The sequence below is a fragment of the Aeromonas sp. genome (genome assembly GCF_051657805.1).
Taxonomy (GTDB): Bacteria; Pseudomonadota; Gammaproteobacteria; order Enterobacterales; family Aeromonadaceae; genus Aeromonas.
This window is the reverse complement of record NZ_JBOFLJ010000063.1, coordinates 1-113,142: the sequence shown is the minus strand read 5'-3', so window position 1 is coordinate 113,142 and position 113,142 is coordinate 1. Positions and strand designations below refer to the sequence as shown.

Annotated in this window: 96 protein-coding genes, 13 tRNA genes, 1 pseudogene and 1 riboswitch (1 of these 111 only partly in view); of the genes and pseudogenes, 41 read left to right on the top strand and 69 right to left on the bottom strand. The window is 62.2% G+C overall.

The annotated features are described in order from the left end of the window. The 8 genes in view from ACRCYW_RS20700 to ACRCYW_RS20665 are tightly spaced (at most 25 nt apart) and all read right to left on the bottom strand, a layout consistent with a single transcriptional unit that may run on beyond the window. On the bottom strand, positions 1–1,532 hold the 5' portion of the coding sequence (locus ACRCYW_RS20700) for a glycosyltransferase family 2 protein (RefSeq protein ID WP_438552053.1). The gene continues 154 nt to the left of window position 1, outside the view; the window shows 1,532 of its 1,686 coding nt (coding positions 1–1,532); the start codon lies at positions 1,530–1,532; its stop codon lies off the left edge, out of view. Continuing rightward, positions 1,529–1,879, bottom strand: coding sequence for a 3-hydroxyacyl-ACP dehydratase FabZ family protein (locus ACRCYW_RS20695; protein WP_438551865.1), 351 nt, complete (start codon positions 1,877–1,879; stop codon positions 1,529–1,531). The genes ACRCYW_RS20700 and ACRCYW_RS20695 overlap by 4 nt, the downstream gene beginning before the upstream one ends. Continuing rightward, complete coding sequence (locus ACRCYW_RS20690; RefSeq protein WP_438551864.1) at positions 1,870–3,303, bottom strand: AMP-binding protein; 1,434 nt, start codon at positions 3,301–3,303, stop codon at positions 1,870–1,872. Before ACRCYW_RS20690 ends, ACRCYW_RS20695 begins: the two co-directional genes overlap by 10 nt. Further along, entirely contained in the window at positions 3,300–3,866 is a 567-nt protein-coding gene (locus ACRCYW_RS20685) for a hypothetical protein (RefSeq protein WP_438551863.1), read from the bottom strand. The genes ACRCYW_RS20690 and ACRCYW_RS20685 overlap by 4 nt, the downstream gene beginning before the upstream one ends. Before the next feature lie 12 nt (positions 3,867–3,878). Continuing rightward, a complete protein-coding gene (locus tag ACRCYW_RS20680) occupies positions 3,879–4,127 on the bottom strand; it encodes an acyl carrier protein (protein WP_438551862.1) in 249 nt (82 codons plus the stop codon). A 25-nt stretch (positions 4,128–4,152) separates the two neighbouring features. Continuing rightward, the gene (locus tag ACRCYW_RS20675) at positions 4,153–4,407 is read right to left on the bottom strand and encodes a phosphopantetheine-binding protein (protein WP_438551861.1); all 255 of its coding nucleotides are present in this window, start codon (positions 4,405–4,407) and stop codon (positions 4,153–4,155) included. A gap of 17 nt (positions 4,408–4,424) precedes the next feature. After that, complete coding sequence (locus ACRCYW_RS20670) at positions 4,425–5,183, bottom strand: lysophospholipid acyltransferase family protein (protein WP_438551860.1); 759 nt, start codon at positions 5,181–5,183, stop codon at positions 4,425–4,427. Beyond that, entirely contained in the window at positions 5,168–5,890 is a 723-nt protein-coding gene (locus ACRCYW_RS20665) for a beta-ketoacyl synthase chain length factor (RefSeq protein WP_438551859.1), read from the bottom strand. Before ACRCYW_RS20665 ends, ACRCYW_RS20670 begins: the two co-directional genes overlap by 16 nt. 260 nt (positions 5,891–6,150) lie before the next feature. Here ACRCYW_RS20665 and ACRCYW_RS20660 point away from each other — a divergent pair, with 260 nt between their 5' ends. The 3 genes from ACRCYW_RS20660 to ACRCYW_RS20650 are packed head-to-tail and all read left to right on the top strand — an operon-like array spanning position 6,151 to position 7,897. After that, positions 6,151–6,543 (top strand): hypothetical protein, encoded by a 393-nt coding sequence (locus tag ACRCYW_RS20660; RefSeq protein WP_438551858.1) that lies wholly within the window; start codon positions 6,151–6,153, stop codon positions 6,541–6,543. Between the two features lie 18 nt (positions 6,544–6,561). Beyond that, the gene (locus ACRCYW_RS20655) at positions 6,562–7,644 is read left to right on the top strand and encodes a methyltransferase (RefSeq protein WP_438551857.1); all 1,083 of its coding nucleotides are present in this window, start codon (positions 6,562–6,564) and stop codon (positions 7,642–7,644) included. A 43-nt stretch (positions 7,645–7,687) separates the two neighbouring features. After that, complete coding sequence (locus ACRCYW_RS20650) at positions 7,688–7,897, top strand: hypothetical protein (RefSeq protein WP_438551856.1); 210 nt, start codon at positions 7,688–7,690, stop codon at positions 7,895–7,897. Positions 7,898–7,947: 50 nt separating this feature from the next. On the opposite strand, the gene ACRCYW_RS20645 is transcribed toward ACRCYW_RS20650, so the two are convergent. The 4 genes from ACRCYW_RS20645 to ACRCYW_RS20630 all read right to left on the bottom strand — a co-directional run bounded on the left by ACRCYW_RS20645 (position 7,948) and on the right by ACRCYW_RS20630 (position 12,330). Next, positions 7,948–8,697 (bottom strand): DNA/RNA non-specific endonuclease, encoded by a 750-nt coding sequence (locus ACRCYW_RS20645; protein ID WP_438551855.1) that lies wholly within the window; start codon positions 8,695–8,697, stop codon positions 7,948–7,950. A 245-nt stretch (positions 8,698–8,942) separates the two neighbouring features. Next, positions 8,943–9,920, bottom strand: a complete 978-nt coding sequence (locus ACRCYW_RS20640) for a cytochrome-c peroxidase (protein ID WP_438551854.1) — start codon at positions 9,918–9,920, stop codon at positions 8,943–8,945. A gap of 416 nt (positions 9,921–10,336) precedes the next feature. Continuing rightward, on the bottom strand, positions 10,337–11,245 hold the full coding sequence (locus ACRCYW_RS20635) for a pseudouridine-5'-phosphate glycosidase (protein WP_438551853.1): 909 nt from the start codon (positions 11,243–11,245) through the stop codon (positions 10,337–10,339). Then, a complete protein-coding gene (locus tag ACRCYW_RS20630) occupies positions 11,239–12,330 on the bottom strand; it encodes a PfkB family carbohydrate kinase (protein ID WP_438551852.1) in 1,092 nt (363 codons plus the stop codon). The genes ACRCYW_RS20635 and ACRCYW_RS20630 overlap by 7 nt, the downstream gene beginning before the upstream one ends. A gap of 249 nt (positions 12,331–12,579) precedes the next feature. On the opposite strand from ACRCYW_RS20630, the gene ACRCYW_RS20625 reads away from it, so the two are divergent. Continuing rightward, positions 12,580–13,080, top strand: a complete 501-nt coding sequence (locus ACRCYW_RS20625; RefSeq protein ID WP_438551851.1) for an RNA methyltransferase — start codon at positions 12,580–12,582, stop codon at positions 13,078–13,080. Positions 13,081–13,251: 171 nt separating this feature from the next. Here the strand turns inward: ACRCYW_RS20625 and ACRCYW_RS20620 are convergent, their stop codons facing one another. Continuing rightward, positions 13,252–13,986, bottom strand: a complete 735-nt coding sequence (locus ACRCYW_RS20620) for a hypothetical protein (RefSeq protein WP_438551850.1) — start codon at positions 13,984–13,986, stop codon at positions 13,252–13,254. A gap of 189 nt (positions 13,987–14,175) precedes the next feature. Between ACRCYW_RS20620 and ACRCYW_RS20615 the strand changes: the two genes are divergently transcribed. Beyond that, positions 14,176–14,604 (top strand): universal stress protein, encoded by a 429-nt coding sequence (locus ACRCYW_RS20615; RefSeq protein WP_438551849.1) that lies wholly within the window; start codon positions 14,176–14,178, stop codon positions 14,602–14,604. Positions 14,605–14,662: 58 nt separating this feature from the next. On the opposite strand, the gene ACRCYW_RS20610 is transcribed toward ACRCYW_RS20615, so the two are convergent. The 6 genes from ACRCYW_RS20610 to gpt all read right to left on the bottom strand — a co-directional run bounded on the left by ACRCYW_RS20610 (position 14,663) and on the right by gpt (position 20,553). Next, entirely contained in the window at positions 14,663–15,298 is a 636-nt protein-coding gene (locus ACRCYW_RS20610; RefSeq protein ID WP_438551848.1) for a murein L,D-transpeptidase catalytic domain family protein, read from the bottom strand. 156 nt (positions 15,299–15,454) lie between these two features. Then, positions 15,455–16,759: a glutamate-5-semialdehyde dehydrogenase gene (locus tag ACRCYW_RS20605; protein WP_438551847.1), complete on the bottom strand. Its 1,305-nt coding sequence runs from the start codon at positions 16,757–16,759 to the stop codon at positions 15,455–15,457. Positions 16,760–16,897: 138 nt separating this feature from the next. Further along, positions 16,898–18,001 (bottom strand): glutamate 5-kinase, encoded by a 1,104-nt coding sequence (gene proB, locus ACRCYW_RS20600; protein ID WP_438551846.1) that lies wholly within the window; start codon positions 17,999–18,001, stop codon positions 16,898–16,900. Between the two features lie 177 nt (positions 18,002–18,178). Beyond that, entirely contained in the window at positions 18,179–18,571 is a 393-nt protein-coding gene (gene crl / locus ACRCYW_RS20595; protein WP_438551845.1) for a sigma factor-binding protein Crl, read from the bottom strand. 62 nt (positions 18,572–18,633) lie between these two features. Next, the gene (gene frsA / locus ACRCYW_RS20590) at positions 18,634–19,902 is read right to left on the bottom strand and encodes an esterase FrsA (protein ID WP_438551844.1); all 1,269 of its coding nucleotides are present in this window, start codon (positions 19,900–19,902) and stop codon (positions 18,634–18,636) included. Positions 19,903–20,085: 183 nt separating this feature from the next. Next, the gene (gene gpt, locus ACRCYW_RS20585) at positions 20,086–20,553 is read right to left on the bottom strand and encodes a xanthine phosphoribosyltransferase (protein WP_349919318.1); all 468 of its coding nucleotides are present in this window, start codon (positions 20,551–20,553) and stop codon (positions 20,086–20,088) included. Between the two features lie 930 nt (positions 20,554–21,483). Here gpt and ACRCYW_RS20580 point away from each other — a divergent pair. Beyond that, positions 21,484–22,935, top strand: a complete 1,452-nt coding sequence (locus ACRCYW_RS20580; RefSeq protein ID WP_438551843.1) for an aminoacyl-histidine dipeptidase — start codon at positions 21,484–21,486, stop codon at positions 22,933–22,935. Positions 22,936–23,569: 634 nt separating this feature from the next. On the opposite strand, the gene ACRCYW_RS20575 is transcribed toward ACRCYW_RS20580, so the two are convergent. From ACRCYW_RS20575 to ACRCYW_RS20555, 5 genes are all read right to left on the bottom strand, one after another. Next, a complete protein-coding gene (locus tag ACRCYW_RS20575; RefSeq protein WP_438551842.1) occupies positions 23,570–24,571 on the bottom strand; it encodes an ABC transporter ATP-binding protein in 1,002 nt (333 codons plus the stop codon). Positions 24,572–24,671: 100 nt separating this feature from the next. Next, positions 24,672–25,667, bottom strand: coding sequence for an ABC transporter ATP-binding protein (locus tag ACRCYW_RS20570; RefSeq protein ID WP_438551841.1), 996 nt, complete (start codon positions 25,665–25,667; stop codon positions 24,672–24,674). A gap of 25 nt (positions 25,668–25,692) precedes the next feature. Further along, positions 25,693–27,510: an extracellular solute-binding protein gene (locus ACRCYW_RS20565; protein WP_438551840.1), complete on the bottom strand. Its 1,818-nt coding sequence runs from the start codon at positions 27,508–27,510 to the stop codon at positions 25,693–25,695. A gap of 91 nt (positions 27,511–27,601) precedes the next feature. After that, positions 27,602–28,645 (bottom strand): ABC transporter permease, encoded by a 1,044-nt coding sequence (locus ACRCYW_RS20560; protein ID WP_438552052.1) that lies wholly within the window; start codon positions 28,643–28,645, stop codon positions 27,602–27,604. A 14-nt stretch (positions 28,646–28,659) separates the two neighbouring features. Then, positions 28,660–29,685: an ABC transporter permease subunit gene (locus ACRCYW_RS20555; protein WP_438551839.1), complete on the bottom strand. Its 1,026-nt coding sequence runs from the start codon at positions 29,683–29,685 to the stop codon at positions 28,660–28,662. A 737-nt stretch (positions 29,686–30,422) separates the two neighbouring features. Here ACRCYW_RS20555 and ACRCYW_RS20550 point away from each other — a divergent pair. The 7 genes from ACRCYW_RS20550 (at position 30,423) to ACRCYW_RS20520 (ending at position 38,172) form a co-directional block, all read left to right on the top strand. After that, positions 30,423–33,029: a TonB-dependent receptor plug domain-containing protein gene (locus ACRCYW_RS20550; RefSeq protein ID WP_438551838.1), complete on the top strand. Its 2,607-nt coding sequence runs from the start codon at positions 30,423–30,425 to the stop codon at positions 33,027–33,029. A gap of 103 nt (positions 33,030–33,132) precedes the next feature. Next, the gene (locus tag ACRCYW_RS20545; protein WP_438551837.1) at positions 33,133–33,897 is read left to right on the top strand and encodes a DUF3450 domain-containing protein; all 765 of its coding nucleotides are present in this window, start codon (positions 33,133–33,135) and stop codon (positions 33,895–33,897) included. Then, on the top strand, positions 33,894–35,267 hold the full coding sequence (locus ACRCYW_RS20540) for a MotA/TolQ/ExbB proton channel family protein (RefSeq protein WP_438551836.1): 1,374 nt from the start codon (positions 33,894–33,896) through the stop codon (positions 35,265–35,267). The genes ACRCYW_RS20545 and ACRCYW_RS20540 overlap by 4 nt, the downstream gene beginning before the upstream one ends. Before the next feature lie 9 nt (positions 35,268–35,276). Beyond that, entirely contained in the window at positions 35,277–35,804 is a 528-nt protein-coding gene (locus tag ACRCYW_RS20535; RefSeq protein ID WP_286040793.1) for a MotA/TolQ/ExbB proton channel family protein, read from the top strand. Between the two features lie 61 nt (positions 35,805–35,865). Next, on the top strand, positions 35,866–36,273 hold the full coding sequence (locus ACRCYW_RS20530) for an ExbD/TolR family protein (RefSeq protein ID WP_005327075.1): 408 nt from the start codon (positions 35,866–35,868) through the stop codon (positions 36,271–36,273). A 16-nt stretch (positions 36,274–36,289) separates the two neighbouring features. Next, positions 36,290–36,925, top strand: a complete 636-nt coding sequence (locus tag ACRCYW_RS20525; protein ID WP_438551835.1) for an energy transducer TonB — start codon at positions 36,290–36,292, stop codon at positions 36,923–36,925. A gap of 11 nt (positions 36,926–36,936) precedes the next feature. Beyond that, positions 36,937–38,172: a tetratricopeptide repeat protein gene (locus tag ACRCYW_RS20520; RefSeq protein WP_438551834.1), complete on the top strand. Its 1,236-nt coding sequence runs from the start codon at positions 36,937–36,939 to the stop codon at positions 38,170–38,172. A 204-nt stretch (positions 38,173–38,376) separates the two neighbouring features. Here ACRCYW_RS20520 and ACRCYW_RS20515 read toward each other — a convergent pair whose 3' ends face one another. Further along, entirely contained in the window at positions 38,377–41,412 is a 3,036-nt protein-coding gene (locus ACRCYW_RS20515) for a glycosyl hydrolase family 18 protein (protein WP_438551833.1), read from the bottom strand. A gap of 112 nt (positions 41,413–41,524) precedes the next feature. Next, positions 41,525–41,606: riboswitch (cyclic di-GMP riboswitch) on the bottom strand. Between the two features lie 294 nt (positions 41,607–41,900). Between ACRCYW_RS20515 and ACRCYW_RS20510 the strand changes: the two genes are divergently transcribed. Continuing rightward, on the top strand, positions 41,901–44,051 hold the full coding sequence (locus ACRCYW_RS20510) for an ExeM/NucH family extracellular endonuclease (protein WP_438551832.1): 2,151 nt from the start codon (positions 41,901–41,903) through the stop codon (positions 44,049–44,051). Between the two features lie 149 nt (positions 44,052–44,200). Here the strand turns inward: ACRCYW_RS20510 and ACRCYW_RS20505 are convergent. The 6 genes and pseudogenes from ACRCYW_RS20505 to gltX all read right to left on the bottom strand — a co-directional run bounded on the left by ACRCYW_RS20505 (position 44,201) and on the right by gltX (position 46,464). Then, positions 44,201–44,276 (bottom strand) — tRNA-Ala (locus ACRCYW_RS20505). Positions 44,277–44,332: 56 nt separating this feature from the next. Beyond that, a tRNA-Ala gene (locus tag ACRCYW_RS20500) sits at positions 44,333–44,408 on the bottom strand. A 63-nt stretch (positions 44,409–44,471) separates the two neighbouring features. Continuing rightward, positions 44,472–44,547: transfer RNA gene (locus tag ACRCYW_RS20495), tRNA-Ala, on the bottom strand. 27 nt (positions 44,548–44,574) lie between these two features. Continuing rightward, a tRNA-Ala gene (locus tag ACRCYW_RS20490) sits at positions 44,575–44,650 on the bottom strand. A gap of 273 nt (positions 44,651–44,923) precedes the next feature. Continuing rightward, positions 44,924–45,047: pseudogene (locus tag ACRCYW_RS20485) on the bottom strand (glutamyl-tRNA synthetase); the annotation flags it as partial. Between the two features lies 1 nt (position 45,048). After that, on the bottom strand, positions 45,049–46,464 hold the full coding sequence (gltX, locus tag ACRCYW_RS20480; protein WP_438551831.1) for a glutamate--tRNA ligase: 1,416 nt from the start codon (positions 46,462–46,464) through the stop codon (positions 45,049–45,051). Between the two features lie 248 nt (positions 46,465–46,712). Between gltX and ACRCYW_RS20475 the strand changes: the two genes are divergently transcribed. From ACRCYW_RS20475 to ACRCYW_RS20465, 3 genes are all read left to right on the top strand, one after another. Next, positions 46,713–48,815 (top strand): methyl-accepting chemotaxis protein, encoded by a 2,103-nt coding sequence (locus ACRCYW_RS20475; RefSeq protein WP_438551830.1) that lies wholly within the window; start codon positions 46,713–46,715, stop codon positions 48,813–48,815. A gap of 99 nt (positions 48,816–48,914) precedes the next feature. Continuing rightward, positions 48,915–49,577, top strand: coding sequence for a LysM-like peptidoglycan-binding domain-containing protein (locus tag ACRCYW_RS20470; RefSeq protein WP_438551829.1), 663 nt, complete (start codon positions 48,915–48,917; stop codon positions 49,575–49,577). 295 nt (positions 49,578–49,872) lie between these two features. After that, positions 49,873–50,082 carry a cold-shock protein gene (locus ACRCYW_RS20465; protein WP_005327092.1) on the top strand — a complete coding sequence of 70 codons (210 nt, stop codon included), beginning with the start codon at positions 49,873–49,875 and terminating at the stop codon, positions 50,080–50,082. Positions 50,083–50,435: 353 nt separating this feature from the next. Here ACRCYW_RS20465 and ACRCYW_RS20460 read toward each other — a convergent pair. From ACRCYW_RS20460 to orn, 8 genes are all read right to left on the bottom strand, one after another. Beyond that, a tRNA-Gly gene (locus ACRCYW_RS20460) sits at positions 50,436–50,511 on the bottom strand. A gap of 24 nt (positions 50,512–50,535) precedes the next feature. Then, positions 50,536–50,611 (bottom strand) — tRNA-Gly (locus tag ACRCYW_RS20455). A gap of 38 nt (positions 50,612–50,649) precedes the next feature. Next, positions 50,650–50,725: transfer RNA gene (locus tag ACRCYW_RS20450), tRNA-Gly, on the bottom strand. Positions 50,726–50,749: 24 nt separating this feature from the next. Beyond that, positions 50,750–50,825, bottom strand: a tRNA-Gly gene (locus tag ACRCYW_RS20445). Between the two features lie 36 nt (positions 50,826–50,861). After that, positions 50,862–50,937 (bottom strand) — tRNA-Gly (locus tag ACRCYW_RS20440). Between the two features lie 33 nt (positions 50,938–50,970). Next, a tRNA-Gly gene (locus tag ACRCYW_RS20435) sits at positions 50,971–51,046 on the bottom strand. A gap of 25 nt (positions 51,047–51,071) precedes the next feature. Then, positions 51,072–51,147 (bottom strand) — tRNA-Gly (locus ACRCYW_RS20430). Between the two features lie 177 nt (positions 51,148–51,324). Next, entirely contained in the window at positions 51,325–51,870 is a 546-nt protein-coding gene (gene orn, locus ACRCYW_RS20425) for an oligoribonuclease (protein ID WP_438551828.1), read from the bottom strand. Between the two features lie 92 nt (positions 51,871–51,962). Between orn and rsgA the strand changes: the two genes are divergently transcribed. From rsgA to ACRCYW_RS20400, 5 genes are read left to right on the top strand one after another with little or no spacing between them, the layout of a single operon-like run. Beyond that, on the top strand, positions 51,963–52,997 hold the full coding sequence (gene rsgA, locus ACRCYW_RS20420) for a small ribosomal subunit biogenesis GTPase RsgA (RefSeq protein WP_438551827.1): 1,035 nt from the start codon (positions 51,963–51,965) through the stop codon (positions 52,995–52,997). A gap of 30 nt (positions 52,998–53,027) precedes the next feature. Continuing rightward, the gene (gene asd / locus ACRCYW_RS20415; RefSeq protein ID WP_438552051.1) at positions 53,028–53,900 is read left to right on the top strand and encodes an archaetidylserine decarboxylase; all 873 of its coding nucleotides are present in this window, start codon (positions 53,028–53,030) and stop codon (positions 53,898–53,900) included. After that, on the top strand, positions 53,897–54,163 hold the full coding sequence (locus ACRCYW_RS20410; protein ID WP_438551826.1) for a VF530 family DNA-binding protein: 267 nt from the start codon (positions 53,897–53,899) through the stop codon (positions 54,161–54,163). Before asd ends, ACRCYW_RS20410 begins: the two co-directional genes overlap by 4 nt. Continuing rightward, positions 54,153–54,404, top strand: coding sequence for a DUF2960 domain-containing protein (locus tag ACRCYW_RS20405; RefSeq protein ID WP_349919346.1), 252 nt, complete (start codon positions 54,153–54,155; stop codon positions 54,402–54,404). The genes ACRCYW_RS20410 and ACRCYW_RS20405 overlap by 11 nt, the downstream gene beginning before the upstream one ends. Positions 54,405–54,406: 2 nt before the next feature. After that, on the top strand, positions 54,407–54,811 hold the full coding sequence (locus tag ACRCYW_RS20400) for a hypothetical protein (RefSeq protein ID WP_438551825.1): 405 nt from the start codon (positions 54,407–54,409) through the stop codon (positions 54,809–54,811). Between the two features lie 106 nt (positions 54,812–54,917). Here the strand turns inward: ACRCYW_RS20400 and rclC are convergent, their stop codons facing one another. Beyond that, positions 54,918–55,484, bottom strand: a complete 567-nt coding sequence (gene rclC, locus ACRCYW_RS20395) for a reactive chlorine resistance membrane protein RclC (RefSeq protein ID WP_438551824.1) — start codon at positions 55,482–55,484, stop codon at positions 54,918–54,920. 43 nt (positions 55,485–55,527) lie between these two features. Then, positions 55,528–55,857, bottom strand: a complete 330-nt coding sequence (locus ACRCYW_RS20390) for a carboxymuconolactone decarboxylase family protein (protein WP_438551823.1) — start codon at positions 55,855–55,857, stop codon at positions 55,528–55,530. A gap of 112 nt (positions 55,858–55,969) precedes the next feature. Here ACRCYW_RS20390 and ACRCYW_RS20385 point away from each other — a divergent pair, with 112 nt between their 5' ends. After that, positions 55,970–56,884: a cupin domain-containing protein gene (locus tag ACRCYW_RS20385; RefSeq protein ID WP_438551822.1), complete on the top strand. Its 915-nt coding sequence runs from the start codon at positions 55,970–55,972 to the stop codon at positions 56,882–56,884. A gap of 64 nt (positions 56,885–56,948) precedes the next feature. On the opposite strand, the gene ACRCYW_RS20380 is transcribed toward ACRCYW_RS20385, so the two are convergent. Continuing rightward, positions 56,949–57,443 carry a hypothetical protein gene (locus ACRCYW_RS20380; RefSeq protein ID WP_438551821.1) on the bottom strand — a complete coding sequence of 165 codons (495 nt, stop codon included), beginning with the start codon at positions 57,441–57,443 and terminating at the stop codon, positions 56,949–56,951. 169 nt (positions 57,444–57,612) lie between these two features. Here ACRCYW_RS20380 and ACRCYW_RS20375 point away from each other — a divergent pair, with 169 nt between their 5' ends. Further along, on the top strand, positions 57,613–59,589 hold the full coding sequence (locus ACRCYW_RS20375; RefSeq protein WP_438551820.1) for a putative bifunctional diguanylate cyclase/phosphodiesterase: 1,977 nt from the start codon (positions 57,613–57,615) through the stop codon (positions 59,587–59,589). 245 nt (positions 59,590–59,834) lie between these two features. Here ACRCYW_RS20375 and rraB read toward each other — a convergent pair whose 3' ends face one another. Further along, positions 59,835–60,170: a ribonuclease E inhibitor RraB gene (rraB, locus tag ACRCYW_RS20370; protein ID WP_349922543.1), complete on the bottom strand. Its 336-nt coding sequence runs from the start codon at positions 60,168–60,170 to the stop codon at positions 59,835–59,837. Positions 60,171–60,601: 431 nt separating this feature from the next. Between rraB and ACRCYW_RS20365 the strand changes: the two genes are divergently transcribed. The 3 genes from ACRCYW_RS20365 (at position 60,602) to ACRCYW_RS20355 (ending at position 63,228) form a co-directional block, all read left to right on the top strand. After that, complete coding sequence (locus ACRCYW_RS20365; RefSeq protein ID WP_438551819.1) at positions 60,602–62,878, top strand: immune inhibitor A domain-containing protein; 2,277 nt, start codon at positions 60,602–60,604, stop codon at positions 62,876–62,878. Positions 62,879–63,071: 193 nt separating this feature from the next. After that, positions 63,072–63,147, top strand: a tRNA-Phe gene (locus ACRCYW_RS20360). A 5-nt stretch (positions 63,148–63,152) separates the two neighbouring features. After that, positions 63,153–63,228 (top strand) — tRNA-Asn (locus tag ACRCYW_RS20355). Between the two features lie 63 nt (positions 63,229–63,291). Here the strand turns inward: ACRCYW_RS20355 and ACRCYW_RS20350 are convergent. Together ACRCYW_RS20350 and ACRCYW_RS20345 are read right to left on the bottom strand one after the other, a co-directional pair. Beyond that, positions 63,292–63,513: a hypothetical protein gene (locus ACRCYW_RS20350; RefSeq protein WP_349919355.1), complete on the bottom strand. Its 222-nt coding sequence runs from the start codon at positions 63,511–63,513 to the stop codon at positions 63,292–63,294. 180 nt (positions 63,514–63,693) lie between these two features. Further along, the gene (locus ACRCYW_RS20345; RefSeq protein WP_438551818.1) at positions 63,694–63,828 is read right to left on the bottom strand and encodes a hypothetical protein; all 135 of its coding nucleotides are present in this window, start codon (positions 63,826–63,828) and stop codon (positions 63,694–63,696) included. 252 nt (positions 63,829–64,080) lie between these two features. Between ACRCYW_RS20345 and ACRCYW_RS20340 the strand changes: the two genes are divergently transcribed. The 3 genes from ACRCYW_RS20340 to ACRCYW_RS20330 all read left to right on the top strand — a co-directional run bounded on the left by ACRCYW_RS20340 (position 64,081) and on the right by ACRCYW_RS20330 (position 69,952). Then, positions 64,081–65,358, top strand: a complete 1,278-nt coding sequence (locus tag ACRCYW_RS20340) for an alpha/beta hydrolase (protein ID WP_438551817.1) — start codon at positions 64,081–64,083, stop codon at positions 65,356–65,358. Positions 65,359–65,456: 98 nt separating this feature from the next. Beyond that, entirely contained in the window at positions 65,457–69,020 is a 3,564-nt protein-coding gene (locus ACRCYW_RS20335; RefSeq protein WP_438551816.1) for an ATP-binding cassette domain-containing protein, read from the top strand. A gap of 143 nt (positions 69,021–69,163) precedes the next feature. Next, on the top strand, positions 69,164–69,952 hold the full coding sequence (locus tag ACRCYW_RS20330) for a helix-turn-helix domain-containing protein (RefSeq protein ID WP_438551815.1): 789 nt from the start codon (positions 69,164–69,166) through the stop codon (positions 69,950–69,952). Here the strand turns inward: ACRCYW_RS20330 and ACRCYW_RS20325 are convergent. From ACRCYW_RS20325 to trmB, 7 genes are all read right to left on the bottom strand, one after another. Then, a complete protein-coding gene (locus ACRCYW_RS20325; protein WP_438551814.1) occupies positions 69,922–70,557 on the bottom strand; it encodes a LysE family translocator in 636 nt (211 codons plus the stop codon). The genes ACRCYW_RS20330 and ACRCYW_RS20325 overlap by 31 nt on opposite strands. After that, positions 70,544–71,848, bottom strand: coding sequence for a hypothetical protein (locus ACRCYW_RS20320; protein ID WP_438551813.1), 1,305 nt, complete (start codon positions 71,846–71,848; stop codon positions 70,544–70,546). The genes ACRCYW_RS20325 and ACRCYW_RS20320 overlap by 14 nt, the downstream gene beginning before the upstream one ends. A 207-nt stretch (positions 71,849–72,055) precedes the next feature. Beyond that, a complete protein-coding gene (locus ACRCYW_RS20315) occupies positions 72,056–72,265 on the bottom strand; it encodes a YgdI/YgdR family lipoprotein (RefSeq protein WP_438551812.1) in 210 nt (69 codons plus the stop codon). Between the two features lie 204 nt (positions 72,266–72,469). After that, positions 72,470–73,762, bottom strand: coding sequence for a rhodanese-like domain-containing protein (locus ACRCYW_RS20310; protein WP_438551811.1), 1,293 nt, complete (start codon positions 73,760–73,762; stop codon positions 72,470–72,472). Positions 73,763–73,796: 34 nt separating this feature from the next. Beyond that, on the bottom strand, positions 73,797–74,717 hold the full coding sequence (glsB, locus tag ACRCYW_RS20305) for a glutaminase B (protein WP_438551810.1): 921 nt from the start codon (positions 74,715–74,717) through the stop codon (positions 73,797–73,799). Positions 74,718–74,811: 94 nt separating this feature from the next. Further along, positions 74,812–75,144 (bottom strand): YggL family protein, encoded by a 333-nt coding sequence (locus ACRCYW_RS20300; protein WP_438551809.1) that lies wholly within the window; start codon positions 75,142–75,144, stop codon positions 74,812–74,814. 25 nt (positions 75,145–75,169) lie between these two features. Further along, a complete protein-coding gene (gene trmB, locus ACRCYW_RS20295; protein ID WP_438551808.1) occupies positions 75,170–75,883 on the bottom strand; it encodes a tRNA (guanosine(46)-N7)-methyltransferase TrmB in 714 nt (237 codons plus the stop codon). Between the two features lie 260 nt (positions 75,884–76,143). On the opposite strand from trmB, the gene ACRCYW_RS20290 reads away from it, so the two are divergent. Further along, complete coding sequence (locus ACRCYW_RS20290) at positions 76,144–77,211, top strand: M28 family metallopeptidase (protein WP_438551807.1); 1,068 nt, start codon at positions 76,144–76,146, stop codon at positions 77,209–77,211. Positions 77,212–77,457: 246 nt separating this feature from the next. Next, on the top strand, positions 77,458–78,639 hold the full coding sequence (locus ACRCYW_RS20285; RefSeq protein ID WP_438551806.1) for a PLP-dependent aminotransferase family protein: 1,182 nt from the start codon (positions 77,458–77,460) through the stop codon (positions 78,637–78,639). Positions 78,640–78,729: 90 nt separating this feature from the next. Here the strand turns inward: ACRCYW_RS20285 and ACRCYW_RS20280 are convergent, their stop codons facing one another. Further along, positions 78,730–80,262: an EAL domain-containing protein gene (locus ACRCYW_RS20280; protein ID WP_438551805.1), complete on the bottom strand. Its 1,533-nt coding sequence runs from the start codon at positions 80,260–80,262 to the stop codon at positions 78,730–78,732. A 268-nt stretch (positions 80,263–80,530) separates the two neighbouring features. On the opposite strand from ACRCYW_RS20280, the gene ACRCYW_RS20275 reads away from it, so the two are divergent. Next, positions 80,531–81,436 carry a TIGR01777 family oxidoreductase gene (locus tag ACRCYW_RS20275; protein ID WP_438551804.1) on the top strand — a complete coding sequence of 302 codons (906 nt, stop codon included), beginning with the start codon at positions 80,531–80,533 and terminating at the stop codon, positions 81,434–81,436. A gap of 102 nt (positions 81,437–81,538) precedes the next feature. On the opposite strand, the gene ACRCYW_RS20270 is transcribed toward ACRCYW_RS20275, so the two are convergent. Beyond that, positions 81,539–83,980, bottom strand: coding sequence for an ABC transporter permease (locus ACRCYW_RS20270; RefSeq protein WP_438551803.1), 2,442 nt, complete (start codon positions 83,978–83,980; stop codon positions 81,539–81,541). A 76-nt stretch (positions 83,981–84,056) separates the two neighbouring features. Next, positions 84,057–84,770 carry an ABC transporter ATP-binding protein gene (locus ACRCYW_RS20265; protein WP_438551802.1) on the bottom strand — a complete coding sequence of 238 codons (714 nt, stop codon included), beginning with the start codon at positions 84,768–84,770 and terminating at the stop codon, positions 84,057–84,059. Positions 84,771–85,013: 243 nt separating this feature from the next. Between ACRCYW_RS20265 and ACRCYW_RS20260 the strand changes: the two genes are divergently transcribed. Further along, entirely contained in the window at positions 85,014–85,622 is a 609-nt protein-coding gene (locus tag ACRCYW_RS20260; protein WP_438551801.1) for an arylesterase, read from the top strand. An 81-nt stretch (positions 85,623–85,703) separates the two neighbouring features. Here the strand turns inward: ACRCYW_RS20260 and ACRCYW_RS20255 are convergent, their stop codons facing one another. From ACRCYW_RS20255 to ACRCYW_RS20245, 3 genes are all read right to left on the bottom strand, one after another. Beyond that, positions 85,704–86,648: a chemotaxis protein CheV gene (locus ACRCYW_RS20255; protein ID WP_438551800.1), complete on the bottom strand. Its 945-nt coding sequence runs from the start codon at positions 86,646–86,648 to the stop codon at positions 85,704–85,706. Between the two features lie 335 nt (positions 86,649–86,983). Further along, complete coding sequence (locus ACRCYW_RS20250; RefSeq protein ID WP_438551799.1) at positions 86,984–88,084, bottom strand: porin; 1,101 nt, start codon at positions 88,082–88,084, stop codon at positions 86,984–86,986. 322 nt (positions 88,085–88,406) lie between these two features. Beyond that, complete coding sequence (locus ACRCYW_RS20245) at positions 88,407–88,817, bottom strand: CBS domain-containing protein (protein ID WP_438551798.1); 411 nt, start codon at positions 88,815–88,817, stop codon at positions 88,407–88,409. Positions 88,818–88,971: 154 nt separating this feature from the next. On the opposite strand from ACRCYW_RS20245, the gene ACRCYW_RS20240 reads away from it, so the two are divergent. The 3 genes from ACRCYW_RS20240 to ACRCYW_RS20230 are packed head-to-tail and all read left to right on the top strand — an operon-like array spanning position 88,972 to position 92,184. Beyond that, on the top strand, positions 88,972–90,882 hold the full coding sequence (locus ACRCYW_RS20240; RefSeq protein WP_438551797.1) for an ABC transporter ATP-binding protein: 1,911 nt from the start codon (positions 88,972–88,974) through the stop codon (positions 90,880–90,882). 10 nt (positions 90,883–90,892) lie between these two features. Then, on the top strand, positions 90,893–91,336 hold the full coding sequence (locus ACRCYW_RS20235) for a DUF2390 domain-containing protein (protein WP_438552050.1): 444 nt from the start codon (positions 90,893–90,895) through the stop codon (positions 91,334–91,336). Further along, positions 91,330–92,184, top strand: a complete 855-nt coding sequence (locus tag ACRCYW_RS20230; RefSeq protein ID WP_438551796.1) for a 23S rRNA (adenine(2030)-N(6))-methyltransferase RlmJ — start codon at positions 91,330–91,332, stop codon at positions 92,182–92,184. Before ACRCYW_RS20235 ends, ACRCYW_RS20230 begins: the two co-directional genes overlap by 7 nt. A gap of 80 nt (positions 92,185–92,264) precedes the next feature. Here the strand turns inward: ACRCYW_RS20230 and ACRCYW_RS20225 are convergent, their stop codons facing one another. Further along, a complete protein-coding gene (locus ACRCYW_RS20225) occupies positions 92,265–92,474 on the bottom strand; it encodes a hypothetical protein (protein ID WP_438551795.1) in 210 nt (69 codons plus the stop codon). Positions 92,475–92,651: 177 nt separating this feature from the next. On the opposite strand from ACRCYW_RS20225, the gene ACRCYW_RS20220 reads away from it, so the two are divergent. Then, entirely contained in the window at positions 92,652–93,014 is a 363-nt protein-coding gene (locus ACRCYW_RS20220; protein ID WP_438551794.1) for a DUF2061 domain-containing protein, read from the top strand. 103 nt (positions 93,015–93,117) lie between these two features. Then, on the top strand, positions 93,118–93,720 hold the full coding sequence (locus tag ACRCYW_RS20215; RefSeq protein WP_438551793.1) for an MliC family protein: 603 nt from the start codon (positions 93,118–93,120) through the stop codon (positions 93,718–93,720). Positions 93,721–93,796: 76 nt separating this feature from the next. On the opposite strand, the gene putP is transcribed toward ACRCYW_RS20215, so the two are convergent. The 8 genes from putP to ACRCYW_RS20175 all read right to left on the bottom strand — a co-directional run bounded on the left by putP (position 93,797) and on the right by ACRCYW_RS20175 (position 102,790). After that, complete coding sequence (gene putP / locus ACRCYW_RS20210; protein WP_438551792.1) at positions 93,797–95,311, bottom strand: sodium/proline symporter PutP; 1,515 nt, start codon at positions 95,309–95,311, stop codon at positions 93,797–93,799. Positions 95,312–95,586: 275 nt separating this feature from the next. Then, entirely contained in the window at positions 95,587–96,513 is a 927-nt protein-coding gene (locus tag ACRCYW_RS20205) for a L,D-transpeptidase family protein (protein ID WP_438551791.1), read from the bottom strand. A gap of 159 nt (positions 96,514–96,672) precedes the next feature. Continuing rightward, on the bottom strand, positions 96,673–97,929 hold the full coding sequence (locus ACRCYW_RS20200; RefSeq protein WP_438551790.1) for a mechanosensitive ion channel family protein: 1,257 nt from the start codon (positions 97,927–97,929) through the stop codon (positions 96,673–96,675). Positions 97,930–98,063: 134 nt separating this feature from the next. Then, positions 98,064–99,263, bottom strand: a complete 1,200-nt coding sequence (locus tag ACRCYW_RS20195; RefSeq protein WP_438551789.1) for an acetate kinase — start codon at positions 99,261–99,263, stop codon at positions 98,064–98,066. Between the two features lie 223 nt (positions 99,264–99,486). Then, on the bottom strand, positions 99,487–99,957 hold the full coding sequence (locus ACRCYW_RS20190) for a YhcH/YjgK/YiaL family protein (RefSeq protein WP_438551788.1): 471 nt from the start codon (positions 99,955–99,957) through the stop codon (positions 99,487–99,489). A 297-nt stretch (positions 99,958–100,254) separates the two neighbouring features. Beyond that, positions 100,255–101,361 carry a 1-acyl-sn-glycerol-3-phosphate acyltransferase gene (locus tag ACRCYW_RS20185; RefSeq protein WP_438551787.1) on the bottom strand — a complete coding sequence of 369 codons (1,107 nt, stop codon included), beginning with the start codon at positions 101,359–101,361 and terminating at the stop codon, positions 100,255–100,257. Positions 101,362–101,684: 323 nt separating this feature from the next. Beyond that, entirely contained in the window at positions 101,685–102,236 is a 552-nt protein-coding gene (locus ACRCYW_RS20180) for a GNAT family N-acetyltransferase (protein ID WP_438551786.1), read from the bottom strand. Next, entirely contained in the window at positions 102,233–102,790 is a 558-nt protein-coding gene (locus tag ACRCYW_RS20175) for a GNAT family N-acetyltransferase (RefSeq protein WP_438551785.1), read from the bottom strand. The genes ACRCYW_RS20180 and ACRCYW_RS20175 overlap by 4 nt, the downstream gene beginning before the upstream one ends. A gap of 349 nt (positions 102,791–103,139) precedes the next feature. Between ACRCYW_RS20175 and ACRCYW_RS20170 the strand changes: the two genes are divergently transcribed. Continuing rightward, complete coding sequence (locus ACRCYW_RS20170) at positions 103,140–104,906, top strand: M4 family metallopeptidase (RefSeq protein ID WP_438551784.1); 1,767 nt, start codon at positions 103,140–103,142, stop codon at positions 104,904–104,906. A gap of 73 nt (positions 104,907–104,979) precedes the next feature. Here ACRCYW_RS20170 and ACRCYW_RS20165 read toward each other — a convergent pair whose 3' ends face one another. After that, a complete protein-coding gene (locus ACRCYW_RS20165; protein WP_438551783.1) occupies positions 104,980–105,873 on the bottom strand; it encodes a LysR family transcriptional regulator in 894 nt (297 codons plus the stop codon). A gap of 207 nt (positions 105,874–106,080) precedes the next feature. Between ACRCYW_RS20165 and mdtH the strand changes: the two genes are divergently transcribed. Beyond that, a complete protein-coding gene (gene mdtH, locus ACRCYW_RS20160; protein ID WP_438551782.1) occupies positions 106,081–107,274 on the top strand; it encodes a multidrug efflux MFS transporter MdtH in 1,194 nt (397 codons plus the stop codon). 240 nt (positions 107,275–107,514) lie between these two features. Here mdtH and ACRCYW_RS20155 read toward each other — a convergent pair. Next, positions 107,515–113,142, bottom strand: a 5,628-nt coding sequence (locus tag ACRCYW_RS20155; protein ID WP_438551781.1) for a VCBS domain-containing protein, incomplete at its 5' end; no start/stop codon positions are given.

The following is a 113,142-nucleotide window of genomic DNA, read 5'->3' as shown; positions in this document are numbered from 1 at the left end:
GCGAAGGGCTCGAAGTGGACCCGAAAACGCCCCTGCTCCTTGAGGCCGAACATCAGATAGACGGGGCAGGCCAGCACGCTCGCCAGGGCGAAGGGCCCCAGTGGGAAGGGGGCTGGCGCGCCGAGAAAATCGGCCCAGACCACCCGTTTCTCCCGAGTCACCGAGGTGCGATCCCCGACGATCACCACCCACTCCCCCGCGTCTATCTTTTCCTTGAGCAGGATGGCGGTGTCCGCCCCCATCTCCTGCACCTGGATGAGATTGATGTTGGAATCCGGATTGACCTGCTTGAGCAGGGCATTGAAGCGGGCCGCGTGGCGGGTGAACACCAGGGCATTGATGGGCACCTGACCGCCCCGGGTGCCGAGCGCCCGGCACAGCTCCAGATCCCCGAGATGGGAACCGAGCAGCAGCAGGCCACGACCGCTGGCCAGGGCCGCCTCGTGGTGTTCGCGCTCCACCAGCTCGATATCGGAGAGCGGTATGTCGCCGCGCCAGCCCGCCAGCTTGTCCAGCGCCGCCTCGCCAAAGCGCAGGAAGTGCCGAAAGGTGGTTCTCGGCTCGGCAGGCAAGCTCACCCCCTGCGCGGTGGCGAAGGCCTCGAGCCGCGCCAGATACTGCTCGGAGGCCGCCCGCTGGCGGCGCCCTGTCAGCCAGAAGTAGCCGATGACGGGGTAGAGCAGTGCCTTGAAGCCCCGGCGCCCCAGCAGTCGATAGCTGGCCAGCATGATCTGCAGGCCGAGCAAGGATCCTCGCTCAGGGGTGCGCGACCAGTGCTGTTTGCCCTGCTGCCAGAGTCGGGCCGGCAAGCCAATCAGCTTGCGGCCAAGATCCCACAGCAATCGGCACACCAGCCGGGTGTGCATCCAGGAGATGTCCAGATTGTCTCGCCATAGGCGAAAATGGGAGCTGCCGTCCTCGGGGTAGATGACCCGGGTAGGCACGAAGCGCATCGGCACCCCGCGCCAGTGCAGCCGCACCATCACCTCGGTATCGAAATCCATCCGCCGGCCTAGGCGCACCTCATCGAGCAGAGCGCAGCTCGCCGCCAGAGGGTAGACCCGAAAGCCACACATGCTGTCCTCGATGGCGAACGACAGCGTCTCTATCCAGACCCAGACATGGGTGATGTAACGGCCATAGAGGCGCCCCTTGGGGACGGAATCATCGTAGAGGGGTCGCCCCGAGATGAGGGCATCGGGCCGGCGCTCGGCCTCGGCCAGCAGGCGCGGCACGTCGTTCAGGTCGTGCTGGCCGTCCGCGTCTATCTGCACACCATGACTGAAGCCCCGCGCGCTCGCGGCCATGAGCCCGGTCGTCACGGCAGCCCCTTTGCCCTGGTTCTGGGGGTGACGCAGCAGGCTCACCCACTCACTGTGGGTGGCCGCCAGGGTATCCAGCGCGGCGGCGGCACCGGGCTCGCTGCCATCGTCCACCAGCAGGCAGGGCAGCCCCAGCGCTTTCAGCTCGCTCAGCACTGCGGCCAGCGGCGCCGAGTGGTTGTAGCAGGGGATGATGAGGCAGGGATTCAGGGACATAGCCTCACCCGACCGCTGCTGGCGGTCTCGTCTCCGAGCCGATAGCTGAACAGCAGCTGCCCCTTGTCCGCCAGCCAGTTCAGATGCAGCTCGCACTCCTGACCGGGGCGCAGCGGGCGCTGGAATTTCAGCTGGCTCATGCCACCGAACTCGCCGACGAGGCCGGGCAGCTGGCGGCCATAGTGCATGGCCCAGTGCACCTGCACCACGCCGGGCAGCAGGGGCGCGCCGGGGAAGTGGCCGCTGAACCAGGGCAAACCGGGGTCGAGGCGCAGGCGCAGCACCAGGACATCTTCCTGCCATCGCTGCTCGATGAGGCTTGGCAACCCCTTTATTGGCATGGTTCGGATCCCCTGAGTGAGTGATTCATCTGCGCTGGCACAGATTGCTCGGCATCGATATCAACAAAATCTTCATCAAACAGTGCCTTCAACTGCCCCCAGGGACGCTTCCCCTGGCTGTTGAGGGGCAGTTCCACCAGCAGGCGCAACCGGCGCGGCAGGGCCACAGGCTCGATCCAGGGTCTCAGCTGCTCCCGCAGCGCGATGAGAAAACGGCCCTGCCCAAGCGCCTGCCACTGGGCCAGCCCAGCTTCGGTCAACACCAGCACGGCGCCGAGCTGTTGCCGGGCACCCACCGTCAGGGGCAACACGGCCGCAGCGGCCACCCAGGGCAAGCTCTGCAGCCGCGCCTCCACCTCGTCGAGGGAGACGCGCTTCTCTTCGATCTTGACCACCCTGTCCCCGCGTCCCAGCAGGTGAAAGCCGGACTCGCACAGACGGATGCGATCGGCGCAGAGCAGCGGCTTGTCATCGGGCAGGTAGGGAGAGCTCAGCAGCAGTTGGTCATCTTCCCCCAGCGCTATCTCTATGCCCGGCATGGGTCGCCAAGGGGTATCGGGCTGCGTACTCTGACGCCAGGCGATGCCGCCGGTCTCGCTGCTGCCAAACACCTCCACCGGCAATTGGCCGAACAACGCTCGTGTGCGGGCGGCATCCGCCAGGGCCAGGGGGCCGCCGGAGGAGACCACCAGACAGCAGCCCGTAGCTGCGAGGGCGGGATCGAGGCGGCTCAGGAAGGCCGGGGAGGCGATCAGTGCCCAGCGACCGGACTGGGCGCTCAGCTGCTCTGGATAGAGGGTCAGGGTGCGGGCGAAGGGCACCCGCAACACCAGAGGCAACAGGATGCGAAACAGCAAACCATAGATGTGCTGATGGCTGACGCTCGCCAGCAGGCGTGCCCCATAGAGCCGCTCACCCCAGAGTGCGATCAACACCTGCAGCTCGGCATCCAGCTGGTGCCAGGCCTTGGGGATCGCCTTGGGCTCTCCGGTGGAGCCCGAGGTAAACAGGGTCAGCTGCAGGGCAAGGGGGGCTGGCCAGCGGCCAGCGGGCTGCGCCTCCTCCGCGCTGGAGAGGGGCAGTTGCAGCCAGGGGATGGCGCTCCCCTCCCCCAGTGTCTGGCTATCGGTCAGCACCCCATCGAAACCGGCGCCGAGTTCCGCCAGGGCGGCTGGCCTCTGGTGGCCGGGCAGGATAGCCTCCCGCCCCGTCAGGGCGCAGGCAAGCAGGGCCTGTGCAAACAGCAGGCTGTCTTCGAAGCAGAGCGCCCAGCGCCGGGCCGGCAGCTGCATCAATCGATCGGCCAGCGTCTCGGCCCCCTGGCGCAAGGTGCCAAAGCGCACCTCCCCGCTCGGCCCGAACGCCACCTGATCGTCATCGTCCCGCCCCCAGATGGCGGCGAGCAGATCCCCGGGCATTCTCATGATGTAAAGCTCCGCTTGACTCTGAGGCGTACCAGATACTCTCCCCCCATCAGCAACCCCATCAGCAGATAGCTGACGAGACCGTTATAGAGGCTCCACAGAGCGAGATCCCCGTACCAGACGGTGGCAACGGCCAGACCGCCATTGAGCACGAAAAAGCCGCACCAGACCTTGGTCACGGTACGGGTGTAGCGCACCCCGGCGGGGGGCAGCTCGGGATCCTGCAGTCGGGCGAGGCGCTCCACCAGGCTCATGGGCTGGGTCAGGCTCCAGCCAAACAGGCAGAGCAGCGCCACCGACACCGCTACGGGGTAGTAGAGCAGCCAGTGCTGAGCCGAGAAGATGGCGCTTAAGGCCGTCAACACCAGGCCGACACAGGCCAGCAGGCGGCCAAGCAACAGCCATTCCCGCACCGGGGATAGCCTGGGCAGTAGGCGCAGGGCGAAGGTGACCAGCAGGATGCTGAGCAGGGCAGAGCTTCCCAAATGGGTCAGCCCCAGATAGACGGCAAGGGGATAAGCCAGCAGCAAGATCCCTGCCAGCAAGGAGAGCAGACGCATCATGGAGCCGGGCTATCAGGCAGGATTCATCAGGCGATCGACCGCCTCGACCACATCGGCAACGCTGCGCACCGACTTGAACTCCTCGGGCTTGATCTTCTTGCCGGTGAGTTTTTGCAGGTGCACCACCAGATCGATGGCGTCTATGCTGTCGAGCTCCAGATCCTGATAGAGCTGGGCCTCCAGGGTGACGGCGTCTTCATCCACTTCAAACAACTCCACCAGGGTTGCCTTCACCTTGGCAAAAATCTCGTCTCTGTTCATCGCGATATCTCCAAAGAGGATGGACTCAAGCCTGGGACTGGATCAGGGCCACCAAGGCCTCGACACTGGCGAAGTGACGACGGGTATTCTCGTCATCGGCGGAGAGGACTATGCCGTAGCGGCCCTTGATGGCCAGCCCCAGCTCCAGCGCATCGATGGAGTCCAGACCCAGACCGTCGCCGAACAGGGGCGCCTTGGCGTCGATATCATCCGGGGTCAGCCCCTCCAGGTTGAGGCTGTCGATGATGAGTTGTTTTATCTCTTGTTGCAGATCTTGCATTGCTCTTCCATAGGCTGTCATGGGGTCCCGGGTTGCAGGACCCGGGTAAGTAACCGGGTTAACTGGCGTGCGGCCAGGCCGCTGTGCTGCTCCTCATCGACCCCTTCGGGGGTCGCGATCTGCGGCAAAAACTCCAGCGTGAAAACGGGCTTGTTCTTCGGGGTCTGGAACCATTTGTCCTGCTTGGTGAGAAAACGCTCGCTGCAATGGATGCGCACGGGCTGCAGTGTCACCCGACCACGCAAGGCCAGCTGGGCGGCTCCTCGCTGCAGGCGGACAGGCTCACCCGGCGTGGTGCGGGTGCCTTCCGGAAAGATCAGCAACAGACCACCCCGGCGCACCCGCTCGATGCAGCGCGGCAGCAGCTGCTCCGCCTCCCCGTTGGGAATGTAGTCGGCGGCGCGCACCACGCCACCGAGGAAAATATTATGCCATAAAGCCCGCTTGACGATGCAGTCGCACACCGGCAGCTCGGCGGCCAGGATCACATAGTCGAGCAGGCTGGGATGGTTCGCGACGATGAGGGCACTGTGCAGATCCCTCGGCATGCCGATGACGCGATAATCGAGCACCCCCAGCCCCTTGAGCAGGGCCATGAATAGCCGAAAGCTTTGCTTGATGCTGGCCTGTGCCAGGATCCGACGTCGCTCACCCCGCAGGCAGAGCGCCAGCAGCGGAAACCAGCAGAGGCTGAGCAGCAAGCCCCCCAGCCCAAACAGGGTGAAGCCGAGGGCGGTACCCAGCAGACGCCAGAACCGGTTCAGTCTCGCCGCCATGACCACTCCTGACGACCATCACCCAGCAGGCAGCTGGCTTGCTGCAACAGGTGCGCACGCCAGAATGCCAGGGGCTGTGCCAGCTCGGGGGAGTCGGTGGCAACCCCTTGCCCCTCACAGCGCCAGCGCTCACTCTCCGCCTCCTGCTCATTGCCCAGCACCAGCGCGAGCGCATACGGCGGCGTGGCAGGGAGCCAGGGGTGATGAAAAGCCGGGATCTCCCCTTCGAACGCCACCAGCAGCACCCGCCGATAGCCGGCATGGAGGTTGGCAACGGCCTCGGTCAGTCCCGCCATCAGGCTCCCCTCCCCTGCGGCGAGGGAACTTATGGGTAGCGTAGCCTTGCCCTGGATGGAGCAGAGCCCGGCTGCAGTGTTGTGCACCGACATGGAGAAATCCGTCGGGGAGAGGGGGTTGCCCACCGCCAGCCCCTGCAACAGCGTCATGGAGCGCGCCAGTTCGCCGTGGCGACTGACGAAGATGGCGTTGTCGACAGTATGACGGGCCAGCATATCCAGGCCGAGCTGCACCGCGAGGCGGGCACCGGCACTGAGGCGACGGGCCATCATCATGGGGATCAAGGGGGTCGCGGGCACGGGTTGCGGCGCTTCGGGCCACTGTATTTGCGTGGCCCATTGCCGCCATTGAGCGGCTTGCTCCAATCCAGGGGAGAGTGCCTGCGCATCAAGGAGTGAGAATGAGAGCATGATGGCGGCGTTCCGTCCTTTTTCGGCGCGAGAGTTCGTTACATATAATAAATGAGTTGCTCAATATCGGCACAACAAAATATGAGCAAACAATAGCCAGTTCGTTATGACTATTAATTTTTCGGCATGATAGCATTATTTTTTTAAAAAAGTAGATCTCCTCACATATAACTTATTGCATCAAATCATATTTTATTGAAAATACCCGGGCGATGATGTTTCATCGCCTCGCCTCTTGAATTTAGTACTGGAGAAAAATAATGAATTGGATCACAAAATCAGGTTTGGTTCTCGGCACACTCCTGCTCGCAGCCTGCTCCACCAGCAAACCTGTACACAATCTGCCAGCCAACCAGGTGAATTTCAACTTGACCGAAGAGCAGGTGGGTAACGCCATCATCAACGGTGGGATCAGCAAAGGCTGGGTGATGAAAAAAGATCAACCTGGCGTTATTCGTGGCCAGTTGAACGTGCGCAAACATCAAGCTGTGATCAATATTCCATATACTACTCATGACTATTCCATCAATTATGTCAGCAGCATCAATCTGGATGACGATGGCAAAGGCAATATTCATCGTACTTATAATCGCTGGATCCTGGGCTTGAATCAGGCCATCCAGACTGAGTTGTCCCGCGCCAGCACCAAATAACCAGAGACGGGATCCCCATTGAAACACTATCAGTGTGAGCAATATAACGCCCTCGATGCCATCAGCCAGGCCCAGCGTATCGCCTTCGCCCCCATGCTGTTTCAGGCGAGCTGGTGCCTGCGCGAAACCGGCGTGCTCGCCTATCTGGAGAGCCGCGGCAAGAGCGGCGCTACCACGGCAGAGATCGCCAGCCACTGCAAGCTCAGCGAATACGCGGTGTCTGTGCTGCTGGACATGGGCCTCGGCGGCGGCGTCTGTCATCTGGCCGGGGAGCGCTATGTGCTCGGCAAGGTGGGTAAATACCTGCAAAACGACCCCATGACCCGGGTCAACATGGATTTTACCCAGCACGTTTGCTACCAGCCCCTGGCTCACCTGCTCGACGCCATTCGCGAGGGCAAGCCAGAGGGGCTCAAGGTATTCAACCCGGACTGGGAGACCATCTACCCCCATCTGGACAAATTGCCCGAGCCCGCCCGCGCCAGCTGGTTCTCCTTCGATCATTTCTACTCCGACTGGGCCTTCCAGCAGGTGCAGGATCATGTGCTGAGCTATGAGCCTCGCAGCCTCTATGACGTGGGGGGCAACACCGGCAAGTGGGCCATCTCCTGTGCGACCCGGGATCCCGCACTCCAGGTCACCATTTTGGATCTGCCCGAGCAGATCGCACTGGCGCAACCCAGAATTGACGCAGCCGGACTGACGGCGCGCGTCCAGGGTCACGGGGTCAACATGCTGGAGGCAGAAGGCTATCTGCCGGGAGAGGCGGATATCTGGTGGATGAGCCAGTTCCTCGACTGTTTCAGTCACGAGCAGATAGTGGCCATCCTCAAGCGCATTCGCCGGCACATGAAACCGGGGGCCAGAGTCTGCATCCTGGAGCTGTTCTGGGACAGGCAGAGCTTTGAGGCCGCCAGTTTCAGCCTCAACGCCACCTCCCTCTACTTCACCGCCATCGCCAATGGCAACAGCCGCTTCTATCACTCCAAACAGATGTACCAGTGCCTGCGTGAAGCAGGTTTCCACGTGGAGGCCGAGCACGAGATCCCAGGCCCAGGTCATACCCTGTTGGTTGCCCAACCCTTGCCTGCACAGCCATAATGGCCCATCGGCATGGATGAGACCACAGGATAAGGAGCACCTCATGATGCGTAATGGCAAGGTTCTGCTGACACTGGCCCTGGTGCTGGGTAGCTCGGCTTGTACCCATATCAAGGAGGCGGGCCGCACCGTGGGGCACACCACCCGAGACGTGACCCGGGAGATTGGCCACACCACCCGGGACGTGACCCGGGAAATCGGCCACGGCACCCGGGATACGGTCAAGAAGGTCGGGGATGAGATAAGCAAATGACAACAGGGGCCCAGGCCCCTGTTGCGCTATCTGCGGTTTCCTTTTCCCTCTCACCACATCGCCATCAGCTGGGACTCCATGGCCTCTTCCTGCTCGTCAGGCAGACTGGTGAAGAAGTCGAGCCCGGTCTGCTCTTCCACCGCATCCACCGTCACTATGTAATCCGCCAGCTTGCTGGCCGACACATTCTCCTGGGGAAGGATGAAGGCGATCGCCTCCTGATTGGCCACGTCCATCACCACCCTGTAATAGGCGTGGGGCACGGTCACACCGTTACCGATGGAAGCGTCCGAGTTGGTGAAGATGGGGCCCGTGATCACCTGAACGTTCTGGTAAGCGATGGCCCACTGGCGGGTCTTCTCCTCCAGGATGCGCCAGGCCCCCTGATTGAGCGCCGGCAGCTGGGGCGTCATGTTGGTCAGCAGGAAGCTTTGCTTCATGGTGGTGGCGCTGGTGCGCATGTCTGCCGCCGGGGCCTGATGGCCCCTGTCATAACCGGATCCCTTGTAGTCCGCCAGGGTGGCGCGGAACTGCACCGGCACCTCCTTGTCCTCGGCGAAGGCATCCTTGCGCGGCACCTGCCCCTGGGCGCTGGCCGCCGTCATCCGATAGGAGACCCAGTCAGAGACCTTGGTGTCGTAGTTGTAGCCGGCAGCGTAGCCTTCCCGGCACAACAGTTGACTGGATTGGCTGGGTACCCCCAGGGTGACGTGATCCTTGCACTGGAATCCCGCCGCCAGGGTCGGGAAAGCGCCGAGAGTCAATCCGATAGCCAGAACTAACTTATTAATATTATTCATTATTATGCCACTCCTTGTGTTAGGCGGAGTGATTTGACACCAGGTCTGATGAGTCAGGCAATCGGCTATTTTACGAGCATGTCGTAAATGTGAAGGTGGCGGCAATTCGGCCAAAAAACTGCGCGCAGCTGGGGGATTGTCATCCTGCCGTCATTGTGACGTGCGGGGGGCTTTGTCCCTGTAATCAATCAGATAGATACATGATGAAGCGGAGACTGGCTCCGCTTCCGATGCACCCCAGTTCGTCAGCTCTTGACCTGGGGCTTGGGGGTATCCGGTTGGGACGGCGGCAGCATGGGCAGCACTATCCGGGGCTGATCGCCGGTCAGGCTCCTGAGGAAGGCGGTCATGTCTTCCGCCTCCTGCTCGCTCAGACGCTGGCCGAGCTGGATGTCCGCCATGATCTGCACCGCCTCCTTCAGATCCCAGACGGCGCCGTCGTGGAAGTAGGGGTAGGTCAGCTCGATGTTGCGCAGGGTGGGCACCTTGAACCAGCCGATGAACTGCTGCTCACCGGTCACGGCGCCACGCCCCTGAGCCGGGTTGCGGGTCTCGTAGTGCTTGACCAACCCCATCTTCTGGTAGGAGTTGCCGCCGATGGCGACGCCGTTGTGGCAGGCGGTGCAGCCCTTGTCCTTGAACAGCTGATAACCGGTCAGCTGCTGCGCCGTCAGCGCCTTGCCGTCCCCCTTGAGCCAGAGATCGAAGGGGGCATTGGGGGTGACCAGGGTCTCCTCGAAAGCGGCGATGGAGTCGGTCACCTCGTCGATGCCGAAATCAGGCTTGCCATAGACGGCATCGAAGCGAACCCTGTATTCGGGCAGGGTGTGCAGGGTCTCCACCGCCAGCTTGTGGGTGAAGGCCATCTCCAGCGGATTCTCGATGGGGCCCGCCGCCTGCTCCTTCAGATCCTTGGCGCGTCCATCCCAGAACTGGACAAAGTTGAGGCTGGAGTTGAGCACCGTCGGCGAGTTGATCGGTCCCTCCTTCCACTGGTGGCCGAGGGAGCTGACCTGATTGTCCACCCCGCCCGTCGCCAGGTTGTGGCAGGAGTTGCAGGAGATGGCGTTGGATTTGGAGAGCCTAGGCTCGAAGAACAGCATCTTGCCCAACTCCACCTTGGCCGGATCACCCACCTTGACCGCTTCCACCGGTTGCACCGGCTCACTCGCCCACCCCATCCCGGGCAGTGCCAACACCAGCAGCAGATTATATTTATTCATTATTCTCTCTCCCTTGAGTTCGCGAATCATCGCCATCCCAGCCTGCTGGAGAAACGGTGGATATTATTTGCTCAAGATCAAGGGTGGATGATTAAAACCATATTAAAAACAATGGCTTTGTATTTTATGGGCGGAATAATGGCGGGGTCTTGCGGGGGAAATTTGACTGAATTCCGATGCATCGATTATCGACAGCCGAGGCGCAAATAACAGCCAATTGATTAGATTGTGATCATTGAATAAAGCGATTATTAAATATGCAATTCGGCTCCGCACATTATTGGTGTGCATTTTAAATACACCTTTAAATAATGCCCATGAGGCCGAGATCATATTCTTCCCAGCGGAAATGAGTCGACGGCTTATTAATTGAGAGGGGGCCTGTGGCCCCCTCTCGCTATCTTGCCAACCCTCTTTTACAGGCTGGCGGCGATACGCGCCCCCAGGGCGGCGTTGTTCAGCACCAACTGGATGTTGGAGGCCAGGGAGTTGCCGCCTGTCAGCTCGCACACTCGCGCCAACAGGAAGGGGGTGGACTCCTTGCCCTTGACCCCCTGCTCGTCCGCCTCCCGCAGCGCCTGCTTGATCGCGGCGTCTATGTCGGCCTTGGGCATGGCGAACTCGGCCGGGATGGGGTTGGCCACCACGGCGCCACCGGCCAGACCCAGCTCCCACTTGAGGCGCAGGGCTTCGGCGATGGCCGCCGGGGTATCGAGGCGGTAATCCACCTTGAAGCCGCTCTCCTGGGTGTAGAAGGCGGGCAGCTCCTCGGTCTGGTAGCCAATGACCGGCACGCCCTGGGTCTCCAGGTACTCCAGGGTCAGACCGATATCCAGAATCGACTTGGCACCGGCGCAGACCACGGCCACCGGGGTCTGGGCAAATTCCTGCAAGTCGGCCGAAATGTCGAAGGTCTCCTGGGCGCCGCGGTGCACGCCGCCGATGCCGCCGGTGGCGAAGACCCGGATTCCGGCCATGGCGGCGATGATCATGGTGGACGCGACCGTGGTCGCCCCCATCCCCTTGCTCGCCAGCACGAAGGGAATGTCGCGACGGCTGCACTTGGTGGCGGCGTGACCAGCCTTGCCCAGTGCCTCCAGGGCCCCCTCATCCAGACCCACCTTGAGGCGGCCATCCAGGATGGCGATGGTGGCCGGCACGGCGCCGTTGTCGCGCACCACCTGCTCCACCTGGCGCGCCGTCTCCACGTTCTGCGGATAGGGCATGCCGTGGGAGATGATGGTGGACTCCAGGGCCACCACGGGTTTGCCAGCGGCCAGGGCGGCGGCGACTTCAGGTTGGATATCGAGGTAAGCGTTCAACATGGGTACTCCTCCAGCAAGCGTTCAACGGCGGCCTTGGAGAGGCCGGAAAAGACGGTATCGGGACAATTGACGGTGAGGGCGGCGCAGCCTAGGGCGAAACGGGTGGTCTCGGTCATGGCCTGATCCTGCAGCCAGGCGTGGGCCAGACCGGCCATGAAGGCGTCACCGCCGCCGGTCACATTGACGACAGGGCTGCCGAGCACGGGCAGATGGCCCTGGCACTCCCCGTCGCTATAGAAGATCCCCTGATCCCCCAGGCTCAGGAACAGCCGCTGCACCCCGGCGCGGTGGAACCAGGCCGCCGCCATGGGCCAGGTGTCGGGTCCGGCGATGCGGAAGCCGCACAGCTGTTCGGCCTCGCTGCGATTGGGTTTAAGGGTATGGATTCGGTGCAGCCAGGGGCGGATCTTCTCCACCTTGGCCACGGAGACGGTGTCGACGAAGATGATGTGCTCCCCCTGGCGCTCGAACAGCCAGTCCAGGGTGTGGGTCGCGAGGTTGGTGTCGAGCACCCAGAGCCGGGCCGCGGCCAGGAAGCCCGTCAGGGGGGCAAGCCTGGCCGGGGTCAGCTCGTCGATGATCCCCATGTCGTTGACGGCGCAGCTCATCTCGCCGCTGCCATCGTGCAGGCTGAGGTAACAGGAGGTCGATTGACCCTCCAGCACCAGCACCTGGCGTACGTCGACGCCGGCGCGCTGGCTCACCTCCAGCAGGTGGTGGCCGTACTGATCGTTGCCCACCGCGGTCAGCAGCCGGGTGTCGGTGCCGAGGCGCGCCAGATTCTCGGCGATGTTGCGCCCCACCCCACCGGCGGAGGTGCTCACCCGGCCCGGGTTGGAGTCACCTATGCGCAGGTTGTCGTGGCTGGCGCCGCAGATATCCATGTTGGCACCGCCTATCACCACGGCGTAGGGGCCCTCGCGCAGCACATAACCCCGACCCTGCACATAGCCCTGGCGCATCAGGCTGGAGATATGGCTCGCCAGCGCCGAGCGGCTGATGCCGAGCCTGTCCGCCAGCTCCTGCTGGGCAATCATGGGATCCTGGCGCAGCAGGGCGAGGATCTCTTGTTCACGCTCCGTCATAGACAAACATCCAATTGCAAACGTTTGTCCATTATTATCCGCAAAGGTTTTCCTGCCAGCTTTTTGTGCAAAAAATGTCGGCTGACACACAAAAAACCCCGGGACCCTTACGAAAGGGATCAATATGAAACCCGCTTTGATTTCCCCCCATCACAGAAAGGCCGCCGCCCGCTCCGGATGAGGCAAGGGATGGGCAAAAAGCGGCGCGGGAGTATAATGCGCAGCCCTTGAGCAGGAGAGGATCACGAGATGAGAGAACCGGAGCATGGCTGCGCCATATCGCCGGCGCAGCCCACTAGCCCCTATTGCGCCATTGGCCTGGTCAATCCCAAGTCACCGGAGAACGTGGGGGCCGTGATGCGGGCCGCGGGTTGCTACGGGGCGGAGGAGGTCTACTACACCGGCAGCCGCTTCGAGCTGGCGCGGCGTTTCGCCACCGACACCAAGCAGATGGTGGAGAAGATCCCCCTGCTCGGGGTCGAGGAGCTGCTGGATTTCGTTCCCCCAGGCTGCACCCCTGTGCTGGTGGATCTCATCGAGGGGGCGACCTCGCTGCCTGACTATGTGCACCCCGAGCGGGCCTTCTACATCTTCGGCCCCGAGGATGGCACCCTGGAACCCGATCGCTTCGCGGCGGTGAAGGAGGTGATCTATGTGCCGACGAATGGCTGCATGAACCTGGCGGCCTCGGTCAACGTCATCCTCTACGATCGGCTGGCCAAGGGGCTCAGAGCGGGGCCGCAAGCCTGAGAGGGCATGTTGCCAGCCTAGTGCTGGCAGCATAAACAGTCCCCCTCAGCGCCTGACAACCCAGAACATTTCCCCATCCCACTCATTGCAGAGAACATGCCTGCCCCCTGCGCTGAATGGCAGAGAATCCACGCGAGAGGACCAAGATGGCGGGTGGTCTGGCACAAGCCGTCACTTTTTCAGGCTCTGCGCCTGCTGCTTTATAAAGTCCCGGTAGTAGTCATAGAGCTGGTTGCGCCTGTAGATATCCGCCAGAGCGCCGGTTTTGATCAGGGATTGCATGCCGGGATCCCAGAGCCGTTCCAGTTGCCGCCCCTTCTCGTTGTCCACGAAGATGGGATAAGTCGGCACCCAGCGCAGGAAGACGCGGATCATGTCGGGGGGGATGGCATCCTTGGGGTAGAGCACACCGGCGGTCAGGTAGTAGCGGTAACGTCCCTTGGCCAGCAGTTGCAGCGCCATGTCGTGGCTGTCTATCTCATACCAGCGCATGGGTTCGGGGATGAACTTGTCGAAGGCCCAGCCCCGCAGCCAGAGCACATCCTGATCCCGCAGGCTCTGCTCCCCCTCCCAGCTCGGCAGCCATCTCTTTTGCATCAGCACGGTCACGTCATCCGCCGAGGCCGGATAGCGGGGTTGATGCACCCCTTCCACCTCGTCCCGATAGACCCCCATCGCCATGTCGCCCCCCCTCTGCGCCACCACCGCCAGCGCCCGCTTGTAAGGCACTATGTGCGGATGAATGCCGTAACCGGCCGGCTCATAGATGGCGCGCACTATGTCCAGATAGATGCCGCGACCATCTCCCTGGCAAAAGCCGGGCCAGTCATCGCAATAGACATGTATGGTCTCGGCCCGGACGGGCCAACCAAGCAGCAGGCAGCACAACAAGATCAAACGAAGCATGTAGCTGTATTTCCTCGGAGGTGGCGTTGTCAGCATGATCTGTTCACCTCTGGACACAGCATAGAAAGTTCTCGCGCAGCCTCCCACCTTTTCCCGGTTTTGCGAGCGAGTCGTGAGTTATTACCGCCTGAACGGGTAATATGGATAACAAGATTCATTAGTAACCTAACTAGAAAGAGGAGCCACATCATGCCGTCCATCAAATCGCTACTCTGCCCCGTCGACTTCTCCGAGATGTCCAAGGCCGTCCTCGAGTATGCGGTCTTCATGGCCCAGAGCCATCAGGCCGAGCTCAAGCTGATCCACGTGGTGGATCAACTGCACGGTTTCGACAGCTACAAGATCCTGCACATGACCGCCATCGAGATCACCCACGAGATGGAGCGCCAGGCCAAGAGCCAGCTCAAGGAGCTGGTCGCAACCCTGCCCATCCCCGCCACCTTCGAGGTGCGCTTCGGCCGTGCCGCCGACGAGATAGTCCTGCAGGCGAAGGAGGACAAGGTAAACCTGGTGGTCATGGGCAGCCACGGCCGCTCCGGCATCAGCCACCTGCTGGTGGGCAGCGTCGCCGAGTCCGTGGTACGCCACGCCCCCTGCCCGGTGCTGGTGGTGCGTTAATCCAGACCCGTGCGTCTCCATGACAAGGCCAGCCCAGCACTGGCCTTGTGCATTCTGCTTACCCGTGGGCGTAGATGACGCTCCCCCCCTTAATGATGTCGATGATGGCCCTGGACTGCTCCCTCGGCAGGGCGGGACAACCCCAGCTGCGCCCCAGCTTGTCGTATTTCTGCAGGTGTCTCGGGCTCGCGTAGTCCGCCCCGTGCACGACGATGGTGCGCTTGCGGGCATTGCTGTTCTTGCCCGGGCTCAGCCCATCGAGGCGCAGGGAGTAGCCGTGCTTGCCCTGATAGGTCTCGGCGGTGCGATAGACCCCGAGGGAACTCTGCCTGGAGTTGAGCTGATTGGAGAACTGGCGCGCCGCCAGCTCCCCGGAATTGCGGCCGTGGCTGACCCAGGTGTGGTAGAGCAGCTTGTGGCGCTTGACGTCTATCACGAACAAGCGGCGCTGGTTCGAGGGCTTGCTGTAATCGATGATGGTGAGGATGGGTTTGCGCTTGTGGCGCACGCTCTGATAACCGTTCAGCGCCTTGCGAAACACTCGGCTGTCGAGCTTGCCTGCCAGACCGAGCTGGCGATAGAGATCCTGATCCCAGCTCGCCTGAGTGGCGCCGCTGAAGCAGATCGTCCCCAGCAGCACCGGTAGGCTCAGCCAGAGCCACCTCAGCCGCGCAACCCAGCTTGTCTGTTTCATCCTTGAAATTGCTCCCGTTTTTACTGGTAGCCTAGTGTGCAAAATCTCGCCACGGCTTGCTGGATAGTTATATGCAAGCCCCTGATGGGGCGCAATAAAAAAGCATAAAAATGCCGACAGACGTCGGCATTTTTCTAGAGAGCCAGAGAAGGCGACTCAGGCGCGGCTCAGGTAATCCGCCACCCCTACCCATTTGTAGCTGGTGAGCTCCGTCAGCCCCATGGGGCCACGGGCGTGCAGCATCTGGGTCGACACAGCCACCTCGGCACCCAGACCGAACTGGCCGCCATCGGTGAAGCGGGTGGACGCATTGACGTAGACCGCCGCCGAACCCGCGCCGTTCACGAAACGCTCGGCGTTGGCCAGATCATTGGTCAGGATGGCGTCGGAGTGGCCGGCGTTGTGCTCGCGCATGTGGGCCAGGGCCTCGTTCACGTCGGCCACCAGCTTGACCCCCAGGGTCAGCCCCAGCCATTCGGTGTCGAAATCCTCTGCGGCCGCGGCGCTCAGGTTGTCCGCCTCCACCAGCAGCGGCAAGGCCTCCGGGGTCGCCACCAGGGTCACCTTGCGCTCGTTCATCAGCCTGGCCAGTTGCGGCAACAGCACGTCCGCCACCTTCTCATGGACCAGCAGGGTGTCGAGGGCGTTGCAGGCGGAGGGGCGCTGCACCTTGGCGTTGTCGATGACCGCGAGGGCGCGGGGCAGATCCGCGCTCTCGTCCACGAAGATGTGGCTGATGCCAAAGCCGCCGATGATGACGGGGATGGAGCTGTTCTCCTTGCACATCTTGTGCAGCCCGGCGCCGCCGCGGGGAATGATCATGTCCACGTAACGATCGAGGCGCAGCAGCTCACCGACCAAAGCCCGATCCGGATTGTCGATGTACTGGACGGCCTCGGCCGGCAGGCCGGAGGCGGCCAACGCACTCTGGATCACCCGCACCAGCTCCAGGTTGGAGTGGAAGGTCTCCCGGCCGCCCCGCAAGATGCTGGCGTTGCCGGTCTTGAGGCAGAGGCTGGCGATGTCGATGGTGACATTGGGGCGCGCCTCGTAGATGACGCCGATGACGCCGATGGGCACCCGCCGACGGGAGAGACGCAGGCCGTTCTCCAGCACCCGGTTGTCGATTTCGGCGCCGACCGGATCGTCCAGGGTGATCACCTTGCGCACGTCCGCCACTATGCCGGCGAGGCGCGCCGGATTGAGCAACAGCCTGTCCAGCATGGCCTCGGAGAGACCCGCCTCGCGGCCCGCGGCGATATCTTTCTCGTTGGCGGCCAGGATCTGGGGGCTGCGCGCCTCCAGCTCGTCGGCGATGGCGGCCAGCGCCCGGTTCTTCTGCGCCGTGCTGACGGTGGCCAGCTGATAGGCGGCTTCGCGGGCGGCCTGCCCCATTTTCTCCAGACTCATAACATGTCCTCTTTCAATCCGGGATGCCGCCTCACGGCAGCACCCTGTCATCTCTGTGAATGGCCCATGACCCCGTGGTCGCAATCCCCGTCATGGCTTGAGCCAGGTATGCCGGATTACCGCAGCACTCAGCCATCTCAGTGAATGGCTCATCAGGGCCTGTCCGTGGCAGGGCCCAGGAGTGCTCTCTTACAGCAGTACCATATCGTCGCGGTGGATGGCCACGGCGCCATAGCCGTACCCCAGCACCTGTTCTATCTGATCCGAATGCACGCCGCGCAACTTGTCCAGCTCGACGTGATCGTAACGGCAGATGCCCCGCGCCAGCTCGCTCCCCTTGGGATCCAGGATCCGCACCACCTCGCCCCGGGCGAAGTCGCCCTTCACCGCAATGATGCCCTTGGGCAAGAGGCTGGAGCCCTTCTCCTGCATGGCGGCGACGGCCCCCTGATCCACCTGCACCTCGCCGTGGGGGGGTGGGCCAGCCAGGATCCAGCTCTTGCGCCCTTCCAGCGGGGAGGCCAGCGCCGGGAACAGGGTACCGACCCGCTCTCCCTTGGCGAGGCGGCCGACCACTTCCGGGATCTGGCCGGTGGCGATCACCACATTGACCCCGGCCCGGCGCGCCACGTCGGCGGCCTGCAGCTTGGTGGCCATGCCGCCGGTACCGAGCCCGCTGACGCTGTCACCGGCGAGCTTGCGCAGGGTGTCGTCTATGGTCTGCACCTCTTCGATGAGCTGGGCATCGGGGTTGCTGCGGGGATCGGCGGTGAAGAGTCCCTTCTGATCCGTGAGCAGGATCAGCAGGTCCGCGTCCGCCAGGATGGCGGCACGGGCGGAGAGGTTGTCGTTGTCCCCCACCTTGATCTCGGCGGTGGCCACCGCATCGTTCTCGTTGATGACGGGGATGATGCGGTGATCGAGCAGGGTGCGCAGGGTGTCGCGGGCATTGAGATAACGCTCGCGGTCTTCCAGATCGGCGCGGGTCAGCAGCATCTGGCCGATATGCAGCCCATAGAGGTTGAACAAGTCCTGCCACACCCGGATGAGCTGGGTCTGGCCGACCGCCGCCAACATCTGCTTGTTGGGCAGGGTCGGCGCCAGCGGGGGATGACCGAGGTGTTCACGACCGGCGGCGATGGCCCCGGAGGTGACCATGACGACGCGATGGCCATCACGGTGCAGAGCGGCACACTGTCTGACCAGCTCGACCATGTGGGCACGGTTGAGGCGGGCAGATCCCCCGGTGAGCACGCTGGTGCCCAGTTTGACGACTATGGTTCTGTTTTCCATGGGAACGAAGAGGTTAAAAAGTAAGGAATCCCTTTATACCCACGGCCCCCCTGCCCTGCAAGGCAATTAAGCCAGCCGGCGGCGGCAGACGGAAAAGAAGGCCCGCACGTTAAGCGGGCCTTTCCAGGATGTTGCACGGATAGGAAAAACGACCCCGTCATCACGGGGCCGGATGAGTCAGGCTGCGGTCACGCTCAGCTCGTTGGTCACCTGCTCGGCAGGGGAGATCTTGCACTCCAGGGTGGCCAGCTTGGCGCTGATGAGCTTGTAGAAGTGGTTGAGGGTACGCTCCACCTCCGCCTGGTGCTTCTTGGGCAGCGGCTTGTCGACCCACTCCCCGTCCGCATTGTAGAAACCGACCTGATAGTGATAGCTGAAATGATGATCATCCTGCTCCAGCACCAGCCACCAACCCCAGAACTCCCGTTTGTCCGGCGCCGGCTTGGCGCTGACGCAGACCGACAGACAGTCGAAGCGATAGCGCCCCTCCTCGCACAGATCCTCTCGCAGATAGGGGCCGATGGCGGCGAATTGCCGCAGCAAGCGCTTGTAGGTCACTCTCTCTGACATGCTAACCTCCCTGTTGAACAAGCCATACCATCACATGGTGATGTGACACTTTTAGTTTTACATCATGTGCATAGGTGCTTCTTGAGCCAGTCTACCGTCTCTTTCAGCGCCTCGTCATACACCTCTAGCAGAGGCTGTTTATCAAACACCACCGCCTTGCCGTTGCGGCTGGCGGAGGCCAATGCCCGGACATCCTGCTCGGGACAAATAAAATCTCGCTTGTGCCCGATACTCAATATCGGCACAGAGGTGCGACTCCCCAGCAGACCTTGCGTCTTGAGGGAGAATACCTGGCACTTGGTGCGCAGCAGATCCCACTGGGCCGCATCGGCCCCCAGCCGGTTCGCCAGGCCATCGCGCATCATGCGCGGGCAGCGGGCAAACATCTCCTGATTGGTGAACACCTGATTGACCCCGGCGCCGATGCAGACCACGGTCCGCAGCTTGAACGGCTCGATGAAGGCGAGACGCGCCGCCACATTGCCCGCCAGCCGGAATCCCACCATGGCGATCCGCTGGTGATCGACCCAGGCCACCTCGGAGAGATGGTGCAGCACAGCCTGATGGAGCCGGCTGGTGTCCTGCACCAGAGGCCAGTGTTCGGCGTAGCCGGTGCCCGGCATGTCGAGCGACAACATGCCGATGCCGTGGGGTTCGAGGCACTTGAAGTAGAAGTTGAGGAAGTCCACCTGCAGGGAATCGATGCCGCCGCTGACGATGACCAGGGGCACAGGCTTCTCTGTGGTGGGCAGGTGCAGGTAACCCTGAATGGTCTTGCCCCGGAACGGCACCTGCAGCTCCTTGAGGGGGACCTTGAACAGCCGCCCCGCCTCCCGGTACGCCATGTTGCCGAGCAACTGTGCCTGATCCGCCAGCTCGTCGTGTTTGAGGTGGGGATAGCTCGCGATGGAGTAGTAGCGCACCGCCTTGAGCAGGCTCTTCAGGGCGCTGGCCGACTCCCCCGCCGCCGCCAGTTCACGTCCACGGTTGAAGTAGCGGCCGCCCAGCTGGCTCCACTCGTAGACCCAATTGCCGGGCACATAGCCCTTGATGGTATCCAGGAAGCGCTCGTGCGTGCGCTCCCCCTGCCCCATGGCGATATGGGCCAGGGTCTGCTCCACCTCCACCGGATCCGCCCCCTGCCAGGCCCAGGTCGGCCGGCGCAGCAGCCGATACCAGTGGGGTGACAAGGCGCCGTCGATAAAGCTCTCCGCCAGGTTGCTGTCGTGCTCCTCGACCGGGCTGGAGTTGGATATCTCGGAGGTCTCCAATACCTTTTTGATCCGGGTGAACAGCTTTTCCGTCAGGTTGGTATCGTTGTTTGGTTCCAAAATCGTCGCTCTTCTTTCTCAGGCTATGGGCCATCTTAACCACTTTTCACGCCGGGCAGCCATAGCATAAAAAAACAGGGCCCCTAAGTGGGGCCCTTTGAAACCATTTTGGCATGGCAGCGATGAGGATATCATCGGCTCGTGACCTGCCGCATGGCGCCACTACTGGCGCCTGGGATGGGTTTACTCTTCGTCGCAGATGGGGTTGGCGAATTCCAGCGCCATGTCCCAGGGCTGCTCAATCCATGTATCCTGCGGGATGGCCACTTCGAAATCGTCCACCAGGGGCTCGCCCATGGGCTTGGCGAAGATGGTGATGAACTTGGCCTTGGGGTAGAGCTCGCGGATCGCCTTGGCGGTGCCACCGGTGTCCACCAGATCGTCCACTACCAGCCAGCCTTCGCCGTCGCCGGCCGTGGTGGCGGCTTTCACCACCACCAGCTCGCGCTGGCTGTTATGGTCATAGCTGGAGATGCAGAGGGTTTCGACATTGCGAATGCCAAGTTCACGGGCCATCAGCGCGGCCGGTACCAGGCCGCCGCGGCTGACCGCGATGATCCCTTTCCATTGGCTGACAGGCAACTGACGACGGGCCAGACGGCGGGCTTCACGTTGCAGGTTGTCCCAGGACACATAAAACTTTTTCGGCATAATATCGATCTCGAAGAGTTATATAAAACAATCACTTGAAAACCAGCGCCGAACCCAAAACGGCCCGACCTCTGTCAATTCTGGCCACCTGCCGCCAAATTTGGCTTGCACTGTGGCCGCCTCGGGAGAAGACCCTCGGCAGCGAATACGATGCAATGAGAAGCAGGATGGGCATAGCTGGCGACCTGGTCGCACGAGGGCGAGAACTCAGGCCGGCTGTTGGGCCAGCATAATAGCATCCTTTGCCACCGGATTGCCTGACAAACGTATGCGAAAGCGGGAAAAATTGGTCAGATCCCCATGATGGGCAGAGTCCTGACACGGGATCCCTATGCCTGATCCACTCTCCATATCAAATTTCGGATAAAAAAATAGCAGGGGGAGGATGAAAACCTCGCGCACCTGCTGTTTGTCGATTCGGTCGTCAGCCTGGCTGATGACCCGCCTTAACGACGGCTGGCGTAGGGGTTCGGGTAGTTGAAGCCCTGGGTATACAGAGACTGGGCAAACCAATAGGTTGAATTGCTGCCTGACATATTAAAACTCCTGATTGCTTAACAAGTTACGTACCTTAATGCGGGCTCAGATCCTTGAACGAACACTCGGTTCCGTGGAGGCGCACTTGCTTTGCTTCGGTTCCCTGGAGGCATTCATTGTCATCCTGACAAGTGGTGTGACCCACGGCGGTTAATTTACCATCCGATTTCGAAAAAACAATATTTTTGTGATGCGCATCACACAATATCTTTATGCTGGTTCGTCGCATCAAGGCAGCCATGTGTGCCGTTTGTGCTCTCTTTATCAGCACAAGCAGAGCGCTATTTGCGCCGGATCGCTCACATTTTTGTGTGATTGACTGTATTATCGTTACCCACTTCCCCAGCCACCGCTGGGGCCCGCTATTATCCCGTGCAGGTAAGGAGTCCCGACGTGGCACAGCTGAGTTCTCTCTCTCCCAAACTGATTTGGCAATTCTTCGAGCAGATCTGCTCCATCCCCCACCCGTCCAAGCACGAAGCCCAGCTGAGCGCCTGGATAGTGCAGTGGGCCCAGGGGGAAGGCCTGGCGGTCAAGCAGGACGCCGTCGGCAACATCATCATCAAGAAACCGGCCACGCCGGGGATGGAAAACCGCACCCCTGTGGTGCTGCAGGCCCACATCGACATGGTGCCCCAGGCGAACGCCGACACCCAGCACGACTTCACCAAGGATCCCATCGATGCCTACATCGACGGTGAATGGGTCACCGCTCGCGGCACCACCCTGGGGGCCGACAACGGCATGGGCATGGCCGGCTGCTTGGCCGTGCTGGCGGACAAGACCATCAAGCACGGTCCGCTGGAAGTGCTGTTGACCACGGACGAAGAGACCGGCATGACAGGCGCCTTCGGCCTGGAAGCGGGCTGGCTGGAGGGCGAGATCCTGCTCAACACCGACTCCGAAGAAGATGGCGAGGTCTACATGGGCTGTGCCGGCGGAGTGGATGCCAATATCCGCTTCCCGCTTGAGCAGGTTGCCGCCGGTGAAGGGGAAGGGTTCGAGCTGCAGGTGAAGGGGCTGCGTGGCGGCCACTCCGGGGTCGACATCCACCGGGGTCGCGGCAACGCCAACAAGCTGCTGGTGCGCCTGCTCAAGGCCGCCGAGCCGCTGGGTGTTCGCCTGGCCGAGATCAGCGGCGGTACCCTGCGCAACGCCATCCCCCGCGAGGCACGCGCCACCCTGCTGGTGCCCGCCGCCAACGTCAGCGAGTTCAAGGCCCTGGTGGATCGCTATGCCGGCATCTATCAGAGCGAGCTGGCCGCCACCGAGGCCAACCTGACCGTGCTGCTCAATGCCCAGGACAAGCCGGCCAAGCTGATGAGCGAAGCCCTGCAGGCCCGCCTGCTGGACTCCCTGATGGCCTGCCCGAACGGCGTCATCCGCATGAGCGATGCCATCCCGGGCGTCACCGAGACCTCCACCAACCTCGGCGTCATCAAGACACTCGAGGGCGAGGTGTACGTGCAGTGCCTGATCCGCTCCCTGATCGACTCCGGTCGCGAGAGCGTCGAGCAGATGACCCGCTCCCTGTTCAACCTGGCCGGTGCCAGCTGCGAATTCACCGGCGCCTACCCGGGCTGGGCTCCGAACGTCGACTCCCCAGTGATGGCTCTGGTGCGCAACAGCTACCAGACCCTGTTCGGCGAGATGCCGAACGTCATGGTGATCCACGCGGGTCTGGAGTGCGGTCTGTTCAAGAGCGCCTACCCGGACTGGGACATGGTCTCCTTCGGCCCGACCATCCGCGGTGCCCACGCGCCGGGCGAGAAGGTGCATATCCCGGCGGTCGAGCGCTTCTGGCAACTGCTGGTGCACGTGCTGGAACAGATCCCCGCCAAATAAGCCCGGCCTTATCGCCAGCATCCATGCCCCGCCACAGTGCGGGGCATTTTATTGGCGGCGCCCCGAGATCCACGTAGGTTCATCCCTATCTTCTGTTGCGACCGCCCGTTTATCTCACTTTTCTGTCACCCTCTCCCTTGAAAACGTATCCATAAGAAAACCTTCACCCGAAAACCTTTTCCATGATTTATGTAAATTTACAACACAATAAGTTGATCGGGATCACAAAAGCCCCTAGCATCGAACTGTGACCCAGGTCACACACAACAACGATTAACAGAGCGATGAGGTAAGACCATGTTTGAGAATCTGGCAGTACTGTTCCACCTGAAGGGTGCAACCAGCAAGAAAGGCGCGGAAGAGAAGGTCACTTATGCACCGGCAACCCGCAACTACTACTTCCGCTATGGCGCCTGAGTGGGCCGGCCGGACGATAAAAGTAGTAAAATTACAAAATAAACGACAACTCACACAACAGCCATCCCCCAGGGGACGCTGTCCTGCCCTGGCCAGAAGTTCCACGGCCAAACCTGAACTCCAACCATGAAGATGGGGCCCACAGGCCCCATTTTTTATTGCTCTTCCCGCTGGCCATCCGGCTCGGATGCCGGTGGCCGTGGCGTGGCCGCCGGCATCAGATTGCCTTTCCCAGGGGGACCGCCTCCGCCGCCGGCAAGGGGAAGTGACAGGCCACCTGATGGGCCAGCCCGTCGCACAGCTTCAGTGCCGGCGAGGTACCGCGGCACAGATCCGTGGCATAGGGGCAGCGCTGATGGAAGTGGCAGCCGCTCGGGGGAGAGATGGGGGATGGCACGTCGCCGGTCAGCAGGATGCGCTGGTTGCGGCGGCGGGGATCCGGCACCGGAATGGCCGAGATGAGCGCCTGGGTATAGGGGTGGCGCGGGCTCAGGTAAAGCTGCTGAGCATCCGCCAGCTCGACGATCCGCCCCAAGTACATGACGGCGATCCGATCCGAGATGTGCTTCACCACCGACAGGTCGTGGGCGATGAAGATGATGGCGAGGTTCATCTCCTGTTGCAGGGTGAGCAGCAGGTTCACTATCTGGGATTGCACCGAGACGTCGAGCGCCGACACCGCCTCGTCGCACACCAGCAGCTTGGGTTTGAGGGCGATGGCCCTGGCGATGCCGATGCGCTGACGCTGGCCACCGGAGAACTCGTGGGGATAGCGATCCGCCGCGCTGCGGGGCAAGCCCACCTTGTCCAGCAACTCGCAGACCCACTCCCGTCGCTGGGCGGCCGTGCCCTTGCCGTGGATGACGAAGGGCTCCTCCAGGATCTGGCCCACTGTGTGGCGGCTGTTGAGCGACTCCGCGGGATCCTGAAACACGATCTGCATCTCCTGGCGCAGGGAGCGCATCTCCTTGGGCGAGAGCTGGGTGATGTCCCGCCCCTCAAAGCTTATCTGCCCCGAGGTGGGCTCGAACAACTTGAGCAATGAGCGTCCCAGGGTGGACTTGCCACAGCCTGACTCCCCCACCAGCCCCAGCGTCTCACCCTGCTTCAGCTCGAAGCTGATGCCATCCACCGCATAGACGGTGTAATACTTGCGCAAAAATCCCCCACCCATCTTGAAGTGCTGCTTCAAGTCCCTTACCGACAGCAAAACACTCATAGCCCCCACTCCTTGCTATCCGGGTGCTGAGGCGACATCAGTTCAGCCTCCCTCATCACGCAGGAATACCGCTTAAAACCGGCCACCGGCAACAAGATGCTCATATGCTCAACTCCTTCCAGTGGTGGCAGGCTACCTGGTGGCGATCCCCCAGGGACTCCGTCACCGGGTTGGTCCCCACGCAGATCTCGGTGGCGTGGGGACAGCGGTTGGAGAAGCGGCAGCCCGCCGGCATCTCGTGCAGGGCGGGCACCTGACCCTTGATGGTCTTGAGCAGGCTCTTGGGCACGTCTTCGAGGCGCGGGATCGAGGCCATCAGACCATGAGTATAGGGGTGGCGCGGCCGGTCAAACAGCTCATAGATGTCGGCCCGCTCCACCGCCCGGCCCGCGTACATCACCACCACCTCGTCGCACAGCTCAGCCACCACCCCGAGATCGTGGGTGATGAAGATGATGGCCATGCCGGTCTGGGCTTGCAGCTCCTTCATCAGATCCAGGATCTGGGCCTGGATTGTCACGTCCAGCGCCGTGGTGGGCTCGTCGCAGATGAGCAGATCGGGCTCGCAGGCGAGCGCCATGGCGATCATCACCCGCTGACGCATGCCGCCGGAGAGGTTGTGGGGATAGACCCCGAAGCGGCGCTCCGGCTCCGGGATCCCCACCTTGTGCAGCATGGCGATGGCGGCCTCTTGGCGCTGCTTCTTGCCGTAATCCGGCCTGTGCAGGCTGAACACCTCCATCAGCTGGGCCCCGACCGTCTGCACCGGGTTCAGGGCCGTCATCGGCTCCTGGAAGATCATGGAGATGCGGTTGCCCCGCACCCGATACATCTGATCCGGTGGGAGAGACAAGAGTTCTTCCCCCTGAAAGCGGATGGAGCCCGCCACCACCTGGCCGTGGGGCTTGGGCAGGAGCCCCATGATGGCGAGGGATGTGACGCTCTTGCCGCAGCCGGACTCGCCGACGATGCCGAGGGTCTGCCCCGGCGCCACGGAAAAACTCACCCCGTCCAGCACCTTGATCTTGCCGTCATCGACGGCGAACTCCACCTCGAGGTCGCGTACCTCGAGGATGGGGGCCTCGCCCTTGGCCATGGCCGCACCTCCCTTATCCATGACCTCAATGGTGTGCATAGGTCTTGTCGAGCAGGTTGATGGGAGCCAGCGTCTCGCCCGCTTCCTTGGCTTTCTCGGTCTCGTCCTTCACCTTGGGGTCGATCCAGAGCAGGCCGCCGCTGCTGTGGGGGTAGCCGTCCATGGGCCAGTAGAGCAGATCCGGGGTGTTCTTGGTGGCAGGCACCTCGGGCAGCATCACGTAGCGCCAGCTGCTGGCCCGCACGTAGTTGAGCTGCACGCCGGGCACGAAGATGGCGAGATCGTAGATACGTTGCTGGATCTGGCGGGAGAGCTCGGCCCGCTTGGCCATGTCGAACTCCACGTCGTAGGCATCGATCAGGGTGTCGAGATCCTTGTCCGCCACGTTGAACAGGTTGTTGGTCTGGGGCTTGTTGGCGTTCTCGGAGTGGAACGACTCCCAATACTGGGGATAGAGACCACCGCCGGCCCAGCCCATCCAGGCCGCCTCGTGCTTCTTCTCCAGCATCACCTTGAAGCCGGTGGCGCCATCCACCAGGTTCAGCTCCAGATCCAGGCCCGCCTTCTTGGCCTCCTCCTTGAGCACGGTCAGCCGCTTGGTGTGCTCCTGAGTGGTGTAAGTCACCGCCAGACTGAGTCGCTCCCCCTTGTCGTTCTGCAGGATGCCGTCCGGCCCCGGCTTGGCGTAGCCCCCCTTGGCGAAGTACTCCCGCGCCTTGGCCACGTCATAGGCCCGCTCCGCCAGCTGCATGTCGGTGAACTCACCGAACCCCGAGCCGAAGGTGGTGGCGCGGTCATAGTCGCCGCGCAACACGGTGGCGATCATCTTGTCGAGGTTCATGGCGTGCTGGATGCCGAGGCGCACGTTGAGATCCGCCAGCTTGGGATTGGCGATGTTGAGGTGCAGCCCCTGCCCCCCCTGCTTGGTGTCGGTCATGGCCATCACCTTCTGCACGTAGCCCTGCTTGTATTCCGGGGTCACCGCCTTCTCATGCCACCAGTTCGGCAGGATCATCTCGAAGGTATCGACCTCTCCCTTCAGGAAGTGGCGAAACGCTATGTTGTGATCCCGGATCACCTGCACCTTGATGGTGTCGATGTTGAATCTGTGCTGGTTGTAGCGATCATTCTGGGCCCACCAGTTCGGCTGCTTGCTGAAGGTGATGGACTTGCCCTTCTTCACGTCGGTCATGACGTAGGGGCCCGTGGTGGGCACCAGGGACCAGTTGTACTGCTTCACCCAGTTCGGGGTCAGCTTGTAGTAGTGCTTGGGCTGGGGCCAGAGTTCGGTGGTGTTGAGCAGGTCCAGCTTGGCCTTGCGGTTGCCCGACTTGACCTCGATGGTATGGTCATCAATCTTCTCCACCGCCACGATTTCCGTGGTGTAGTAGTTGTTGTACCAGGGGGCGCGGATCTCCTTGGAGCGCATCATCTCGTAGCCGAAGGTATAGTCATCGGCGGTGACCGGCTTGCCATCGGACCACTTGGCGCGGGGATCCAGCTTGAAGTAGACGGTCTGGTTGTCCGGGGCTATGGCCCAGTGGGTCGCGAGCGACGGAATGGGGTTGCCGGTGTTGGGATGGAAGCTGATGAGGCGCAGCTGGTTGTCCTGGATGAAGGAGCGAAACGTGCCGTTGGAATCGGGCCCCACGGTGCGAAATGTCAGCGGGAAGCTGTCGATGAACATGGTGAGGGAGCCGCCGGGCAGCGCCTTGGGGGAGGCAAACACAGGATCAGTGTCATTGGTCTCCCACTTGAGATCCGCGGGCAGGCTGGCGGCCCAGACCCAGGAACCGTTCACCAGCAGGAAAATAGCACCTATCCATTTGATTTTATTCTTCATATTTGACTTCCTGGTCATGACCCCTGCGATGGGGGCTTCTTGATTAAGGGTTAAATCACATCATTCCATGTACTGCCAGCATCTCACTCCATCATTGGTAGCGGGTGAACTTGCGCGGATCGAACGCCTCCCGGATGGCCTCGCCGATGAAGGAGACCATGATGAGCACCAGGCTCACCGCCGCCACCACCGAGCTCACTATCCAGATGGCATCCAGGTTGTTGATGCCCTGGGAGAGCAGTTCCCCCCAGCTCGGGGTCGGCGGCGCCAGGCCGAAGCCCAGGTAATCCAGGGCCGTCAGGGTGGAGATGTTGCCCACCACGGCGAAGGGCGCCAGGGTGACGATCATCATCAGGGTGTTCGGCAAGATGTGATGGAAGATGATGCGCCCCGTGGTCGCCCCCTGGGCCCGCGCCGCCATCACATAGTCCCGCGCCCGCTCCTTGTAGGTGAGAGTGCGCATGTACCAGGTGATCCCCATCCAGCCGAACAGCACGTTGATGCCGACGAAGAGCCCGAAGTTCGGCTTGGCCAGCGACACCAGGATCATGATGACGTAGAGGAAGGGCACCTGGGACCAGATCTCGATAAAGCGCTGCAAAACCAGGTCGAAGCGCCCGCCGAGAAAGCCCATCATGCAGCCTATGCTGACCCCGATGACATAGCTCGCCACCAGGGTGATGAAGGCGAAACCGATGGCGATGCGAAAACCGTACACCAGGCGCGCCAGCACGTCGCGCCCGCTGGTGTCGGTACCGAGGAAGTGGCGCTCCGCCAGGCTCGGGGCATAGGGCGGGTAGGCATCCTGCTTGAAGTCCTGCTCATAGGGGTTCCAGGGCACCAAAGGCAGCAGCACCCAGTCCCCCTTCCCCTCCTTCTCGAATTTGGCTTGTAGCTGCCGGTAGTTGGTCTCGTACTCATAATCCAGCCCGAACTGCTGGCCCGGGATCACATCCCCGTAGGTCGGGAAGTAGAACTCCCCCTGATGGCTTACCATCAGGGCCCGGCTGTTGACCAGGAGCTCCGCCAGCAGGGAGACGATCACCAGGGCCGAGAAGATGACGAAGGAGTAGTAACCCCGCTTGATAGATTTGAAACGCTTGAGTTTTTTCAGCGTGACCGGATTCAGGTTCAGGTTCAGGTTCATGGTCAGTCTCCAAACCGCACGCGGGGATCGACGAGGGCTACGCAGATGTCGGAGACGATATTGCCCACCAGCATCAGCATGGAGGTGATGGCCAGGATCCCCATGACGGTGGGGTAGTCCCGCTCGACGATGGCCTCGTAACCGAGCAGGCCGATGCCGTCGATGTTGAAGATGGTCTCGATGAGGAAGGAGCCCCCGAAGAAGACGGTGAGCACAGACCCCAGGTGGCTGGCGATGGGGATCAGGCTATTGCGCATGGCGTGGCCGGTGACCGCCTTGCGAAACGGCAGCCCCTTGGCCACGGCGGTGCGTACGTAATCCGCCGACAGGTTCTCCATCAGGCTGTTCTTCATGGTCATGGTGAGGATGGCGAAATCGCCGATGGCGTAGGCGATGAGCGGCAGCAGGGCGTGGGCGAAGACGGTGCGGATCTGATCCCAGCTGCTCTCCATGTACTCGAAGTCGTCCCCCGGGAAGCCCCCCATGGGCAGCCACTCCAGGTGGAAGGCGAAGACGGTGATGAGGAAGATCCCCACCACGTAGGCGGGCAGCGCATAGGCCATGTAGATGAGCATGGAGCTCAAGGAGTCGAAGCGGCTGTTATGTTTGAGCGCCTTGGCCACCCCGAGCGGGATGGAAACGGCATAGCTCAGCAGGAAGGTGGCCAGCCCGAAGAAGGCGGTGACCGGCAATCGCTCCTTGATGAGATCCCACACCGGCTCGTAGTAACGGGTCGACTCCCCCAGATCCAGCACGGCGAGTTTTTGCAGCCACTCCCAATAGGCGACCAGCATGGGCTTGTCCAGGCCGTAGAAGGCCTTGAGCTCCTCGATCTGCTCGTCGGAGAGGGCCTGAGCCCCCTTGCTGCCACTGGAGCGCCCGTTTTCGTTCTGCGATACCTGCGCCTGCATCAGCATGCGTTCGACCGGGCCGCCCGGCACGAAGCGGGTGATGGTGAAGACGAGCAGGGTGATCCCGAGAAACGTCGGGATGATCAAAAGCATCCGACGTAAGAAATACGACAGCATGGTGGAACCTCGTCCTTGTTGTTCTTGTATGGCCGTTTCATTCCAATGAACGGCCTGTCCTTCCTGGCATTACTCACTGCATTGACTGTTATTGGCAGTCAATCCCGCCCGGTCACTGTAAAAGCTCTGCAACAAAAATCAAGTAAAACGAGGCCCATGAATACCTGCAGACAGGGGCAGTATAAAAAACTGAGATTTTTTTCCAGAAAACCCAACTTCAAGATAAAAAACTGCTACGCCATCGGGTTTAAATTGTTTTTAATTAATAAAATTTAATTAAACAAACCTTGAAATAAACAACAAAATACATAAATAACAACAACATACAATCAAATAACTTCAACTTCGCTTTTACCTATAAGAGAAGAGGGAATTTCCAGTGAACGGAACCGGGGTACGAGCGAGGACATGAACGACGACAGATTTAAATGCTACCAAAGTAGACTCTTGCGATATATCTCTCATCAAGACATATGCATTATCGATAAGTTCAAAAATAATCAATAAAATCGAAACCACTTCATTTAACATCGCTTTCACATCGCTGAATGCTATCTGAACAGTATAAAATCCTAAAAAATATCCACATATAAAACATAGTCAGCTTATTACCGCACGCCTCCCCATCGGCCCTGCCTCATTTGACGTCAAACCTCAAACCTTGATAAGCCTTACGCACCGCTCCAACGAGGGCGGTACAGGAAGCAAACAAAAAACAATCAGGAAGGATACTAGCGATGCTTAGGAAAAGCAGACTCTCTGCTGCCGTAGCGTTTGCCTTGGCGAGCGCGGCAGTTGTGGCCACCCCTGTCCTGGCCGAAGAGGGCCAGAACGTAGAAAAACTGCAAAAAATCAAGGTCACTGGCTCCCGGATCTCCCGGGTCGACGTGGAAGGTTCCACCCCTGTCGTCTCCGTCAGCAAGGCCAGGATCGAAGAGTCCGGCCAGCAAACCGTCGCGGATTACCTCAAGCAAGCCTCTTACAACTCCTTCGGGGGTGTCTCCCCCGCCTCCGGCAGCTCCTTCCAGTCCCAGTCCACCGTCGGCCTGCGCGGTCTGGGGTCTGAGCGCACCCTGGTACTGCTGAACGGCAAGCGGGTCGCCGGCTCCCCCACCATGGGCGGCACCTCCATCAACCTGAACACCATCCCCATGGCCGCCGTCGAGCGGGTCGAAGTCAACCTGGACGGCGGTTCGGCCATCTACGGCTCCGACGCCATCGGTGGTGTCATCAACGTGGTGTTGAAAGAAGGCTATGACGGCCTGACCTTCCAGGGTCGCCTCGGCTCCCCCACCGAAGACGGTGGTGACGAGGCGAGCGGTTCCGTCGTCGCCGGCATCAATGGCGAGAAAGGCTCCCTGATGGCAGTCTACGAGCATGACAAGAAAGACGTCATCTACGCCCGCGACCGGGATTATCTCGCCAAGCAGGGCAATGACTCCCCCAGCCCCTACGGCCGCAACGTGGAAGGGATCACCGGCCTGGATGCGAACGGCGATCCCGTCTGGAAATACGGCCCCCTGGCCGGCGCCACCAATGCCGATGGCAGCTGCAAGGAGCCCTTCGTAGGCTTCGAGGGCGGCTGCAACTACAACTACGGCCAGATTGCCGCCACCACGGCCTCCCGCAGCCGTGACACCCTGTATGTGAACGGCCGCTATCACATCAACGACACCGTGGACTTCGTGCCCCAGATCATCGGCTCCCGGGTCGAGAGTTTCGGTCGCTTCGCCCCCGCCGCCGGTGCCTTCACCATAGATCCGGCCAACCCGAAGAATGCCCAGTTCTTCACCGACAACGGCCTGGACGCCGCCGCGACTCAGGGCCTGGGTGAAGCCGCCTACGCCTACTACCGCTTCAGCAACGTCGGCACCCGTGACAACCTGGTCACCGACCTGACCGGTAGCCTGAACCTCGGCTTCGAGGGCACCATCACCACGGAATCCGTCGGCGACATGCAGTGGAACGCCGGCTACATGTACTCCAAGACCGACAACAAGGAGAACGGCACCGGTTATGTGCTGAAGTCTGCCGCCCAACAGGCGGTGGCCGACGGCAAGTTCGTCGGTGGCGAGTTTGATCCCAAGACCACTGCCTCCATGACCGCCGACACCAGCCGCCGCTCCACCATGGACTTCTACCAGTGGTACGCCGGGGTGCAGTGGGACATGGGTGAACTGCCCGCCGGTCCGGTCAGCTGGTACGCCGGCGCCGAGTACAACGACTGGGTCTACTCCGACAAGTACGATGCCCAGTCAGAAGCCGGGAACATCATCGGCTCCGCCGGCAACTCCTCCGGCGGGGTGCGCGACGTGACCGCCGCCTACATCGAATCCCTGGTGCCCATCACAGAGCAGATCGAGCTGAACCTGGCCGGGCGCTTCGATGACTACAGCGACTTTGGCAGCGCCTTCTCCCCCAAGGCGAGCCTGCGCTACCAGCCGCTGGACAACCTGATGCTGCGCACCTCCTGGTCCCGTTCGTTCCGCGCCCCCAGCCTGAGCGACCTCTATGCGGCTGACTCCTTCTCCGCCGACTGGGCCAAGGACTATGTCTACTGCGAGGCCAACGGCATCTCGGCGGCAGACTGCCCGAACCGCCAGTACGACACCACCCGAACCTCCAACGAGCAGTTGAAGGAAGAGACCGCGGATACCTGGAACTTCGGGGTGGCTTACAGCCCGATCGACGATCTGAACCTCTCCCTGGACTACTACACCATCAGCATCGACGACGTGATCCAGCTGAACTCCCTGCAGTCCGTCATCTATGACGAGCTGAACAACGGTGGCTCCAGCAACATCACCCGTAACAGCCAGGGCAAGATCAACGGTGCCATCGCCTCCATGGTCAACCTGGGTACCCTGGAGACCTCGGGCCTCGATCTCAAGGTGGATTACAAGTACGACCTGAACTACGCCACCATCCGTTATGACCTCGGCGGCACCTACATCCTGGATTACAAGGAAGGTCTGTACGCCGGCGGCCCCGTCATCGACAAGATCGGCCAGAACGGTCTGCCCCAGTTCCGCTTCAGCTCCGGCGTGGGCGTCAACGTTCCCCAATGGTGGAACATGGACACCTACCTGAGCGCGAACTACATCGACTCCCAGAGTCAGGACTACATCGCCGATACCGGTGAGGAAGTCGGTCACATCGCGTCCCAGACCACCTGGAACCTGAACGTCGGTGTGGAAGCGCCCTGGAACGGCAAGATCCAGGTCGGGGTGAAGAACATGTTCAACGTGGGCCCGTCCCTCGAGAGCGATGGCTTCACCTATGACGACGAGCTCTACAGCATCGACGGTCGCATCTACTACATCGACTACGCCCAGAAGTTCTAACCCACCAAGCAAGAGACAAGCCGGCCCATTCGGGTCGGCTTTGCCCAACATTCCAAGGAAGTAATGGAGATAGGGTAATCCTATGAAAAAAAGGACTATTACAATGAAGAAAGCGCTCCTCGGCAGCCTGATTTCGGCCGCCTTGCTGACCAGCTTCAATCTGAGTGCCGCCACTGCCAGCCAGGCAGTGGACGCTCAAGCCGCCACCGACAATGCATCCAAAGTCTCCCAGCAGAAGATCGACAACTATGCCGAGTCTGCCGAGACCTCCCTCGCCCAGTACAAGGCCGCCCTGCGTCAGGTCGACAGCCTGCGCACCTACAACGAGCAGGTGGGCAAGATGGTCGAGTCCCAGAGTAGCGAACTGGCCTCCATGCAGCGCCAGATCGCCCAGATCGATCAGACCAGCACCGAAGTGGTGCCCCTGATGCTCAAGATGATCGACTCCCTCGATCAGTTCGTCGCCCTGGATCTGCCGTTCCAGAAGGTGGAGCGCGAGGACCGCGTGGCCGCCCTGACCGATCTCATGAACCGGGCCGACGTCACCATCTCCGAGAAGTACCGCAAGATCCTCGAGGCCTACCAGATCGAGGAGGGCTTCAGCCGCACCATCGAGTCCTACAAGGCGAGCCTGGACAAAGATGGCGGCGAGAAGACCTACGAGTTTCTGCGGGTCGGGCGCATCGCCCTGCTCTACCAATCCCCGGATGGTAACGAGACCGGCATGTGGAACAAGAAGACCCGTCAGTGGGAAGAGTTGCCCCAGGAGTATCGCAGTGCAGTGGAACAGGGCCTTCGCATCGCCAAGAAGCAGGCGCCACCCGCCCTCATCAAGCTGCCGGTTCAAACTGCGGAGAAAGCATCATGAAAGGAATCAAACTCGCCATTGCCTCCCTGATCGCGGGAGCCACCCTGATCACCCTGCCGGTGACCGCCGCCGAGAAACCGGTGGATCTCAATGCCCTGCTGAACCAGGTCAAGGCCGCCAGCACCAGCGAATCCCAGCTCAACAAGGAGCGGGAGGCCCGCTTCCTCGCGGACAAGAACGAGCAAGGGGCCCTGCTGGCCAAGGCCAAGGCCGAGCTCGCCGCCGAGACCGCCAAGGGCGAGCAGCTCAAGGCGACCTTCGACGCCAACGACAAGCAGCTCACCGAGCTGACCGAGACCCTGCGCCAGCGCTCCGGCAACATGGGGGAGATGTTCGGCGTGCTGCGCCAGTTCGCCGGTGAGTTCAAGGGGATCTTCAACGCCTCCGCCCACCGGGTCGAACACCCGGAGCAGGCGGCGCTGCTGACCCGTCTGGCCGAGAGCAAGGAGCTGCCCTCCAGCGACGACCTGACCGCCTTCTGGACAGTCACCCTCGGCCGCATGGTCGATGGCGGCAAGGTGAGCCAGATCCCGGCGACCGTGGTCTACGGCGAGGGCAACCAGGCCGAGAAGACGGTCACCCAGATCGGGGAGTTCAACACCGTCTCCGAGGGCAAGTACCTGACCTTCGTGCCGGAGACCGGCAAGTTCGAACAGCTGCCGCGCCAACCCGACAACAGCGTGCTGGAGCCGGTGGCCAAGTTTGAGCAGGGCGGCGGCGCCGTCGAGCCCATCTTCGTCGACCCGTCCCGCGGCGTGATCCTCTCCCTGCTGGTCCAGTCCCCCACCTTCAAGGAGCGGGTCGATCAGGGGGGGGAAGTGGGTTACGTCATCATGGTGCTCGGCGTGCTCGGCACCCTGCTGGCCCTGTTCTGCGGTGCCCGCCTCTCCCTCATCGGCGGATCCATGCGCAAGCAGCTGAAATCCGATCAGATCGTCAAGGGCAACCCCATCGGGGAGATGCTGGAGGCCTATCAGAACCATCGTGGCGACAACATTGAGGATCTGGAGTCCAAGCTCGACGAGATCATCCTGCGCAACGTGCCCAAGTTCGAGAAGGGGATCAGCATCATCAAGCTGATCGCCTCCGTAGCCCCGCTGCTGGGTCTGCTGGGTACAGTGGTCGGTATGATTGCCACCTTCCAGGCGATCACCTTGTTTGGTACCGGCGATCCCAAGCTGATGGCGGGCGGCATCTCCGAGGCCCTGGTCACCACCATGCAAGGCCTAGTCGTCGCGGTGCCCATGCTGTTCCTCTACACCATAGTGCAGACCCAGAGCCGTCGTCTCATCCAGATCCTGGAAGAGCAGAGTGCCGGCTTCGTCGCCCGCTATCAGGAAAATCTGCACGCCGCCAAAGCCGCAGCCTAAGGAGTCACCATGTGGTTCTGGTTGATTGAAGAAGTCGAGTCGGTCCGCCGGTTTCTGGGATTGGGGGGCGACGTACTGGTCGCCCTGTTCTTCCTGACCCTGATGATGTGGGCCCTGCTGCTGGAACGCTGGTTCTACTTCATGACCGTCTACCCCAAGCAGGTGAAACAGACCAAGGCCGCCTGGCTGGCCCGCAGCGACCATCTCTCCTGGTCGGCCAAGCAGATCCGGCGTGAGCTGGTCTCCCGGGTCGCCATGGCGGTGGACAAGGGCATGCCGGTTATCAAGGTGCTGATCGCCCTCTGTCCGCTGATGGGGCTGCTCGGTACCGTGGTGGGTATGGTGCAGGTGTTCGACACCCTGGCCATCACGGGCACCGGCTCTCCCAGGGCGATGGCCTCGGGCATCTCCAAGGCGACGGTACCGACCATGGCGGGCATGATTGCCGCCCTTTCCGGCCTGTTTTTTGTCAACCAGCTCGACCACAAAGCCAAGCTGGCGGTCGAGAAGCTGGAAGACAACCTGAAACACGGTTAATGCAGGATGCATGCGCCAGACGGCACGCCGTCTGGCCACAGTTAAGCAAGGAGTTTTTGCCATGAGAAAACGTCACAGCGACAGCGGTGCTGATGAGGCGGCCATCGATTTGACCCCCATGCTGGACATAGTGTTCATCATGCTGATCTTCTTCATCGTCACCACCTCGTTCGTTAAGGAGTCCGGGGTGGAGATCAACCGTCCGAGCGCCAGCACGGCGGAGACGGTGAAGAAGGGGAACATCATGGTCGCGGTTCGCGAGAATGGCCAGGTCTGGGTCGACAAGCGGGTCGTCGAGGTGGGGGCCGTGCGCGCCAACATCGAGCGTCTGCGCGCCGAGAACCCGGAGAGTGCCGTGGTGATCCAGGCCGATACCGAATCCCGTTCCGGTCTGGTGGTCCAGGTCATGGATCAGATCCGCATGGCCGGTGTCCAGAACATCTCCATCGCGGCGAGCAAGAGCAGCTGATGCCGGAGCGAGCACCATGAGATACCTGATAGCGATTACGGTCTCCTGTGTGGTGGTGTTCTTCCTGTTCCTGGGAATGAACAAGCTCATCACGCCGGATCACCGGGAGCTGACGGAGAGGGAAGACGTCACCATGACGGACTTCATTCGCCTCAAGCCCCAGGAGACCCTGCAAGAGAAACAACGGGAACTGCCCAAGCCCCCGCCCCCGAACCGGCCCCCTCCCCCTCCGGAGATGGAAGTGGCCAGCACGGACAGACCGCAGATGGAGAGCTCGTCCATGGACATGCCCAAGCTCGACATCCCGGTCAACATCGGCGGCGGCAATGCCCTCGGCGCCTACAGCACCGGTGGTGGCGGCGGCGGCATGGGTGGCAACAACGGTGCCATTCCCATGGCGACCTTCGAGCCCATGATGCCCCGCAAGGCGGCCCTGGCGGGGCTGGCGAGCGGCAAGGTGCTGGTGGAGTTCACCGTCACCGAGCGCGGCACCGTCAGCAACGTGCGGATCGTCAAGGAAGAGCCACGCAGCTACGACCTCGGCAAGGAGGCCCGCAAGACCATCGCCAAATGGACGTTCAAGCCGGCCATGGTCGATGGCAAGCCGCAGGCTTCCCGTATGCAGCAAGAGATCGAGTTCGCGGTCAACTAAGGAAGGTGGCGATGAAAAAGTTACATACCCTGATCCTCGCCCCGGTCGCCATGGCGGTGCTGCTCAGCACCGCCAGCTTGGCCGCCGAGCAACCCGCCCTCTCCGATCGCGCCTACCGCGCGGTCAACAAGGCGCAGGCGTTGATCACCGAGAAGAAATACGGCGAGGCGAATGCCAAGCTGCAGGATGCCCTGTCCGGCGTCGGCGAGCGGGTCTACGACAAGGGGGTGATACTGCAGACCCTGGGCTTCGTGGCCGCGCAGCAGGAAAAATACGGTCAGGCGACCAAGTACTTCGCCGATGCCATCGCCACCGGTGGCCTGCCGCAACCGGTGGCCCAGCAGGTGCGCTACAACCTGGCCCAGCTCTACATGGCGGAGGGTAACTTCAAGGCCTCCATCAGCACCATGAACCAGTGGTTCGCGAGCCTTGGCAAGGACGAGAAGCCTACCCCCCACGCCTACATCACCCTGGCCAACGCCCATGTGCAGCTCAAGCAGTACAAGGACGCCATACCGGCGGTGGATCAGGCCATCAAGCTGTCGGGGGGCAAGGCGCCCGAGTCCTGGTACCTGCTCAAGATGGCGGCGCACTACGAGCTGAAACAGTACAAGCCGGCCACCGAGGTGCTCACCGCCCTCATCGACAGGTATCCGGAGAAGAAGAAGTACTGGACCCAGCTCTCCGCCATGCACATGCAGGCGGGCAACGACGCCAAGGCACTGGCGGCGCTGGAGGGGGCCTACAACCTCGGCATGCTGACGGAGGCAAACGAGCTGCAGCGTCTGGCCAACTACCTGGCCTTCACCGGCATCCCCCATCGCGCCGCCCGGGTGATGGAGAAGGCCATGAAGGATGGAGCCATAGAGGGCAATGCGGCCAACTACAAGACGCTCGCCAACTACTGGCATCAGGCCAAGGAGCTGGATCCGGCCATCGACACCCTGGCCAAGTCCTACAAGCTGGCCCCGGATGCCGAGCTGCAGCTCAAGATGGCGCGCATGATGATCCAGAGCAAGCGCTACCAGGATCTGGTGGCCTTCGCCGCCAAACCGGCGGCCAATGCCAATGGAGAGCAGCGCGCCGACCTGAAGTTCCTGACCGGAGTCGCCTACTTCGAGCAGCAGAAACCGAAGGAGGCCCTCTCCGCCTTCAGTCAGGCTGCTCAAAACGGCAACGTCAGCGGCCGGGCCTCCCCCTGGATCAACTTCTTGAAGGAACAACAAGGGGGCGCCGTCACCCAGTGACAAGCCAGGCGGAGGCTTGCCTTCGCCCTGCCTCCACGACACAAGGGGCCCTGCCCCACCAGTTGCCTTGGTGGCACATTGGCCGCTCCCCGGAGCGGTCTTTTTTATGGCCGTTTATCACGCGAGTTCCCCATAAAAAAATCCGGAGCCTGGCTCCGGATTTTTCGTCTCTACTGGGCATCAGAAAGATGCCGCTTCGTCATATCAGTAGTTGCATACCAGCTTCCAGCTGCCGTCGCCCGCCTTGGGCTCGGAGCTGGTCCACCAGTTGGCCTGCCACACCGCCTTGCCATTGGTCATGCGGTCGTTGGCATTGGCGTGATCCCCCCGTGGCCAGCTCGGATAGGCCGGATAGCTCGCCGGGTTGACGCTCTGGCTGCTGCAGGTGGTGCCGCCGGTACCGCCATCACCGCCGCCCGTGCCTACGACCGCCTCGGCCAGGGCCGGGAAGTCAGCCTTGAGGCCTATGGTCTGGCTGCCGACAATCAGGCGCACGCCGCTCGGTACACCCGCCGCCGGCAGGTAGTAGGTCATGGCCACTTCGACGTCAGAGCCGGGAGTCCAGGCCTTCCAGGTCGGCAGCGTCATGGCCACCTTGTGGAAGTCCTTCTCGCCCGCGATGCCGTCGGAGTTCTGGTTGCCACCGCTCTCGACCACCTTGAGGCCCATGCCACTCTGATCCGTGATGGTGTCAGAGGTGGAGGTGGGCACCAGGAACTCGATGCGGGTGCCGCCCGGAATGGTCTGGGTCGACTTGTTGGTGAGTTTCAGCGTCGGGTTGATCGGGTAGTTGGAATCCCCTTCCTTGAAGCCGGAGAGGCTGACGCCGATGTCAAGCTGGGCCGCCGGGGCCGGCAGATCGTTCTGCTTCAGGTTGGGAGGCGTTGCCGTCCTGAACTTGTCATAGGCCAGGCTCGTCAGTGTGCTGCCCATCACATACTCGTTCTTGGCCGGATCGAACGCATAGTCCCCCGCCATCTCCCAGAACATGACGCCCCCCAGACCGCGCTTGATGATGTAGTCCAGCTTCTTGCCCATGGACTCTTCATCTTCGGTGGAGAGGAACACCTTCTTCTGCTCGTTCCACAGCCAGGGCACCTGCGCCTTGTCGTCGAAGTAGCGCACGTACTGACCCTGGATCACGTCAGCGGGATCGTTGGGATCCAGACCCCAGGCTGTGCCATAGCTCGGCAGGGTAGTGATGCCAAGGCTGGCCGCGTGCTCCAGGTTCTTGGCGTGCCACATGGGCACGGCACCGGCGCCGACTTCCTTGCCGTTCTTGTCCAGATCGTGCCAGATGTTGTCGATGCCGACCGCCCCGTTGCCGCAGGGGATGGTGCTGCCACCTGTGCCCGGCTGGCAGTTGCTCTGGCTCGGCAGGGCCGCCTTGCCGTTGAGACCATGGGTCCCGCCGGTCACCCCTTGCCAGCCACGGGTGTAATAAGGCACACCTATGTTGATCTTGCCGGCCGCCAGGGCGCCACGGAAGTAGTGGGCCGCCCAGGCCGAGTTCAGGTAGCCGATGGCGCCGTACTGGGCCTGACTGTAGACACCCCACTGGGCCAGCTCGGGATCCGCCTTGTTGTCGAACAACGCGGCGTTGTGGGCCACGAAGTTGTTCCAGGCACCGTGGAAGTCATAGGTCATCAGGTTGACGTAATCCAGGTACTGGGTGACCTGGAAGTTTTCCATCCCGCGCAGCAGATAGGCCGAGGCCGGCGAGGCGATGGTCAGCATGTACTTGCGACCATCCTCGGTGCCGGCGTTGTCGAGCCGCGTCCGCAGTGTCTTCATCAGCACTTCATAGTTGGCAAACAGCTTGGCCCGGCACTGGTTGGAGAGCGGGAAGTCGTTGGGATTGCCCGCGTCCTTCATGGAGGTGGGGTATTCATAGTCCACGTCCACGCCGTCGAAGCCGTACTGACGGATGAAGCTCACCGCAGAATCGGCAAAGGCGTTGATGCCGGCGGTGTTGACCGTGCAGTCACCCTTGGTGGTGGCGGTATAGAAGCCGCGGGTATCGGCCCAGCCCCCCACGGAGATCAGGGTCTTCACGTCCGGATACTGCTTCTTGTACTTGGAGAGCAGGTTGAAGTGACCCTGATAGGCGAACTCGGGATCCATCTCGGCACCCGGCACTCCGCTCCAGGTCATCTTGGTGGCGGCGTCATCCACCTTGATGGTGTGGCTCTGCTCATCCACCGCCGCGAAGGCATAGTTGATGTGGGTGATCTTGTCCCAGGGGATGTCGTTGACCAGGTAGGCGGGCAGACCGTTCTTGCCGGTACGCCAGGAGGTGAAGTAACCGATGACACGGCGGGCATGGTCATCCCCCATGCACTCGCTGCCATCGGCGCGGTAGATCTGGCGTACGTCGCAGGAGAGATTGCCGCCTGTGGGGGGCAGGGCCGCCTCTTCCACCAGCACATCCACCTGGGCCGACTCGCCAGAGAGGCCACCCTTGTCGGTCGCCACCAGCTTGAGGCCGGTCAGCCCCTTGTTTTGCGGCGTCCAGTTCACCTGCCAGGGGGCGCTGGTGTCTTCGCCCACCTTCTGGCCGTTCACGAAGAGCTCGACCTTAGCCACGTCGTTGTTGGCGTCGGTGACATTGCCGCTCACCGCCGTGCTGCGACCCAGGGTCACCTTGGCACCGGCGGCCGGGCTGGTGATGCTCACCTTGGGCGCCTCAGGCGCCACCACGGCGGCGACGTTGAAGCTGGCGCTGGCCTCGCCGAGCACCTTGCCATCCTTGTCCAGGGCGCGGGATGTCAGCTGATGGGCGCCGACACCGCTGGCGGTCCAGCTCGCCGACCAGGGGGCCGCGCTGCTCACCGCCACCTGAGTGCCATCGATCAAGTATTCGACCTTGACCAGGGCGCTGCTGTTGCCGCCAAGGCTCACCGTCAGGGCGACCGACCCCCCTTCGTTGACGCTGCTGCCGGCGGCGGGCGAGCCGATGGCGAGGGTCATGCCCGGCGTCGTGCTGCCATCGGTGAAGGGTTTCCAGGCATCGGCCCAGACGGTACCCACCCCGGGGGCATAGTGATAGGGCGAGGCGCCACACCAGCCGGAGTAGGGGAATTCCTTGCATTCGTAGAGGTTGCCCACGTTGCTGACGACGTCGCCAGCCTTGTAGGCGGTACCGGCCTGATAGGCGGGATAAGCGGCCTGCGCCCAGGCGGGCATGGCCGCGAGGGCAACCAGCATGGCGAGCCTGCTGGGCCTGAGGGTCTGTTGCATCTTGTTATCTTCCTTGTTGGTCTTGGCTTTTAATGACCGGGCAAAGCGCAACAGCAACAGGCGAAAGGGGTCGACAACAGGCCATGGACGGGCCACATACCCTCATGTCACCCGGGGAAGCCCCGCTATCTGTCATCGCTGGCAGACCGGAGGCTTTGCGTCCCGACATCACTGTCGGTTTGCTCTTTACCTGGGTTCCGTGAGGAACAGCCCGAGTATAGAAAGCAAGTGGCTAACACTCAATCTTCATTCTCAAAGAGAAATATGTAAACGCCGCCGTGCTCACACAATTTCGGCTTCGATGAGGTGACATCTTTATCATCAATTTCATAGTGTTAGCTGTGTCAAAAAAATAGAGACAGCCTCTTTTGCTTCCCCATAATGTGCGCTGGTTCACTGGTATGAGCAGCCAGAAGTGTGACAATGCGCGCCCTTGGTTCAGGCACCAAGGCTATGGAAACACTGGCAAAAATAAAAAAGGAAACACAATGAAAGGTACCCCTACCCTGCTGTCACTGGCCGTGGGGCTCGCGCTCGCGTCCCCGTCACTCCAGGCCGCCGGCTTCAGCTGCCCGGCCGACAGCGCCCTCACCCCCATCCCCGCCATCCAGGGCAGTGGCGACAAGAGCCCCCTGATCCCGGACGGTCAGTTCGAGAGCACCCAGAGCGTCTCGGTCAGGGCCGTGGTCAGCGCCCTCGGCGAGAGTCTGAACAAGGGCTTCTACCTGCAGGATCCGCAGGGGGATGGCGATCCCCAGAGCTCGGACGGCATCTTCGTCTATCTCAACGACAAGAACTTCGCGACCAAGTATCCGGGCATCAAGCCGGGGGTCGAGGTCTGTCTGGAGGCCAAGGTCGAGGAGTATTACAACCATACCCAGCTCAAGCCCGTCTTCGACGGCGGCACGCCCCGTCTGCAGGTCTTGGCTCAGGGCACTGCCCCTGCCGCCACGGCGCTGCGGGTGCTGGAGGGGGAGACCCTGGCCCGGGCGCTGGAGCGCCACGAGGGGATGCGAGTGCGCCTCGATGCCGGCAGCGAGCTGAAGATCAGCCGCAACTTCAGCTATGACTACGCCGCCAGGCGCAACAACCTGGTGCTCTCCCACCTGGCCCCCCTGGTGAAACCGACCCAGCTGCACGTGGCCAGCAGCGACGAGGCCAAGGCACTGGCCGAGGCCAACACGGGCAACAGGGTGTTCCTCGAATCCGACTTCAAGGCCGCCGATGGCAAGTTGCCCTGGCTGCCCGCCTGGGAGCCCGAGCAGGGATATCTGCGCATCGGCGATGCGCCGGTCAACCTGGAGGCTCTGGTCGGCTACAGCTACAACGAGTACCGGCTGATCGTGCCGAAAGAGCAGGCCATCACGGTCGGGGATCTGCTGCGCATCGATGAGAACGATCGCCAGAGCGCCCCTGCCCGCACCGCCGGCACGGATCTGCGAGTCGGCAGCTTCAACGTGCTCAACTACTTCACCAGCCACTCCAGCGTGGGCGGTGCCCTCAACGTGCTGTGCAAGGATCAGGCGGATGCGGACAGCGCCAAGGGCTGCAACCGCGGCGCCAAGAGCCTGGAAGACTTCCAGCAGCAGCGCACCAAGATAGTCAACGCCATCACTGAGATGGACGCAGACCTGCTCGGCCTGATGGAGATGGAGAACAACGGTTTCGACGATCACTCCGCCATCAGCGACCTGGTCAAGAGCCTCAATGCCCAGCAGAAAGACGCCAGCCAGCACTACGCCTTCGTCAGCCTGCCCAAGGCCCTGCTCGGTCAGGAACGCTACTTCGGCGGCGACGCCATCATGGTGGCCATGCTCTATCGTCCGGCCAAGCTGACCCCGAGCGGGGACGCCAGCGTGATCCTGCTGCCGGAGCAGCGTTACACCGTCGGTGGCGTAGTCAAGACCGCCGGTCAACGTGACTCCCTGGTGCAGAGCTTCACCGTGGCGGGCAGCAAGGATCCCCTGACCCTGGTGGTCAACCATCTGAAATCCAAGGGATCGGGCTGCTACGAGAACGGGGATGGCAAGACGGAGCCCGCGGATCTGCAGGGCAAGTGCACCGAGTTCCGGGTCAGTGCCGCCAAGGTGCTGGGGGAAGCGGTGAGCAAGCTGCCGGGCCAGGTGCTGCTGGTGGGGGACTTCAACTCCTACGCCAAGGAGGACCCGATCCGGGTGCTGACCGACTATGCGCCGGCCAGCAGCGATCGCAAGATCCGCTCCGCCTCTCACACCTTCATCGACGAGCAGGCTTACGAGCAGATAGGCCAGGAGGTGGGCAAGAGCTATGGTCTGGTGGACCTGAACGTCAAGTTCAACCAGGCGAAGGCCATCTCCTACAGCTATGAGGCCGAGCTCGGTACCCTGGACTACGCCCTCGCGAATCCGGCCCTGGCCAAGAAGGTGGTGGCCGTCGCCGACTGGCACATCAACTCCTACGAGAGCAATTTGTTCGAGTACGACCGCGGCTTCACCGGCGACATGATCAAGTCGGACAACCCGTTCAGCGCCTCGGATCACGATCCCATCATCGTCGATCTCAAGCTGCAGGAGCCGAGCAAGGACGGCGGTGGCGGTGCCATGGGCGCCCTGTTGCTCGCCCTCTTGCCGCTGGCCTGGCGTCGCCGACATGCCCAATAATCCCAGCTGAATAACGAAAAAAGCCCGCGACAGTCGCGGGCTTTCTCATGTTGGCCATGTGATGTGTAAATGAAGAGGCGTTGGCCATGAAAAAAACAAATGCCCGAACAAACAAAAAGGCCACCGCGATAACGGTGGCCTTAAGTATTTGGTGGAGCTACGCGGGATCGAACCGCGGACCTCTTGCATGCCATGCAAGCGCTCTCCCAGCTGAGCTATAACCCCAAATTTTACTCTTTAAACAAGCGATTCTGGCGGCCGCTTGTCTCACTGCGAAATAATGGTGGAGCTACGCGGGATCGAACCGCGGACCTCTTGCATGCCATGCAAGCGCTCTCCCAGCTGAGCTATAACCCCACAAAGGTCGGCCTGGGTGATACACACCACACTGCCCTGGGTACTGCATTTCAATTTGGAACCTGGTGGAGCTACGCGGGATCGAACCGCGGACCTCTTGCATGCCATGCAAGCGCTCTCCCAGCTGAGCTATAACCCCTTGATTCCAGATTGTTCGAGGAAAATTTGGTGGAGCTACGCGGGATCGAACCGCGGACCTCTTGCATGCCATGCAAGCGCTCTCCCAGCTGAGCTATAACCCCAACTCACCTCGGCGCTACCAAAGTTATCTCTGGCAACGGAGGCGCATGATAGGCATCACCCGCTTTGCTGTCAACCCTAAAATATCACCGGCCGGAGCGTTTAGTCAAAATTCAGGCTGTTCGCTGTTTTTACCGCCAATCCCATCGCTATCTCCCTGTTTTATGTCACAAATCCCATTACAGCACCAAAACAAAGGGCTCCCGTTCGGGAGCCCTTTTGCGTCATTCACCGCGGCTTGTTCGGCCGTCTTGGAAAACGGACTGGCAGCGAGATTACTCGGCGGCCATGCGCGCTTCGATGTACGCTAGGGCGCGATCGATGCGGGCGAGCACACGCTCTTTGCCCACCAGGGCCATCACGGCGTCGGCGATGACAGGGGGATTGGCCCAGACCGGTATTACTCGGCAGCCATCCGCGTTTCGATATACGCCAGGGCGCGATCGATGCGGGCGAGCACACGCTCCTTGCCCACCAGCGCCATCACGGCGTCGATGGCAGGGGATTGCCCCAGACCGGTGACGGCGACGCGCAGCGGCATGCCGACCTTGCCCATACCCTGACCCAGCTCGGCGGCAGTGGCTTCGATCAGTTCGTGCAGCGCCTCCGTGGTCCAGGTCTCCAGGGCGGCCAGCTTGGCCTTGGCCAGAGTCAGCGGCTCTGCGGCCACACCGCGCAGGTGCTTCTTGGCGGCGGCCTCGTCGATGGCCTCGTACTCCTCGAACAGGTAACGGCTCTGGGCGGCCACCTCCACCAGGGTATTGCAACGTTCCGCCAGCAGGGTCACCACCTGTGACAGGGACGGGCCCTTGCTGGTGTCGATCTGCTGGTTTGCCATGTGCCAGGCCAGATGCTTGGCGACATAGGCCGGATCCAGGCTGCGCATGTAGTGGTTGTTCAGCCACAGCAGCTTGTCGGTGTTGAAGGCGGAGGCGGACTTGGAGATGGCGTCCAGGCTGAACAGCTTGATCATCTCTTCCAGGCTGAAGATCTCCTGATCGCCGTGGGACCAGCCCAGACGCACCAGGTAGTTCAGCAGGGCCTCCGGCAGGTAGCCGTCATCGCGGTACTGCATCACGGACACGGCGCCGTGGCGCTTGGAGAGCTTGGCACCGTCGTCACCCAGGATCATGGAGACGTGGGCAAATTCCGGCACGGGGGCGTTCAGGGCCTTGTAGATGTTGATCTGGCGCGGGGTGTTGTTGATGTGGTCTTCGCCACGCACCACGTGGGTGATCTCCATGTCCCAGTCGTCCACCACCACGCAGAAGTTGTAGGTGGGGGCACCGTCGGTGCGACGGATGATGAGATCGTCGAGCTCGGTGTTGGCGAACTCGATGCGGCCACGCACGTGGTCGTCAAACACCACCGAGCCTTCGGTGGGGTTGCGGAAGCGGATCACGTGGGGCGCATCGGCCGGATGATCGTGGGCGTGATCGCGGCACTTGCCGTCATAGCGCGGCTTCTCGCCGTTCGCCATCTGCCCTTCACGCAAGGCTTCCAGCCGCTCCTTGGAGCAGAAGCACTTGTAGGCGCGACCGTCGGCCAGCATCTCGTCGATGAGGCCGTTGTAGCGATCGAAACGCTTGGTCTGATAGTAGGGGCCCTCATCCCAGTTCAGCTCCAGCCATTCCATGCCCTCAATGATGGCGTCGATCGCCTCCTGAGTGGAACGTTCCAGATCGGTATCCTCGATACGCAACACGAACTCGCCACCCTGGCTCTTGGCAAACAACCAGGAATAGAGTGCGGTACGGGCACCGCCGACATGCAAAAAGCCGGTCGGGCTGGGAGCAAAACGGGTTTTGACTTTCATCTTTAAGCCTTGTGTAGAGGGCCTTGGGCCAATTCGTTAAAAACCGACGCATTTTAGCACCGAGAAACCCGGATGGGAAAACCATGGCGTAACCGGGGAGAAAATAGGGCCAAGGGACATAAAGACCACTATTTATGAGTGGGATCTCAGAAGCGGGTTCATTTTTCCGCTTAGCTAGTGAAGAACGCTGGAGAAATCTTCCGCCCTGCCGATAAATCAAACAACTCAGACCCTACAAGGAACGCAAGATGCAGTTTCGTTCTATTCAGAATCGCATCCTGGTGATGGCGGGGATCGCCATGACCACGGCATTGGTCATCCTGATCCTGCTCAACCAGTACTCGGGCAAACAGACCCAGCAACTGACCATAGCCTCCAGTCGCGCCGCCCTGCAGCAGGAGGCATGGCAGAAAGTGAGTGCCAACGCCCGCGCCGAGGCCGCCACCATCACCCAGCTACTGCAAAAGGGGCTCTCCTATACCCAGCAGATGGCCAGCGTCTTCGCCCAGCAGCAAGGGGGCAAGCTGCCGCTCGATCGCCAGCAGGCCACCGACCTGCTCAAGGCCCAGCTCGGCCTGGAACCCCAGCTGTATGGCGCCTTCGCGGGCTTCGAGCCCAACGGCTTCGATGGCCAGGACGCTCTCTTCGCCGGCCAGACGGCGCTGGGCAGCGACAGCACCGGCCGCTTCGTCCCCTACTTCTACCGTGACAAGGAGAGCATAGGCACCGATCTGCTGCTCTCCATCGAGAAGAGCGACGCGGACGAGTTCGGCAACCCGGCCAACGACTACTACGCCTGCCCGAAACGGGAGGGTCGCTCCTGCCTCATCGATCCCTTCAAGGTGGACATCAACGGCCAGCAGGTGCTGGTGAGCACCATCACCACCCCCATACTGGTGGAGGGTCAGTTCAAGGGGGTCGCCGCGCTGGATCTGGCGGTGGACTCCATCAGCCGCCAGGCCCAGTCCCTCAACAGCAACATCTATGACGGCAAGGGGGAGACCCTGATCGTCAGCGCCGCCGGCGTCATCACGGGCACCAGCGGCGATCAGAGCCTGCTCGGCGGACGCGCCGACAAGCGGCTCGGCGACGGCTGGCAGCAGTACCTCAAACCCGAGGTGCAGCGCCAGGAGCTCACCGATGCGTTTCGCATCTCGGTGCCCATCGCGGTGCCTGGCATGAGCCGCAACTGGGCCATCATCGTCACCCTGCCCTATCAGGTGGTGCTGGCCGGGGCGGACGAGCTGGGGGCCCAGCTCGCCGACATGAACCGCTCCGCCATGACCCAGCAACTGGTCGGTGCCCTGCTGGTGCTGGTGCTGGCACTCGCCACCATGCTGGTGATCGCCCGCAGCATCACTGGCCCCATCCGCCAGATGGTCAGCCTGGTAGACGACATCGCCGACGGCGAGGGGGATCTCACCAAGCGTCTCAATACCCAGTCCAAAGACGAGCTGGGGGCCCTGGCCCGCGGCATCAACCGCTTCATCGACAAGTTGCAACAGCTGCTCGGGGACGTGCAGAAGACGGCCACCGAGGTGCACCGTCACGCCGGTGACACAGACCGCATCGCCGGTCAGACCGATACCAACCTGCAGCATCACCAGGCGGAGATGGAGCAGATGCTGACCGCGGTGCAGGAGATGTCCTATGTGAGTCAGGAGGTCGCCACCCACGCCAACAACACCGCCGACTCGGCCAAGCAGGCCCAGGGGGCGGCGGATCAGGGCAAGGCGCGCTTCCAGCAGGTGATCCAGTCCATGCACAGGGTCGCCGCCGAGGCGGGCAAGGGGGCCGACGTGGTCGAGGGGCTAGCCCACGACAGCGAGCAGATCACCAGTATACTCACCGTCATTCAGGGCATCGCCGATCAGACCAACCTGCTGGCGCTCAACGCCGCCATAGAAGCGGCCCGGGCCGGTGAGCAGGGTCGCGGCTTCGCCGTGGTGGCGGACGAGGTGCGCAAGCTGGCGGGCAACACCCAGCAGGCGGTGCAAAATACCCAGGAGCTGATCGAGAAGATCCGCCACAGCTCCACCAATGCGGTAAACGCCATCCAGCAGAGCCAGCAGTTGACCCATCAGGCGGTGGGCGAGGCGGATCTGGCGGAGGCGGCGCTGGACAGCATCTTCCAGGCCATCGCCACCATCAACGACATGACCTACCAGATAGCCTCCGCCGCCGAGGAGCAGAGCTCGGTTTCCGAGACAGTTTCCGGCAATCTGTCAAAAACCAACGCACTGGCCAACGACATCGCCCAGGATGCGACCAACACCGCCCAGGCGAGCCAGGCCTTGCGTCAGGCGGCCGAGCGTTTACAGCAATTGCTGGGACAATTCCGTCTCAGTTGATAATTTTCCTACTCTGGACTCTCCCCCTCGGGGGCGAGTCCGTTTACCATAGGCGGCATATTTGCCTGATGGCAGGCAATGTAGTGAGAGGTAAATGCCGTGCCCACCCCGGACCGTCGCCCACGTGGCCATAACAGACGAGCCCAGCAGCGTCGCCAAGACGAATCACAAGGAAACCTGCTCCATCGTATCAATGCCGCTACCCTGCCCCTGCGTCAGCGCCTCGGTCAGGGTCTGAGCGGAAAATCCAACAAGGAACCCAGAGCCACCTCGTTCAAGCTGGCGAGCCCGCTGCCCCGCAAGCACACCATAGCTCTGCTGGTGCTGATCCCGCTCTGGCTGATAGTGCTCGCCTGGGAGCCCGCCCCTGCGGCCCCGACCGCCGCACCGTCCGGTTCTCTTGCCGTACCGCTGGCGGTGCCGACCCAGGCCCTGACCGTCGGCAATGGCAACGCGGGCAGTGCGCCGGTCGCCGCCAAGCCGGCGGAAGAGAAGGTGGACGGTACCTGGTTGCAGCACGACGTGCAGGCCGGCGAGACTCTCTACTCCATCTTCCGCAAGTTCGAGCTGCCCGGAGCCGAGCTCAGCCGCCTGATCGCCATCGAAGGGCCGGACAGGCCCCTGACCCGGTTGCAGTCCGGCAAGTCGGTGTTCGTGCTGGTGGACGCCGGTCGCCGCATCCAGCGGGTCGAGATCCGCTCCTTCGGTCAGGTGAACTACCGCTACGATCGCCAGGGAGAAGGATTCGCCCTCAAGGAGTGAGGCTGGACCTGACTTGATCAATGAAAACGGGAGGCACCATGCCTCCCGTTTTTCATCCCGCCGACCCGAATTACCTCATTGAGACGCCAATACTTTTAGCTTGCTCAAAAAATGAAAAGTGCCAAATTGACAAGGGATCGGCCTTACGTACAATCGTTTGTGCTTTAAACAGGGATAGTACTACATGCGACTGGGACACATCGACGTAGTCAGTCATGGGTAGGCCCCTGCTTTCTTAAGCAAATGCTGCCCAACAAGGCGTTAGTTTCATTTTGTTATAGATAGGACTTACCACATGTCTGACATTCGCACCGGCCAAGTAAAGTGGTTCAACGAAACCAAGGGTTTTGGCTTCATCGAGCAATCCCAGGGACCGGACGTATTCGTTCACTTCTCCTCCATCCAGAGCACCGGTTTCAAGACCCTGGCTGAAGGTCAAAAAGTCCAGTTCACCGTGACCCAGGGCAAGAAAGGCCCTCAGGCTGAGAACGTCACCCTGCTCTAAGCCGCGTCCGTGAGCCCGTAGGAGGAGCCTGAGCCCCTCCTATTTTTTTGCCCGTCATTTCCCTGCCAGCCCGAACCCGTACCGCCATCCACCACACAGATCTTGCTTGTAGAAAGAGATGAGGGCAGCGCTCGCCGAACGCCGGATACGACAAGTCATCGCGGCGCGATGTGATTGGCAGTTCGAACGGATGATGAGGACTTCGAAGAGAGAGTGGAGCAGGACACGAGGCTCAAAATCGCAGCCCAGCCTTGGCAAAGGCGTATCATGCTCTACCAACAGGATGTGGCAGTGATTGTGCTGAGAAACCGGATTCGTGAACTTGGGGGGAGAGATAGAATTCGAAGAGAGATTGGAGCGGGAAACGAGACTCGAACTCGCGACCCCGACCTTGGCAAGGTCGTGCTCTACCAACTGAGCTATTCCCGCAACAGGATGTCGTCTGCACATGATTGGAGCGGGAAACGAGACTCGAACTCGCGACCCCGACCTTGGCAAGGTCGTGCTCTACCAACTGAGCTATTCCCGCATCGGAATATCATCTGCAGTACTTCGATAAGACAACTTTGGAGCGGGAAACGAGACTCGAACTCGCGACCCCGACCTTGGCAAGGTCGTGCTCTACCAACTGAGCTATTCCCGCAACAGGATGTCTTCTGCACATGATTGGAGCGGGAAACGAGACTCGAACTCGCGACCCCGACCTTGGCAAGGTCGTGCTCTACCAACTGAGCTATTCCCGCATCGGAATATCATCTGCAGCATTCATATAACAAGTTTGGAGCGGGAAACGAGACTCGAACTCGCGACCCCGACCTTGGCAAGGTCGTGCTCTACCAACTGAGCTATTCCCGCAACTTGGGTTGTCTTGAGGTGCTTGCTGATGATTGGAGCGGGAAACGAGACTCGAACTCGCGACCCCGACCTTGGCAAGGTCGTGCTCTACCAACTGAGCTATTCCCGCATCGGAACATCATCGGCAAATTTTTTGGAGCGGGAAACGAGACTCGAACTCGCGACCCCGACCTTGGCAAGGTCGTGCTCTACCAACTGAGCTATTCCCGCAACTACCTTAAAACGGCCGTACAGCATTTGGTTGCTTGCGCTACTGTACGGGAGCCGAATTATAAGAGCAGTCATTCCAATTGCAAGGGCTTTTTTGTCAGCCTGCGGCCGTTCGCTCAAAAGCTGGTCGAACTGCCGATTTTAGCAACCGAGTGACGGCAAGCCCTTGCCGGCAACTCAGATTTTGAAGACCTGAGCGCGGTAGAACTGCAGCTCGGCGATGGATTCACGGATGTCGTCCAGGGCCTGATGGGAGCCGCTTTTCTTGAATTGATCCAGCAGCGCCGGCTGCCAGCGGCGCACCAGCTCCTTGATGGTGCTGACGTCGACGTTGCGGTAGTGGAAGAAGGCTTCCAGATCCGCCATGTGCTTGACCATGAAGCGGCGATCCTGGCCGATGCTGTTGCCGCACAATGGGCTGGTACGCTCCGGCACCCACTGGCGGATGAAGTCGAGAGTCTCGGCGACGGCTTTCGCCTCGTCATGCTGACTCGCCTTGACCCGGGCCACCAGGCCGCTCTTGGTATGGGTGTTGACGTTCCAGTCGTCCATCTTACCGAGCTCTTCATCGCTCTGGTGGATGGCGATGACGGGTCCCTCGGCCAGCACGTTCAGATCCTTGTCGGTGACTATGGTGGCGATCTCCAGTACCACGTTCTGTTCGGGGTCCAGACCCGTCATCTCCATGTCGATCCATACCAGGTTCTGCGCGCTGACTGTCATGATTGCTCTCTCTAATTGGGAGGAATGGCGGAATTTTGCCAATTTGCATGTATCATACTGGCTTTGGATCTGTTCATAAACCGGCAAACCCCGTGGCAAAGAAAGCAAAACTCAATCTGGGTCAACAAAGGCGCGTCCAGGCCAACCGCGAACGACGGCTGCAAAAAGAGCACACCACAGTCGTGGATGACACCCTGTTCGGCCCGGCCATCGAAGGGGTGGTGATCAGCCGCTTCGGTCAGCACGCGGACGTGGAGGCGACCGACGGCGCCATCCATCGCAGCAACCTGAGACGCAGCAGCATCAGCAGCCTGGTGTGTGGCGACAAGGTGGTCTGGCGTCCCGGCCTCAATGCCGCCACCGCCGGCGTCATCGAGGCGGTGCACCCGCGCCACTCCGTACTGACCCGGCCGGACTTCTACGACGGGGTCAAACCCATCGCCGCCAACATCGACCAGATCATCATCGTCTCGGCGGTGATGCCGGAGTTCTCCACCAACATCGTCGACCGCTACCTGGTGGCGGCCGAAGACGTGGAGATTTCTCCCCTCATCGTGCTGAACAAGGTGGACATGCTGGATGCCGCCGCTCGCGAGCGCATCGAGGGCCAGCTCGCCGCCTACCGCAAGCTCGGCTATCCGGTGATCCTGGTGAGCTGCGAGAGTGGCGAGGGGCTCGATGAGCTCAAGGCGGCCCTGACCGACAAGATCAGCATCTTCGTCGGCCAATCCGGGGTGGGCAAGTCCTCCCTCACCAATGCCCTGATGCCGGGGCTGGACGTGCTCACCGGCGAGATCTCGGAGAACTCCGGGCTCGGCCAGCACACCACCACCACGGCGCGGCTCTATCACTTCCCGAGCGGCGGCGATCTCATCGACTCCCCGGGGATCCGCGAGTTCGCGCTCTGGCATCTGGAAGCGGATCGCATCACCTGGTGCTTCGTCGAGTTTCGCGACTACCTGGGTGGTTGCAAGTTCCGCGACTGCACCCACAAGGACGACCCCGGCTGCGCCCTGCGCGCGGCGGTCGAGCGCGGCGACATCAGCGCCGATCGCTTCCACAACTATCACCGCATCCTGGAAACCATGCAGGAAGCCCGCCACGGTCGGCAACAAGCCCGACTGTGACCCATTCAACGAATTCTGTAGATGAAGATCATGAGCATCACTGACAACCTGAAAATTGCCGGTCAATACTGCCTGCCCAAACACGCCGTCTCCCGCCTGGTGGGCAAGCTCGCGGCCGCCGAAGCCGGCAACCTCACCACCAAGGTGATCGAGGCCTTTATCAAGCAGTACCAGGTCGACATGAGCGAGGCCCTGCACGAAGACCCGGCTCACTACCCGAGCTTCAACGCCTTCTTCACCCGCGAGCTCAAACCGGGGATCCGCCCCCTGGTGGAAGATGCCATGACCCTGGCCCTGCCGGTGGACGGCACCGTCAGCCAGCTCGGCCCCATTCATCAGGGTCGCATCATCCAGGCCAAGGGCCACGACTACAGCGCCCGCGAGCTGTTGGGGGGCTATGAGGATCTGGTGGCGCCGTTCAAGGACGGCGACTTCGCCACCATCTACCTGGCGCCCAAAGATTATCACCGCATCCACATGCCGCTGGACGGCGTGCTGGAGAGCATGGTGTTCGTGCCGGGGGATCTCTTCTCCGTCAACCCGCTCACCGCCGAGAACGTGCCGAACCTGTTCGCCCGCAACGAGCGTGTGGTCGCCACCTTCCGCACCCCTCACGGCCCCATGGCCCTGGTGCTGGTCGGTGCCACTATCGTGGCCAGCATCGAGACCATCTGGGCCGGCAACATAGCGCCGACCAAGCAGAAGGAAGTGGTGCGTTGGGACTACACCGGCGATGAAGCCATCACATTGCAAAAGGGCGCCGAGATGGGCCTGTTCAAACTCGGCAGCACAGTCGTCTGCCTGTTTGGCCCCGGCATGCTGGCGGGCTTCGAGCCTCACCTGGCCAATGGCGTCACCACCCGCATGGGACAGCCCTTCGCCAAACTGGCGGAGCAGGCATGAGCGAGCAGCCAGCCTCTTCCCAGAAAAACAACCCGCTGCACGGGCTGACCCTTGAGGCGATAGTCACCGCCCTGGTGGCCCACTACGGCTGGGAGAAGCTGGGGCAGGAGATCAATATCCGCTGCTTCACCCTGGATCCCAGCATCAAGTCGAGCCTGAAGTTCCTGCGCAAGACCCCCTGGGCACGGGAGAAGGTGGAGAGCCTCTACCTCTATATGCAGCGCAAGCAGGCGAAACAGAAGGAAGCCCCAGATGGCCTTTAAGATCACCTACACGTACAAGAAGCAGGCCAAAGAGATTGGCTACGCCAACGACAAGTTCAACAGCATCTACGATGCCATCGCCCATGCCGAGGGGATCAACTTGGCCAGCTTCCACGCCATGGAGGCCCAGCTGGCCCAGGTGTGTCGCCGCGACAAGAAGAGCGTGAAGGACTATCAGGAGAACTACTTCAGGGAACTGGGTTTCTCCAATATCGTCATCGAGCGGGATCTCAAGGAGTAAGCATGCGCACCCTGACCCTGATGGCCGCCTCCCTGCTGCTGGCGGCCTGCAGCACCCCGACCCAGAACCTGGTGGGCAACGATCAGGATGTCCACGGCTGCCGCGCCAGCGCAGGTTACCAGTGGTCTGCACTGACCAACCAGTGCGTGCGCCTGTTCGAGCAGGCGGTGCGACTGCAGTCCCTCGAGGCGAGCGAAACCGGCAGCGCCTTCGTGCTGTTCAACGGCGATCAGAGCCAGGCCGAACTGACCCTGCCAGATGGCGAGCAGGTCCGGCTGGTGCGTCAGGGGGAAGAGGGCAACCACTCCTGGCAGGGCGGTCGCTATCAGCTCTTCCCCTGGAAGGGCTATGTGCTCAAGTCCGGTGATGAGGCGCTGTTTCACGGTGACAGCGGCCTGCAGCCCTGACCTCAGTCTGACTCACTCAGCCCCGGCCCCTGCCGGGGCTTTTTGTTGGAGCAACGCAAAAAAGCCACACCCAAAGGGGTGTGGCAAACGGTAGGCAGGCTATCACTTAACGTCTGACCAGCAGGGTTCTGGCAGAATCCACCATGGCAACATAACCACAGGCCAGCATCATGATGTCTTTCAACACCAGCCGGCCCGCCCCCGACAGATAGGGGAAGCCATGGTGGGCGTCTCCCAGATCCGGCACCCAGGTCTCCGGTGTGAACACCAGGAAGCTGAAGGTGACAAAGGGGGTCAAAAAGGCCATCAGGGCCCCGACGAACCCCAGCAACGGGAAACGGAAGTTGGCCAGGATCAGCAGGGCAAACACCAGTTCCACCACCCCCAGGCCATGGGAGTAGCCATAGGTGTTGTTGCGCTCATGCCAGGCCCGGTTTTCCGGCACCAGTTCCCCCTCGTGATTGAGGTGCTGACTGTACTCGTCCGGCTGCGTATAGAAGAACGACATGAAGGGGCTGTTGGCCACGAAGGGGGTGATGCTGTCCGCCTCATAGGGAATGAACTTCAATAGCCCTATCCAGATGAACACCACCCCGACGGCGATCCGGCAAAGGTTGGCTCCCCAGCGATCGCTGCCGGCGAGCCAGCCCAAGGCGCGGTTGAATATCGACATCCTCACTCCTCAGGGGCCGGTCAGTTGCCGGCCCCGCACAGTTTCAGCGGTCGATGGCGTCCAGCACCCGGGCGGAATAGACCATGGCGGCTCCGGTATTCATGGCGATGGCGACCCCCAGGGCATCGGCGATCTCGGCCCGGCTGGCTCCCTGCTTGAGGGCGGATTCGGCGTGCACCGCGATGCAGCCGTCGCAACGGGTGGTGACCGCCACCGCCAGGGAGATCAGCTCCCGGGTCTTGCCGTCCAGTGCGCCATCCTTGCTGCCGGCGGATGAGAGCAGTTGATAGCCCTTGAGGGTATCCGGGCTCAGGGTGCCCAGTTCCATCACGCGGCCGGTCAGCTCTTTACGGTATTGTGCCCAATCTTGCATCTTGACTCTCCTCTGGGGTGAACGGGCACCTGCCCGTTCGATGGAGCCAGTATTGCATCGGGAGGTGATTCAATTAATACTTAAAAGACGCAAATAAACACCATATCGAATCATGAGCGACATTGACCAGTTGATCGGCCAGGCCGGGATCCGCGGCTCCTTCGACGTGCGCTGCCTCTACCGCGGCGGCTTCGCCCTCCCCCACCCGCAGAGCCCGAGCGGGGTCATGCCCTTTCACCTGCTGATGAAGGGGGAGATCCGGGTCAGCACCCACCAGGGCCAGGAGGTGACCTTGCAACCGGGGGAGCTGTTGCTGTTGCCGGGGGGTGAGCCCCACACCGTCTGGCGGGGCGGGGAGCCCCTGGCCGATGTCGAAGTGGACGATGGCGTCCTGCCCATCCGCGGTGACGGGGGAGACGAGGTAGAGTTTCTGTGCGGCGAGTTTCACTACCAGGGCCCCCTGCGCCCCCTGCTGCTGGATGCCCTGCCGAGCCCGCTCTGCATCCCCCTGCTCGCCAGCGAGTCCCGCGAGGCGCTGGCCCTGGTGCTGACCCTGATCCGCCAGGAGCTGGCCCGCGAGCAGCAGGGCTCCAGTGCCGTGCTGACGGCCCTGAGCCAGGTGCTGCTGGCCATGGGGCTGCGCGCCCACGCCAGCGACCCGGGCGCGGCCCTCGGCCTCATCGGCGCCCTGCAGGATGCGCGGCTGGGTCGTTCCCTGCAGGCCATGCTGGCGACCCCCGCCCACCCCTGGAGCGTGGATGAGCTGGCAACCCTGGCCGCCATGTCCCGCGCCACCTACTTTCGCCACTTCCGTCAGCGCCTCGGCTGCAGCGTCTGGGAGTTCATGGTGCGGGTGCGCATGGTGCGGGCGGCGGAGCTGCTGCGCCAGCCGGATCACCTGCCCATCGGCGAGGTGGCCCAGCTTGTGGGCTATCAGTCAGAGGCCGCCTTCGCCAAGGCCTTCAAGCAGTCCACCGGGCTGGCCCCTGGCAGGTTTCGCCAGCAGGGGCTGGCCGCCGGGGAGTGACGGGCAAAAAAAGACCCCGCTGCAGGCAGCGGGGTCCGATAATCGAGCGCGCAGGGCGGCCGGATCAGTTGCTGAGGGTAGAGAACAGGCTCTGCTCCAGGCTGCCGCGAGAGACGCAGACCGGCGTGATGGAGGGGGCCAGCACACGCTCACCTGAACCTTCGACGAAGTAGAGCTGGGTGTTGCCCTTGACGTTGACGGTGGCGACGCTGTTGGTGCCGCTCTGGGTGATGATCAGGTTGATCTGCAGATTGGGGTTGCCCAGGGCAACTTTGGAGCCCATGGTACCGCAATCCAGCCACTCCAGGCCCTCGGCCGAGTTCTCGACGTTGGCGGTCATCAGGCCGGAACCGCGCTGGCTGTTCTCGATGTTGAGGCCGTGATCGCCAAACCACTTCTCGGCGCGGGCCCACACCAGATCCACCGGGATCTGCATCTCCTGGGTATTGTTGGTCGCCTTGGCAACCGGCGGGGTGTAGCGATACTGCTCGCCACCATTGTTGTCACTGGCACAACCGACCATCAACAGGGCCAGGGCGCCCCCCATTATCTTCTTCATGCTGCTTCTCTCGTCCATAAGGCCACCACAGGCCAATCGGCGGCTATTATGGCGCCCGCGACACAGACTGTCAGCAGGGATCGACACAAATGGATCATCATTAACCCAGGCTTTACAAAATTGGCCTGTTATCATAGATTTGCTCGAAATCTCCCCTGTGGACGCCCACGTGCATTCCTCGCTCACCCTGGCTCTGCTACAGCAGATCATCGACCAGTTGCCCATGAATATCTTTTGCCGGGATGCCAGCGGACGCTACCTGTTCGCCAACAAGGTATTCGCAGAAGAGGCCGGGTTGCAGCACCCCAGCGAGCTCATCGGCAAGACGGATGCCGAGATGCCCTGGGGGGATCTGTTCAGGGAAGAGGATCAGCGCCTGCTGGCCGAGGGCAAGCCCCTGCTCCACCAGCAACTGCACTGTCATAGCGGCGAGAGCACCAGCTGGATGGAGATCCACAAGGTGCCCCTCTACGACGAGCAGAACCAGCCCCTCGCCCTGTTTGGCATGGTCAGCGCCATCGATCAGCGCAAGGAGCTGGAACAGACCTTCCGCCAGCAACAGCTGCTGCAGCGCCGCCTGCTGGACGCCATCCCGGATCTCATCCGGCTGGAGGACCACCAGGGGGTGCTCATCGACTGCAATCAGGCCTTCCTCGACTTCATGGGACTCACGGCGAGCGAGGCCATCGGCCATCGCGTCACGCCGCACCTGCCGGTGAAGCAGACCATGGGACAGGGCGAGTACTGCCTGATGGATGCCGAAGGCCAGGGCCGCCATCTGGAGATCACCCGCATCGAGGTGCCCGACGAGGAGGGCAACGCCCTCGGCATCCTCACCCTGGGCCGCGACATCACAGGGTTGCGCACCACCCAGGCCCAGTTGCAACAGGAGCAGCATTACGACAGCCTCACCGGTCTGCTCAAGCTCTCCCACTTCCTGCAGACCAGCCGCCACCTCGGCTCCCGCAATGCCAGCCTGCTGCTGCTGGATCTGCAACATTTTCGCGAGATCAACGATCGCTTCGGCATCCGCGTCGCCGATCGCCTGCTGAGCCAGGTGGCCCGCCGCCTGCAGCGGCTGGCGCCCCCCAACTCCCTGCTGTGCCGGGTCGCCGCCGATGACTTCGCCCTGCTGCTGCCCGAGCTCCCCATTCCCTTGAGCGACTGGAGCCGCAACCTGCAACAGGAGCTGATGACCCCCTATCAGGTGGAAGAGCACAGGATCCAGATCCCGGTCTTTATCGGCATCGCCCACGGCAAGGCCAAGGAGGCCGAGCGCCTGCTCAGCCACGCCGAGGCGGCCCTGGCCCAGGGCAAGCGCCAGCAGCAGCACTGCACCCTGTTCGACCCCGAACTCGATGCCAAGCTCAAGCGCCGCCAGCTCATCGCCGCCCAGTTGCCGCTCGCCATCAAGTCGGCCCAGCTGACCGCGGTCTACCAGCCCATCATAGGCACCCACAACAACAGGTTGCACGGTGCCGAGCTGCTCTGCCGCTGGCCCCATCCGGAATTTGGCATGATCTCCCCCGACGAGTTCATCCCCCTGGCGGAAGAGCTCGGCCTCATCGGCCAGCTCGGCCAGCTGATGCTGGAAACGGGCTGCGCCCAGTTGGCCCGCTGGCAGCAGGTGGCGCCGGATCTGGTGCTCTCCATCAACCTGTCGCCCCTGCAGTTCCGCGATCCCGAGCTCTGCCCGCAGATCTTCGCCTGCATCGAGTGCCACGGCCTCGCCCCCTGGCAACTGGAGCTGGAGATCACCGAAGGGGTGCTGATGGAAAATGCGGACGAAATCGAGAGCAACCTCGCGAGCCTGATCGAGGCGGGCTTCCACCTCGCCATCGACGACTTCGGCACCGGCTACTGCTCCCTGGCCTATCTGCCGAGGCTGCAGGTCGCGACCCTCAAGCTGGACAAGAGCTTCACCCAGGGGCTGGCCACCAATCAGGCCACCACCGCCATAGTGCGCTCCGTGATCGGCCTGGCCCACGAGCTCGGCATCCGGATCACCGCCGAAGGGGTGGAGACGGCGGAGCAGCAAGCCTGGCTGGCCCAGGCCGGCTGCGATCGCTTGCAGGGCTACCTGTTCAGTCGCCCCCTGCCCCCCGAGCAGTTCGCCCTCGACTATCAGCTGATCCCGGCCCGCTGATCCCCGAGATGACAAAAGGCCGCATCGCTGCGGCCTTTTGTCATGTCCTGCTGGCTTACTCCTGGAAGTAAGTGCCCCAGCCGTCGCAATCCACGCCGTATTTTTCAAGACCGTGGACAGCATCTTTGCGATAAGGCCGGGTTGCGAGACTTACTCCTGGAAGTAGGTGCCCCAGCCGTCGCAATCCACGCCGTATTTTTCAAGACCGTGGACAGCATCTTTGCGATAAGGCCAGGTTGCGCGGCTTACTCCTGGAAGTAGGTGCCCCAGCCGTCGTAGTCCACACCGTATTTCTCCAGGATGGGCAGCATCTTCTCGATGTCGGCCAGGATGGGCTCTATCTCCAGTTTGCGCTCGACGGTGGCATCGAAGCAGAAGATAGTGGCGCCGTCATCCAGCTCCATCTCTTCGGCGTCGGTCACCTCGAAGCCGGCCTTGAACAGGTCGACCGCGGCCTTCTCCAGCAGATCGAAGTCCTGGCAGGCGAAGTGGTGCTCGATCTCGTAGTCCACATCCGGATTGCTGCCGTCGGCCAGCAGCTCGTTGACGATGGCGGTGGTCTCTTCGCGCCACTCTTGCATATTGATACTCATATAAACCCCAGACGCTCTTGGATGGATGTCGACACCTGGCCAGGTACCGCGCCAGTGAGCGCGACTCGCCCGCCAGGGCACAGTTGCGGCCAAGCATACTCGCAGAGCCCTGCGGGCTCAATGCGACAATCCAAGATAAGTGGCGGGCCGTCCCCCTCCCAAATGGTGGTGGCCGGAAAAAGGCTCAAACAGCGCAATAAACCAGCAGTACACACCCCATCAACAGATCACACCGCCACCCGTGCTCACCTCAGTGTCAGGACCCAGTGGATCATAAATAAGGCAGTCTCTTTCGCCATCGTCACTTGGGTGACAAACAGCGCCCATGCAGGTATCAAGGGACGCGGGTGAATCATCACCCGCCAGGAAAGCGGAGCCCGGTGGGCTCCCTTTTTGATCATGTGAAGGAGCACATAGTCATGCCCAAAAAAACAATAATGAGCCTGCTCATCGGCTCGACCCTTATGATTGGAAACCACGCCCTGGCCGCCCCGGCCCACGGCCCCTTCGATGCCCCCCTCGCCGACGAGGCGAAGGTGCTGGAGATGCTCAAGAAGAGCGGCCGCATCCCGACCCTGGCCTCCCCGGAGCAGGAACAGGCCGCCCTGGCCCGCTACTACCGTGAGAAGGCCCGTACCTACCCCGGCAGCAGCGGCAGCCTGGCCCAGAAGGAGGGCAAGGAGCGGGAGACCATCCTCAAGAAGATCCGGCTGAATGGCACGGCGCGCCCGGGGGATCGGGTGCCTACCCTGCTGCTCAAGGCCATCGAGAAGGAGACCTACAGAGGCAAGATGCGCAAGGACAAGATCCTCGCCATCCTGGTGGACTTCCCCGACTACCCGAAGAATAGCCTGAGCCCCGAGCTCACCAAGATGTACTACCCGGACTACAACCCGGCCCACTACAACGACCTGCTGTTCTCCGCCAAGGGCTATGCGGGCCCGAATGGTGAGCGCTTCATCTCCATGCGCCAGTTCTACGAGCAGCAGTCCGGCCAGAGCTACAGCGTGCGCGGTCAGGTGGCGGGCTGGTATACCGCCGAGAAGAGCGCCACCTACTACGGCAGCAACAAGAACGAGACCGCGGTGCGAGAGCTGGTGAAAGAGGCGCTTGCCCAGGTCGCCGGGGATCCCTCCATCGACTTGTCCGAATTTGATCAGGAAGACCGCTACGATCTCAACGGCAACGGAAATCGCAACGAGCCGGATGGCCTCATCGATCACCTGATGATCTTCCACTCCAGCGTGGGGGAGGAGGCGGGCGGCGGCGATCTCGGCGAAGATGCCATCTGGGCCCACCGCTGGAATCTCGGCGCCCCCTACCCCATCCCGGGCACCAGCAGCCCGAACGGCAACTTCGGCGGCCAGTATGCCGCCTATGACTACACCATCCAGCCCATAGACGCAGCGGCCGGGGTCTGCGCCCACGAATATGGCCACGATCTGGGGCTGCCGGATGAGTACGACACCAAGTACAGCGGCAAGGGGGAACCGGTGGCGACCTGGTCCATCATGTCCTCCGGCTCCTGGGCCGGGGTGATAGGCGGCACAGAGCCCACCGGTTTCTCCGCCTGGGCCAAGGAGTATCTGCAAGCCTCCCTCGGCGGCAACTGGCTGCACGGCAGCAATGTGCATGTCGATGAGTTGAGTGCCCGCGGCAACGTCTACATGCTGGATCAGGCCAACGACAAGGGGCGCAACGACGACGTGGTGCGCATCAACCTGCCGCCCAAGCAGATCCCCCTGAACCCGCCCTACGCCGGCCAGTACCAATACCATGGCGGCAAGGGCAACAACCTGGACAACCGCATGACTCTGGCGCTGGACTTGAGCGGCAGGCAGAGCGCCAGCCTCACCTTCAAGGCCTGGTACCAGATTGAAGAGGGCTTCGACTACGCGCGGGTGCTGGTCAACGGCGAGCCCATCCCGGGCAACCTGACCCGCACGGACGATCCGAACGGGGTGGGCTTCGGAGTCGGCATCACGGGGGATTCCGGCGGCTGGACCGATGCCGAGTTCGACCTCGGCCCCTGGGCCGGCCAGCACATCACCCTCAGCCTGCAATACCAGAGCGATGCGGGGGTGGCCGAGAACGGCCTGTTCGTGGATGAACTGCAGGTGACCGCCGATGGGGAGACCCTGCTCAGCGATGGCGCCGAGGGCAATTCCACCTTCACCCTCGCCGGTTTCGTGCAGAGCAACGGCAAGGAGGCCAAGGATCACTATTATCTCGCCGAGTGGCGCAACCACGCCGGGGTCGACAAGGGGCTGGCCCACATCAACGTGGCGGATCAGCTGATGCGCTACGAGCCGGGCCTGCTGCTCTGGTACGTGGACAACAGCCAGAGCAACAACTGGGTAGGCCAGCATCCTGGTGAGGGCTTCCTCGGGGTGGTGGATGGGGATCAGCGCACTCTGCACTGGAGCGATGGCGCCGTCGCCGGCACCCGCTACCAGATCCATGACGCCACCTTCAGCCTGGGCTTCCAGCGCCCCCTCGATCTCACCCACCCGAGCGGCTCCCTGCTGCGGGACTTCTGGATAGCCCCGAACCGGGTGTTCAAGGATTCCCGCAGCTACCAGAGCGAGGCGATCCCGGACGCGGGCCGGCTGCTGCCCGAATATGGCCTCAAGATCAGCGTCACCGGTCAAGCCAGGGACATGAGCACGGGCCGGATCATCGTCAGCCGTCATTGAGGCAGACCGGATGCAAAGGGGCCTTTGGCCCCTTTTTTCATGGCAAGTGGCTGAAAAAGCGGGCGCTCTGCTGGCTTATACGGAGAAAAATCCTCGGCAGTAGGCCGGATTGTTCGGTTATCGAGCGAACGGCACCACAATCTGCACCCCGTGGTTGACACCTCAGTCCAGAAAGGGTTTAATGCGCGCCGTTGCCCAGATAGCTCAGTCGGTAGAGCAGGGGATTGAAAATCCCCGTGTCGGCGGTTCGATTCCGTCTCTGGGCACCAACAATTCCTCCTTAGTTCAGTCGGTAGAACGGCGGACTGTTAATCCGTATGTCACTGGTTCAAGTCCAGTAGGAGGAGCCAAATTTGAAAGGCCCGCTCATCTGAGCGGGCCTTTTCGCATTCCGTCGTTCTGATCGTGCCTCCCTAATAGCGATTCTCGTCCCCGTGCCAGACGTGCCCGGCGGAGCAGGCCCGCGCCACCTCGTGGCAGGGATCGTCCGCATGGCTGCGAAAGAAGTGCTGATCCTGCTGCAGCAGGAGTGAGCTCATCGAGTGGCTGATGCCGGCCAGCGCCTCGCCAGCGGTCAATCCTGCAACCCGGTGATCGGTGGCCAAATGAGCCAATACTTTTTCACGACTATTCATGATCGCCTCCCTCGATGAACAGAACCGTCTCTTGACCATAGCAGCAGCCCTTTCCATACCGCAAACCCGCGCCGGCAAAGGGTTTCAGGCTGGTCCGCTTGCTCGGAGCCGACCCGGGATCGAGAGCAGCACATATGTAAAAGGCCCGCTCACTGAGCGGGCCTTTTACATTATCGATGGCTAGCCGCCATTACAGGCCGCCAGCAGCAGGGTGGCCCCGCAGGTGGCGCTGAACATCAGCAGCCCCGCCTGCAGCACCCCTTCGGGATCCGTCGGTTTCTTTCTCTTCCTGAACCTTATCCATCTAGGCTTCATCGAGCCCACCTCATCCTTTTGTGCACCTGGGTGCGCATCCCCTGCCCTCCTCGGCAGGCGGCTCATCTTTGACCGGCCAGGGTCCCCCGTCAATGGCCTCTGACGGGTAAATTTTCGACCATGGCCCGGATGAAACCAATAGACGCTAACCGTCTCTCAGCAATGCATTAACAATCCAGAAAACCGGCGTGACCAGCCTTCGTGCCAGGGCTATGATGAGGCCGACGATTTCCGACCCCAGGGAGACCCCAGATGAGCAGCCCCTTGCATTACGTGCTGGACGGCATCCATTGCGAGCCACACTTCTTCACCGTGCCCCTCGACCACCAGCAGCCCGATGACGAGGCGACCATCACCCTGTTCGGTCGCACCCTCTGTCGCAAGGACAGGCTGGACGACGAGCTGCCCTGGCTGCTCTATCTGCAAGGGGGCCCCGGCTTTGGCGCCCCGCGCCCCAGCGCCAACGGTGGCTGGATCAAGCGGGCCCTGCAGGAGTTCCGGGTCTTGCTGCTCGATCAGCGTGGTACGGGTCATTCCACCCCCATCCACGCCGAGTTGTTGGCTCACCTCAGCCCCCGCCAACAGGCCGACTACCTCAGCCATTTTCGCGCCGACAGCATAGTGCGGGACGCCGAGCTCATCCGCGAACAGCTGAGCCCGGACCGCCCCTGGAGCCTGCTCGGCCAGAGCTTCGGCGGTTTTTGCAGCCTCACCTACCTCTCCCTGTTCCCGGACAGCCTGCACGAGGTCTACCTCACCGGCGGCGTGGCCCCCATAGGCCGCAGCGCGGACGAGGTGTATCGCGCCACCTACCAGAGGGTGGCGGACAAGAACCGCGCCTTCTTCGCGCGCTTCCCCCACGCCCAGGCCATCGCCAACCGGCTGGCGACCCATCTGCAGCGCCACGACGTGCGTCTGCCGAACGGCCAGCGCCTGACGGTGGAGCAACTGCAGCAGCAGGGGCTGGATCTCGGCGCCAGCGGCGCCTTCGAGGAGCTCTACTACCTGCTGGAGGATGCCTTCATCGGCGAGAAGATCAACCCCGCCTTCCTCTATCAGGTGCAGGCCATGCAGCCGTTCAACACCAATCCGGTGTTCGCCATACTGCACGAACTCATCTATTGCGAAGGGGCCGCCAGCCAGTGGGCGGCCGAGCGGGTAAGACGCGAGTTCCCGGCACTTGCCTGGGCACCGGGCAAGGATTTTGCCTTCACCGGCGAGATGATCTTCCCCTGGATGTTCGAGCAGTTCCGCGAACTTATTCCCTTGAAAGAGGCCGCCCATCTGCTGGCCGAGAAAGCGGACTGGGGCCCGCTCTATGACCCCGCACAGCTGGCCCGCAACCAGGTGCCCGTGGCCTGCGCCGTATACGCCGAGGACATGTACGTGGAGTTCGACTACAGCCGCGAGACCCTCAAGGGCCTTGGCAACAGCCGCGCCTGGATCACCAACGAGTACGAGCACAACGGCCTGAGGGTCGATGGTGAGCAGATCCTGGACCGGCTCATCCGCTTGAACCGGGACTGCTGATCCCGCCGGGCATAGGCTCGCGGCAAAAAATAATATAGAGGGCGGATAACAAGCCGCCCCATCCCCTGGAAGCAGCACAGAATAATAAGGATCACCCATTGGATCACCCGGAAATCTCGGCCGGCTGGCTGAGCCGTCTCTTCTATCATTGGACGGGTCCCTTGCTGCGCAAGGGGCTGAGCCAGCCCCAGGTCAGTCTCGACGATCTCTACACCCTGCTGCCGGAAGACAGGCGCGATGAGCGCGCCGATGCCTTCCTCGCCCTCACGGCCAAGGCGCCGGTGCGCCCCTGGCCCATCACCGCCTTCATCTGGCGTCATTACAAGGGGCGCATCGGCCTGCTCACCCTGCTGCAGCTGCTCGGCATGCTGGCGACCCTGGCCAGCCCCTGGCTGCTCAACCACAGCATGACCCAGCTCGGCGACGGAGCCAGCACGGGCCACAAGCTGCTGCTGGCCTTCGCCCTGTTCGCCTCCGTGCTGGCCGCCGGCATGCTGGCGGAGCATTCGCTTCAGCTGGCCCTCAAGATGCACGTGCCCATCCGCCGGCTGCTGGCGGAGTCCCTGCTCGCCAAGGTCATGAAGCTCGGTGGCAAGAGCTTCGATGACAGGGCCGGTGGCCGGGTGCAGAACCTCATCAACCGGGACGTGTGGGACATTACTTGGATTCTTGCGGACCCCGCCATGCCGCTCACCATGGCGCTGCAACTCGTCGGCACCATAGCCCTGCTGGTGTGGCAGGTGGGCAGCGCGGGCCTGGTGGGCTTCGCCGTGCTGGCCCTGCTGCTGCTGATCTCCACCCGGGTGGTGCGACGCATGAACCAGCAGGAGCAGCAGCTCAAACGCCAGCAGGATGACCGCAACGGCATACTGGCCGAATACATCAAGAAGTTGAGGCTGGTGCGCCAGAACGGGCTCGGTGCCTTCTTCACCCAGGCGGCCAATGCCAAGCGCCAGCGCGAGCTCGGCGTGCTCGGCCGGGTGCTCAAGCTCGATGCCATCAACAGCTTCCTGATGATGAGCACACCCCTGCTGGTGACCCTCGCCACCTTCACCACCTATCTGGCCTCGGGTCAGAGCCTGACCCTGCCCCAGGTGTTCACCACCATAGCCCTGTTCGCCGTGCTGCGGATCCCCATGATGAGGCTGCCTTACCTCATCCGGACGCTTATCAACTTCAACACCGGTTTCAACCGGCTGTGCGAGTTCCTGAACAGCCCGGAGCAGCACAGAGACCTCAGTGACCCGAGCCTACCGATCGGCGCCCTGCGGATGAAAAACGTCACCGCACTGCACCAGCAAAAGCCGGTGCTGCAAGGGGTCAGCCTCGCCATAGCGCCGGGAGAACTGGTGGGGATCACCGGGGCCACAGGCGCCGGCAAGAGCTGCCTGCTGCACCTGGTCGCCGGTTTTGATAACGACTTCGAGGGCAGCATTCGCCGCCACGGCCGGGTCGCCCACCTTGGCCACAAGCCCTGGCTGATGAACGACAGCATCCGCAACAACATCTTGTTCGGTCAGCCCTGGGACGAAGATCGCTACCACTGGGTACTCGGCGCCTGCGCCCTGGTGAGCGACCTCGGGCTGCTGAGCCACGGCGATCAGACCCTGGTAGGGGAGCTTGGCACTCGCCTCTCCGGTGGTCAGCAGCAGCGGGTCGCCCTGGCCCGCGCCCTCTACGCCAAGGCCGACATACTGCTGCTGGACAACCCGCTCTCGGCGCTGGATCCCATCGTCTCGGCCCAGGTGCTGGAGCAGGGTCTGGCCTTCAAGCCGGGCCCGACCCGGCTGCTGGTGAGCCATGACCCGGACGTGCTGGCCCACTGCGATCGGGTGATCCGTATCGATCAGGGTCAGTTGACCGAGCTCGACGCCCATCAGCTCGCGGATCTCATCCAGCATCCACAGCCGGCTCCCCTGGTGGCCCCGCAAGAGGCGGAGCAGTTCAGCGAGGAGAAGGTGGTGGAAGGCAAGGTGGACTGGGGTCTGTTTGGCTTCATGTGGCAGCGCCTCGCCGCCCCCGGCGCCATCCTGATCGCCCTGCTGCTCACCCTGGGTCAGGAGGGGCTGCGCATCGCCTCGGATCTCTGGCTCGGCGGCAAGGCCGAGGTGAGCGAGGTCAGCTCATTGCTCGGCATCTATGTGCTGCTGGGGGCCGGCTCCCTCGTCTGCATCATGGTGGTGCGGGTCATCAACTACAAACTCGGCCTCAAGCTGGCCTGGACCCTGTTCGACGGCATGCTGGGTCGCATCAGCCGCGCCCCCATGGCCTTCTTCGACAAGGTGCCCCAGGGGCGCATCCTCAACCGCTTCGACCGGGATCTGGGGGAAGCCCAGGAGGTCTTGCTACCCATGTTGATGGGGCTGTTCGCCATGCTCATCTCGGTGCTGCTGCAGGTAGTGGTGATCGGCTTCAACATGCCGCTGCTGCTGCTCATCGCCCCCCTAGTGGGCTGGGCGCTCTATGTGCTGCAGCGCCGCTACCGGGCGGTGCAGCTCAAGCTGAGGCGCCAGTCATCGGTGCTGCGCTCGCCGCTCTACATCAGCATCAGCGAGACCATTCGCGGCGCCCCCGCCCTGCGCCTAGCCGGGGCCGAGCGTTTCGCCCTGGATCAGGTGCTGCATCACTATGACAACAACCTGCGCAGCTGGTACACCACCACCTCCATCAACCGCTGGCTCGGCATGTACCAGACCCTGCTCTCCGCCGCCCTGGTGGGGGCCGTGGCGCTGATGGTGGCCTTCAGCAACAGCTCGCTGTTGGGGGCCGTGGCCATCACCTATGCCTTCACCGCCTCCGCCATGCTCAACTCCTTCATTCGCAACTTCGCCGAAGTGGAGCAGGTGATGAACGCGGTGGAGCGGGTGCGGGAATACAGCGAGATAGAGAGCGAACGCCAGACGGGGGAAGCCCTGGCATGTGCCCATCCCAAGGTACGCTTTGACAACCTGGGGCTGCGTTATCCGGGTACCAGCCAGTGGGCGCTGCACAAGGTCAACTTCGAGCTGGCACCCGGGGAGAAGGTGGGCGTCTGCGGCCGCACCGGTGCGGGCAAGAGTTCCCTGCTCGGGGTGATGCAGGCCATGTACCCGACCTCCCAAGGGGAGATCTATTACGGCGATCAACCCCTGTCGGTACTGGCGCCGGAGGCGGTGCGGGATCTCTACGACACCGTCTCCCAGATCCCCCTCACCTTCTTTGGCACCCTGCGCGCGAACCTGGCGCCGCTCACCGAGCAGAGCGACGAGGCATTGGAGCAGGCGCTCGCCAGGGTCGGGCTGGCCGAGCGCTGCGCCGGGCGGCTGGATGAGGATCTCGACAAGTTGCAGCTCTCCGCCGGCGAGACCCAGCTGCTGGTCATCGCCCGCATCCTGCTGTCGCGCCGCCCGCTCATCGTGCTGGACGAGGCCACCTCGGATCTCGATCACATCGGCATGCGCAAGATGGCGGAGCTGCTCTATCGCTACCGGCCGGAGGCGAGCTACCTGGTGATCGCCCACCACCTGGAGCCGCTGTTGTCGGTGGACAAGGTGGTGGTGATGGAGGCAGGCAGCGTGGTGGAGCAGGGTTCACCGGTCAGCCTGCTGGCGAACCCGGGCTCCCGCTTCCACCAGCTGTTTGTCGGTCAGGTCAATCGCCAGGTGGCGGAAATAAATCTCTAACCTCCAGCACCAGTCTCCATGCAAAGAGGGCAGCCCGCGAGTTGCCCTCTTTTTAGTTAAAATGATTCTCACTCGAATACTTCACTCCCAGAAAACCTGTTATAACAGGAGCCCTGTCGTCCGCAAGTGCACAAGGATGTGCCATGTCGCCAAGAATGGAGGTGGTTGCGCGTCAACCACAGCTGGAACTCGCCCTGATCAGCAGCCAGGGAGGGGGATATCCCCGCCATACCCACGAAGAGTATGTGCTGTCGGCCAACCTCAGCGGGTGCGAGCATATCTGGTTCGATGGTCGGGAGCAGGTGGTCGAACCCGGCCAGGTTACTCTCTACAATCCGCTGACCATGCAAGCCTCCCGCTTCGAGGGGGAGACCCGGTTCATCAGCCTGCACCTGGGGACAGAGTGGGTGAGCGAGCTGCTGGGTGAAGCCGGGTTGCTGCTTGGGCGAACCGCCCCCGCCTTTCGGGAAGGGGTCCACAGCAACCAGACTCTGTTCAACGCCCTGCTGGCTCTTCACCGATCCCCATCTGCCAACCAGCAGGAGGAGGGGCTGGTGCGACTGCTGGCGGTCCTGCAACGCATCGCCCCTCCCCACCCTAAGTTGCTGCAGGGGCGTCTGCCGCAGTTGCTGGACTACATGCGCAGCCACCTAAGCCAGGAGATCGGCCTGGATGACCTGTGCCAGATCGCTTGCTGCTCCAAGTTCCATCTGGTGCGCAGCTTCCAGCAAGTGTTCCATGTCCCTCCCATCCACTACTTCAACCAGTTGCGGCTGATGGAGGCGCGTCGCCGCCTGCTGCAAGGAGAGAGGCCCGCCCAGGTGGCCCTGGCGCTGGGCTTCTATGACCAGAGCCACATGAGCAACGCCTTTCGCCGCGTCATGGGGATCACTCCCAGTCGTTACGGCGCCCCCAGAACAAACTCCCCATAGCCCTGGTAGATCACGTAGCAGGCGAAGTAGGCGAAGATCAGGGCCGACACCAGGTAGGAGAAGCGCACCATCTTCTCCCCCAGCAGGCGCCCGCCCTGATAGGCCAGCGTGCAGAGCACCAGGGCCCAGAAGATCCCGGCGGTGAAGAAGCCAGAGAGGAAGAGCCCCGCATTGAGCGGATCCGCCCCCTGCCGCGCTATGATGGCGCCCCCCACGGCGGCAAACCAGAGGATGGCGCTGGGCGAGGAGAGTGCCAGCACCATGCCCCGGCCGAACAGGCGCCAGCGGCCGCCGGCCTGGGCCATGCCATCGAGCTCTCCCCCCTGCGCCCTCAGCGCCGAGAGCCCCATCTTGACCGTCAACCAGATCAGGGTCACCGAGCCGAAGATCCAGAGGCTCCAGCGCACCGCCTCAAATTGCAGCAGTATCGCCATACCCGCCATGGCGAGCACCGCATAGATGAGGTCACCGACACAGGTGCCTACCCCGAGCCAGAAGCCATGGGAAAAACCGCGAGACATGGCCAGCGTTATCATCGCCATGTTGGCCAGCCCTATGTCCAGGCACAGGGAGAGACTCAATAAAAAACCATTATAAAATGCCATCTTGTCGCTCCTCCCTGAGGGGCTGATGATAAGCCAGTACCCGATCGCAGGGCCCCAACCCGAAGTAGAGATCCCGGTCGGCCGGCTGTAGATGAGGTGCATAACGGTGAGAGAAGTCGGCAAAGGCCGCCACATTGCCGCCCATCACATGAGTCAGCAATTGCCCGGCGATCTCCCACATCCCTCGTTCAAGCCTGTGCTCATCGATGCGCAGGGACTCCCCCTCTCGCCACAGAATGCCCTGCTCAGCCAGCAAGGCTAGCTGCACATAGGCGGAACCGGCATCGGGAAACTCGCACGGCCCTCGCCTCAGGTAACGCAGCAGCTCCAGGCAATAGAAGCGGCACAGCTTGTCACGCTCCAGCCCCAGGCCGCTGGCGATGGAGGGATCGCAGCAGAGCAGGAAACCAAGGGTGTCTGCCACCGCCTCCTGCATCACCATGGAGCCCCAACGGTCATGACGACTCAGGGCGGCATAGTCCGTCTGCGGCAGCACCAGCCCATGCCCCAGATCGTGACCACGAAACCAGCCGAGCAGATAGCGATCCAGCTCCCGGGCATCGGGGAGATCGCGCCCTGCCCATCCCAGCCATCCCGCCAACGGGGCCCCCGCCATCAGATGCAGCTGGCGATAGGTGTTGGCAAAGACAATGGTTCTCTTGTCCGCTGCATATTTGATCCCCTGATCTTCGGGCATGAAATAGGCGAAATGCTTGGGGAAGCCATTGGCCTCCCCGGCAATGGCAAACAGATCCACCACCTTGTAGGCGCAACCCGGCAGGGCGATCAATCCAGCGCAAAGGCGCTCGCAGAGCCGTGGCAAGGCATGCTGCAACCCGGCATCGACGCAGTCTGACCAAGACTGCAGCTCGGGATTGGGGGTCGCGAAAAATGCCGACATCCAGGTTTGGCGAGACTTGCCAAGCCAGGTGGCAAGCGGGCCGACATGGGCCACCAGGTGTCGCTCATCCCCCTGCGCCAGCCTGGCGGCCATCAGGCGCGCACCCTCCCCACCGCCCTGACTCTCGGCCAAGGTACCCAACAGCCTGGCCACTTCCGGCTCCTCGGCTCGATTCGCCATGTCGCTCAGCTGTACCATCAAGGCCCTGTGCAGACCACTTTTCAGGGGGGCCATCCCGGCTCCCCCTTCCTCCAGCTGGCGCAGCCCCGCCACCATGCTCAGCACCAGGCTGATATCCTCCCTCAACCCGGGCGACATGCCGGGGGGCGCGACCAGCGTCATCATCTCGACGCTGTGACCGGCTCGCCTCGGCCAAAAAACCGTATCCATCCATGACCTCCTTGTAAGAAAGAGGTCATATGAAACCACCCTCGATATGAATAGGTATTGGAAAAAATTGCCTTTTTATTTAACAAGGAATTCACATCCCACCACTGCCACTACCTCGCCACGCGGGCCCGAGTTCCGACGCGCGGTGCCAACATGAAAAAGGGCATCTTCCCTCGAAGATGCCCCACGGCCCGCGGCCAGAATGCCTTAGCGCTCCATGATTTGCGTCACGTCGTCTTTCTTGATAAGCATCTCCCGCCCCTCGGCATCGTAGTAGCGATACATGCCGGTATCCTCGTCCAGCCTGGGTTTGCTGTCGGTGGCTATCATACGCCCGTCCTTGGTGCTCATGATGTATTGGGAGCTGCACCCAACCACTCCCAGCAGGCACACCAGGATCATCATCAGTCGTTTCATCGCTGGCCTCTTCTCCCTCCCGCACCCTCACGGCGAGGATGTTGCTTGAAGCCTAGCTCAGCCATCCGCTCCCGAATAAGCGGTGCATAGAAATAAGAACCACCACCATGATCCTCTGCCTGAGGCCGATTATGCGGCACAGATGATCACTGAAAATAAAAAGGCCGGACATCTGTCCGGCCTCTGCCTGGGGATACTGGCACATCAGCTCTTGGGCTGACGCTCGCCGGTGACGACGGGGTTCTTGGGATCCATGCTCCACTCGTACCAGCCGCCGTCGTAGACGCTGATCCGCTTCCAGTCCATCAGCCAGGCGTAGAAGAAGGCCTCGGAGGCGCGCCAGCCGGTGCCGCAGTAGAAGGCGGCCTGCTGGGTCGGCTCGATATTCCACTCGTCCCACATGGCGAGGATCTCCCTAGCCGGCTTCATGGTGCCGTCCGGGTTGTGGAAGTCGCTCATGCTGTTGGCATCCACGCCGCCCCTACCCCACTTGGCACCGGGGATGTCGCCCTTGGGCTTGATGTAGCTGTAGCCCGAGGTATTGCCGACGAACTCGTCCCAGGTACGCACGCTGACCAGGGCGCCATCGGGCTGCTTGAGCAGCGCTTTCGCCTGACTGAGCGTGGTGTAGTACTCGGGGTGCGCCGGTATGGTGACACCGAAATCCTCGACGGGCTTGAAGGTGTTGGCCAGACCGGTCTCGGTACGCAAATGCTGCACGAACCAGGCATCCAGGCCGCCGTCCAGCAGGCGAACGTCTTCCACTCCCGCATACATCATCAGGTGGGCGGCGCGGGCCGCCGCCATGGTGTTGCGACCATAGAGAATGACGGTGGTGTCGTGGCGGATGCCGTTCTCCAGCAGCAGCTTCTTGAGCGCCTCGTCAGAGACCTTGTTCCACAGCGGCTCGGCTTCCAGGCTGTTGGTGTCGATGTAGCCGGCCCCCGGGATGTGGCTCAGCAGGTAGGCCTTGGGTGCGCCCCAGGCCACCTCGAACAGCTTCCAGTCCCCCTTGGGAGCGGCCACCACCGGCTTGCCGGCCTGCAGATCCGCGAGCCAGAGGGGATGGACCAGCTGCTGCCAGCGGGCCAGGTGCTCGCGAGGAGCCTCCTTCCAGCCCTGCAGCTCGAACAGCTGCTTGATGCCCTGCTGGCGCAGCAGGCGAGCCACCTCGGCCACGCCGCGGGACTCTCCATAGAGCGCCACCGGCTCGTCCGAAGACAATCCCTTGTCCTTGAGTGCCTTGACCCACTCCTCGTCGCTGTACTTCCACTCGGCGGAGAGGTTCTCCGCCCCCGCGACATGGCCACCCTGCTTCTCGTCCGCCATGGGCCAGCCCTGGTAGAAGTAGCTCGGACGGGTATCCAGGATGACCGCCTCCCTGGCCGTGGCATCGGCCACGGAGAGCGGCGGCAACTCACCGGCGAAGGCCGGCAGGGCGCTCCACAGCGACAGGGCGGCCAGCGCGGTCCGCAACAGCGTCATAACTCGTTTCATGGTGATTCTCGATTCCAAAGTGAACAATCAAACATCAAAAAATTGAGCGCCCGAGCCGCTCCGCCAGCAACTCGAGGGCGGCGGTCCCCGCCAGGGAGTTGCCGGCCTTGTTGAGCTCGGGTGACCAGACACAGACACACAACTCGCCGGGAATGAGCGCCATGATGCCGCCACCCACCCCGGATTTGCCCGGCATGCCGACCCGATAGGCGAAGTCCCCCGCCTCGTCGTAGAGGCCGCAGGTGGCCAGCAGGGCATTGACCTGCTTGGCGCTGCGGGCCGGCAGCAGGGGCGCGCTCTCGCCGAGCGGGATCCCGCGATTGGCCAGATAGATGAAGGTGCGGGCGAGATCGGCGCAGCTCATGCGGATGGCACAGGCATTGAAGTAGCTTTGCAGCACCTTGTCCACCTCGTTTTCGAAGTTGCCATAGGCCTTCATCAGGTAGGCGATGGCGGCATTGCGGGCGGCGTGCTGATACTCGGAGCGCGCCACCACCTGATCCGCGATGATGGCCGGGTTGCCGCTGAGGCGGCGCGCCAGCTCCAGGGTGCGCTGGCGCGGGGCGGTGAGCCGGGTCTCCAGCAGATCGCTCACCACCAGGGCGCCGGCATTGATGAAGGGGTTGCGCGGTATGCCTTGCTCGAATTCGAGCTGCACCAGGGAGTTGAACGGCTGGCCTGAGGGCTCCTTGCCGACCCGGGTCCAGATCTCCTCCTCCTGATAGAGGGTCAGCGCCAGGGTGAGGCTCAGGGCCTTGGAGATACTCTGGATGGAGAAGGGCTCGAAGGCGTCACCTGCGGTGAACAGCTCCCCCTCCACGGTGCAGACCGCAATGCCGAGCCGGTCGGCGGGCACCTGGGCCAGTGCGGGAATGTAATCGGCCACCTTGCCTTGCCCCAGCAAGGGGCGAACCTGCTCAAGAATGCTGGCCAGTAATTCGGATGACAACACCATCGACGATTCCATGACAAAAACCGGTGGGGCTATCCCCACCGACAAAAATCCCGCCGGTGGCGGGATTTTCCTGCTGCCCTGCGGGCGTGTTGACTCAGGCCGGTTCGCCGTACCAGAGGTCGAACAGCTCGGTGACCACCACGGCTTCCAACCCCTTGCCTGCCAGCCAGGACTGGACGGCGGCGCGGTCTTCCTCGGTGCACTTGCCGAGTTGCTGGGTGCAGACCATGCCTTCCCAGGCCAGATGACCGGAGCCGGCGAAGGCCAGTTTGCGCGGTTCGACGACTTCATCGATGAAGGCATCGACCACGTTATCTATGGTCTCTTCGGCGGTGCCGACCGGGAAGTTGAAACTGATGTCGAACCCCATTTCCTGGAATTCATCGACGCGCAGTTTCTTACGCAGACGGCGGCTACGATTGGCCATGACAGCTCCTTAGTTGACGGGTGATTTAGCTAACACGTTTGAATATCAGGTCCCAAACCCCGTGCCCCAGGCGGTGGCCACGTTGTTCGAACTTGGTCAGAGGGCGCCACTCGGGACGGGGCACCCAGTTGCCGCTCTCGGCAGTGTTCTCATAGCCTTCGGCGGCGCTCATCACCTCCAGCATGTGCTCCGCATAGTTCTCCCAGTCGGTGGCCATGTGGAAGACGCCACCTATGGCCAGCTTCTGACGAATGGCCTGGGCAAACGCGGGCTGCACGATACGGCGCTTGTGGTGACGGCTCTTGTGCCAGGGATCCGGGAAGAAGAGCTGCAGGCAGGCCAGCGAGCCGTTCGGGATCATGTGCTCGAGCACCTCCACCGCATCGTGGCAGATGACCCGCAGGTTGGTGACACCGGCTTCCTGAGCGGTACCAAGGCAGGCACCCACACCAGGGGAGTGCACCTCGATGCCGATGAAGTTCTTCTCGGGGGCATTCTTGGCCATCTCCACCAGGGAGGCGCCCATGCCAAAGCCTATCTCCAGCACCACGGGGGCCTCGCGGCCAAACAGCGCCACCATGTCCAGCGGTGCCGGTGCGAAATCGATGCCCATGACCGGCCAGAGCTCTTCCAGGGCCTTCTCCTGCCCCTTGGTCAGGCGGCCTTCGCGACGGACGAAGCTGCGAACCTTGCGCATGAACTTGCCGTCTTCGTTAAACACATCTTGGGTCACAGACATAGTAAATAGCTCGTTATCTCATCGCGCTGGATCCCAGGCGACATTAATGGATTGCTCGTTATTGCATCAGTGCGCAAAAACCGGGGAGCGAATTATCCCAAGATAGGCCCAAGGCGCAAGTGTTTCGCGCAACAAATCCCCCGCCATCGACCAATTCCGCCCTCGTGATTGACAAATGCCACCTCACTCACAGAATCTGCCTGGGGTCGGGTGCATCCTGACCCCTGATAATAAAGCCATACACAACAAAGGATTGCAGTATGAAGAAAACCCTATTGACCCTGGCCATCGCGACCCTGCTGGCCGGGTGCAACCCCTCGGACAACGATTCCCAGCCCCCCGCCCCCGCGACCCAGGCCTATGAGTATCTGGTACAGCTGAGCTCCAGCGCCGAGGGCATAGGCGCCCGTCCCACGGGCACAGAGGCCGAGACCCGCGCCGCCACCTGGATCCAGGATCACCTGGCCGGCTGGGGCTACGAGGTGCAGAACCAGCCCTTCACCTACACCAAGGGCGGTGCCAGCAAACAGTCCCAGAATATCGTCGCCGAGCTCAAGGGCACGAGCGACAAGGTGATCCTCATCGGTGCCCACTACGACAGCACGGGGGAGAAGAAGGGGTCTGAAGGGGCCACCGACAACGGGGCCGGGGTCGCCGCCCTCTTGGCGGTCGCCGAGGCGCTCAAGGGCCAGACCCTGCCCTACACGGTGCGTTTCGCCTTCTTCGGGGCGGAAGAGAACGGCCTCAACGGCTCCAAGGCCTATGCCGCCAGCCTGGACAGCGCCGCCACCGCCAAGCTGCTGGCCATGGTGAACTACGACACCATAGCCGGTGGCGACATCGTCTATGTCCATTCCGCCCACTCGGACGTGGCCGAATACGGTTGTGCCGAACCGAGCCGCTACAGCTTCGATCCCAAGGTGCGGGATCGCCTGCTGGCGCTCTCCAAGACCACGGCCACCCCCTTTGCCATTCACCCCAGCTACCCCGGCTATCCGGAGGGGGAGACCGGCAGTTGGTCGGATCACGCCCCCTTTGCCTGCCTCGGGGTGCCCATCGCCTATGTGGAGGCCACCAACTTCACCATAGATGGGGCCGATGGCTATGACGGCTACTCCCAGAGCACCAACCCGGCGCTGTGGGACTGCTACGACGAGGCCAGCAAGAGCGCCTGCGATCGGGACAGCGAGACCCAGTGGGGCAAGATCTGGCACACCGAGCACGACCGTCTCGACAAGATGGCCGAGCTGTTCCCGGGCCGGGTGCAGCAACAACTCGGCGCCAACACGGAGCTGATGATCCGCTTCCTGAAGGAACCGGGACTCTGAACCCCGAGCCGATGAGCGGCGACTTCACATCGAAGGTGCCGGATCTCGGCGACGGTGGCGAGAAACCTGCCTGACAGAGGGATCGACGCCCGAATCGTCACGCCGGGCCATAAAATACGGGCAGGTGCCAAACCTGCCCTTTTTTATCTATTTTTGTGACGGCCATTGCCTCATTTTTCAAATCTGATACAAACGGATAACGTGGCGGTTGAATGGAGCGACCGCCCCCTAGTCAGAGAGAACCCTATGCAGCCGTTTTTTGCCCAGCGTTTCGAGAAAGTCGAGCCTTCGTTTATCCGTGAAATCCTGAAAGTCGCCGCCAATCCGGAGATCATCTCCTTCGCCGGCGGCCTGCCCAACCCCCACCTGTTCCCGGTCAAGGCCATCGATCAGGCCTGCCAGGACGTGCTGCGCGAGCAGGGCGCCGCCGCGCTGCAATACGCCACCACGGAAGGCTTTGCCCCGCTGCGCCAGTACATAGCCGATCGCTACCTGAGCCGCCACGGCATGCAGGTCAACCCGGACAACATCCTCATTACCAGCGGCTCCCAGCAGGCGCTGGACCTGCTCGGCAAGGTGCTGGTGGACGAGGGGCAGGATCTCATCATCGAAGAGCCCGGCTATCTCGGCGCCATTCAGGCGTTCTCCGTCTATCAACCGAATTTCAGACCCATCACGCTCGGTGAAGAGGGGCTGGATCTGGCCGCGCTGGATGCGCTGCTGGAGCAGGGCTCAAGCGCCAAGCTGCTGTACGGCGTGCCGAACTTCCAGAACCCGAGTGGCGTCTCCTACAGCCGTGCCAATCGCGAGGCCCTGGCCGAGCGGCTGGTGCGTCACGAGCTTCTGATGGTGGAGGATGATCCCTACGGCGAGCTGCGCTTCGAGGGGGAACACCTGCCCCCCATCGCCAAGCTGGCGCCGAACAATACGGTACTGCTCGGCTCCTTCTCCAAGACGGTGGTGCCCGCCTTCCGCCTCGGCTGGATGCTGGTGCCGGACTGGCTGCGCAAGAAGGTCACCATCGCCAAGCAGGCGACCGATTTGCACAGCAACGCCTTCAGCCAACAGGTGCTGCACCGCTTCCTGACCGACAACTCCCTCGATGCTCACCTCGAGAAGATCAAGGAGGTCTACGGTCGCCAGCGCGCCGCCATGGAAGCCGCCCTGACCCGTCACTGCCCGCCAGGGGTCAGCTACACGAGACCGGAAGGGGGCATGTTCCTCTGGCTGACCCTGCCTTCGAGCGTCAGCGCCATGGCCCTGTTCGACGAGGCGATCAAGGAGAAGGTCGCCTTCGTGCCCGGCGCCCCCTTCTACGTTCGGCCGGAGATACAGAACACCCTGCGCCTGAGCTTCTCCTGCGTGGACGAAGCCACGACGGAGGAGGGGATCAAGCGTCTTTGCCGCGCCCTCGCCCGCATGCTCTAACCCCTCTCGAATGCAAAAAGCCAGCGACCTGGGTCGCTGGCTTTTTTATTGGCGGCAAGGTTGGCCGCGCCATGAGCACGCCCTGCATGCTCAGGAGGTCAGCTCGCCGATGAAGGCCTTCATCGGCATGGGCCTGCCGTAGAGATAGCCCTGCTGGAAGGTCACCGCGTGCTCGCGCAGGTAGGCGGCCTGCACCTCGTTCTCCACCCCTTCCGCCACCAGTTGCAACTCGAGCCGGGTCGCCAGATCGACGACGTTCTCCACGATGTGGCTGGAGAGGGCATCCGAGCCAATCATGCCGACGAAGCTCTGGTCGATCTTGAGGAAGTCGACCTGGAAGGCCTGCAGATAGGCCAGGCTGGAGTGGCCGGTGCCGAAGTCGTCGATGGCGATGAAGACCCCGAGGGCGTGCAACTCGGCGAACAGCCGATCCGTGGTCTCGTCCGCCACGATCAGCTCCCGCTCGGTCAGCTCCAGCACCAGCTTGATGGGGTTGGCTCTGAAGGCATCGATGAAGTCGCGGCAATCCTCCACCAGGCTCAAGTCCTTGCAGTGGCTGGCGCTGATGTTGAAGCCGAAGTGGAACCCCTTGGGCAGGATATGCACCCGGCCGGCGAACTGCTCGCGCACCTGTTTCATCAGGGAGCGGGTCATGGGGACGATGAGGCCGCACTCCTCCGCCATGGGGATGAAGCGATCCGGCGAGATCATGCCCTGGCGCGGATGTTGCCAGCGCATCAGCACCTCGCAGCCGCTCCAGTGGGCATCCTCACCGGTGACCACGGGCTGCAGATAGGGTATGAACTCCTGGTGAGCCAGTGCCCGTTTCAGCTCCTGTGCCGGCGAGGCGGCGCGCCCCGTCAGCCAGAAGACCCAGCAGCCAAACAGCAGGCTCAGCAAGGGGTAGAGGATGAGGCTGACCTTGGAGTAATCCCACAGGTGGGCGACATAGTCGCGGTTCGAGAGGGCGGTCACCACCTTGAAGGGATACTTGCTGGAGGCCTGCTCCAGATAGCCGTCGGTGCCGGGGGTGAGCAGCTGATCGGTGAGCTGGCTGTCTCGCAGCAGCATCTGGGGCCCGACCACCAGCCCGATGGGGGAGTTGCGGCTCATCATGTCCAGGATGTTGAGCAGATAGTAGCCATCCACCCCCACCAGCACGCTGTGCTTTCCCGCCTCCTGGCGGTAGACGATGAGCGGTCGCTTCGGCGTGACCGGGTTGCCCCGCATCAGATCGAGCCTGCCCTCCACATAGTCATCGAGATCTATATGCCCCTTCACCGGGCCATAGAGAGAGGTGCAGTAGATGGTCTCCCCCTCGGTCAGGTTGACGCTGCGCACATCCGGCACCGTCGCCACCTGATCCCGCAGCCCCTGTACCACCTCGAGACAGGGTTTGCCGAGGCTCCCCATCACGGCCGAGGCGGCCAGCTCGGCGTTGTCCAGGGTGCGGTCGAACATGCGCTGGGCATGCAGCAAACGCTGCTGTGCATCCTGCGTCACGCCGCTCATGGTCTGCCAGATGGAGATGGAGATCCCGAGCACCATGGGCAGCAGGCCTGCCAGCAGGCCCCAGGCCAGCCGGACGTAGTATTGGCGCACTCTCAGACGACGAAATGGCATAATTCCCCACTATCAAGGCGGTGAAAAAGCGGGCGATTTTACAGCTTGTCGCCGACTTGGCAAGTCACCCCGGCTGCAAAAGGCGCCCTGCCCTGTCTGCATTCTCTCTGCGAACCCGCCCCCTGTATACGTCTTTTCCGCGTCAGGAGGAAGGGCGTCATCCGACGGACTCTCTCCGGCGGGAAAAAGATAACGTCAGCAAAAACAGCCGCTTGTTCATCGGGCCCCGGCCCTCTAGAGTAGAGTCAACGACATCGGGAGGCTCGGCATGAAGATACTGATCACGGGGGGGACAGGGTTTATCGGCCGCCGTCTGGTGGCACACCTCAAGGTCGCCCACGAGGTATGGGTGCTGACCCGCCAGGGCAACCGTGCCTATGAGCTGCTCGGCCACGACGTCAAACTGCTGGACAACCTGGACCGGCTGGACGATCTCAACGACGTGGACATCGTCATCAACCTGGCGGGGGAACCCATAGCCGCGGGCCGCTGGAGCGAGCAGCGCAAGCAGCTGCTGTGCAACAGCCGCTGGCTGCTGACCGAGCAGCTGGTCGATCTCATCAAGCTCTCCAACCGCCCCCCCAAGCTCCTGCTGAACGCCTCCGCCATCGGCTGGTATGGTCGCCATGACAGCACGCCCCTGGACGAGAGCTGCCAGCAGCCCCACGACGAGTTCACCCACCAGCTCTGTCAGCGCTGGGAGCAGCTCGCCCTGCAGGCCGCGAGTCCCAGGACCCGGGTCTGCATCCTGCGCATCGGCCTGGTGCTCGGCCCGGACGGGGGCGCCCTGCCCAAGCTGCTGCCCCCCTATCGCCTTGGGCTCGGCGGCCCCATGGGATCGGGCAAGCAGATGATGAGCTGGATCCACGTGCAGGATCTGGTGCGCGCCATGCTGTTCCTGCTGGAGCACGACGAGTGCGAGGGCATCTTCAACGGCACGGCCCCCGGCCCCGTCGACAACAACAGCTTCAGCCTGCGGCTGGCTCAGACACTGCGCCGCCCGCACCTGCTGCGGGTGCCGGCCGCCGCCCTGCGCCTGCTGATGGGGGAGGCGGCGGATCTGCTGCTCACCGGCCAGCATGTGCTCCCCGCCCGTCTGCAGCAGGCGGGGTTCCATTTCACCTATCCGGCCCTGCCTCAGGCGCTGGACAACCTGCTGCGCCCGCCCCGCTGATCCCCGATAAAAAAATCCCGGCAAGCGCCGGGATTTTTATGTGAGTGGCGATGGGTTCAGCCCCATATCGGATGACCGTCCCGGCCATCCACACAGGCCAGGTTACAGCAGCCCCTGACCCAGGCCCCTGAGCCGATCGCTCAAGGTGCCCGCCAGCAGCTGGCGCCGCATGCCCTGACCGGCCAGGGTCACCAACAGGGCCCCCAGCAGGGGCAGGCCGGCCCAGATGGCCCAGTGGAACTGCCACTGGCCATCGAACCACCACCACTGCAGGCCGAAGGAGCAGAGCTCCACCACCATGGCGGCGCAGAGCCCCGCCAGCAGGCCGCTGGCCACCAGTTCCCAGCGCAGCATCTTCTCGAGCAGTGTGCTGCCGGCTCCCAGGGTGCGCATCAACAGGAGTTCCCGGCGCCTGTGGGCCATGCTGGCCTGGGTCTGGGTCAGGAGCACCAGCAGGGCCGCCACCGTCACCAGCCCCAGCATCAGGCCGAGGGCCCGGCTCACCTGATCCGAGACTACGGTGAGCCGCGCGATCAGATCCTCCACGTCGATGAGGCTGACGGTAGGGTGGCGCCGGATCAGCTCCACTTCGGCACTCTTCCCCTCGGCGGGCAATCGATAGCTGCCGAGCCAGGTCTGGGAGAAGGGGGCCAGCACGTCGGCGGAGAAGATCATGTAGAAGTTCGGCCTCATGTTGTCCCACTTGATGGATCTCAGGCTGGTGACCCTGGCCTCGAACTCGCGCCCCTCGATGGAGAAGCCGAGGATATCCCCGAGAGCGATGCCGAGCTGGCCCGCCAGCGCCTCGTCCACGGAGACCTCCCCCTTGCCGCCGAGCCACTGACCCGCAGTCACCTGGTTATCGGGGGGGATCCCCTCCGTGGTGGTGAAGTTGAGCTCCCGGTTCACCCCCTCCCGCGCCGCGTCCTCCCCCACCGCCTGGCCGGCTATCTTGGTCAGGCGCCCGCGCACCATGGGATAGAAGTCCGAGGTGATGGCGCCGGCCTGGTGCAGGTCCGCCACTATCCCCTCCCGCTCCTCGTCGGCCACGTTGACCAGGAAGCGGTTCGGGGCGTCCGCCGGCAGGCGGGCGGAAAAGTCGTCGAGCAGATCGACCCTGGCCGCCCACAGCAGGCCGAACAGCATGAGTGCCAGCGCGAAGCCCGCCAGCTGGAACAGGCCGCTGCTGCGCTCCCGGGAGAGGTGGTTGATGGCGAGGCGCAGAGCGTGGGGCCCCTTGACCCGGCGGCCGAGGCGCAGCAAGCCGGAAGCGAGCAACGCCAGCAGCAACATCAACACCCCCATGCCGCCGATGAGGCCGAGGGAGAGCCTGACATCGGCGGTGAAACCCCACACCAGGCCGAACAGGCCGAGCAGACCGACCGGCACCGTCAGCCAGGGGGGGATCCCCGCCTCCAGCTCGCGGCGCAGCACCCGCAGCGGGGGTACCTTGAGCAGACGCAGGAAGGGCACGAACGCCAGCAGCAAGGTGATGAAGAAGGCCACCGCCAGCCCCAGGGCGAAGGGACGCCAGGAGGGGGGCGGCAGATCCGCGGGCAGCAAGTTCCCGAGCAGTTGCAGGGTCAGCCACTGCATGGCGCTGCCCGCCACCAGCCCGATGAGGGCCCCGATCAGCGTCAGGGAGAACAGCAGGGTCCCCATCAGCTGCCAGAGGGTGCCTCTGGAGGCGCCGAGGGTCTTCAGCAGGGCCACCATATTGGTCTGGCGCTCGGCGAAGTGGCGCACCGCTATGCCCATGGCCAGGGCCCCGAGCAGTACGCCGGCGAGGGACGCCAGCCGGAAGAAGCGCTCCGCATTGGCCAGGGACTTGCCCACCTGGGAGCCCTGATCGTCCGGTTTGATCAGCTTCTGCCCGGCGCTCAGCCTGGGATTGAGCCAGGCCTCGTAACGGGCGATGGCTTCCCTTGGCCCCTTGATGAGGTAGCGCCACTGCTGGCGACTACCCGGCAAGAGGGCGCCGGTCGCCTCGATGTCGGCACTGTGGATCAGCGCCCTCGGCGCCATCTGGAAGGGGCTGAAGCCCTGATCCGGCTCCTGGCCGAGCTCGCCGGCTACCTTCAATCTGGTATTGCCGACTTCCAGCTCATCCCCCACCCTGGCGCCGAGCAGCTGCATCACCCGATCGGAGAGCCAGATCTCGCCGGGGGCGGGAGCCCGCTGCGGATTGAGCTCCAGCTTGCCGTAGAAGGGGAAATCCGCCGGCACGGCCCGGATGGAAGCCAGTTGCAGGCTGTCACCGTGAAACAGCATGCTGTTGAAGCTGACCGTGGTCTGCACCGCCAGACCGTCCCGGGCGGCCCGCTCGAGCCACTCCCCCTGCGCCGGGGTGGCGCTGCGCAGCACCCGGTCGGCACCGATGAAGTCGCGCCCCGAGGCCTTGAGCCCCGCATCCAGTCGATCCGCCACCAGCGCCACGCTCAGCACGCAGGCCACGCTCAGGGCCAGGGCCAGCACAAACCAGCGCAACTCACCGCTGAAGCCTTCCCGGCGCAGCAGCTTCAATCCCAGTCGCCATCGACTCATGAATCCCTCCTTGCCACCAATCGCTGCATTTCATCGCCGACAGCTTCCCAGTCCATCCCTTTCAATGTCCATCGACTCATGATAGCTCCCTGACCCGGGCAACCTCTGGGGTGACCTCGGCCTCCAGCCGTCCCGCCGCCATCACCAGTTGCCGCTGGCAGCGCTGGGCCAGCTCATGATCATGGGTCACCACGACCAGGGTAGTGTTATGTTCTCTGTTCAGACGAAACAGCAGTTCGATCACCTTCTCCCCCGTCTTGCTGTCGAGGTTGCCGGTGGGCTCATCCGCTAATAGCAATTGAGGCCGGGTCATAAAGGCCCGGGCGATGGCGACCCGCTGCTGCTCGCCACCGGAGAGCCGTGGCGGCAGGTGATGGAGCCGCTCGGAGAGGCCCACCTCAGCCAGCAGCTCGCGGGCCCTGGGTTCGCAGTCGGTCTCGCCGCGCAGCTCGGCAGGCAGCATGACGTTCTCCAGGGCGCTCAGGGTCGGCAGCAGCAGGAAGGATTGAAAGATGAAGCCCACCTGTTCGGCCCGAAGGCGAGCGCGCCCCTCCTCATCGAGCCGGATCAGGGACTGACCGAGGATCTCGATGTCGCCGCTGCTCGGCAGATCCAGTCCGGCCAAAAGCCCCAGCAAGGTGGATTTGCCGGAGCCGGAGGCGCCAACCAGCGCCAGGGTCTCCCCCGTGTTGACCTGCAGGTCGATCCCCTCGAGGATGGAGAGGCTCTCCTGGCCGAGGCGAACCGTCTTGCCCAGCCCTTTGACCGTGATGATGGGGGTTGAACTCATGTTGCGTTTCCTGTGTTCATGGGCCCTGAATGGCTGTGAGTGGTGAGCGTTGAATTCATGGCATTATTCCTGTTTACTCGGGCCCTTGCCGAAAATCCATACCGGCTGAAGGATAGGACCATAAATGAGCACGCCGATGGCGTGCCAAAACCATGGCAAGAGGGCCTGTTTATCCGCCCCCTTGCCGACAATCCATAGCGCCCGATGACTCGGGCCTTGCGTGACATGATGGGAGTTGAATCCATGGCGCGTTTTCTGTTCGCCTTGAGTTGCCTCTGCTGCTGGGCAGCCTCGGTGCAGGCCCAAACCCTGCTGGTGCTGGGAGACAGCCTGAGCGCCGGCTACCAGATGCAGACCGAGCAGAGCTGGCCTGCCCTGCTCAATGAGAAATGGCAGCAGCAGGGGGGCAAGCACAGGCTCATCAACGCCAGCATCAGCGGCGAAACGACCCAGGGGGGTCTCGCTCGCCTGCCGACCCTGCTCGAGGAGCACAAGCCGGACTGGGTGTTGATCGAACTCGGCGGCAACGATGGCCTGCGGGGCTTCGCCCCCACCATCACCCGGGCCAACCTGACCAAGATGCTGGCATTGGCCAAGGACAGCAAGGCGAAGGTGGTGCTGACCCAGATCCAGCTGCCCCGCAACTACGGGGCTCGTTATCTGCAGCAGTTCGAGCAGATCTTCCCGGATCTCGCCGAGGCCAACGCCCTGCCTCTGATGCCCTTCTTTCTGGATGATATTGCGCTGCGCCCTGAACTCATGATGAATGATGGGCTCCATCCCACCGCCGAGGCCCAGCCGCAGATCCGCGATAGAGTCGCGAACTTTATCGAGCCCCTGCTGACCCAATAACCCCGAAGGTGCCGCCCTCGCAGACACAAACGAAAGCCCCCGCCAAGGCGGGGGCTTTTTCATGTCATCACGGCCTCGGGCTCAGGCCCCCAGGATCTGGCGCAGCCGCTCCTGGGCGACGCCGACCAGCAGGTCTGGCTGGAACTTGGAGATGAAGCGATCGCAACCCACCTTCTTGACCATGGCCTCGTTGAAGTTACCGCTAAGGGAGGTGTTGAGGGTGATGAAGAGATCGGCCATGCGGGGATCGCTGCGCACCTCGTGGGTGAGGCGATAACCGTCCATCTCAGGCATCTCGGCATCGGTGATCATCAGCATGATCTCGTCGGTCACCTTCTTGCCCGCGTCGCACCAGCCCTTGAGCAACTTGAGGGCCTGCAGGCCGTCCTGGCACTCGATCACCTCGAGCCCGAGCTGGGCAAGTGTCTCCCGCACCTGGTTGCGGGCCGTGCTGGAGTCATCGACGATGAGCACCCGGCGACCCTGCATCTGGGGCAGGATATTGCGGTCGAGCACCTCGGCGGAGATGCGGATGTCATAGGTAATGATCTCCGCCAGCACCTTCTCCACGTCGATGATCTCGACGATCTGATCCGCCCCCCCTTCCGGAACCCGGGTGATGGCGGTCAGGTAGTTGGAGCGGCCGGCGGAGCGCGGCGGCGGCTGTATGTCCTTCCAGGTCATGTTGACGATGTGGGCCACCTGCCCCACCAGGAAGCCCTGAATGGTGCGGTTGTATTCGGTGATGATGAGGTTGGACTCGCTGTCCACCGCCATGGGGCGCATGCCGATGGCGCCCCTCAGATTGATCACCGGGATGGAGGCGCCACGGATGTTCGCCACCCCGCTGATGTTGTGGTGCGCCCCCGGCATCTTGTTGAGGTGGGGCAGCTTGACCACTTCCCGCACCTTGAACACGTTGATTGCAAACAACTGCTGGGATCCCAGGCGGAACATCAGCAACTCCAGACGGTTCTCTCCCACCAGCTGGGTACGTTGATCCACTGAATCCAATATGCTCGCCATATAAAGCCCTTAGGTCCGTTTCCCGAGTGCCGCCCGGTATCAGGGCGCCAAGATATAGGATCCGCATTATCCCCCTCGGGGTATACGGTCACAGATAGAAATAATGAAAAAGACCGAAGAAAGATAGGGGCTTGCGCACGGGGCGTGATCCTCGCCCCATCCCCATCCGGCGGCGGCGCTTGCGCCCCGCTTCCCGGCATTCACTGTTATCGGCCAGGAGGCGTCATGCTGAACCGGGGATTTTCAAACCGGATCCCTGCCAAATTGCGCCCATAAAAAAACCGGCCGCAATGCGGCCGGTTCAAAGATACAACAGTAGGCAGTCAGGGAATGACTTAGAAGTTGTACTGCAGCGCTACCGCAACGATGTCGTCGGTAGACTTGCCCAGGCTGTTCATGTTGGTAGAACCAACTTCGTCCAGCAGGTTGATCTTGTAATCAACGTAGGCGTTGAAGTTGTCGGTGAAGTTGTACCAGGCACCCACGGAGACGTACTCGGTGGCGGTATCATCGATACCGTGCGCGCTGTCCTTCACGTCAGTGCGCAGGTAAGCCAGGGACGGCTTGAACTTCGGCGTGATGTTGTACTGAACGACGGCTTCGTAGCCATCCATCTTCTCGGCGTAACCGCGCATGGCGCCGGTATCGACGAACAGGTGGTCTTCACCGTGGGAGTAGGTGGCCGCCATGTAGAGGTTGCCGGCAGAGTACTTGGCACCCACACCGAACAGCTTGGCATCGTTGTCGCCGCCGAAGCTCACGTTCGCGGACTGCTCGTCGGTCTTGCCAGCCTGGTTATAGGCGGCACCCAGGCTCAGGCCCATGTCGAAGTCATAGTTGGCAGACAGGGCGTAACCTTCGGAGGAGCCTTTCGGGTTCCAGGTACCGTTCGGGCCAACGCGCTCGCTGCGGCTTTCGTTCTGCGGGTCGTTGTTACCGGTGAACTGGGCGCCCAGGGTCAGGCCCTGCCAGTTGTAGATGTACTGGGCCAGTGCGTTGGAACGACCGGTGCCGAACACGTCGGTGTCCTTGCCCAGGCCGTCACCACCCCACTCAGGCAGCACGTCGGTGTAGTTGTTCACCGCTTTGGTGAACAGGCCGTCCTGACGACCGTAGCTGAAGGCACCGAAGCGATCGTGCTTGATACCGGCGTAGCCGTAACGCAGCTCGTCGTTGTCAGAGCCGGACACCGGCAAGTTGTACTCGGCGAAACCGAATGCGGTGGTTTCGTTATCAATCTTGGTCTCGCCTGCAACGTGCAGACGCAGGTAGCTGGCGTCGCCTTCGCTGGCGTCGTCATCGGTACCGTAGTACATGCCGTTGACGCGGCCGCCGATGTCCAGCTTGGAGCCATTCTGATCGTAAACGGTGGCAGCTTGTGCGCCACCGGCCAGCAGCAGGCTGGAGATGGCCATGGTCAATGCTGTCTTTTTCATTGTTAGTTCCTCTGGTGTAAACACTCTCTATCAGACCTGTGCTCGGTCGTTTGATCGGGTTTATGTTCCGATGACCTAGGGTAGATCCGGAAACCTTGACTGGAACTGAAGCGGAGGGTGATTAATTCGATAAAGCCACTTGAGGCCTGTTTCATCCGACATAAAGTGTCGCCATGGCTGACACCTGTCGACATTTAAATCCAAAAATAGAGATTAAATCGAAATAAATGGACTGATAGAAATGAATGCATAGCTGTTTATATTGACAACCATAGCACCTCAGAGGTGAGGAAAGCACCTCCTTTGTGACCTGTCCTCCCCTTCAGGCCGGTTCCCACTCCTGCATGACGCTGAGCAAGTCTGTCCAGCTGAGGATACCGACCAGGGCACCGTTTTCCAGCACCGGCAGGCAGGAGACATGCTTCTCCAGCATCAGCCGGGTGGCCGCCTGCAGGGTTTGATCCGGGGCTATGGTGATGGGGTGGCGGCTCATGATCTGGTGAGCGCGACGATTGAGGGTCTCGGTGTCCCGGGTCATCTCCGCATCCGTATCCAGGTAGGGGCTGATGGCCCGCAGCATGTCCCTGTCCGAGATGACCCCCACCAGCAGATCGTCCTCCAGCACCAGCAGGTGGCGAAAGTGGGCCTGCTCGAAGATCTCCTTGATCACGTTCAGTCTGTCATCCATGGACACCGTCGCGACCCGGGTCGTCATGATCTCTCTCACCAGCATACCTGCCTCCTGCTACCTGACTGATGTCTCTGTTATGGCACGTTTTTCTACCCGCAGCCAGTCGGCTCCCCCCGCCTCCAGTGCATATTGGTGCCATTTCACGTAAAATCCGCGCCAGTTTCTCTCTTTCATTCGAATCAAGCAGATCCAACCCATGATAGTTGCCAGTCAAATCGAACTGATCCGCGGCGGCCGCACGCTGCTGGACAACGCCTCCGCCACCATACATCCCGGCCACAAGGTGGGTCTGGTGGGCAAGAACGGCTGTGGCAAGTCCACCTTCTTCGCCCTGGTGCGGGGTGAGCTGGCCATCGACAACGGCAGCTTCAGCCTGCCCGCCGGCTGGCAGATCGCCGGTGTGGCCCAGGAGACGCCGGCACTGGACTGCTCGGCCCTCGAGTACGTGATCGACGGTGACAAGGAGTTTCGCACCCTGGAGGCCCGCCTCGCCCAAGCCGAGAAGGATGACGACGGCCTGGCGGTGGCCGAGCTGCACGGCCGGCTCGACACCATAGGTGCCTACAGCATCCGCGCCCGCGCCGCCGAGCTGCTGCACGGCCTCGGCTTCGGCGGCGATCAGCTCAGCGCACCGGTAAGGAGTTTTTCCGGTGGCTGGCGCATGCGCCTGAACCTGGCCCAGGCGCTGCTGTGCCGCTCCGATCTGCTGCTGCTGGATGAACCGACCAACCACCTGGACCTGGATGCCGTCATCTGGCTGGAGAAGTGGCTCAAGGGCTACCAGGGCACCCTGGTGCTGATTTCTCACGATCGCGACTTCCTCGACTCCGTGGTGAACCGCATCATCCACATCGAGAACGGCAAGCTCAACGAATACAGCGGCGGCTACTCCGACTTCGAACTGCAGCGGGCCGAGCACCTCGCCCAGCAGCAGTCCATGTATGAGAAGCAGCAGCGGGAGATGTCCCACATGCAGGCCTACGTGGATCGCTTCCGCTACAAGGCCTCCAAGGCCCGTCAGGCCCAGAGCCGGCTGAAGGCCATGGAGCGGATGGAGAAGATACTCCCCGCCCACGCCGACTCCGAGTTCAGCTTCGAGTTTCGCGAGCCCTCGGCCCTGCCGACACCCCTCATCGCCATGGAGAACCTCAGCGCCGGTTACGGCGACAAGGTGATCCTGGAGAAGATCAAGCTGAACCTGGTGCCGGGTTCACGCATCGGCCTGCTCGGCCGCAACGGCGCGGGCAAGTCCACCTTCATCAAGATGCTGTCGGGCAGCAACCCGCCCCTGTCGGGCAAGCTGGAGGTGAGCGCCGGGGTCAGCATCGGCTACTTCGCCCAGCATCAGCTGGAGACCCTGCGCCTGGATGACACCCCGCTCGATCACCTCGCCCGCCTCGCCCCGGACAAGACGGAGCAGGAGCTGCGCAACTACCTCGGCAGCTTCGGCTTCCACGGTGACAAGGCGTTGGACAAGGTGGCCCCCTTCTCCGGCGGCGAGAAGGCGCGGCTGGTGCTGGCGCTCATCACCTGGCAAAAGCCGAACCTGCTGCTCCTGGATGAACCGACCAACCACCTGGATCTGGAGATGCGCCACGCCCTCACCATGGCGCTGCAAGGCTTCGAAGGCGCCATGGTGGTGGTCTCTCACGACCGTCACCTGCTGCGCACCACCACGGATGACTTCTACCTGGTACACGGCGGCCGGGTCGAGCCGTTCGACGGGGATCTGGACGATTACCACAAGTGGCTCGGCGAGCAGGAGAAAGAGAGCAACGCCAAGCAAGGGGATGGCCCCGCCTCCGCCAACTCGGCGGTGGCCCGCAAGGATCAGAAGCGGCGTGAGGCGGAATTCAGGCAAGCGACCCGCCCCCTGCGCCAGAAGCTCGAGAAGCTCGAGGCCAGCATGGAGAAGCTGCAGGCCAAACTGGCCGATATCGAGAGCCAGCTGGCCGACCCCGCCATCTACGAAGAGGCCGCCAAACCTAAGCTCTCCGAGCTGCTCAAATCCCAGGGCCCCCTCAAGGAGGAGCTGGAAGGAGTGGAGCTCGAGTGGATGAGCCTCTCGGAAGATCTGGAGAACCAGGAGCAAGCCTTCTTTGCGTGACACGGCGACCATGGCGGATGAGCGGGTCGCCAGCCACGAACTGCCGAGCCCGCTCGAGTTCTGGCACTGGAGCGGCAAGCATTACGGCGCGCGCAGCCAAGACTGGCTGCAGGTGCAGGATCTTGGCGGCAACGTCAATCTGGCCCTGCTGTTGCACCGGCTGGATTTGGATGACATCCCGGTCGATCTCGCCGCCTTCCAACCGGCCCTGACCCGGACGGAGGCGGTGCTGACCCCCTGGCGCGCCCTGCGCGCGAGCGCAAAATCCCGCCTCGATGAAACCGAGTACCAGAGCATGCTGGCCCACGAGCTGGAACTGGAACGCTTGCAACAGGGCGTCTTGCTGCAGACCCTGCGCAGCCTCCCCCTTCGCCGGGGAGAGAGCCACAACCTGTTGAACTATCTAACGATATTGGGGGCCCAGCAGGGCCCCCTCAGAGACCTAATATGCTGAGTTATCGCCACGCCTTCCACGCCGGCAACCATGCCGACGTCCTCAAACATGCCGTACAGGCCCTGATCATCGAGTCCCTCAAGAAGAAGGAGAAGCCCTTCATCGTGCTGGACACCCATGCCGGCGGCGGTCTCTACGACCTGCGCGGCGACTGGTCCCAGAAGAAGGCTGAGTATGCCGACGGCATAGGCCGCCTGTGGATTGATCGGGCCCAGTGGGCGACCATGGCACCCTATCTCGGCATCATCGAGGAGATGAATGCGAGCGGCGAGCTGCACTACTACCCGGGCTCCCCCGAGCTGTCCCGCCGCCTGCTGCGCGAGCAGGACAAGCTGGCGCTGATGGAGCTACACAACAACGAGGTGGAAGACCTGCGCGCCAACATGGGTTACGACACTCGGGTCGCCGTCCATCATCGCGACGGCTTCGAGGGGCTGGTGGCCCTGCTGCCGCCGACCCCGCGCCGCGGCCTGGTGCTCATCGATCCTCCCTATGAGTTGAAGGAAGACTACTTCGCCGTGGTCGATACATTGAAAAAGGCACAGAAGCGCTGGGCCACCGGCATCTATGCGCTCTGGTACCCCGTCCTCGGGCAGGAAGCGGACAAGTCCCGCGACATGCTCAAGGCGATCAAACGGGAGAACTTCGGTAACGTCTTGGTGGCTGAGCTGGAAGTGGCCGGTCAGACCGCCGATTGGGGCATGAACGGCTCAGGCATGCTGATCGTCAGCCCTCCCTGGATGCTGGCCGAGCAGATTGAAGCCTTCCTCAAGCCCCTGTGCACTAAGCTGGCCCAGGGCGCCGGCGCCCAGTACAGGGTGGAGTGGCTGAACAAGGTCGAGGAATAAGCACCTCACATTCGCGTAAAAAAGCCCCTTTCGGGGCTTTTTTATTGGCGCAATGTTATCTGGCACTCCCTTGCTGATACCTATGGTTGGGGCACCGGCTTGTCCCGCCACAGGGCCAGGATCAGCAGGGCCAGCACCGCCATGGGTGGAAACAGGCAGAGCAGGACGCAGAGGGTGGTGATGAGTGCGGGGTGATCGCTCTTGCGGCGGGCCAGCCGATAGGCGACAAACCCGACGATCACCATCAGCAGCAGGATGAAGTATCCCGCCAAGGTTGTACTGATATTCATGAAAGATCCTTTTTCATGGAAAACAGACAGTGTAACGGCCAGGGAGGCGGCAGCCAGCCCCCATCTGGTTCAGGTCGCCTATCGATAGCTCATCCCTATCGGAACAATAAATGAGAATTATTTTCATTTGAGTAATTTCCGAGGCATACTCTTCTCATCACCAGAGGGAGTTCCATCATGATCAAGACCATCAGCTTCGCCTGTCTGCACTTCACCGTCGCCTTCACCCTGGCTTATCTGCTGACCGGCGAGCTGCTGACCGCCAGCCTGATCGCCCTCGTCGAGCCCGCCGTCAACACGGTCGCCTTCTACTTCCACGACCTTGCCTGGCACAAGTTCAAGCCCAATCACAGCCTGCAGGCCAAGACCAGCAGCTTCGCCGTCGTGCACTTCTCGGTGGCGTTCGGCGTCGCCTACCTGCTGAGTGGCGAGCTGCTCACCGGCGGCGTCATGGCCATGCTGGAGCCCACCGTCAATACCGTGGTCTTCTTCTTCCACGAGCGGCTGTGGCGCGCCCGCCAGCAACCCGCCCTGGCCTGATGACAGCCACTGTCGTCATTCCCTTCCGCCTTCTCATAAAGACTTAGCCAAGGTAGGGTTTCTATGTTCTAGTGCCTCATCACCACCCGACGGGATCTTGAACATGGACAAACGACTGCTGGCGCCACTGCTGCTTATCCCCCTCTCCCTGCCGGCCCTGGCCGGCACTCCCCCTTCCTTCGACTGCGCCAAGGCTCACGGCAGCGCCGAGCAGCTCATCTGCCAGGATGCGGCGCTGGCCGCCCTGGATAACGAGCTGGCCGCCCTCTATCCCAAGGCCATCGCCAATTTCACTCCCGAGCAGGCGAAGACGGAGAAGGCGATACAGCGCGGCTGGATCAAGGGGCGCAACGAGTGCTGGAAGGATGCAGACCCTGGCAAGTGCATCGAGTCGAGCTACCAGACCCGCATCACCGAGCTGCAGATCAAGGGGGGCCAGCTGATGGTACCCTCCCCCGTTATCTACCAGTGCGGCAAGGGTCTGACCTTCACCGCCTACTTCTACAACGATGGCAAGCTGCCCGCCGCCACCATCAATCTGGGCCCGGATCTGCAGGTGCTGGCCTATGGCGTTCCCACCGGCAGCGGTGCCCGTTACGAGGGGCAAAACCTCACCCTCTTTACCAAGGGCAAGGAGGCCCGGCTCGAGCGCTATGGCGAGCCGGCCCTCACCTGCCAGCAGTCCGGCAAGGGCAGCAACGAATAATCTCAGCCCCGGTTTGTGAAATGAAAAAGCCCCGCAGTGCGGGGCTTTTTGCTATCTGAGACTTATCTCGCAGGGATCATTTCACCGCGACGGGTTCGCCCGAGATGGCGGGGGAGTTGAACTCGCGCTCGGCCTCGTCGAAGCGATCCAACATGGCCTTGGACGGTGCCTTGTCCAGCAGGCTGAACACCACGATAGCCAGGGCGGAGAGCACGAAGCCCGGGATGATCTCATACAGACCCAGCCAGCCGAACTGCTTCCAGACGATGACGGTCAGGGCACCGACCAGCATGCCCGCCAGGGCGCCGTTGCGGGTCATGCGTGACCAGAGCACGGAGAGCAGCACCACGGGACCGAAGGCGGCACCGAAGCCGGCCCAGGCGTAGCTCACCAGACCCAGCACCCGGTTCTCCGGGTTCACGGCCACGGCAATGGCGATGAGGGAGATCAGCAGCACCATGGCACGGCCGACCCACACCAGCTCCTGCTGGGAGGCGTTCTTGCGCAGGAAGGGCTTGTAGAGGTCTTCCGTGATGGCGCTGGAGCAGACCAGCAGCTGGCAGCTGAGCGTACTCATCACGGCCGCCAGGATGGCGGAGAGCAGCACACCGGCGACCCAGGGGTTGAACAGGATCTTTGACAGCTCGATGAAGACCCGCTCAGGGTTGCCGGTGACGCCGGCGGCCTGCTCGGTGAAGGTGCTGAAGTAGGACAGACCGAAGAAGCCGATGGCCACGGCACCGCCGAGGCAGAGCACCATCCAGGTCATGCTGATGCGACGGGCGCTGGCCATGGAGTGGTGGGAATCCGCCGCCATGAAGCGCGCCAGGATGTGGGGCTGGCCGAAGTAACCCAGGCCCCAGGCCATCAGGGAGATGATGGCGATGAAGTCCAGATTCTTGAACATGTCGAGGTTGCTGGCATTCTGCGCCGCCACCTGCACCATGGCGGTGTCGATGCCGCCGACGGCGATGATGACGAACACCGGGGTCAGGATCAGGGCGAAGATCATCAGGGTGGCCTGCACCGTATCGGTCCAGCTCACCGCGAGGAAACCGCCGAAGAAGGTGTAGGTGATGGTGGCCGCGGCACCGACCCAGAGGGCGGTGTTGTAATCCATGCCGAAGGTGCTCTCGAACAGGCGGGCACCGGCCACCACGCCGGAGGCGCAGTAGATGGTGAAGAACAGCAAGATCACCAGGGCGGAGAGGATGCGCAGCACCCGGCTCTTGTCCTCGAAGCGGTAGGTGAAGTAGTCCGGCAGGGTCAAGGCGTTGCGGTTCTTCTCGGTGTGAACCCGCAGCCGACCGGCGACCCAGCGCCAGTTGAAGTAGGCACCGATGACCAGGCCGATGGCGATCCAGCTCTCGGAGATGCCGCCGATGAAGACGGCACCCGGCAGGCCCATCAGCAACCAGCCGCTCATGTCGGACGCGCCGGCGGAGAGGGCGGTGACCCAGCTCCCCATGCGGCGACCGCCGAGAATGTAATCGTCGAAGTTGCGGGTGGCACGATAGGCGATGAAGCCGATCAACACCATCCCGAGGATGTACACCAAAAAGGTGATAAGCATTGGGGTGCTAGCTGTCATTCAAAACTCCGTTATGTGACTTTGTACCCGTTCTGACGACGGGCTCTTCCTTAAAAACCGGCCTAGAGTAATCAGCAGATCCCATAAGCTCAACTGTTTTTAACAAATAAAAAACACAACAAAAACGTTTCGTTGCTAAGTAAGTAACCACTCAAAGATGAATTAGCCGGATATTATGCCACAGCAGCAACGACTTATCCTGACCGGCTCCTTTCTCGCCCCCAGAAAAAAGCCCCGGCCGGGGCCGGGGCTTTTTTTACTGCTGGATGCCTAGATTAGCGATTGATGGCGATGGGCATGCCGCTGCGCTGCTCCAGGGCCTGCTTCACCAGTTGGGAGTCGCTGTCGGCGTGGGCCAGGAAGCGGGTCACCGCCGGGGTCATGGGCAGGGGGGCCGGCAGGCTGGAGTTGAACTCCTCCTCGCTGCGTGACAGGGGCTGGTGCACTTCCAGGTAGCGGCTGCCATCCGGTTCGACCGAGGCCTTGATCGGCTGGTTGATGAACTGGACGCGGGTACCGACCGGGACCTGCTTGAACAGGTACTCGATGTCGTCGTTACGCAGGCGCACGCAGCCGTGGCTCACCCGCAGGCCGATGCCGAACTGGGCATTGGTGCCGTGGATGGCGTACATCTTGCCGATGTAGAGCGCAAACAGTCCCATGGGGTTGTCCGGACCGGCCGGCCAGACCGCAGGCAGAGTCTCGCCACGGGCGGCGTACTCGGCGTGCATCTTGGCGGTCGGGGTCCAGGTCGGGCCCGCCTTCTTGCGTTGCACGCTGGTCACCCAGTTTTCAGGGGTGTCGGTGCCAAGCTGACCGATGCCGATGGGCAACACTTCCACCACCTTCTTGCCCTTGGGGTAGTAGTAGAGGCGCATCTCGGCCACGTTCAGCACAATCCCCTCCCGCGGGGCATCCGGCAGGATCAGCTGGTGCGGCACGATAAGCTTCTCACCGGCCTGCAGCAGCAGGGGATCCGCCTTGGGGTTCGCCTCCAGCATGTTAGTCAAACCGAGCTGGAACTTGGCGGCGACCGCTTCCAGCGGCTGACCCGCCTCTTCTGCCGGCACCACGTATTCCGTGTTCTCCCCCACCAGACGGCTGTTGGCCGCAGGCAGGGCATATTCGACGGCGAGGGCAGGCATGGCGGTCAGGATCAGGCTGCAGCACAGTGCAGCCGCAATGTTGTGGAGGAGCTTCATAACTTTCCTGTGATAAATGGGGTGATGCAAGGCTCTGAGCCCGACCGGGGATGGAGTCCCATCCCCGGGCGAAGAGAAGGCGGCCATTTTTCTCCTCCGCGGGTAAAAATTCAACCGGCAAATGCGCGGATATTAAGCGCTGACCCAGGGCCGTTGCCCCTAGCCGTTGCTGACCGCACCTCGCTGCCAGGCCCGCATGTCATAACCTGTTGGAGATTGGTGTAAACGCAGATGAAACTGCCCGATAATGGCGAAGATATGGTCGAAAATATCAGCCTGGATCCCTTCGTACTCGGCCCAGGCCGTGGTCGCCGTGAAGCAGTAAATCTCGAGGGGGATCCCCTCGCTGGTGGGGGCCAGCTGGCGCACCATCAGGGTCATGTCCTTGCGGATGCTGGTGTTGGCTCGCAGATAGGCATCCAGGTAGGCGCGCAGGGTGCCCAGGTTGGTGAGGTGGCGACCGTTGATGGGGCAGTTGATCGCCTCGCTCAGCTGCTGGTTGTAGCTGCTGAGCTCCTGCTCCTTGCGACTCAGGTAAGGGGCCAGCAGCTTGGCCTGCTTGAGGGCCACCTGCTCCTCCGCCGTCAGGAAGCGCACGCTGGTCATGTCGATGTTGACGCTGCGCTTGATGCGACGACCGCCGGACTCCGTCATCCCCTGCCAGTTCTTGAACGAATCGGAGATCAGCGCATAGGTGGGGATGGTGGTAATGGTCTTGTCCCAGTTCGACACCTTGACCGTGGTGAGGCCGATATCGGTCACCTCCCCATCGGCACCATACTTGTCCATCTGCAGCCAGTCACCGACGCTCAGCATACGGTTGGCAGAGAGCTGGATACCGGCCACCAGGCCGAGGATGGGGTCCTTGAACACCAACATCAAGACCGCCGTCATGGCCCCCAGGCCGCTGAACAGGATGAGTGGGGACTTGCCGAGCAGCAGGGCGATCATCAGGATGCCTACCAGGATGCTGCCAACCAGTTTCACCCCCTGGAAGATGCCGCGCAGGGGCAAGTCCCGCCCGAGCCGGGTGTTGCGGCTGAGGGAAAGCATGCAGTCTAGCAGGGCGAACAGGGAGAGCAGCAGGAACAGCAGGATCCAGAGCTGGGTCACCATCTCGATCAGCATCAGGCTGTCGGAGTTGCGGGGCAGCCAGATCTCGGCCTGACCGAGCAGCACGGCCCCCTGCAACACGAAGGCGAGGCGATGGAACAGCCGCTTCTGCAGCTGGGGCGGCAGCCACATCTGCTTGGCCTTGCCGAGCAGGCCCACCAGGCGCACCAGCAGCACCCGGTGCAGCACCAGATGCAGCATCAGGGACGTCATCAGGATGAATCCGAGGGCGATCACCAGGGCCATCAGGTTGGTAACCTCGACCCCCATCTCAGTCAACCAGCGAAAAAAACTCTCTTTCATCCCTACCTCCACACCATGAAACGGCCTGTCAGGGTACTTGTCTCGTCCGTCATGTCAAATGACAAACCACTCAGGCTGTGCCGAAAACGACAACGCCCGGCACGGGCCGGGCGTTGTGTTTCAGCGGGTTGGCATCAGCCGACCAGTGCCAGGGCATCGCGGGCGATGACCAGCTCTTCGTTGGTGGGCATCACCAGTGCCAGCGGGCTGTCGGCGGTGGTGATGCGACCTTCCCCACCCAGCACGGCAGCGTTGTTCGCGTCTTTATCCACCTTGAAGCCGAACAGGGCCAGGCGGGCCAGCACCATCTCGCGCACCATGGCGGCGTTCTCGCCGATGCCGCCGGTGAACACCAGGGCATCCAGACGACCGTCCATGGCGGCGGCGTAGGCGCCGACGTACTTGGCCACCCGGTAGGTGAACACGTCCAGCGCACGCTTGGCACCGGCATCGGTGGCGTAGTTGGAGGTGACGTAGCGGCAGTCGCTGCTCGCCTCCGTCATGCCCAGCAGGCCGGATTCACGGGTCAGGCAGTGGTTGATCTGATCCACGCTGTAACCCAGGTTGTCGTGCATGAAGAATACGATGGCCGGATCGATGTCACCGCTGCGGGTGCCCATCGCCAACCCTTCCAGCGGGGTCAGCCCCATGGAGGTATCGACGGACTCACCACCCCGGATGGCGCAGACGGAGGCGCCGTTGCCCAGGTGGCAGTTGATCATGTTGAGCTCATTCAGCGGCTTGCCGAGCGCCTTGGCGGTCTCTTCCGCGATGAAGCGGTGGGAGGTGCCGTGGGCGCCGTAGCGACGGATGCCGTGCTCCTCATACAGCTTGTAAGGCAGCGCATAGAGGTAGGCCTCTTGCGGCAGGGTCTGGTGGAAGGCTGTGTCGAACACGGCCACGTTCTTCTCGGCCAGGGCCGGGAACACCTTGAGGGCGGCGCGGATACCGATGAGGTGGGCCGGGTTGTGCAGGGGGGCGAACGGGATGGCGGCCTCGATACCGGCGATCACGCCGTCATCGATGCGCACGGAGCGTGAGAACTGCTCGCCGCCGTGCACGATGCGGTGGCCGATGGCGACCAGCTGCTCGGCAAGGCTGGGATCCTGGGGCAGGATCTGGCCCACGATATGGTCGAGGGCTTCCTGGTGAGCGGCACCCGCTCCCAGCATGGCTTCACCCTTGACTCCGTGGAGTTTCCACTTGATACGTGCATCATCCAGATTGAAACATTCGGCCAGGCCGGACAGCATGTCCTCGCCCGTTTCGGCGTCCATAACGGCAAATTTCAGGGAAGAGCTACCGCAGTTAAGGATCAATACCAACTTGCTCATGTTCTACATCTTCCTGTGCTTCGGCTTGATGCCGACAGTGTCGTGTCATCCAACATGGATGGGATTCCCCTGCCGGGGGCTTATGGTCGCAGGAAAGTGCGTCCAATTTTTCAATTCGTTAGGTGCGGGCTCAGAGCACGCGTACCCATGACGGGCTGCATAAGTCACCGCTGACAACAGCGGCCTTATCACAGACGGGCACCTTGGCACCCGCGACTGGCGGCTAGAGGCCGGCCAGCAGGTCTTTATGAACCTTGACCACCAACTTCTTCACCGGGCCCGGGGTGGTCAGGGTACAGAGAGGGCGATGCAGTTCTCCCGGCCAGAAGATGGCGAAGTGGCCGGGCTGCAACGCCAGATAACTGGTCTGTTCGTCGTCGACGAACCAGAGATCGGGATGGGGATGATCCGCCCCTTCGCGCTCATAGGCATGGGGCCCGACGCCGATCCACTCCTCACCGCGCAGCAACAGCTGAATATCCAGATACTGCTCGTGAAACTCGCCGCGGCGTGCGTCAAGCGGCTCGGTCAGCTCCTCGCTCACCAGGCAGAACAGCCTGAGGCCATCGATCTCGGTCTTGCCGAGGGGGGCATCCAGCCAGTGCGGGACGCTCTTCACCACCTCCGCCATGATGCGGGCCAGGGGGGCGGGCAAGGGAGTGCGTTGCAAGGTATCCAGACTGCCGGTGATCATCGATGCGTATCCTTAGGTGTATTGCCGTCTATCTTCGTCTGCCAATAAAAAAGGACCCGTCAAAGGTCCCTGTCCAGCGCCGTCTGCTATCCGTGCAGACCTAGAGGAGCATCTTCATCAAATGGGCGCCGGATCACTGTTGCACAGTGTTTCGCCGTTTGCCAGGAAATAACCGCTCACTCGCCAGATGATCGTACCAGCTGAAACAATATTATTCACTAGCGAATTGCCCCCGACTTTGACCAGACGCAAAAACGGGAGCATCTGCTCCCGTTTTTTCTGTCAAACCAGCCTCATTCAAGCCTTTTTGGCATTCTCGACCGGCTTCGCATACATCTGACGCCAGATGTGCTTGTACTCTTCTGGAACCTCTGACTGACGGGTCAGGAAAGCGGTCTGTTCGATGGTGCTGGCCTTACCGGACACATCAGCAGCCAGATAGTTGCCGGGGAAGAGTCGATAGCTGCCCCAGATGGCCTTGTCGATCAGGGCGGCGAGCTCGTCCGGATCGCTGAAGCCTTCGGTGATGGGGGCGCCGAAGGAGACGTGTACCCGCCCCTTCTGGCCGACGATGCCGGCAACTATGCTCTCGATGTCCTCGAACTCGCCCTTCTCATAGCTGCCGTTGACGGACTTCTCGTACAGCTCACGCGCCTTGGCCTTGTCGGTGGGGTCCAGCTCGTAGCTGATGCTGACCGGCACTATGTTCAGGCTGCGCATGTAGTCGACGAACTCGATCTTCTGCTTCTTGCCGTCCACGTAGAACATCTTGAGGATGGCGGGATCTGTCTTGTCGTCCCCGTCTTTCGCACGGCCTTCCTTCTGGGCGATCCAGATGGAGTGCCCCTCGTGCACCGACTGGCCGATATAGGCCGACAGCTCGCCTAGGGTCTTCATCATCTCTCGCGGCCCCTTGGCGGAGCGTTTGACGATGAAACTCTTGTTGAGCTTCATCAGCTCGGTGGCGCAGGGCTTGCGCAGCAGGTTGTCACCGATGGCGATGCGCACGGTATCGAAACCGTGGGTGTGCAGCCCCCAGTTGACGAACGCCGGATCCATGGCGATGTCCCTGTGGTTGGAGACGAACAGGTAACCCTGCTCCTTCTTCAGGTGCTCGAGACCGGAGAAGGTCACCCCCTGGGTGGAGGTCGCTATCATGCGGCTCATGTACTGGGTCACCCCCAGCTGTACCTGGCGCACCGTGGTGACCTTGGCCCACTTGTGGCGCAGGAACTGGCGGATCAGCGGGCGAATGGCCCAGCCCAGCCAGCTCATCAGGGAGCCGAAACGGTATTTGGCGATGGCACCGATAAACTCATCATCCTGGATCAGTCGCTCGATGGCTGCCGGCACTTCGTCATCGCGATAGGGGCGAATGTCCGCGAATCTGTCTACTTCAGTCACAATGTCAGCCTTGCAAGTATGGAGTCGCGGCCAGCTGCTGCTGGCCGGGAAAATTCAGGGCGCAATTTTACACGCTTTTGGAGTCAGGGGTATGAGCGGCGCACAGATAGTGTGCCCGATCCCGAAAAAGCCGCGGCCCGGGACCATTTTTACGCTCAGATGGAGGGGCTGATCAGCGCGGTGGGGATGTGATCCTCCCAGCGGCCGTTGAAGACAATTCCTGGCATAGTCCTCCCACTCGAAGCCGAGCCGCGCGAGCAGGGCGCAGCTACGCTCGTTCACAGACAGCTATGTAGCTCACCATGTAACGGGGCAAAACCGGCTCAGACGGCGGGGTTGATCAGCGCCGTGAGGATATGATCCTCCCAGCGACCGTTGATCATCAGGTAATCCCGGGCATAGCCCTCCCGCTCGAAGCCGAGGCGCGCGAGCAGGGCGCCACTGCGCTCATTCGCAGGCATGTAACTCGCCATGATGCGGTGCAGGCCCATCTCGCAAAACAGATGCTCGATGCCGGCGGCGACCACCTCCTGCATCAGCCCTTGCCCTTCATGTTCCTTGTCGATGGCATAGCCGAGATGGCACGCCTTGAACATGCCCATCATGATGTGGGTGAAGTTGCAGGTGGCGAGCACTCGCTCCCCCTTGGGGTCGAGCGCCACCAGTTGCAAAGCGCTGCCGTCGAAGAACTGGCTGTAACCGTCCCGCAGGCGCTGGCGCCAGTGATCCAGGGTGTAGAAGCTCTCGTCCCGCGCTGGCTCCCAGACTCGCAGGTGCTCGCGGTTGCGCAGATAGAAATCCAGCATCAGATCGGCCCGCTCCGGGGTCAGCACGGTCAGCCGGGTGCGGGGTGTCTTGATGACGGGCAGCGTCATGCGTGCTCCCGCTGGCGCAGCCAATCGTCCCGCAAGAGACCGTAGTGGACGTGATCCACTACCCGATCCGCCAGTCGCTCGGCGCGGCGGATGATCCCCTCCTGCTCCATGCCGAGTCGCTCGCACACCGCCCGGCTGGCGTCGTTCTCGGTGGCGGCGCTGATCTCCACCTTCTCCATCCCCATCTCCTCGAAGGCGTGATGGATCATCGCCTGGCAGGCCCGGGTGATGATGCCATTGCCCTGCCAGCGCTCCGCCAGCCAGTAGCCGATGGTGACCTTGCCGAGCGCCTGATCGATCTGGTTGTAACCGATGACCCCCACCACCTCCCCCTGATACTCGATGGCTGTGGTGAGCCCCTCGCCGCGGGCGAACTTCTCGATGGCGTGACGGATGAAGGTGGCGGTGTCGGAGGACTGCTGGATATAGGGCACCCAGGGCAGCCACTGGGTCAGGTAGTCGCGATTGCGCTGACAAAGGCCAAACAGCTCGCTGGCCATGTCGGGCTGCAGGAACAGGAGCGCCAGCTCATCATCCAGTTGCCATGAAAACATGCATCCTCCTCCCTCACCGCTCCCCATGAGCCGTCATGAGGGCCAATGTAGTCAATCAACCCATTGTCTGCCAAGGACTTTCAGCAAGGGAACGCCACAGGCAACCCCCATATGGACATATCCATCTGGATATGGAATTGGCGCCCTTGTCATTGCCGCTCTTTTGCAGAGTAAAAAACCAAATATCAGAAACAAAATAGCCAGTACGGATGGCAACAGACATTCCTGCTACCCCTTTATGCTGCCCTGTCACAACTAACAGGGCGCAATTTCAAACCGGCCCACTAGTGTAGGAACGCTGGGCAAAGAGACCCGGAATGCAATCTTCATCGACTTAAGGAAAGACGAGATGAACAAAGTCTATTTGGCCGTGGTATTGGCCTGCTGGGGAAGTGCCGCCATGGCGGCAGAACAGGTGGAAGTGAATCAGGTTGCCGGCATCCAGGGAGTACCGAGCGGCGCCGCCGGTGTCGGTGCCCTGGCCGGGGACGGGGAATACCGCCAGGTGCGGGTCGTCAAGCTGCCCAACGGCCAGCAGCGAGTGCGCTATGAGCAGACCTGGCACGGCATCCCGGTCTGGGGCCAGGTGCTGGTCGCCGAGCAATCCCTCGGTGGTCAGATAAGCCAGGTCTCCGGCCAGATCCTGCGCCAGATCGACGCCGATCTGAGCAGCCCCACCGCCACCCTCACGCCGGCTGATGCCGCGAGCAAGGCCCGTGCCGGTGTCAAGGGCAGCAACGAGCGGGTCAAGCTGTTCGTGATGCAGGATGAGGCCGGTCAGGCCCGCCTGGTCTATCTGGTCTCCTGGCTCGCGGCGAGCGATGAGCCGAGCCGCCCCTTCGTGGTGATCGATGCCCAGAGCGGCAGCGAGCTCAAGCGCTGGGAGGGGATCAACCACAAGGATGCCACCGGTCCCGGCGGCAACACCAAGACCGGCAAATACTTCTACGGCGCCGACTACGGTCCGCTGCAGGTGGACGACAGCTGCCGCATGAGCAGCGCCAATGTGGATACCATCAACCTGAACCACGCCACCTCGGGGGGCGCCGTGCACCAGTTCACCTGCCCGGAGAACACGGTCAAGGAGATCAACGGCGCCTACTCGCCGCTCAACGATGCCCACTACTTCGGTAACGTGGTGTTCGACATGTACCGCAACTGGTACAACACGGCGCCGCTGAGCTTCAAGCTCAAGATGCGGGTGCACTACAGCCGCAACTACGAGAACGCCTTCTGGGACGGCAGCCAGATGACCTTCGGCGACGGCGCCACCACCTTCTATCCCCTGGTGAGCCTGGACGTAGCCGCCCACGAGGTGAGCCACGGCTTCACCGAGCAGAACTCGGGGCTGGTCTACTCCGGCCAGTCCGGCGGCATCAACGAGGCCTTCTCCGACATGGCGGGGGAAGCGGCCGAGAACTTCATGAAGGGCAGCAACGACTGGCTGGTGGGGGCCCAGATCTTCAAGGGCAACGGCTCGCTGCGCTACTTCGAGGATCCGACCCGGGATGGCAAGTCCATCGGCCATGCCAGCGATTACTATGACGGCATCGACGTGCACCACAGCTCAGGGGTCTACAACCGCGCCTTCTACCTGCTGGCCAATACCAGCGGCTGGAACACCCGCAAGGCGTTCGAGGTGTTCGTGCTGGCCAACCGCCTCTACTGGGGTGCCAACACCACCTACGATCAGGGCGCCTGCGGTGTGACCAAGGCGGCCACGGATCTGGGCTACAGCCTGACCGATGTGGCGGCGGCCTTCACCACGGTCGGGGTCAACGCCTCCTGCAGCACCACACCGCAACCCGGCAGCGTGCTGCAAAACGGGGTACCGGTGACCGGTCTGTCTGCCGCCAAGGGTGGCAAGGTGAGCTACACCATAGAGGTGCCCGCCGGCAAGAGCCAGCTGGTTGTCACCAGCAGTGGTGGCACCGGGGATGCGGATCTCTATGTGAAGTTCGGCTCGGCGCCGACCAGCACCAGCTATGACTGCCGCCCCTACAAGAGTGGCAACGCCGAGACCTGCACCCTGAATGCCCCCAAGGCGGGGACCTGGCACGTGCAGCTCAGCGCCTACAGCGCCTTCTCGGGGGTGACCCTGAAAGCCAGCCATTGATCCCGTATCCAGGGAAAAACTGACCCAGGCGCCGGACTTGTCCGGCGCTTTTCTTTTGGTGATCAGCCGATGCTCAGCGCCCCGCCCAACGCCTTGCCAGGGTACGGGCGGCCTCCAGCACCCGCTCCTTCTCCCGATTCGGCCGCTTGCCGCTGCGCCAGGCCATCATCACGTCCCAGTGATCCGGCGGCAGATCCACTACGTCCAGCTGCACCAGGCGGCCGAACTCCAGGTCCCGGCTGATGGCCAGCGCCGGCATCAGGGTGATGAAGCCGTGCTCCAGCGCCAGCTCCCGCGCCGCACTGGCGGGCTGGATGGCGTGCAGCGGGCTCGCCACCTGGCGCAGCAGCCGCAGCTGCAGGATCAGCTCGTCACAGCCGGTGCCCCACTGCTGGGGTGCCAGCCGCTCGTTGGCGATATCCTGCAGGGTCAGCCCCTGCTTGCCCGCGAGCGGATGGCCGGCGCTCGCCACGGCGATGATGGGAGAGCGGTAGAGCAGCTCGAGCTGGATGCCGGCGATGGCGGGGCATTTCAAGATGAAGCCGACGTCTGTCTCGCCGGTCAGCAGCTCCTGCATGATGACGCCGGAGTGATCCGTGTTGCAGCGGATCTCGAACGCCTCGTCCACCAGGGCCAGCAGCAGCGGGCCGAAGACGACTGTGGTCAGGGAGGGCAAGCAGGCGAGCCGGATGCGCGGCAGGGCGGGCGCTCCCTGCATCGCGAGCCGCCCTCCCTCCAGTGCGCTCAGAGCTGCGCTCGCGGCGGGCAGGAACTGCTCGCAGGCCGGCGTGGGGGTGGCACCTCGTCGATGACGGCGAAACAGGGGCTGTCCCAGCTCCTGCTCCAGCACGGCGATCCGCTGGCTGACCATGGGCTGGGACCAGCCGCGAATGGCGGCTACCTTGCTGAAGCTGCCACGGTTGGCCACATCCAGCAGCAATTGCAGATCATCGAGGGTCATAGCCATAACAAAATCCAATATGAAATATAGCCAGTTGTCGGCTACCACTATATCTGGCTCCCTCCCAGAATAGCAGTATCAATCGTCATGAAATGGCCAGAGCGCCGCCGAGTCAGGGACTTGTCTTCGTCCTTGGCTCTGTTTGGTGACGGCGCCATTCAGGCAACACACACAATAAGCACTATTTTCGATGCGGCAGAGGTTCTAAGGGTCATGGTTGAGCGGGCGAGGCGGTTGGGGCGGTGGTTTTTGGCGTTGGATTCCCTCCTGGTGATCCTGGGATTCTTCGTGGTCATGCCCATGATCAGCCTGCGCTTCGTGGATCAACTCGGCTGGGCGGCCGGGGTGGTCGGGCTGGCGCTGGGGTTGCGGCAACTGACCCAGCAGGGGCTGGGAGTCTTCGGTGGTTCACTCGCCGATAAATTTGGCGCTCGCCCCCTCATCGTCTGCGGCATGCTGTTGCGGGCCGCCGGCTTTGCCAGCCTGGCCTATGCCCAGAGCGGGCTGGAACTCATCCTCTCCTGCATCATCTCGGGGTTGGGTGGCTGCCTGTTCGACCCTCCCCGCGCGGCCCTGGTGATCAAGTTCACCCGTCCCCGGGAGCGGGGTCGCTACATCTCATTGCTGATGATGCTGGAGAGCGCCGGTGCCGTGGCCGGTGCCCTGCTCGGCAGCTGGCTGCTGAACTTCGATTTCGAATACGTCTGCCTGCTGGGGGCTGGCCTCTTCGTCTGCGCGGCCCTGTGCAACCTGCTGATCCTGCCCGCCTACAAGCTCTCGGTGCGGCCCACCCCGATCCGGGCCGGCCTCGGCCAGGTGCTGGCGGACAAGGCCTTCTGCCGACTGGTGCTGATCCTGAGCGGCTACTACGCGCTCTGGGTGCAGGTGATGCTGATCTTCCCCATCCTGGTCAAACAGATGGCAGGCAGCACCACGGCGGTGGGCTGGATGTACACCCTGGAGACCGCCATCTCCCTGACCCTGCTCTATCCGCTGGCCCGCTATGGCGAGCGCCACTTCAAGCTGGAGAACCGCCTGATGGCCGGGGTGCTGCTGATGACAGCCGGCATCGGACTGGTGGCCTTCGCCACTACCCTGCCCGCAGTCTTCATGTTGCTGGCCTGCTTCTATCTCGGCATCGTCATCGCCGAGCCGGCGCGGGAGACGCTGATGACCAAACTCGCACAACCGGGTGCCCGGGGCAGCTACATGGGCTTCAGCCGGCTGGGGCTGGCGCTTGGCGGCATGACCGGCTATGTCAGCGGCGGCGCATTGCACGACTACGCCAACGTCCAGGGGCAGCCCTGGCTGCCCTGGCTGGTGCTCGGGACCGTCGGGGTGATCACCTTCCTGCTGCTGGTCAACTGCTTCCAGCGTGACTCCCGCCTGGCCAGGGTCAATGCCTGAGCCCGCAGCAGGCTGAGCACAACACCATCTGACCAGGGGGTCGGTTTATCCAAACCGGCCCCCTGTTGCTATCTGGCTGACAGCCGCCAGCCGGTTTCGGTTTTAGCCTGACTCGTCGCCACCCCCGCCCCTTCTTATCTTGGCCTTTATCTGGGACCCTTATGCCCAGACCCCGGTAAAAATGTCCCATAAAAAAAGCGGCAGATTGCTCTGCCGCTTTTTGCTCAAACGGGGGCCGACTTACTTGTCGATATCCAGCATGTTGTTTTGCAACATGAAGTCGATGACCTGATTCGCCGTGGTGCCGGAGCCGCCGGTCAGGGTATCGAAGGTATGGTTCGTCAGCACTATCTCCTGAGTCACCGGCGCCGCACTGCTCTCCTTGACCTGCAGATGCACCCCTTCGCTGTCCTGGAACACCGAGAGCAGGCTCTTCAGCGAGTTCTCGTCCTTGCTGCCATCGCTATCCAGCAGGTCGCTGAGATCCAGCTTGTCTCCCTCGGCCCTGGAGAAGTCGGTGACATAGTCCTTGGTCACAGTGCCAGGCGTCGTATCCCCCTTCTGCCAGACGAAGGTGTCGGCGCCCGTGCCACCCGTCAGGATGTCGTTGCCAAGCCCCCCGGCCAGCATGTCGTTACCCTGACCGCCGCTCAGCACATCGTTGCCTGCGCCGCCATAGAGGTTGTCGTTGCCCGTGCCACCATAGAGAGTATCGTTGCCACTCTCGCCAAACAGGTTGTCGTCACCGGCCCCACCGAACAGGATGTCATTGCCATCTCCGCCGAACAGGGAGTCATTGCCGCCCTGACCGAACAGGATGTCGTTGCCCGCCCCGCCGATCAGCACATCCGCCTTGTCATTGGCTGAAGACTGATCGAAATCGGCGGCATGCTCCTGGATGTAGCGATGCACGTCGGCATCCAGCACATCGCTGCGGCCCAGCTGTGCCGCCACATAGCTCTTGATGGCTGAATAGCCTTCCCCATCGATGCCGGCGAAGTGCACCGCATCACCGAACAGGATGTCATCACCGGCCCCACCATCGAAACGGTCGGCTCCCGGCAGATTGTTCACCGAGGTGCCCAGGATGGCATTGGCCAGATCCGAGGCGTTGACCCCGGTCTTGAGCACCCCATCGGAGTCGTAGGATTTCAGGTCATTGGTGGAGATGTTCGCCCCCAGCCCGATGGCCTCGACGGTCACCCCCATGCCGGTCAGCAGCCCGAAGCCCGCCACCGAGTTGCTGATGGTGGTGCTGTCGGTAGAGTTCCCCGACCCCGCCAGGGTCGAGTAGGTATAACCCCCCTTGCCATCCGCACGCATATAACCGACCTGGCTCTGCGTGCCCCATCTGTCGTAGGAGTAAACCCGGCCCTGAGCATCGACGATGGTATAGCCATTCGAGGTATAAACCCGGTTTGCAACATATCCACTACCAAGAACGGTATTCAGATAGACATCATTATTGCTCCCTGAATTGTTCACAATCCGTGGGTTGCTGCCTTCACTATCCAGGTAATAGGTCGGCTTGCCATCGGTAATGAAGTAGGTCAAGTTCTTGGCATTGGTGTTGCCCTGTACGGTCGAGCTGTTGAACCAGTTTGCCGTGGTCTTGAACACGTCCTCGTAGTTGGTGCCACCACCGTTGTTGCTGCTGCCATCCATGCTGTCGAGGATGGTCTGCAACTGGCTCAGGGCATTCGCGTCCTTGAGATTCACGCTCACGGACTTGTTGGCCAGGGTATCGAAGTCCACCAGGAAGATGTTGACCTTGCCCGCCCCATCCGTACCGGCGCTGTTCTTCAGGCTGGCGAAGACCTGAGCCAACTGGCTCTTGATGGTGTTCATGGCATCAGTGCCGATACTGCCGGAGCTGTCGACCATGAAGGCGATGTTGTAGTTCTGACCCGACAGCACCACGCTGCCATCCAGATCCCCCACCACGATATTGTGCTCGCTGCCATAGGTCCGGCTCTGGTCACCCGGCTCCCCTTCGGTCGCGTTGAAGTAACTCAGACGGATGCTGTCATCATCGGTGGCGGAACTGGTCTGATCGGTCCCCACCTCCTTGGCGATGGCCTCCACCTTGAGATCGACCTGACCGGCACTGCCGCCCGGCACGCGCAGCGTCAGCCCGGTGAGCTTCACATCCAGTGCACTGGCGGTCCACAGACTACTGTTGGCCGTGAGGGTGATCTTGCCATCAGCACCAGCGGTCCCCAGCAGTTGAGCACCGTTATAGAGTTGCGTTCCCTGGGGCATGCCAGTGAGCACCAGGCTGTCGAATACCTCGCTGCCATCCCTGTCGTTCAGGGATGCACTCAACTCTACCGGATAGTCGACCACGGTCGGCTGTACCAGAGTCAGTGCTCCCGTATCCTGATTGATCTGGTAGATGCCATCGGTAAACTGCACGTATTCGATGTCGTGCAGCGCCTTGGTGACACCGACCCCCGCTTCCGTCACCGAGAAATCGAACCAGCGATCGTTGGTCGAGAAGCCACTGCCCTTCTTGATGGCGTAGTCCGCACGATTGCCGGTCAGGACGGCGATATCTGTGCCGGCACCGCCATAGAGACCGTCATTGCCAAGGCCTGACACCAGTACATCGTTGCCGTCCCCCCCATAGAGGGAATCCCCCTGAGCCGCATTGCCACCGACCAGGATGTCATTGCCTCCCTGCCCATAGAGCAGGTCACCACCACCATGAGAACTGACGATATAGTCGTTGCCACTATTGCCAAGCACTTGCTCCTGGCCACTGCTGCTATCGGTCAGCGAACTGGTGATACCGAATGCCGTCTTGTTGAAGTTGCCGGACTGGAACTGCTCCGTCGTGATACCCGCACTCGGGAAGCTCAGGTTGTAAAGCGGTATGCCATTGCCCGTCAGGGTCACGTTGACCATCGGCTTGTCGGCCACGGCCGCCACATCGATCACCAGCTTGCCGCTGTTGCTGAGGTTGGCACCGTCGCTTATCTGATAACCGAAGCTGGCGTAATCCCCCTGCTTGTTGCCGACGGAGAGACCGCCGCCGTCGGTTCCATTGGTGCTCGACTCATTGAGCCCGGGCACGAAGCGCAGATGACCGGTATTGATGTCGCCGTAAGAGATCAGATCCCCCACCTTCACCGCCACCCATTGGCCGGCGGCATTGAGGTATTCCAGCTTGCCGTTGAGGGGCAGGGTACCGATCTTAACACTCAGATCGCTGTTGGCCTGATCGTCGCTGGCACCAAACTGGGACCACTTCAGCACCTGGGGCTGATCTTCCAGCCCTGAGCTATAACCACCCGCAGCGGTCGGTGCGCGATCGTTGTCGATGATGGTACCCGTCCCCGTCTGTCCACCTATGGTGACCGACAGGCTCTCGTTTGCCTCGACCAGACGATCGTCCAGGGTCGGAATGGTCACGGTGAAGCCGGACACCCCGGCAGGCACAGTGATCTTGCCGGTCGTGCTGTTGTAGGTCACCCCGTTGCTGAATTGGGCGCTTCCCCAGTCGAGAGCCGAGGCGGGATTGGTGCCGCTGCCCTGGATGGCGAAATCATATTGGGTCGCCTCCTGGGTCGCGTCGGACAGGGTCACGCTGTGACTCAGGTTGCCGCCTTCCGCCACGCTCTCGCTGGAGACCGACTGCACAACAGGCGTGAACAGCGGCTTGGTGGCAAACGACCCCAGGCTGCCGTCGCCATCCCCATCCACCGCCTTGAACTGGAAGTCGATATCCCCATCGCCCAGCGGCTTGGACATGTTCTGGTACTGGAAGAACTCCCACTTGCCGGTGGCCGGTGTGAACTCCAGACGGAACACCAGGGTGCCGTCACTGTCCTTGCCAACCAGGGTATTGGCCGACTCCAGAGTCGTGGTGATTGCCTTGCCGGTGGCCGTGGTCAGCCCGGTTTCGGTCGTGCCGACGAGTTGCATGTAACCCTTGCCATCGGCCCCCCACTGCGGCGTGACGGTACCCGAACCGTAGGCGATGGCCTGCGCCGTCGTCGCGCCGAGGAACTCGATGCTCTTCACGGTGAAGTCGCTGTTGTCACTGGTGTTGGTGTTGCCATTGTTGGTGGCCTTGATCACCATGGTGTCGAAGCCGCCCTGCTGCACCTGGAAGTTGCCGGCATAGTCGCCGCCAGAGACATTGGAGCTGAAGGTCTGGGTACCGATCAGCACGCCACCGCGATAGAACTCCACCACGCCGCTCTCCAGCTCGCCGCCGAACATCTGGCTGAACTTGATATTGGCGCCATAGGCCACCTTGCCCGCATCCAGCTTGATGATGAGCTGCTCGGAGGCCGAGGTGCCATTGGCGAAGTGACGGAAATCGATCTCGTTAGCGATGTTGTGATAGGGAGCCGCCACGCTGGACACCCCCAACCCGGAACTGGAGCCATTCACATTCGCGGCGACCAGGGTCGAGTCGGTGGCCGACTTGAAGCCCAGCGCCGTGATGGTGAAGCCCGCCATGCCGAGAGACAGCTTGTTGCCGCTGTATTGGGTCAGATCGAACAACCCGGTCAGGGCCGCCGGGATATCAGTCTTGGTGACGGACACGGCGGCGGCATCACCCGCGACCGGCGAGTCATCCTCAACGGAAATGGGCAGGCTGCCGGCGGTGGTGGTCTTGCCATCCGATACGGTCACACCGATCTGGAAGTTGAGTACGTCCTCACTCCCCTTGGTCGGATGATCAAGGGGTGCCTTGAGGGTCACGTCATAGCTCCAATCACCCTTGCTGCCGCCAGCCGGAGCCGTCAGTTTCACATCGATGACCGCCTTGTAGTCCGCACCGCCCACCGTGCCGGTATAGCCGGTCAACACCTTGGTGGTGGCATTCCAGCTCCACTGCACCGCAGCACCACCGGACGTCAGGCCACTCGGTCCACTCAAGCTGATGGTCAGGCTATCCTGGCTATCCAGGTCGCCAACCGTGATCTTGCCGCTGGCGGCCACGCTGTCCGTGGTATCGCTGCTGCCTGCCGTATCGGCGATCCCGCCGGCAAGCCCCTCTTCGGATACCACAGCCCCCTTGTCGATGCTCAGCGTCGGCGCATCGTTGGTGCCGGTGATGGTGATGGTCAGGGTGCTGGTCTGGCTGACGGTGCCGTCGGTGGCGGTGTAGGTAAACACCACGTTCGCGGTGTTGCCCGCCGCCAGTTTCTGGGCATCCGCCCCGTTGGCGTTGAAGCTGTAGCTGCCGTCGGCGCGGATGGTCAGGGTGCCGTAGCTGTTGCTCAGCACGGTGTCGCCGCTGGCGTTGACCGCGGTCGCCGTCCCCGTGGTGCCGTTCAAGATCCCGATCACCTTGAGGGCATTGCCATCCACATCGCTGTCGTTGGCCAGCACGCCGTTGGCGGCGGTCACGGTCAGAACAGCGTCTTCGTTGACATTCCCCACATCGGCCTGCAGCACAGGGGCATCGTTGGTGCCGGTGATGGTGATGGTCAGGGTGCTGGTCTGGCTCACGGTGCCGTCGGTGGCGGTGTAGGTAAACACCACGTTCGCGGTGTTGCCCGCCGCCAGTTTCTGGGCATCCGCCCCGTTGGCGTTGAAGCTGTAGCTGCCGTCGGCCCGGATGGTCAGGGTGCCGTAGCTGTTGCTCAGCACGGTGTCGCCGCTGGCGTTGACCGCGGTCGCCGTCCCCGTGGTGCCGTTCAAGATCCCGGTCACCTTCAGGGTGTTGCCATCCACATCGCTGTCGTTGGCCAGCACGCCGTTGGCCGCGGTCACGGTCAGAACAGCGTCTTCGTTGACGCTCCCTACATCGGCCTGCAGCACAGGGGCATCGTTGGTGCCGGTAATGGTGATGGTCAGGGTGCTGGTCTGGCTGACGGTGCCGTCGGTGGCGGTGTAGGTAAACACCAC

What these genes read in the sequence shown, in the direction of transcription:
- ACRCYW_RS20650 (WP_438551856.1), top strand. Translation starts at nt 7,688, where the DNA reads ATGATGCGTAATGGCAAGGTTCTGCTGACACTGGCCCTGGTGCTGGGT.
- glsB (WP_438551810.1), bottom strand. Translation starts at nt 74,717, where the DNA reads ATGGTGTTGTCATCCGAATTACTGGCCAGCATTCTTGAGCAGGTTCGC.
- ACRCYW_RS20515 (WP_438551833.1), bottom strand. Translation starts at nt 41,412, where the DNA reads ATGCAACAGACCCTCAGGCCCAGCAGGCTCGCCATGCTGGTTGCCCTC.
- ACRCYW_RS20685 (WP_438551863.1), bottom strand. Translation starts at nt 3,866, where the DNA reads ATGATGCGTCTGCTCTCCTTGCTGGCAGGGATCTTGCTGCTGGCTTAT.
- ACRCYW_RS20405 (WP_349919346.1), top strand. Translation starts at nt 54,153, where the DNA reads ATGGCCTTTAAGATCACCTACACGTACAAGAAGCAGGCCAAAGAGATT.
- ACRCYW_RS20645 (WP_438551855.1), bottom strand. Translation starts at nt 8,697, where the DNA reads ATGAATAATATTAATAAGTTAGTTCTGGCTATCGGATTGACTCTCGGC.
- ACRCYW_RS20380 (WP_438551821.1), bottom strand. Translation starts at nt 57,443, where the DNA reads ATGAAGAAGATAATGGGGGGCGCCCTGGCCCTGTTGATGGTCGGTTGT.
- ACRCYW_RS20690 (WP_438551864.1), bottom strand. Translation starts at nt 3,303, where the DNA reads ATGAGAATGCCCGGGGATCTGCTCGCCGCCATCTGGGGGCGGGACGAT.
- ACRCYW_RS20620 (WP_438551850.1), bottom strand. Translation starts at nt 13,986, where the DNA reads ATGCTTCGTTTGATCTTGTTGTGCTGCCTGCTGCTTGGTTGGCCCGTC.
- rraB (WP_349922543.1), bottom strand. Translation starts at nt 60,170, where the DNA reads ATGCAAGAGTGGCGCGAAGAGACCACCGCCATCGTCAACGAGCTGCTG.
- ACRCYW_RS20635 (WP_438551853.1), bottom strand. Translation starts at nt 11,245, where the DNA reads ATGTTGAACGCTTACCTCGATATCCAACCTGAAGTCGCCGCCGCCCTG.
- ACRCYW_RS20240 (WP_438551797.1), top strand. Translation starts at nt 88,972, where the DNA reads ATGATAGTTGCCAGTCAAATCGAACTGATCCGCGGCGGCCGCACGCTG.
- ACRCYW_RS20325 (WP_438551814.1), bottom strand. Translation starts at nt 70,557, where the DNA reads ATGGCATTTTATAATGGTTTTTTATTGAGTCTCTCCCTGTGCCTGGAC.
- ACRCYW_RS20285 (WP_438551806.1), top strand. Translation starts at nt 77,458, where the DNA reads ATGCAGCCGTTTTTTGCCCAGCGTTTCGAGAAAGTCGAGCCTTCGTTT.
- ACRCYW_RS20170 (WP_438551784.1), top strand. Translation starts at nt 103,140, where the DNA reads ATGAACAAAGTCTATTTGGCCGTGGTATTGGCCTGCTGGGGAAGTGCC.
- ACRCYW_RS20250 (WP_438551799.1), bottom strand. Translation starts at nt 88,084, where the DNA reads ATGAAAAAGACAGCATTGACCATGGCCATCTCCAGCCTGCTGCTGGCC.
- ACRCYW_RS20625 (WP_438551851.1), top strand. Translation starts at nt 12,580, where the DNA reads ATGAGAGAACCGGAGCATGGCTGCGCCATATCGCCGGCGCAGCCCACT.
- ACRCYW_RS20200 (WP_438551790.1), bottom strand. Translation starts at nt 97,929, where the DNA reads ATGAAAGAGAGTTTTTTTCGCTGGTTGACTGAGATGGGGGTCGAGGTT.
- ACRCYW_RS20555 (WP_438551839.1), bottom strand. Translation starts at nt 29,685, where the DNA reads ATGCTGTCGTATTTCTTACGTCGGATGCTTTTGATCATCCCGACGTTT.
- ACRCYW_RS20675 (WP_438551861.1), bottom strand. Translation starts at nt 4,407, where the DNA reads ATGCAAGATCTGCAACAAGAGATAAAACAACTCATCATCGACAGCCTC.
- ACRCYW_RS20640 (WP_438551854.1), bottom strand. Translation starts at nt 9,920, where the DNA reads ATGAATAAATATAATCTGCTGCTGGTGTTGGCACTGCCCGGGATGGGG.
- ACRCYW_RS20665 (WP_438551859.1), bottom strand. Translation starts at nt 5,890, where the DNA reads ATGCTCTCATTCTCACTCCTTGATGCGCAGGCACTCTCCCCTGGATTG.
- ACRCYW_RS20220 (WP_438551794.1), top strand. Translation starts at nt 92,652, where the DNA reads ATGATCAAGACCATCAGCTTCGCCTGTCTGCACTTCACCGTCGCCTTC.
- ACRCYW_RS20575 (WP_438551842.1), bottom strand. Translation starts at nt 24,571, where the DNA reads ATGAGTGTTTTGCTGTCGGTAAGGGACTTGAAGCAGCACTTCAAGATG.
- putP (WP_438551792.1), bottom strand. Translation starts at nt 95,311, where the DNA reads ATGACAGCTAGCACCCCAATGCTTATCACCTTTTTGGTGTACATCCTC.
- ACRCYW_RS20270 (WP_438551803.1), bottom strand. Translation starts at nt 83,980, where the DNA reads ATGAGTCGATGGCGACTGGGATTGAAGCTGCTGCGCCGGGAAGGCTTC.
- ACRCYW_RS20230 (WP_438551796.1), top strand. Translation starts at nt 91,330, where the DNA reads ATGCTGAGTTATCGCCACGCCTTCCACGCCGGCAACCATGCCGACGTC.
- ACRCYW_RS20610 (WP_438551848.1), bottom strand. Translation starts at nt 15,298, where the DNA reads ATGAAACAGACAAGCTGGGTTGCGCGGCTGAGGTGGCTCTGGCTGAGC.
- ACRCYW_RS20195 (WP_438551789.1), bottom strand. Translation starts at nt 99,263, where the DNA reads ATGAGCAAGTTGGTATTGATCCTTAACTGCGGTAGCTCTTCCCTGAAA.
- mdtH (WP_438551782.1), top strand. Translation starts at nt 106,081, where the DNA reads ATGGTTGAGCGGGCGAGGCGGTTGGGGCGGTGGTTTTTGGCGTTGGAT.
- ACRCYW_RS20260 (WP_438551801.1), top strand. Translation starts at nt 85,014, where the DNA reads ATGGCGCGTTTTCTGTTCGCCTTGAGTTGCCTCTGCTGCTGGGCAGCC.
- ACRCYW_RS20465 (WP_005327092.1), top strand. Translation starts at nt 49,873, where the DNA reads ATGTCTGACATTCGCACCGGCCAAGTAAAGTGGTTCAACGAAACCAAG.
- ACRCYW_RS20265 (WP_438551802.1), bottom strand. Translation starts at nt 84,770, where the DNA reads ATGAGTTCAACCCCCATCATCACGGTCAAAGGGCTGGGCAAGACGGTT.
- ACRCYW_RS20340 (WP_438551817.1), top strand. Translation starts at nt 64,081, where the DNA reads ATGAGCAGCCCCTTGCATTACGTGCTGGACGGCATCCATTGCGAGCCA.
- ACRCYW_RS20565 (WP_438551840.1), bottom strand. Translation starts at nt 27,510, where the DNA reads ATGAAGAATAAAATCAAATGGATAGGTGCTATTTTCCTGCTGGTGAAC.
- ACRCYW_RS20520 (WP_438551834.1), top strand. Translation starts at nt 36,937, where the DNA reads ATGAAAAAGTTACATACCCTGATCCTCGCCCCGGTCGCCATGGCGGTG.
- ACRCYW_RS20300 (WP_438551809.1), bottom strand. Translation starts at nt 75,144, where the DNA reads ATGGCCAATCGTAGCCGCCGTCTGCGTAAGAAACTGCGCGTCGATGAA.
- ACRCYW_RS20275 (WP_438551804.1), top strand. Translation starts at nt 80,531, where the DNA reads ATGAAGATACTGATCACGGGGGGGACAGGGTTTATCGGCCGCCGTCTG.
- ACRCYW_RS20345 (WP_438551818.1), bottom strand. Translation starts at nt 63,828, where the DNA reads ATGAAGCCTAGATGGATAAGGTTCAGGAAGAGAAAGAAACCGACGGAT.
- ACRCYW_RS20215 (WP_438551793.1), top strand. Translation starts at nt 93,118, where the DNA reads ATGGACAAACGACTGCTGGCGCCACTGCTGCTTATCCCCCTCTCCCTG.
- ACRCYW_RS20205 (WP_438551791.1), bottom strand. Translation starts at nt 96,513, where the DNA reads ATGAAGCTCCTCCACAACATTGCGGCTGCACTGTGCTGCAGCCTGATC.
- ACRCYW_RS20255 (WP_438551800.1), bottom strand. Translation starts at nt 86,648, where the DNA reads ATGGCGAGCATATTGGATTCAGTGGATCAACGTACCCAGCTGGTGGGA.
- ACRCYW_RS20365 (WP_438551819.1), top strand. Translation starts at nt 60,602, where the DNA reads ATGCCCAAAAAAACAATAATGAGCCTGCTCATCGGCTCGACCCTTATG.
- ACRCYW_RS20180 (WP_438551786.1), bottom strand. Translation starts at nt 102,236, where the DNA reads ATGACGCTGCCCGTCATCAAGACACCCCGCACCCGGCTGACCGTGCTG.
- ACRCYW_RS20530 (WP_005327075.1), top strand. Translation starts at nt 35,866, where the DNA reads ATGAGAAAACGTCACAGCGACAGCGGTGCTGATGAGGCGGCCATCGAT.
- asd (WP_438552051.1), top strand. Translation starts at nt 53,028, where the DNA reads ATGAGCATCACTGACAACCTGAAAATTGCCGGTCAATACTGCCTGCCC.
- ACRCYW_RS20630 (WP_438551852.1), bottom strand. Translation starts at nt 12,330, where the DNA reads ATGACGGAGCGTGAACAAGAGATCCTCGCCCTGCTGCGCCAGGATCCC.
- ACRCYW_RS20400 (WP_438551825.1), top strand. Translation starts at nt 54,407, where the DNA reads ATGCGCACCCTGACCCTGATGGCCGCCTCCCTGCTGCTGGCGGCCTGC.
- ACRCYW_RS20175 (WP_438551785.1), bottom strand. Translation starts at nt 102,790, where the DNA reads ATGTTTTCATGGCAACTGGATGATGAGCTGGCGCTCCTGTTCCTGCAG.
- gltX (WP_438551831.1), bottom strand. Translation starts at nt 46,464, where the DNA reads ATGAAAGTCAAAACCCGTTTTGCTCCCAGCCCGACCGGCTTTTTGCAT.
- ACRCYW_RS20540 (WP_438551836.1), top strand. Translation starts at nt 33,894, where the DNA reads ATGAAAGGAATCAAACTCGCCATTGCCTCCCTGATCGCGGGAGCCACC.
- ACRCYW_RS20525 (WP_438551835.1), top strand. Translation starts at nt 36,290, where the DNA reads ATGAGATACCTGATAGCGATTACGGTCTCCTGTGTGGTGGTGTTCTTC.
- ACRCYW_RS20510 (WP_438551832.1), top strand. Translation starts at nt 41,901, where the DNA reads ATGAAAGGTACCCCTACCCTGCTGTCACTGGCCGTGGGGCTCGCGCTC.
- ACRCYW_RS20680 (WP_438551862.1), bottom strand. Translation starts at nt 4,127, where the DNA reads ATGAACAGAGACGAGATTTTTGCCAAGGTGAAGGCAACCCTGGTGGAG.
- ACRCYW_RS20235 (WP_438552050.1), top strand. Translation starts at nt 90,893, where the DNA reads ATGGCGGATGAGCGGGTCGCCAGCCACGAACTGCCGAGCCCGCTCGAG.
- ACRCYW_RS20410 (WP_438551826.1), top strand. Translation starts at nt 53,897, where the DNA reads ATGAGCGAGCAGCCAGCCTCTTCCCAGAAAAACAACCCGCTGCACGGG.
- ACRCYW_RS20245 (WP_438551798.1), bottom strand. Translation starts at nt 88,817, where the DNA reads ATGCTGGTGAGAGAGATCATGACGACCCGGGTCGCGACGGTGTCCATG.
- orn (WP_438551828.1), bottom strand. Translation starts at nt 51,870, where the DNA reads ATGACAGTCAGCGCGCAGAACCTGGTATGGATCGACATGGAGATGACG.
- ACRCYW_RS20570 (WP_438551841.1), bottom strand. Translation starts at nt 25,667, where the DNA reads ATGGCCAAGGGCGAGGCCCCCATCCTCGAGGTACGCGACCTCGAGGTG.
- crl (WP_438551845.1), bottom strand. Translation starts at nt 18,571, where the DNA reads ATGTCAGAGAGAGTGACCTACAAGCGCTTGCTGCGGCAATTCGCCGCC.
- ACRCYW_RS20550 (WP_438551838.1), top strand. Translation starts at nt 30,423, where the DNA reads ATGCTTAGGAAAAGCAGACTCTCTGCTGCCGTAGCGTTTGCCTTGGCG.
- ACRCYW_RS20545 (WP_438551837.1), top strand. Translation starts at nt 33,133, where the DNA reads ATGAAGAAAGCGCTCCTCGGCAGCCTGATTTCGGCCGCCTTGCTGACC.
- ACRCYW_RS20535 (WP_286040793.1), top strand. Translation starts at nt 35,277, where the DNA reads ATGTGGTTCTGGTTGATTGAAGAAGTCGAGTCGGTCCGCCGGTTTCTG.
- ACRCYW_RS20615 (WP_438551849.1), top strand. Translation starts at nt 14,176, where the DNA reads ATGCCGTCCATCAAATCGCTACTCTGCCCCGTCGACTTCTCCGAGATG.
- ACRCYW_RS20660 (WP_438551858.1), top strand. Translation starts at nt 6,151, where the DNA reads ATGAATTGGATCACAAAATCAGGTTTGGTTCTCGGCACACTCCTGCTC.
- ACRCYW_RS20695 (WP_438551865.1), bottom strand. Translation starts at nt 1,879, where the DNA reads ATGCCAATAAAGGGGTTGCCAAGCCTCATCGAGCAGCGATGGCAGGAA.
- ACRCYW_RS20165 (WP_438551783.1), bottom strand. Translation starts at nt 105,873, where the DNA reads ATGGCTATGACCCTCGATGATCTGCAATTGCTGCTGGATGTGGCCAAC.
- ACRCYW_RS20385 (WP_438551822.1), top strand. Translation starts at nt 55,970, where the DNA reads ATGAGCGACATTGACCAGTTGATCGGCCAGGCCGGGATCCGCGGCTCC.
- trmB (WP_438551808.1), bottom strand. Translation starts at nt 75,883, where the DNA reads ATGTCTGTGACCCAAGATGTGTTTAACGAAGACGGCAAGTTCATGCGC.
- ACRCYW_RS20350 (WP_349919355.1), bottom strand. Translation starts at nt 63,513, where the DNA reads ATGAATAGTCGTGAAAAAGTATTGGCTCATTTGGCCACCGATCACCGG.
- ACRCYW_RS20475 (WP_438551830.1), top strand. Translation starts at nt 46,713, where the DNA reads ATGCAGTTTCGTTCTATTCAGAATCGCATCCTGGTGATGGCGGGGATC.
- ACRCYW_RS20315 (WP_438551812.1), bottom strand. Translation starts at nt 72,265, where the DNA reads ATGAAACGACTGATGATGATCCTGGTGTGCCTGCTGGGAGTGGTTGGG.
- ACRCYW_RS20190 (WP_438551788.1), bottom strand. Translation starts at nt 99,957, where the DNA reads ATGATCACCGGCAGTCTGGATACCTTGCAACGCACTCCCTTGCCCGCC.
- ACRCYW_RS20330 (WP_438551815.1), top strand. Translation starts at nt 69,164, where the DNA reads ATGTCGCCAAGAATGGAGGTGGTTGCGCGTCAACCACAGCTGGAACTC.
- gpt (WP_349919318.1), bottom strand. Translation starts at nt 20,553, where the DNA reads ATGCCGAAAAAGTTTTATGTGTCCTGGGACAACCTGCAACGTGAAGCC.
- ACRCYW_RS20310 (WP_438551811.1), bottom strand. Translation starts at nt 73,762, where the DNA reads ATGAAACGAGTTATGACGCTGTTGCGGACCGCGCTGGCCGCCCTGTCG.
- ACRCYW_RS20605 (WP_438551847.1), bottom strand. Translation starts at nt 16,759, where the DNA reads ATGACAGGGTGCTGCCGTGAGGCGGCATCCCGGATTGAAAGAGGACAT.
- rclC (WP_438551824.1), bottom strand. Translation starts at nt 55,484, where the DNA reads ATGTCGATATTCAACCGCGCCTTGGGCTGGCTCGCCGGCAGCGATCGC.
- ACRCYW_RS20280 (WP_438551805.1), bottom strand. Translation starts at nt 80,262, where the DNA reads ATGCCATTTCGTCGTCTGAGAGTGCGCCAATACTACGTCCGGCTGGCC.
- ACRCYW_RS20670 (WP_438551860.1), bottom strand. Translation starts at nt 5,183, where the DNA reads ATGGCGGCGAGACTGAACCGGTTCTGGCGTCTGCTGGGTACCGCCCTC.
- ACRCYW_RS20390 (WP_438551823.1), bottom strand. Translation starts at nt 55,857, where the DNA reads ATGCAAGATTGGGCACAATACCGTAAAGAGCTGACCGGCCGCGTGATG.
- ACRCYW_RS20225 (WP_438551795.1), bottom strand. Translation starts at nt 92,474, where the DNA reads ATGAATATCAGTACAACCTTGGCGGGATACTTCATCCTGCTGCTGATG.
- ACRCYW_RS20290 (WP_438551807.1), top strand. Translation starts at nt 76,144, where the DNA reads ATGAAGAAAACCCTATTGACCCTGGCCATCGCGACCCTGCTGGCCGGG.
- proB (WP_438551846.1), bottom strand. Translation starts at nt 18,001, where the DNA reads ATGGAAAACAGAACCATAGTCGTCAAACTGGGCACCAGCGTGCTCACC.
- ACRCYW_RS20320 (WP_438551813.1), bottom strand. Translation starts at nt 71,848, where the DNA reads ATGGATACGGTTTTTTGGCCGAGGCGAGCCGGTCACAGCGTCGAGATG.